Source organism: Capnocytophaga periodontitidis (assembly GCF_016126015.1).
In the GTDB taxonomy this organism is placed as follows: Bacteria; Bacteroidota; Bacteroidia; order Flavobacteriales; family Flavobacteriaceae; genus Capnocytophaga; species Capnocytophaga periodontitidis.
Genome location: NZ_JAEFDB010000006.1, coordinates 1 through 115343 on the forward strand (window position 1 = coordinate 1; position 115343 = coordinate 115343).

The 115343-nt window shown below is 38.4% G+C and carries 105 protein-coding genes and 3 tRNA genes (1 of these 108 running past the window's edge); 54 read left to right on the forward strand and 54 right to left on the reverse strand.

The window, feature by feature from the left end:
* Positions 1 to 8337 (reverse strand): HYR domain-containing protein (locus tag I7X29_RS09460; RefSeq protein ID WP_198474281.1); only part of this gene is annotated, 8337 nt, incomplete at its 3' end.
* 333 nt (positions 8338 to 8670) lie between these two features.
* Between I7X29_RS09460 and I7X29_RS09465 the strand changes: the two genes are divergently transcribed.
* The 12 genes from I7X29_RS09465 to I7X29_RS09520 all read left to right on the forward strand — a co-directional run bounded on the left by I7X29_RS09465 (position 8671) and on the right by I7X29_RS09520 (position 21014).
* On the forward strand, positions 8671 to 9534 hold the full coding sequence (locus I7X29_RS09465) for a nucleotidyltransferase family protein (protein WP_198474283.1): 864 nt from the start codon (positions 8671 to 8673) through the stop codon (positions 9532 to 9534).
* A 68-nt stretch (positions 9535 to 9602) separates the two neighbouring features.
* The gene (locus I7X29_RS09470; RefSeq protein WP_198474285.1) at positions 9603 to 10646 is read left to right on the forward strand and encodes a phosphotransferase enzyme family protein; all 1044 of its coding nucleotides are present in this window, start codon (positions 9603 to 9605) and stop codon (positions 10644 to 10646) included.
* Between the two features lie 80 nt (positions 10647 to 10726).
* Positions 10727 to 11554: an alpha/beta fold hydrolase gene (locus I7X29_RS09475; protein WP_181831913.1), complete on the forward strand. Its 828-nt coding sequence runs from the start codon at positions 10727 to 10729 to the stop codon at positions 11552 to 11554.
* Positions 11555 to 11678: 124 nt separating this feature from the next.
* The gene (locus I7X29_RS09480) at positions 11679 to 12836 is read left to right on the forward strand and encodes a galactokinase (RefSeq protein WP_009412982.1); all 1158 of its coding nucleotides are present in this window, start codon (positions 11679 to 11681) and stop codon (positions 12834 to 12836) included.
* 12 nt (positions 12837 to 12848) lie between these two features.
* Positions 12849 to 13916: an aldose epimerase family protein gene (locus tag I7X29_RS09485; RefSeq protein WP_198474287.1), complete on the forward strand. Its 1068-nt coding sequence runs from the start codon at positions 12849 to 12851 to the stop codon at positions 13914 to 13916.
* Between the two features lie 40 nt (positions 13917 to 13956).
* The gene (locus I7X29_RS09490) at positions 13957 to 15516 is read left to right on the forward strand and encodes a UDP-glucose--hexose-1-phosphate uridylyltransferase (protein ID WP_198474289.1); all 1560 of its coding nucleotides are present in this window, start codon (positions 13957 to 13959) and stop codon (positions 15514 to 15516) included.
* Positions 15517 to 15563: 47 nt separating this feature from the next.
* Positions 15564 to 18080, forward strand: coding sequence for a DUF5686 and carboxypeptidase-like regulatory domain-containing protein (locus tag I7X29_RS09495; RefSeq protein ID WP_198474291.1), 2517 nt, complete (start codon positions 15564 to 15566; stop codon positions 18078 to 18080).
* 26 nt (positions 18081 to 18106) lie between these two features.
* A complete protein-coding gene (locus I7X29_RS09500) occupies positions 18107 to 19114 on the forward strand; it encodes an acyl-CoA reductase (protein WP_198474293.1) in 1008 nt (335 codons plus the stop codon).
* Between the two features lie 184 nt (positions 19115 to 19298).
* Positions 19299 to 19370: transfer RNA gene (locus I7X29_RS09505), tRNA-Glu, on the forward strand.
* Positions 19371 to 19414: 44 nt separating this feature from the next.
* Positions 19415 to 19486 (forward strand) — tRNA-Glu (locus I7X29_RS09510).
* 62 nt (positions 19487 to 19548) lie between these two features.
* Complete coding sequence (rpsT, locus tag I7X29_RS09515) at positions 19549 to 19806, forward strand: 30S ribosomal protein S20 (protein ID WP_009412977.1); 258 nt, start codon at positions 19549 to 19551, stop codon at positions 19804 to 19806.
* Between the two features lie 86 nt (positions 19807 to 19892).
* Positions 19893 to 21014, forward strand: coding sequence for a hypothetical protein (locus I7X29_RS09520; protein ID WP_198474295.1), 1122 nt, complete (start codon positions 19893 to 19895; stop codon positions 21012 to 21014).
* Positions 21015 to 21208: 194 nt separating this feature from the next.
* On the opposite strand, the gene I7X29_RS09525 is transcribed toward I7X29_RS09520, so the two are convergent.
* Together I7X29_RS09525 and I7X29_RS09530 are read right to left on the reverse strand one after the other, a co-directional pair.
* On the reverse strand, positions 21209 to 22081 hold the full coding sequence (locus tag I7X29_RS09525) for an OmpA/MotB family protein (protein WP_198474297.1): 873 nt from the start codon (positions 22079 to 22081) through the stop codon (positions 21209 to 21211).
* A 50-nt stretch (positions 22082 to 22131) separates the two neighbouring features.
* Positions 22132 to 23820, reverse strand: coding sequence for an OstA-like protein (locus tag I7X29_RS09530; RefSeq protein ID WP_198474299.1), 1689 nt, complete (start codon positions 23818 to 23820; stop codon positions 22132 to 22134).
* Between the two features lie 456 nt (positions 23821 to 24276).
* On the opposite strand from I7X29_RS09530, the gene I7X29_RS09535 reads away from it, so the two are divergent.
* Positions 24277 to 24633, forward strand: coding sequence for a DUF6567 family protein (locus tag I7X29_RS09535; protein WP_198474301.1), 357 nt, complete (start codon positions 24277 to 24279; stop codon positions 24631 to 24633).
* Positions 24634 to 24693: 60 nt separating this feature from the next.
* Here I7X29_RS09535 and glmS read toward each other — a convergent pair whose 3' ends face one another.
* Genes glmS through I7X29_RS09575 form a run of 8 tightly spaced genes read right to left on the reverse strand, consistent with a single transcriptional unit; the run spans position 24694 to position 32154 of the window.
* Positions 24694 to 26535: a glutamine--fructose-6-phosphate transaminase (isomerizing) gene (gene glmS, locus I7X29_RS09540; RefSeq protein WP_198474303.1), complete on the reverse strand. Its 1842-nt coding sequence runs from the start codon at positions 26533 to 26535 to the stop codon at positions 24694 to 24696.
* 29 nt (positions 26536 to 26564) lie between these two features.
* Entirely contained in the window at positions 26565 to 27017 is a 453-nt protein-coding gene (coaD, locus tag I7X29_RS09545) for a pantetheine-phosphate adenylyltransferase (RefSeq protein WP_009422586.1), read from the reverse strand.
* A 17-nt stretch (positions 27018 to 27034) separates the two neighbouring features.
* On the reverse strand, positions 27035 to 28012 hold the full coding sequence (locus I7X29_RS09550) for a D-alanine--D-alanine ligase (protein WP_198474305.1): 978 nt from the start codon (positions 28010 to 28012) through the stop codon (positions 27035 to 27037).
* 13 nt (positions 28013 to 28025) lie between these two features.
* Positions 28026 to 29330, reverse strand: coding sequence for a ribosome biogenesis GTPase Der (der, locus tag I7X29_RS09555; protein ID WP_198467507.1), 1305 nt, complete (start codon positions 29328 to 29330; stop codon positions 28026 to 28028).
* 59 nt (positions 29331 to 29389) lie between these two features.
* The gene (locus I7X29_RS09560; RefSeq protein ID WP_198474307.1) at positions 29390 to 30313 is read right to left on the reverse strand and encodes a DUF4300 family protein; all 924 of its coding nucleotides are present in this window, start codon (positions 30311 to 30313) and stop codon (positions 29390 to 29392) included.
* Between the two features lie 6 nt (positions 30314 to 30319).
* The gene (locus I7X29_RS09565; RefSeq protein ID WP_198474309.1) at positions 30320 to 31057 is read right to left on the reverse strand and encodes a hypothetical protein; all 738 of its coding nucleotides are present in this window, start codon (positions 31055 to 31057) and stop codon (positions 30320 to 30322) included.
* A gap of 21 nt (positions 31058 to 31078) precedes the next feature.
* The gene (gene fic, locus I7X29_RS09570; RefSeq protein ID WP_198474311.1) at positions 31079 to 31624 is read right to left on the reverse strand and encodes a protein adenylyltransferase Fic; all 546 of its coding nucleotides are present in this window, start codon (positions 31622 to 31624) and stop codon (positions 31079 to 31081) included.
* Between the two features lie 2 nt (positions 31625 to 31626).
* The gene (locus I7X29_RS09575; RefSeq protein ID WP_198474313.1) at positions 31627 to 32154 is read right to left on the reverse strand and encodes a GNAT family N-acetyltransferase; all 528 of its coding nucleotides are present in this window, start codon (positions 32152 to 32154) and stop codon (positions 31627 to 31629) included.
* Between the two features lie 550 nt (positions 32155 to 32704).
* On the opposite strand from I7X29_RS09575, the gene I7X29_RS09580 reads away from it, so the two are divergent.
* Entirely contained in the window at positions 32705 to 33415 is a 711-nt protein-coding gene (locus I7X29_RS09580) for a helix-turn-helix transcriptional regulator (protein WP_225883718.1), read from the forward strand.
* Positions 33416 to 33629: 214 nt separating this feature from the next.
* Here the strand turns inward: I7X29_RS09580 and I7X29_RS09585 are convergent, their stop codons facing one another.
* The 7 genes from I7X29_RS09585 to rsmH form a co-directional block, all read right to left on the reverse strand.
* Complete coding sequence (locus I7X29_RS09585) at positions 33630 to 34634, reverse strand: hypothetical protein (RefSeq protein WP_198474315.1); 1005 nt, start codon at positions 34632 to 34634, stop codon at positions 33630 to 33632.
* A 98-nt stretch (positions 34635 to 34732) separates the two neighbouring features.
* Positions 34733 to 36451 (reverse strand): FtsK/SpoIIIE domain-containing protein, encoded by a 1719-nt coding sequence (locus tag I7X29_RS09590; protein ID WP_198474317.1) that lies wholly within the window; start codon positions 36449 to 36451, stop codon positions 34733 to 34735.
* Between the two features lie 237 nt (positions 36452 to 36688).
* Positions 36689 to 38152 carry a UDP-N-acetylmuramoyl-L-alanyl-D-glutamate--2,6-diaminopimelate ligase gene (locus tag I7X29_RS09595; protein ID WP_198474319.1) on the reverse strand — a complete coding sequence of 488 codons (1464 nt, stop codon included), beginning with the start codon at positions 38150 to 38152 and terminating at the stop codon, positions 36689 to 36691.
* Between the two features lie 47 nt (positions 38153 to 38199).
* On the reverse strand, positions 38200 to 38910 hold the full coding sequence (locus I7X29_RS09600) for a hypothetical protein (RefSeq protein ID WP_198474321.1): 711 nt from the start codon (positions 38908 to 38910) through the stop codon (positions 38200 to 38202).
* A gap of 140 nt (positions 38911 to 39050) precedes the next feature.
* Positions 39051 to 41069: a penicillin-binding protein gene (locus I7X29_RS09605; protein ID WP_198474323.1), complete on the reverse strand. Its 2019-nt coding sequence runs from the start codon at positions 41067 to 41069 to the stop codon at positions 39051 to 39053.
* Positions 41070 to 41092: 23 nt separating this feature from the next.
* Positions 41093 to 41419 (reverse strand): FtsL-like putative cell division protein, encoded by a 327-nt coding sequence (locus I7X29_RS09610; RefSeq protein ID WP_009412953.1) that lies wholly within the window; start codon positions 41417 to 41419, stop codon positions 41093 to 41095.
* 22 nt (positions 41420 to 41441) lie between these two features.
* On the reverse strand, positions 41442 to 42356 hold the full coding sequence (gene rsmH / locus I7X29_RS09615; RefSeq protein WP_198474325.1) for a 16S rRNA (cytosine(1402)-N(4))-methyltransferase RsmH: 915 nt from the start codon (positions 42354 to 42356) through the stop codon (positions 41442 to 41444).
* A 156-nt stretch (positions 42357 to 42512) separates the two neighbouring features.
* On the opposite strand from rsmH, the gene I7X29_RS09620 reads away from it, so the two are divergent.
* The 10 genes from I7X29_RS09620 to I7X29_RS09665 all read left to right on the forward strand — a co-directional run bounded on the left by I7X29_RS09620 (position 42513) and on the right by I7X29_RS09665 (position 49174).
* Positions 42513 to 43235 carry a nitroreductase family protein gene (locus tag I7X29_RS09620; protein ID WP_198474327.1) on the forward strand — a complete coding sequence of 241 codons (723 nt, stop codon included), beginning with the start codon at positions 42513 to 42515 and terminating at the stop codon, positions 43233 to 43235.
* 51 nt (positions 43236 to 43286) lie between these two features.
* Positions 43287 to 44111 (forward strand): alpha/beta hydrolase, encoded by an 825-nt coding sequence (locus I7X29_RS09625; protein ID WP_198474329.1) that lies wholly within the window; start codon positions 43287 to 43289, stop codon positions 44109 to 44111.
* 143 nt (positions 44112 to 44254) lie between these two features.
* On the forward strand, positions 44255 to 44734 hold the full coding sequence (locus tag I7X29_RS09630; protein ID WP_198474331.1) for a hypothetical protein: 480 nt from the start codon (positions 44255 to 44257) through the stop codon (positions 44732 to 44734).
* Between the two features lie 3 nt (positions 44735 to 44737).
* A complete protein-coding gene (locus I7X29_RS15440) occupies positions 44738 to 45319 on the forward strand; it encodes a hypothetical protein (protein ID WP_225883719.1) in 582 nt (193 codons plus the stop codon).
* Positions 45316 to 45942 (forward strand): hypothetical protein, encoded by a 627-nt coding sequence (locus tag I7X29_RS09640; RefSeq protein WP_198474333.1) that lies wholly within the window; start codon positions 45316 to 45318, stop codon positions 45940 to 45942. The genes I7X29_RS15440 and I7X29_RS09640 overlap by 4 nt, the downstream gene beginning before the upstream one ends.
* The gene (locus I7X29_RS09645) at positions 45939 to 46409 is read left to right on the forward strand and encodes a hypothetical protein (protein WP_198474334.1); all 471 of its coding nucleotides are present in this window, start codon (positions 45939 to 45941) and stop codon (positions 46407 to 46409) included. The genes I7X29_RS09640 and I7X29_RS09645 overlap by 4 nt, the downstream gene beginning before the upstream one ends.
* A 76-nt stretch (positions 46410 to 46485) precedes the next feature.
* Positions 46486 to 47448, forward strand: a complete 963-nt coding sequence (locus tag I7X29_RS09650) for a type I phosphomannose isomerase catalytic subunit (protein ID WP_198474336.1) — start codon at positions 46486 to 46488, stop codon at positions 47446 to 47448.
* A 51-nt stretch (positions 47449 to 47499) separates the two neighbouring features.
* On the forward strand, positions 47500 to 47949 hold the full coding sequence (locus I7X29_RS09655; protein WP_198474338.1) for a DUF6934 family protein: 450 nt from the start codon (positions 47500 to 47502) through the stop codon (positions 47947 to 47949).
* 3 nt (positions 47950 to 47952) lie between these two features.
* On the forward strand, positions 47953 to 48162 hold the full coding sequence (locus tag I7X29_RS09660) for a hypothetical protein (RefSeq protein ID WP_198474340.1): 210 nt from the start codon (positions 47953 to 47955) through the stop codon (positions 48160 to 48162).
* Between the two features lie 4 nt (positions 48163 to 48166).
* Positions 48167 to 49174, forward strand: coding sequence for a beta-ketoacyl-ACP synthase III (locus tag I7X29_RS09665; RefSeq protein WP_198474342.1), 1008 nt, complete (start codon positions 48167 to 48169; stop codon positions 49172 to 49174).
* A gap of 90 nt (positions 49175 to 49264) precedes the next feature.
* Here the strand turns inward: I7X29_RS09665 and I7X29_RS09670 are convergent, their stop codons facing one another.
* From I7X29_RS09670 to I7X29_RS09705, 8 genes are all read right to left on the reverse strand, one after another.
* Positions 49265 to 50029, reverse strand: coding sequence for an exodeoxyribonuclease III (locus I7X29_RS09670; RefSeq protein WP_198474344.1), 765 nt, complete (start codon positions 50027 to 50029; stop codon positions 49265 to 49267).
* Positions 50029 to 50691 (reverse strand): deoxyribose-phosphate aldolase, encoded by a 663-nt coding sequence (deoC, locus tag I7X29_RS09675; RefSeq protein WP_198474346.1) that lies wholly within the window; start codon positions 50689 to 50691, stop codon positions 50029 to 50031. The genes I7X29_RS09670 and deoC overlap by 1 nt, the downstream gene beginning before the upstream one ends.
* A 65-nt stretch (positions 50692 to 50756) precedes the next feature.
* Complete coding sequence (locus tag I7X29_RS09680; RefSeq protein ID WP_198467486.1) at positions 50757 to 51530, reverse strand: YdgH/BhsA/McbA family protein; 774 nt, start codon at positions 51528 to 51530, stop codon at positions 50757 to 50759.
* A gap of 29 nt (positions 51531 to 51559) precedes the next feature.
* Positions 51560 to 52519 carry a hypothetical protein gene (locus I7X29_RS09685; protein ID WP_198474348.1) on the reverse strand — a complete coding sequence of 320 codons (960 nt, stop codon included), beginning with the start codon at positions 52517 to 52519 and terminating at the stop codon, positions 51560 to 51562.
* Between the two features lie 19 nt (positions 52520 to 52538).
* Entirely contained in the window at positions 52539 to 53543 is a 1005-nt protein-coding gene (locus I7X29_RS09690; RefSeq protein ID WP_198474350.1) for a hypothetical protein, read from the reverse strand.
* Positions 53540 to 54043 (reverse strand): hypothetical protein, encoded by a 504-nt coding sequence (locus tag I7X29_RS09695; RefSeq protein ID WP_198474352.1) that lies wholly within the window; start codon positions 54041 to 54043, stop codon positions 53540 to 53542. Before I7X29_RS09695 ends, I7X29_RS09690 begins: the two co-directional genes overlap by 4 nt.
* A 5-nt stretch (positions 54044 to 54048) precedes the next feature.
* Positions 54049 to 55062, reverse strand: coding sequence for a hypothetical protein (locus I7X29_RS09700; RefSeq protein WP_198474354.1), 1014 nt, complete (start codon positions 55060 to 55062; stop codon positions 54049 to 54051).
* 65 nt (positions 55063 to 55127) lie between these two features.
* The gene (locus I7X29_RS09705) at positions 55128 to 57275 is read right to left on the reverse strand and encodes a S46 family peptidase (RefSeq protein WP_198474356.1); all 2148 of its coding nucleotides are present in this window, start codon (positions 57273 to 57275) and stop codon (positions 55128 to 55130) included.
* A 134-nt stretch (positions 57276 to 57409) separates the two neighbouring features.
* Between I7X29_RS09705 and dgt the strand changes: the two genes are divergently transcribed.
* From dgt to metG, 26 genes are all read left to right on the forward strand, one after another.
* Positions 57410 to 58753 (forward strand): dGTP triphosphohydrolase, encoded by a 1344-nt coding sequence (gene dgt / locus I7X29_RS09710; protein WP_198474358.1) that lies wholly within the window; start codon positions 57410 to 57412, stop codon positions 58751 to 58753.
* Between the two features lie 145 nt (positions 58754 to 58898).
* Positions 58899 to 58972, forward strand: a tRNA-Asp gene (locus tag I7X29_RS09715).
* A gap of 176 nt (positions 58973 to 59148) precedes the next feature.
* Positions 59149 to 59937 carry an HAD family hydrolase gene (locus I7X29_RS09720; RefSeq protein WP_198474360.1) on the forward strand — a complete coding sequence of 263 codons (789 nt, stop codon included), beginning with the start codon at positions 59149 to 59151 and terminating at the stop codon, positions 59935 to 59937.
* An 18-nt stretch (positions 59938 to 59955) separates the two neighbouring features.
* Positions 59956 to 60720, forward strand: coding sequence for an acyl-[acyl-carrier-protein] thioesterase (locus tag I7X29_RS09725; protein WP_198474362.1), 765 nt, complete (start codon positions 59956 to 59958; stop codon positions 60718 to 60720).
* Between the two features lie 15 nt (positions 60721 to 60735).
* Positions 60736 to 62376 carry a right-handed parallel beta-helix repeat-containing protein gene (locus I7X29_RS09730; RefSeq protein WP_198474364.1) on the forward strand — a complete coding sequence of 547 codons (1641 nt, stop codon included), beginning with the start codon at positions 60736 to 60738 and terminating at the stop codon, positions 62374 to 62376.
* 26 nt (positions 62377 to 62402) lie between these two features.
* Positions 62403 to 63914, forward strand: a complete 1512-nt coding sequence (locus I7X29_RS09735; protein WP_317191532.1) for a beta-N-acetylhexosaminidase — start codon at positions 62403 to 62405, stop codon at positions 63912 to 63914.
* Between the two features lie 4 nt (positions 63915 to 63918).
* Complete coding sequence (locus I7X29_RS09740; RefSeq protein ID WP_198474368.1) at positions 63919 to 65691, forward strand: AMP-dependent synthetase/ligase; 1773 nt, start codon at positions 63919 to 63921, stop codon at positions 65689 to 65691.
* Complete coding sequence (locus I7X29_RS09745) at positions 65688 to 66614, forward strand: bifunctional riboflavin kinase/FAD synthetase (protein WP_198474370.1); 927 nt, start codon at positions 65688 to 65690, stop codon at positions 66612 to 66614. The genes I7X29_RS09740 and I7X29_RS09745 overlap by 4 nt, the downstream gene beginning before the upstream one ends.
* The gene (locus I7X29_RS09750) at positions 66577 to 67017 is read left to right on the forward strand and encodes a deoxycytidylate deaminase (RefSeq protein ID WP_198474372.1); all 441 of its coding nucleotides are present in this window, start codon (positions 66577 to 66579) and stop codon (positions 67015 to 67017) included. The genes I7X29_RS09745 and I7X29_RS09750 overlap by 38 nt, the downstream gene beginning before the upstream one ends.
* 99 nt (positions 67018 to 67116) lie before the next feature.
* Entirely contained in the window at positions 67117 to 67386 is a 270-nt protein-coding gene (gene rpsO, locus I7X29_RS09755; RefSeq protein WP_002677173.1) for a 30S ribosomal protein S15, read from the forward strand.
* Between the two features lie 111 nt (positions 67387 to 67497).
* Positions 67498 to 69714, forward strand: coding sequence for a polyribonucleotide nucleotidyltransferase (locus tag I7X29_RS09760; protein WP_198474374.1), 2217 nt, complete (start codon positions 67498 to 67500; stop codon positions 69712 to 69714).
* Between the two features lie 158 nt (positions 69715 to 69872).
* Entirely contained in the window at positions 69873 to 70286 is a 414-nt protein-coding gene (locus I7X29_RS09765; RefSeq protein ID WP_198474376.1) for an SRPBCC family protein, read from the forward strand.
* Positions 70273 to 70692 (forward strand): HXXEE domain-containing protein, encoded by a 420-nt coding sequence (locus I7X29_RS09770; protein ID WP_198474378.1) that lies wholly within the window; start codon positions 70273 to 70275, stop codon positions 70690 to 70692. The genes I7X29_RS09765 and I7X29_RS09770 overlap by 14 nt, the downstream gene beginning before the upstream one ends.
* 6 nt (positions 70693 to 70698) lie before the next feature.
* Positions 70699 to 71493, forward strand: a complete 795-nt coding sequence (locus I7X29_RS09775) for a Fic family protein (RefSeq protein ID WP_198474380.1) — start codon at positions 70699 to 70701, stop codon at positions 71491 to 71493.
* Positions 71494 to 71509: 16 nt separating this feature from the next.
* Positions 71510 to 72016, forward strand: coding sequence for a sel1 repeat family protein (locus I7X29_RS09780; RefSeq protein ID WP_198467075.1), 507 nt, complete (start codon positions 71510 to 71512; stop codon positions 72014 to 72016).
* 172 nt (positions 72017 to 72188) lie between these two features.
* Positions 72189 to 72560 (forward strand): DUF4240 domain-containing protein, encoded by a 372-nt coding sequence (locus tag I7X29_RS09785; protein ID WP_088595329.1) that lies wholly within the window; start codon positions 72189 to 72191, stop codon positions 72558 to 72560.
* A 75-nt stretch (positions 72561 to 72635) separates the two neighbouring features.
* A complete protein-coding gene (gene mltG / locus I7X29_RS09790) occupies positions 72636 to 73661 on the forward strand; it encodes an endolytic transglycosylase MltG (protein ID WP_198474382.1) in 1026 nt (341 codons plus the stop codon).
* 8 nt (positions 73662 to 73669) lie between these two features.
* Positions 73670 to 74053: a hypothetical protein gene (locus I7X29_RS09795; RefSeq protein WP_198474385.1), complete on the forward strand. Its 384-nt coding sequence runs from the start codon at positions 73670 to 73672 to the stop codon at positions 74051 to 74053.
* An 8-nt stretch (positions 74054 to 74061) separates the two neighbouring features.
* The gene (locus tag I7X29_RS09800; RefSeq protein ID WP_198474387.1) at positions 74062 to 74601 is read left to right on the forward strand and encodes a hypothetical protein; all 540 of its coding nucleotides are present in this window, start codon (positions 74062 to 74064) and stop codon (positions 74599 to 74601) included.
* Positions 74602 to 74647: 46 nt separating this feature from the next.
* Positions 74648 to 75583, forward strand: a complete 936-nt coding sequence (locus tag I7X29_RS09805) for a phospholipase D-like domain-containing protein (protein WP_198474389.1) — start codon at positions 74648 to 74650, stop codon at positions 75581 to 75583.
* A 10-nt stretch (positions 75584 to 75593) separates the two neighbouring features.
* Positions 75594 to 76709 carry a hypothetical protein gene (locus I7X29_RS09810; protein ID WP_198474391.1) on the forward strand — a complete coding sequence of 372 codons (1116 nt, stop codon included), beginning with the start codon at positions 75594 to 75596 and terminating at the stop codon, positions 76707 to 76709.
* Positions 76706 to 78184: a YfcC family protein gene (locus tag I7X29_RS09815; RefSeq protein WP_198474393.1), complete on the forward strand. Its 1479-nt coding sequence runs from the start codon at positions 76706 to 76708 to the stop codon at positions 78182 to 78184. Before I7X29_RS09810 ends, I7X29_RS09815 begins: the two co-directional genes overlap by 4 nt.
* A gap of 13 nt (positions 78185 to 78197) precedes the next feature.
* Positions 78198 to 78824 carry a rhomboid family intramembrane serine protease gene (locus tag I7X29_RS09820; protein WP_198474395.1) on the forward strand — a complete coding sequence of 209 codons (627 nt, stop codon included), beginning with the start codon at positions 78198 to 78200 and terminating at the stop codon, positions 78822 to 78824.
* 31 nt (positions 78825 to 78855) lie between these two features.
* On the forward strand, positions 78856 to 79671 hold the full coding sequence (locus I7X29_RS09825) for a hypothetical protein (RefSeq protein WP_198474397.1): 816 nt from the start codon (positions 78856 to 78858) through the stop codon (positions 79669 to 79671).
* 132 nt (positions 79672 to 79803) lie between these two features.
* On the forward strand, positions 79804 to 82533 hold the full coding sequence (locus I7X29_RS09830; RefSeq protein ID WP_198474399.1) for a PD-(D/E)XK nuclease family protein: 2730 nt from the start codon (positions 79804 to 79806) through the stop codon (positions 82531 to 82533).
* Between the two features lie 75 nt (positions 82534 to 82608).
* Positions 82609 to 84675, forward strand: coding sequence for a methionine--tRNA ligase (gene metG / locus I7X29_RS09835; protein ID WP_198474401.1), 2067 nt, complete (start codon positions 82609 to 82611; stop codon positions 84673 to 84675).
* Between the two features lie 79 nt (positions 84676 to 84754).
* Here metG and serC read toward each other — a convergent pair whose 3' ends face one another.
* From serC to I7X29_RS09850, 3 genes are read right to left on the reverse strand one after another with little or no spacing between them, the layout of a single operon-like run.
* A complete protein-coding gene (gene serC, locus I7X29_RS09840; RefSeq protein WP_198474403.1) occupies positions 84755 to 85816 on the reverse strand; it encodes a 3-phosphoserine/phosphohydroxythreonine transaminase in 1062 nt (353 codons plus the stop codon).
* Positions 85803 to 86768, reverse strand: coding sequence for a D-2-hydroxyacid dehydrogenase (locus tag I7X29_RS09845; protein WP_198467086.1), 966 nt, complete (start codon positions 86766 to 86768; stop codon positions 85803 to 85805). The genes serC and I7X29_RS09845 overlap by 14 nt, the downstream gene beginning before the upstream one ends.
* A 27-nt stretch (positions 86769 to 86795) precedes the next feature.
* Positions 86796 to 87077, reverse strand: a complete 282-nt coding sequence (locus I7X29_RS09850) for a GNAT family N-acetyltransferase (RefSeq protein WP_009412912.1) — start codon at positions 87075 to 87077, stop codon at positions 86796 to 86798.
* Between the two features lie 152 nt (positions 87078 to 87229).
* On the opposite strand from I7X29_RS09850, the gene I7X29_RS09855 reads away from it, so the two are divergent.
* Entirely contained in the window at positions 87230 to 87901 is a 672-nt protein-coding gene (locus tag I7X29_RS09855) for an alpha/beta fold hydrolase (RefSeq protein ID WP_198467087.1), read from the forward strand.
* Positions 87902 to 87904: 3 nt separating this feature from the next.
* On the opposite strand, the gene mraY is transcribed toward I7X29_RS09855, so the two are convergent.
* Together mraY and I7X29_RS09865 are read right to left on the reverse strand one after the other, a co-directional pair.
* Complete coding sequence (mraY, locus tag I7X29_RS09860) at positions 87905 to 89143, reverse strand: phospho-N-acetylmuramoyl-pentapeptide-transferase (protein ID WP_088594705.1); 1239 nt, start codon at positions 89141 to 89143, stop codon at positions 87905 to 87907.
* Positions 89144 to 89306: 163 nt separating this feature from the next.
* Positions 89307 to 90005, reverse strand: coding sequence for a hypothetical protein (locus I7X29_RS09865; protein ID WP_198467088.1), 699 nt, complete (start codon positions 90003 to 90005; stop codon positions 89307 to 89309).
* A gap of 145 nt (positions 90006 to 90150) precedes the next feature.
* On the opposite strand from I7X29_RS09865, the gene I7X29_RS09870 reads away from it, so the two are divergent.
* Positions 90151 to 91407, forward strand: coding sequence for an ABC transporter permease (locus I7X29_RS09870; protein WP_198467089.1), 1257 nt, complete (start codon positions 90151 to 90153; stop codon positions 91405 to 91407).
* Positions 91382 to 91831 (forward strand): acyl-CoA thioesterase, encoded by a 450-nt coding sequence (locus I7X29_RS09875; RefSeq protein WP_198467090.1) that lies wholly within the window; start codon positions 91382 to 91384, stop codon positions 91829 to 91831. The genes I7X29_RS09870 and I7X29_RS09875 overlap by 26 nt, the downstream gene beginning before the upstream one ends.
* Positions 91832 to 91873: 42 nt before the next feature.
* On the opposite strand, the gene I7X29_RS09880 is transcribed toward I7X29_RS09875, so the two are convergent.
* The 22 genes from I7X29_RS09880 to I7X29_RS09985 all read right to left on the reverse strand — a co-directional run bounded on the left by I7X29_RS09880 (position 91874) and on the right by I7X29_RS09985 (position 113578).
* A complete protein-coding gene (locus I7X29_RS09880; protein WP_198467091.1) occupies positions 91874 to 93184 on the reverse strand; it encodes a phenylacetate--CoA ligase family protein in 1311 nt (436 codons plus the stop codon).
* A gap of 80 nt (positions 93185 to 93264) precedes the next feature.
* Positions 93265 to 95268, reverse strand: a complete 2004-nt coding sequence (locus I7X29_RS09885) for a hypothetical protein (RefSeq protein ID WP_198467092.1) — start codon at positions 95266 to 95268, stop codon at positions 93265 to 93267.
* Between the two features lie 80 nt (positions 95269 to 95348).
* Positions 95349 to 96602, reverse strand: coding sequence for an NAD(P)/FAD-dependent oxidoreductase (locus I7X29_RS09890; RefSeq protein ID WP_198467093.1), 1254 nt, complete (start codon positions 96600 to 96602; stop codon positions 95349 to 95351).
* Positions 96603 to 96647: 45 nt separating this feature from the next.
* The gene (locus I7X29_RS09895) at positions 96648 to 98321 is read right to left on the reverse strand and encodes a vWA domain-containing protein (protein ID WP_009414229.1); all 1674 of its coding nucleotides are present in this window, start codon (positions 98319 to 98321) and stop codon (positions 96648 to 96650) included.
* 52 nt (positions 98322 to 98373) lie between these two features.
* Positions 98374 to 98730 carry a 4Fe-4S binding protein gene (locus tag I7X29_RS09900; RefSeq protein ID WP_009414230.1) on the reverse strand — a complete coding sequence of 119 codons (357 nt, stop codon included), beginning with the start codon at positions 98728 to 98730 and terminating at the stop codon, positions 98374 to 98376.
* Between the two features lie 80 nt (positions 98731 to 98810).
* Positions 98811 to 99461 carry a SanA/YdcF family protein gene (locus tag I7X29_RS09905; RefSeq protein WP_198467094.1) on the reverse strand — a complete coding sequence of 217 codons (651 nt, stop codon included), beginning with the start codon at positions 99459 to 99461 and terminating at the stop codon, positions 98811 to 98813.
* Positions 99462 to 99499: 38 nt separating this feature from the next.
* Positions 99500 to 100663: a sigma-54-dependent transcriptional regulator gene (locus I7X29_RS09910; protein ID WP_198467095.1), complete on the reverse strand. Its 1164-nt coding sequence runs from the start codon at positions 100661 to 100663 to the stop codon at positions 99500 to 99502.
* 138 nt (positions 100664 to 100801) lie between these two features.
* Entirely contained in the window at positions 100802 to 101353 is a 552-nt protein-coding gene (locus I7X29_RS09915) for a thioredoxin family protein (protein ID WP_009413494.1), read from the reverse strand.
* 30 nt (positions 101354 to 101383) lie between these two features.
* Positions 101384 to 102394: a tetraacyldisaccharide 4'-kinase gene (gene lpxK, locus I7X29_RS09920; RefSeq protein ID WP_394368706.1), complete on the reverse strand. Its 1011-nt coding sequence runs from the start codon at positions 102392 to 102394 to the stop codon at positions 101384 to 101386.
* A gap of 28 nt (positions 102395 to 102422) precedes the next feature.
* The gene (locus I7X29_RS09925; RefSeq protein WP_198467096.1) at positions 102423 to 103100 is read right to left on the reverse strand and encodes a TIGR02117 family protein; all 678 of its coding nucleotides are present in this window, start codon (positions 103098 to 103100) and stop codon (positions 102423 to 102425) included.
* Positions 103097 to 104119, reverse strand: coding sequence for an NAD-dependent epimerase/dehydratase family protein (locus tag I7X29_RS09930; RefSeq protein WP_198467097.1), 1023 nt, complete (start codon positions 104117 to 104119; stop codon positions 103097 to 103099). Before I7X29_RS09930 ends, I7X29_RS09925 begins: the two co-directional genes overlap by 4 nt.
* On the reverse strand, positions 104119 to 104649 hold the full coding sequence (locus I7X29_RS09935; protein WP_040360619.1) for a ferritin: 531 nt from the start codon (positions 104647 to 104649) through the stop codon (positions 104119 to 104121). Before I7X29_RS09935 ends, I7X29_RS09930 begins: the two co-directional genes overlap by 1 nt.
* Positions 104650 to 104728: 79 nt before the next feature.
* Positions 104729 to 105496 (reverse strand): ABC transporter ATP-binding protein, encoded by a 768-nt coding sequence (locus I7X29_RS09940; protein ID WP_088594724.1) that lies wholly within the window; start codon positions 105494 to 105496, stop codon positions 104729 to 104731.
* The gene (gene fabD / locus I7X29_RS09945) at positions 105493 to 106374 is read right to left on the reverse strand and encodes an ACP S-malonyltransferase (protein WP_198467098.1); all 882 of its coding nucleotides are present in this window, start codon (positions 106372 to 106374) and stop codon (positions 105493 to 105495) included. Before fabD ends, I7X29_RS09940 begins: the two co-directional genes overlap by 4 nt.
* Positions 106375 to 106450: 76 nt before the next feature.
* Entirely contained in the window at positions 106451 to 107722 is a 1272-nt protein-coding gene (locus I7X29_RS09950) for a hypothetical protein (protein ID WP_198474405.1), read from the reverse strand.
* On the reverse strand, positions 107719 to 108891 hold the full coding sequence (coaBC, locus tag I7X29_RS09955; RefSeq protein WP_198467100.1) for a bifunctional phosphopantothenoylcysteine decarboxylase/phosphopantothenate--cysteine ligase CoaBC: 1173 nt from the start codon (positions 108889 to 108891) through the stop codon (positions 107719 to 107721). Before coaBC ends, I7X29_RS09950 begins: the two co-directional genes overlap by 4 nt.
* An 85-nt stretch (positions 108892 to 108976) precedes the next feature.
* Positions 108977 to 109291, reverse strand: coding sequence for a DNA-directed RNA polymerase subunit omega (locus I7X29_RS09960; protein ID WP_009413506.1), 315 nt, complete (start codon positions 109289 to 109291; stop codon positions 108977 to 108979).
* Between the two features lie 7 nt (positions 109292 to 109298).
* A complete protein-coding gene (locus I7X29_RS09965; RefSeq protein WP_198467101.1) occupies positions 109299 to 110105 on the reverse strand; it encodes an outer membrane protein assembly factor BamD in 807 nt (268 codons plus the stop codon).
* Between the two features lie 36 nt (positions 110106 to 110141).
* Positions 110142 to 110888, reverse strand: a complete 747-nt coding sequence (fabG, locus tag I7X29_RS09970) for a 3-oxoacyl-[acyl-carrier-protein] reductase (protein ID WP_009413507.1) — start codon at positions 110886 to 110888, stop codon at positions 110142 to 110144.
* A gap of 20 nt (positions 110889 to 110908) precedes the next feature.
* Positions 110909 to 111232: a translation initiation factor gene (locus I7X29_RS09975; protein WP_198467102.1), complete on the reverse strand. Its 324-nt coding sequence runs from the start codon at positions 111230 to 111232 to the stop codon at positions 110909 to 110911.
* Between the two features lie 2 nt (positions 111233 to 111234).
* Positions 111235 to 112758, reverse strand: a complete 1524-nt coding sequence (locus tag I7X29_RS09980; protein ID WP_198467103.1) for a DUF4270 domain-containing protein — start codon at positions 112756 to 112758, stop codon at positions 111235 to 111237.
* Positions 112759 to 112768: 10 nt separating this feature from the next.
* A complete protein-coding gene (locus I7X29_RS09985; protein ID WP_009413510.1) occupies positions 112769 to 113578 on the reverse strand; it encodes a glycogen/starch synthase in 810 nt (269 codons plus the stop codon).
* A 56-nt stretch (positions 113579 to 113634) separates the two neighbouring features.
* Between I7X29_RS09985 and panC the strand changes: the two genes are divergently transcribed.
* Positions 113635 to 114531 (forward strand): pantoate--beta-alanine ligase, encoded by an 897-nt coding sequence (gene panC, locus I7X29_RS09990; RefSeq protein ID WP_198467104.1) that lies wholly within the window; start codon positions 113635 to 113637, stop codon positions 114529 to 114531.
* Between the two features lie 205 nt (positions 114532 to 114736).
* Here panC and I7X29_RS09995 read toward each other — a convergent pair whose 3' ends face one another.
* On the reverse strand, positions 114737 to 115343 hold the 3' portion of the coding sequence (locus I7X29_RS09995) for a rhodanese-like domain-containing protein (RefSeq protein ID WP_198467105.1). 17 nt of this gene lie beyond the right edge of the window; only the last 607 of its 624 coding nucleotides appear in the window; its start codon lies beyond the right edge, outside the window; it ends in the stop codon at positions 114737 to 114739.

Below are 115343 nucleotides of genomic sequence, written 5' to 3' on the forward strand. Positions count from 1 at the left end.
TGTACGAGTCATTACAGATGATGTGTAGGCTGTTCCTGAAGCTACATATCCATAAGTATAAGTAGCTGTACCTCCTGTGATATTCAACCAAGCTTCACCCTGAGTATTACAAGAAGCTTTTTGGGTAGCAACTGCTGTAATTTGTAACTGAGTGAGCGAACGTTTGATTTCAAAGCTCTTAGAAGTTACACAACTAGCTACCCCACCAATAGTTTCAGTAAATTTCACATAATATTTACCTGCTGGTAGGTTACCATTTGCGACTTGAGGTGCGGTGAATGGAGATGGCACTGTACCTCCTGCACCTACCATTAGTTGATGATTATCTTCACGATAAACTTGATAATCTATATGGGTAGTGCTTCCGTGAGGATTTGTTAAAGTAAAGGTAAAGGTACCATCATTGCCAGTTGCACAACTTACATTTTTCACATCTATTGCTACTGACATCTGTGAGTATGTAGGTACAGGGACGGTCATCTGTTGGGTATAACGACACTTAGTAAGCATATTATAAGCTACAAAAGTGTATTGTACACCTGGTGTGAGCCCTCCTATGGTTACTGCCACTCCGGTACCTGAGGCAACTCCTTTGTGCCATACATCGTTAGTTCCATCGGCATTAAGTGTAGTAACTGTATTGAGAACTGATCCCGGAGGTGGGTTTTGAATACCTGGTCGATATATAGCAAAGTACGCATTAGTAGATGCTGTAAAGGTAGGTGAGCTGGTTGCTGTAATGCGTACCTCACCTGTAGTAGCACAAGCAGTAGGTATTACAGGAGTGATAGACATTACATTAGAATTAGGTAAGATTACAGTTGTGAAATGTGTTACACAGCTATTGCCATCAGTAATAGTGATGTTATAGTTACCATAATCTAATCCAGAGAATACTCTTGAGATATTATTAGAGGTTGTAAGTGTTTGTGTATCCTCTTTACCAGAAGTAGTATTTCTAACATTGATTACAAAAGGTTGCATACCTCCACCATTGAGAGTTACTGTAATGGCAGCTAAGTCAGCAGCGGATGAGGTACATCCCATTTGCTTACTTACTGTAGCTGTAGCCGTAAGTTGAGGCACTGCTGTAATAGTAAAGGCTTGAGTAGCCACACAACCACGGTCATCGGTGAGGTGTGCTATATAGTTACCTGGCGCCAAAGCTGTAGGAGTCTGCGTTACTCCTAAACCATTCACCACTTTAAGAGTATGTGAAGCTGTACCTACATAGTAATTACTTGGCGTAATTGTTACCGAACCGTTGTTATTACCACAAGTAGCTTGAGTAGTGGTAAAGGTATTGGTTAAGAAACGTGGTGGATCGTAAGCTAAAGTTATATAAGCTTGTCGTTTACATTCACTTCCATCAGGTTTGTAAGTTACTTGGAAACGGAACTCGGTAGTGGTAGCTATCGCTACTGGATAAGTAAAGGTTACTTGAGTAGTATTAGATGCTATAAAGTGATAAGTAGCTCCACCATCAACACTATAGCTAAACTCTTTGAGTGCTGTAGGGATACCTCCAGAAGCGGTGAGTGTATAAGTTACACTGCTACCTTTACAATCAGCATATTGTGTTTGAGTAGGTGATACAGTGAGTGATAATGGTGCATAAATTTGAGTAGTTACTGTTGCTTGACAACCAAAACCATCGGTTATTACAAATGTATGAGAGCCAACATCAAGTGCATCAGGATACTCAAAAATTGATGTATTGAAGGCATAATTATTACCTCCTACACGTTGTACTTTATAGTTTCCATTACCGCTAATTACTGTAATTTTTACTTTCTTCTCTTGTGTATCACCATAGCAATAAGAGGTAGGTTCAGCAGTAACTGAAAGTGTAGCTTTATCAGCGATTTCAAAGGTAGTTTCGGTAGTACAACCTTTGCTATCTTGTACTACTAAGCTATAAGTACCAGGTGCAAGGTTCGGTATTTCATAAGGGTTTACTCGTGGAGCTGCTGGTTGCAATGCTCCTAAGGTTCCACTTACTAATCCTACTCTGTACTGATAACCTCCTACATTACCTCCTGTAGCCGATACTTTTATCTTAGCTACTCCAGCGTTATAGCAAGTTACTTTATCCATTACTACTACTGTAGGTACAATAGGAGTAGGCTGGCCTATTTTGTAACTTACGGTTACTGCACAATTAGCATTAGCAGCATCTCTTATGCTCACTACTCCACTTTGGGTAGCTTCTAATCCTGTAACGGTAAATACTCCTTGAGCATCAAGGGTTGTAGGTGTCCAAGTGGTTGTAGTTGTGTATGTCCATTCTACTGAATAAAGAATATTTGTAGATGTTGGATTAATAACCTTGATACGTACCTCACCATCTTGAGCTCCAATACAGCTAACGTTTTTCTCGATACCGAATTTTTCGGCACGCATTTGTTTATTCTTTTCTATATTAATAAGTTGAGTAACCTTCAAATCACAATAAGCAATAGCCTGTGATACTTTAAGGTTATCCATTACAAAATCATTACCTAAGCCTCCATAAGTGGCAGCAGCTGTATTCACTACTTTCACTAATAGTTCTCCGTTAGCAAAGCCTGTCATCTCAGCTTCGGTAAAGGTGACTTTATAATTTGTCCAACTATTGTTGTTAATAGTTGCTAAACTCTTGCTACGCAAAGTAGTACCATCGGGTTTTGCTATTTCTATATTGAGGCGAGCTGGTACGGCAGTTACTCCTGTTCTAAAGAGGTTGAGTGCATCTAAACTTACAGTAAATTCAGTATTAGGAGCTACTCCTTTTAGAAGTTTTTGATATACTATTTCATTGTTACCATTTCCTGCTACTGCTAAGTAACGACCTCCAGAAGGATCAACAGGAGCTGTGGTAAGCCAATTAGGATTTGAACTTACTTGTAGTTGTTTAGTAAGCACTTGGTTACCATCTGAAAGACTTCCTGAAGAGTTACATACCAAAGAAGTATTGGCTGCTGGTAAACAATCGTTATCATCTTTGCCAAAATCTTCTGCAAAGAGTACATTAGGTGTTGTAGCAGTGTCTATTGGACGATAGTATACTGTAAGAGTGTGTACTCCTGGTGATAATAATCGATTAAAGTTGTTACCTGCAAGAGTTTGTTTGGCACTACCATCAATGCTATATTGGTAAGTTTGGCTTACAGTAGATGAAACTGTAATAGTTACTGAACCATAACCATTATCACAACGATAAGCTATAGGGCTCAACGCTATGGTAGGCACTGAAGTTGCTTGTGTAACTATAGGTATTTCAATACGGCAATCTTTGTTATCTTTCACATAGATGGTTGTAGAACCTCCAATAAATCCTATAGGATTAGTTACATAAGTATTTTCACCATCAAAGCTATAACGATAAGGAGGAGTACCACCTGTAACGTTGTTCACTGATACTTTGTATTGGTTATGTGCTGTATCGCAGGATCTATCAGCTACTACACCAGCATAAGCGCGCAAAGGTGCTTGAGGAGGAAGTATCACCACAGGTTTCTTGATATAGGTACAAGTTGTTCCTGCCACTTGTGATAGCATTTCTATTTCGTAAGTACCTGCAGGAATACCTGTAAATAAACCTCCTGTGCTAGTTTTGAAAGCAGCTCCTACACGAGCTCCTGTTTTATCTAATTTATATAGATTAATCTTACGATTTTGGTTTTGAGAGCCAGGAGCAAAAGTAAGATTAATCACCCCTGTATTAGGATTGCTTTCACACTGAATTTCTTGTGTTGCACTAAAGGTAAATGTATGTGGATTTGGTGGAGTTACGGTCACCTTGTTAGACAAGGCAAAAGCTCCATTACGCGTATCACCCACTAAGAATACATATTCACCTACACGAGTGATATTTGCTACTTCAACCTCTACACTTGGCTGATGTGCCAATTGAATAGCGATATGAGGAGCATTCAAAGCGGTAGATATATCTGTATATTGTTGCTGACCATCTATTGTCCAAATATAAAAACGATAGGTAGGAGCACCTCCTTCAGCTTTAAGTTCAAACTTAGCCTTGTTACAAGAGGTAAATCCTTTGAAAGTAGCAGTTACCTTCATTTGGCTCGTTTTGTTGATAGTCACTTGTCCGTTGTATTGACAACCAGGTATTTGTGGTGAGGTTACCTTCACATCATAAGTACCTTGTGGCAAATTATTGATACGATAATCGTTTGTGTTGATTACCTCTGTACGGAAAGGTGTCCCTCCTTTGAAAATTTCTACTTTATAAGTTACTCCACTAGTACTAAGTAGCAATCTTACAGAACCTTGAGAAAAATCAGTTTCGTGAATTTCATCAGTAAGTGAACCTGTAAGTCCTGCTGTAAATACTTCAAAATAGAAACTTTCATTACAATTAAGCAATTTCAATCGGTATTTACCTGCTGTATTAGCTACAAAAGTGCGATTGTTGTGGAAAGTTGTCCAACATTGATCTTCAGTATTTCTACAATCAGAAGATGATTCATTACAAGAGCCACTCCATTGTTGCCACTCAAAAGCAGTATTTTGGTAGCTTACTGTAATATTTTTGGAGCTTCCTTGACAAAGGTAGAAATGACTTGTCCATCTACCGTTATCAGGGCAAGTTACTCCTATGTTTTGTGCTTGAGCACGGATAGGATCGGTAGTTGCTGTAATAGCTTGGTATTGTATTGTTTCAGTAGTTCCTATCTGATTTCCTTCGCAAGAAAGAGTTTTTACTACTTTGTAAACTCCTGGACCATTAGCTTGATATGTGCGATTAGTTTCGCCAGGAAGCATATTTCCATTTTTATACCATTGATAAGTATTAAAAGTTCCTGTAGCTTCGAGTGTCATTATTCCAGAACCACAAACTACTTCTTGGCGTGTACAATTGGAAGTATCTACTGTAATAGAACTTGAGCCAGCCTCTGATTGTTGAGCTGTAGGACAAGCGTTAGGTCCTCCTTCATACGTGATAGAGAAAGCTGTTTTCAGATAGTTAGCACAAGGTAGTAAGAGTTTATCGCAATCGGCTACTACTTTCATTGGGATACGAATGCTCCGCCTTGGGTCGCCTAACTTGAGAGTAGATTGAGGGTAACCTGATGTACTACCTATTAAAAACTGATAGGTTTTCGTAGCAGGATTATACAATTTCTGAGGTTGTGGATTAGCTACTGTACCATCACCTGCATTATTGAGATCGGGCTCACCATTAGTAACTACGGCAGAATTGGGAGGTAGATTTACTGTAATAGTAGCACGTTTAATATTTTCAGCCCCTACATTCTCATAGCTTAATTCATAGAAGAAAGCTTGATTAGGAGTAAGATGAGTAATAGGATTACCCGATGTATCCACATAGCGTTGTGAAGTTTTTAGTTTCAAAGCATTCGACTTCACTGTCACGATAAATGTACAAGTGCTAATAGTAGCTAATAGATTATCTTTAAAGGTATAAGTAACTGTATGGACACCTATAGGGAATACACTCCCTGGAGCGTGGCTACGTGTAGTAGTTACTCCTCCTGAACAAGTAGGATATGCCTCGGGTTCACGCCATTGTACTAACTTGCCACACTGCCCTGCCTCTACAGTAACTTCTATATTATTCGGACAGTTTTTAACAAGAGGCGGTTCATCTATAGGTGGTAATACCACAGTAACTGTTTTAGTATAGATAGCGCTATTAGAACATCCTACTCCTGGTTTAAGTTTGTACTCAGCCATATAGGTAGTAGTGGTATAAATAGCCTCCCAGAAACTTTCTCCAGTACGTAATGGATAAGTAGTAGTTTTATTTCCGTTAGCATCAAGTTTAAACCAATTGATATCAAAAAGATGTTCTGAAAGACCTAATTTCACACGTGCTTGATTTCCGGTACAGAAAGGTACAGGACGGTCGATCACCAAGAACGGATTGAACGCATTGGTAAGGTCTATATCTACATCCTTAGGTACTGTTTGGCAACGGTGCTCAGTCTCTATGAGGTAGTGACCTGTAGTAAGATTTTCAAATATATTAAAGTATTTATTATCACTTGCCTCAAGCTTCACTGTTTCTTTAAGCGTAGCGGTAGTAGCCGTAGCCGATGTTTTTTGATAGAGGCGGAAAGTAAGAGGGAAATACACTTCTTGACCTGTTACATCAACAGCTATCATACCTGTAGCACTTCCTTGGTGGCAAATCACTGGGTTTACGACAGGGTTGAGCTTAACAAGATCGGCAATAGAAATTTCCTTATAGAAATAACTTTGCCAACTCTTGCTAGGCACTCCTGGATCGGATGCATCAGTTTGATACATAGATCCCGATTTAGGTTGGAGATAAGCATTATAATAAAAACCACTGGTTTTTATCCTATATTTACCAGCAAGTAAGTTTACAAATTCCCCTGAATGTCCTCTTACATAATCATTACCAGAAGGTTGTATCACTGCTTTCCAAGATTTGTTACCATAAGCATCCTCTTCTTCTCGTTCTAAATAAACATAAACACCATCTTGAAAAATTTGATTACCTATATTGTATTTGAGTTTCCCTATTTCGCAATCTTTTTCAACTTTTAATTCAGGTTTATAAGCAGGCATACCTGGTATATAAATTGTTTTTTGGGTAGTATTGCTACAAGCATCGGTAATCGTAATATTATAATTTCCTTCAGGTAAATTAGTATAATGGTATCGATAGCTTCCTGCAGGTTGTGTAGTTTCTAATGGGAAAGTTACAGTACGTGTACCGTGATCACCCATACTCACTTTTGCAAAATAAGAAACTACTTTTTTACCATCAGCTCGTTCTAATTTAAATTTCAAAGGATGAGAGTATATATTAACAGGGTAGTCTATTCTAAAGGCTCCTGTACCTTCATACACTCCATAACCTATATCTAATTTATCAAATATTTTGTTGATATCTGCAGCCGCTGTAGTAGGATAATAAACATTTACTAATGAAGTACAAGTACTATGACAGTTATTAGGGTTTTCATAAGTAAGTCTATAGAGACCTTCTCCTACTTTGTCCACATAGATTAATCCATTAGTCCACTGAGCCTGTCCTAAAGCAGGCGAGTTAGAAGCTACCAAAGGTACATTTACCCAAGGTCCTCCTACACCACCAAGAGATTTTTCCAATTTAAAATACTGCATCTCAATAGGGTGAACCCATCCTAACAAATATGAGTAAGTGCCACCATTTATATTAGGCATATTTCTATAGTCACGATTCCTCATATTATAATTGAAATACAATCGTTTATCTAATCCACAATTTCGGCTATAAGATTGGTTTTCAGCGGATAGCATTTGAAAGTTAGCGCAAGTCAATGGGTCTATTTGTTCATTGAAACGAACTCTCTCTTTAATGGTATTTTTAGGACCTTTGATAGTAACCTCTATCTCATCACCTTTTTTAAAAACGTAGTTATTTACATAAAAACCATAACCATCAAAAGTAGAAGAAATATCAATATCAGGTTTTGAAGAATTTAAAAAGCGAACCACTGCCCTACCTGTTTGTTTAAAATAGTTCTTAATGGCATTTGCATCCGACATACCCGTAATTACCCAATTGTTATCTTGGCGTACAATTCTAAATTGTCCTTTATATTTACCACAATCAGTTTTGTGCATTTCCATATACCTATCATACATTCTAATTTCCATACATTCTAAGGAGAATTGTTCTTTTGGTATTTGGATAGAAGGATAACGGCGAGTTTCACCACATTTTTCACCTACAGCTGTAACATCCTTAATTTGGAGCGTTACTACTGTATTTTGTTTGATAGGATTTGCATTAGTACCACGCACCTCTATATAATTAGACCCTGAAGGTCTTGAAAATCTTTGAGTAGGCAGTAATACATTTTTACCTGTAGGATCAAGAATCGTAACATCAAAAGGACCGTGCCCTCCATTAGGTATCTGAAAGCGTACTCCTCCTGTATTAGGTTGTCCACAAATAGGAGGTAATATCTGCAAAGCTTGTACATTCATTACCTTGTAGTTAGACTCGGCTTCTACTTCACGTTCTTCAAAAGCACCAGTATTTTCATCGCGTACGATGATTTTATACTTTCCTGCTTTAAGATTGTAGAAAGTATGTTCGGCAGGAGCCGAAGGTGAAGGGCGCTGCATACGAAACATATCGCCACCTTGGCCTTCACCTTGTATTTCTACAATAAATTTACCACTTGAAGGTAAACATATAGCAGGATATGGAGAAGCATCTTGTGCTGTTACTTTTATCTGGTTATCATTATAACAATTTCCCTTGATAGAAGTGGTTTGCACATTGATACATTGAGCAAATCCTGTTGCTGTGAAGATTAAAAATACAATTGCTGTAAGAAACTTTTTCATTTTTTTTACTTTTAAGCTATAAGTAATAATATCTCGCGTGTAATTTATATATAATTAAGGGTACAAAAATAATATTTCTTTCTTATTTACACAACACTGTCTCCTTGTTTTTACACTAACAAAACATTCTTTTTATTATAATATACTGATTTTTAAATAAATAATTAGATGTTAAAATATTGTTAAATTTTTATTCAGGTAAAAAAATAAAAGATATGAAGTAAGAAAAATACAGATTTTTAAAAGCTAATTTTCATTAATTTCTTGCTATTTTGTTTTTTTTTTGTATTTTTGCCGATGTAATTTAATTAATCATAAAAAATACACACTATAATGACTACATTAGTGATTCTTGCCGCTGGATTAGGAAGCCGTTTTGGCTCTGATAAACAATTAGAAAATATTCACAATGGCAACGCCTTATTCGATTACGGTATTTACGACGCACTACAAGCTGGTTTTGACAATATCGTGCTCATCATCCGCCACGAAATCGACAACCTCACCCGCCAACACCTCGAAAACCGCTTCAACAATGTTCCTATCTCCTACGTATATCAAGACGATTTTAACCCAAAAGACATCGAACGTAAAAAACCTTGGGGTACAGGGCACGCTATGCTTTGTGTAAAAGAGTTTGTAAAAAACCCTTTCCTCATCATCAATGCCGATGATTACTATGGCAAAGAAGGCTTTCGTTTAATGTATGAAGCGCTCAATGCTGGTAAAGAAAAAACTTTCTTCTCAGGAGGATATCTACTGAAAAACACCCTTAGTGAAAACGGAACAGTTTCACGCGGTATCTGCGAAGTAGACGCCAATCATCACCTACTCTCTATCAACGAAGCTACCAAACTGCGTAAAATTAACGAAACTACTGCCGTAGACGAAGCTACGGGCGCCGAGTATCCTCTAAGCACCTACGTATCTATGAACTTCTGGGGATTTACTCACGAAGTTTTGGATATAGCCGACCGTTATTTCAAAGAATTTGTAGCCGAACATAAAGATGACCCTAAATCCGAATTTTATATCCCTATGGTAGTACAACACGCCATTAAGGATTACGGATATAAATTAGAAGTATTACCCAATCACGACAACTGGTTCGGTATGACCTATCACGAAGACCTCGCAATGGTACAAAACGAAATACAAAAACTCGTAGATAAAGGCGAGTACCCCGATAAATTCTAATAAAATGTTTAACCCGTAAGAGATAATAAGTTTTTTACTTCTTATCTCTTACCTCTTACCTAAATAAAATGAAAGAAATAGCCAATCAATTTAACTTGAAAGGAAACCTCCTTTCTGTGGAACCTTATGGCAACGGACACATCAACCGTACGTATTTGGTAAAAACCACCGATACAAATTATATCCTTCAAGGGATTAACAGCAATGTGTTCAAAACCCCCGACAGCATTATCAAAAACATCGAACTGCTTTGGGAAACTGAACCCAACAATCACATCATTCTCCCAATGATGAAAGCTAAACAAGGAGGATACTCCGTAAATGCCGAGGGCATTGTATGGCGTGTATTCCCTTTTGCAGAAGGCTATACTTCTTATGAATTCATAGAAGCTCCTTGGCAAGCCGAGAAAGCTGCCACCGCCTTTGCAACTTTTATGAAAACCTTTGCCAATATCGACACCTCTCGATTGCAGGCTACCATTCCTAATTTCCATAACGGAGATTTACGCTTCCAACAACTCGAAGATGCTTACGCTCAGGCAACACCTGCACGCAAAGACAAAGCTGAAAAGCTATACGAATTTGCGCAAAAACACAAGGTAATTTTCGACCTTATCCAAAAAGAAGTAGACGAAAAGCGCATTCCTATACGCGTAACCCACAACGACACCAAAATCAATAACGTACTCATCAATAAATCCAATCCCGATGATTTTAGAGTAATCGACCTCGATACAGTGATGCAAGGTATCTTACTCTACGATTTCGGCGATATGGTGCGCACTTCGGTAAGCCCTACCGAAGAAAACGAAGCCGATGAAAGCAAAATCGTTTTCAATACCGAGTTCTTCGAAGCACTTTGTAAAGGTTTTTCAGTAATGAACCCTGTAATGACTCCTTCAGAGAAAAAACATATCGTCGACGGAGCCAAATATATGATATTCATTATCGGTATCCGTTTCCTCGCCGATTATTTTAACAACGATGTGTATTTCAAAACCTCATATCCTGAGGAGAATTACATTCGTGCCCGCAACCAGTTCGTGCTCTTTCAGCGTTTGGAAGACAAAGAAAAAGAACTCAGAGCAATTGCTAAAAAGTACTTTAAATAGGTAATACAAACTTTTAGTTTTGAAACTTTGCCAAAGTTGAAACCAAGCTAATTTTTAATTTAAAATCTATTTTTTTTACTATGAGAAATGTTTTTATAACCTCCCTTTTACTTATTTTGCCACTATCTACGTTTGGACAATCTCCATTCTCAGTGAAAAAAGTAGGAGAAAAAGGAAGTCCTATTTTGTTTATTCCAGGACTTGGCTGCTCCAGCGATGTCTGGCAAGAGACTGTATCTGCTCTGATCACTAACCACACTTGCTACCTGCTTACCTTAGCGGGGTTTGGAGGAATTACCCCTGTAAAGAATCCAAGTTTGGACTATTGGACAGATGCCATTATCTCCTATATCAAAAAGGAGAACATCCAAAAACCTACGATTGTAGGGCATAGCTTAGGGGGCATCCTTGCTATGAAAATAGCTGCTAAAGCCTCTGACCTACTTGATAGAATAGTGATTGTAGATGCTTTGCCTTGCTTGCCTTTGCTTTCTGATCCTAATTTTAAGATAACACCTAACAAGGATTGTACTCCTATGATCAAGGAACTTACAGCAATGCCCAAAGAAGACTTTGAGCGTTCGCAAATGGCTTCAATGATGTACTATACAACAAAGGAAGCCAAGAAGCCTACCATCGTTCAGTGGAGTGTAGCCTCAGATAGGGAGACCCTCGCCAAACTTGTGTGTGAAATCTCTAATACAGACCTCAGAGAGGAAATAAAACAGATAAAAGTGCCTGCCTTAGTGCTCTTAGAGTCCGTATTTACTTCTTCAAAAGACAACATAAGAGATCAATATCAAAATTTATCTTTGAGAGACCTTAGATATGCCAATAAAGGGCTCCACTTTATTATGTATGATGACTTTGATTGGTATTTGACTCAGCTAAAATCCTTTATAAGATAAGAAATATATTGTCTCTACAAGAATCATATCTATTAGGAATTGTCTTTGACAGCACTCCGTTTTTCCATTATATTATTTAATTAAGTAATTTCTAAACAAAACTAATAACTAAAATTAAAACTATATGAAACACTTAGAACAAAAGTTTCAAGAAGTTTTCGGTGCTCCTGCCGAAAAACAATTCTTCGCACCAGGACGTGTGAATCTCATCGGTGAACATACCGACTACAATGGCGGTAATGTGTTCCCTTGCGCTATCGACAAAGGTACTTACGGTCTCGTAAAAAAACGCAACGACCGCAAATTCCGTATGTATTCTGAAAACTTTGCCGACCTTGGCGTAATGGAGTTCACCCTCGACGAACTTACCAACGACAAAAAACACGATTGGGCTAACTACCCAAAGGGTGTGATTAAAATGTTCCTCGAAGCAGGGCAAAAAATCGACTCTGGGTTCGATATTCTCTTTTCTGGGAATATCCCTAATGGCGCAGGGCTTTCTTCTTCTGCTTCTATTGAGATGCTTACCGCTATTGTGCTAAAAGACCTCTTCCACCTTTCTATTGACCCCGTGGAAATGGCGCAATTAGGCAAAAAAACTGAAAACCTATTCATTGGGGTAAACTCTGGTATTATGGACCAATTTGCGGTAGCTATGGGTAAGAAAGACCACGCTATCCTCCTCGATTGCAACACACTCAAATATGCCTATGTTCCTGTGGTACTCAAAGATGAGGTAATCGTGATTGCCAATACTAACAAACGTCGTGGTCTCGCCGATTCTAAATACAACGAACGCCGTGCAGAATGTGATGAAGCCTTAGCCGAATTGCAAACTAAATTACCTATCAAAGCCTTAGGAGAACTCTCTATTGAACAATTTGAAGCCAACAAAGACCTCATCAAGAGTCCCGTTCGACAAAAAAGAGCAAAACACGCAGTGTATGAAAACCAACGTACTCTTAAAGCTCAAAAAGAGCTTTCAGCAGGTAATTTAGCTGAGTTTGGTAAATTAATGAACCAATCGCACATTTCTTTGCGCGACGATTATGAAGTAACTGGTGTAGAACTCGACACTTTGGCTGCTCTTGCTTGGGAACAACCTGGGGTAGTAGGTTCACGTATGACGGGAGCTGGCTTTGGTGGCTGCACTGTAAGCATCGTGAAAAAAGACAAAGTAGACGATTTCATTAAAAATGTAGGCGAGGCTTACAAGAACAAAATAGGTTATGCTGCCGATTTCTATATCGCTTCTGTAAGCGACGGCGCTAAAAAACTATAAACAAGACAAAGTATGATAACCATCAACAAAAGCCTGTTCGGTACTCACAACGGACAGGCTGTCTATCAATATACCTTACAGAATGCGAACGGCTTTCGCGTGTCTGTTTTGAACTTAGGCGGTACTATTACCGAAATAGCTGTAAAAGACAAACACAACGTACTGAAAAACGTAGTATTAGGCTATGCGCATTTGGAAGATTACATAGGTAATGGTGCCTACAATGGTGCTACCATAGGGCGCACTTCAGGGCGTATTCACAACGCTGCTTTCACTATCGACGGGAAAACCTATCACCTATTTAAAAATAATGGTGAAAACTCATTGCATGGTGGTAAAGAAGGTTTTAGCAGTAAACTCTTTGAAGTAAAAGAGCTCGCTAATGGTTTAGAAATGCACTACACAAGTCCTGATGGTGAAGAAGGCTACCCTGCAAAAGTAGATTTCAAAGTGATTTACACCATCACTGATGACAACAGCCTGCATATTGCTTACGAAGCCGTTGCCGATGCCAAAACCTATCTCAATATCACCAACCACAGTTATTTCAACCTTTCAGGCGATATGGAAATGAATGGCGATACCCAAGTATTACAAATCGCTGCTGATAATATTTGTGAATTAGCAGAAGGACTCATTCCTACCGGTAATTATATAGCTGTAAAAGGTACTACTTTCGACCTCCGCAAAGGTAAAGTCATCGCCGAGGGTATTGCCGAGGGGCATCCTCAATTCGAAATCACTCGTGCCTACGACCACCCTTTTGTGCTCAACCACAGCGGACTCAATGGTGCTCCTCAGTTGATATTACATTCTCCTGACAGTGGTATTACTATGGAAGCCTATACTACCCAACGTGTGGCTGTGATTTACACCGGTAACTTTTTGGACGATGTGCCTGTATTCGATAAGGTATGTACTGCCAAAGAAAAACCATCAAAAAACCCACGATTTGTAGGTGTAGCTATTGAGATACAAGATTTCCCCGATGGTATCAATCAGCCGAAGTTTGGGGTAAAACCCTTAGAAAAAGGGGAAGTGTACAAGCAAGAAACCGTTTATAAGTTTCTTATTAAATAACGAATAATCTTGTTAAATTATTAATTGATAATTATTAATTGTGAAAGTTTATATTGAAGTAGAAAAGCTCATCAGTTATGCGGTACTTCATAACTTGGTGAAGGAAGACGACCGTATTCTTGTTACCAATGCTGTTTTGGAAAGTATTGGTTGCGATAGTTATACCGAGTTTATAAAAGAAGAGCAAGCTCAAATCGATAAAGAGGTAGCCCAGATAACTTATCCTACGGAAGTACTCGACCGCTTAGTACAGTGGGCAGCTGAGAACGGCACCCTCACTACCGATACGCTTACTTTCCGCGACCTGCTGAACTCTAAGATTATGGGACAGGTATTACCTCGTACTTCTGTGATTCGCAACGATTTTTGGCATACTTACCAAAGGAGCAAAGAGCAGGCAACCCAACAGTTTTATGAGCTCAACAAGCAAAGCAACTACATACGCACCGATAGAATTGCTAAGAACATTCTGTGGGAACACAATAGCCCTTATGGCAATTTAGAAATTACTATCAACCTTTCTAAGCCAGAGAAAGACCCTCGTGATATTGCTGCCCAAAAAGATGTGGTAGCAACTAACTACCCTAAATGTTTGCTCTGTAAAGAGAACGAAGGCTATATGGGGCGCGTAAATCACGCTGGTAGGCAAAACTTGCGCACGATTAAGCTGGATTTAGCTAATGAGGAATGGTTTTTCCAATACTCTCCCTATATCTATTACAACGAGCATTGTATCGTCTTTTCGAGTGAGCATCGTCCAATGAAGATTGACAAGGCTTGCTTTGAGCACGTATTGGGCTTTGTAGAGCAATTCCCTCATTACTTTCTCAGCTCTAATGCCGATTTACCTATTGTGGGAGGCTCTATCCTCTCACACGACCATTTTCAAGGCGGACGACACATTTTCCCTATGGAAAAAGCTACCATAAAAGAACGTGTGAGCTTTAAAGGCTTTGAAGATGTGGAAGCAGGTATCGTAAATTGGCCTATGAGCGTATTGCGATTGCGCGGTGAGAAAGACCGCCTCATCGCCTTAGCCGATGTCATCTTGCAATCGTGGATAAACTACAGCGATGAATCATTAGGCATCTACTCGCATACTGAGGGTGTGCGTCACAATACGGTAAACCCTGTGGCTCGTTTTAAAAACGGCAAATATGAACTTGATTTGGCTTTGCGCAACAACCGTACGGATACTGAGCACCCTATGGGTATCTTTCACCCTTACGAACATCTGCACAATATCAAAAAAGAGAATATTGGGATTATTGAGGTGATGGGCTTAGCGATTTTACCTGGTAGGTTAAAGACTGAAATGGCGAGCATTAAAACCTTGCTTAGTGAAGCTATTACAGCTGGTAACGCTTTCAGCACTGTATATACCCAAATGAACGCTGACTCTGCTTTGCAAAAACACACTCAGTGGTTAGAACGTTACGTGAATATCTCTCCTACCCCACTCTCAATCGACAATTTAGACGAGTTTATCAATAGGTGTATAGGTGATACTTTCTGTGAAGTATTGGAAAATTGCGGCGTGTTCAAACATACTCTTGAAGGCGAGGAAGGATTTAGAAAGTTCGTGAACCAAATTTGCTAATTTGCTAATTATTTGTATTTTTGCGCTTCAATATTAACTTTTATACGATGAAAAAACACTTCTTACTGCTCTTTTTGTGTGCTTTTGCACCCTTTGGTTCTTATCTATGGGCTCAAACGCACGTATCGGGTAAAGTAATCGACGAAAATGGCCAACCTATAGCTTTTGCTAATGTGTTATTCCCTAAAACTACTATCGGCGCTTATACCGATGATGAAGGGCGTTTTTCTCTATACTCCGAAAAAAAACAAAGAGAATTAGAGGTATCATTCATAGGGTACACCACCAAAAAAATTCATTTGGAAAAAGATAACACCAAAGGATTGGTAGTAGTACTCGTAGAAGGTGAACAGTTAGACGCAGTAACTATTGTGGCTAAACCTAAAAAGGCACTTTCTAAAAAAGAGAACCCTGCCTATACCGTTTTGCAAGGAATTTGGAAAAACAAAAAGAAACGCGGATTGCAAAATGCAACAGCTTATCAGTATAAAAAACATACTACTACCGAGTTAGGGGTGAACAACCTCGATACTGTCTTCCTCAAAAAAGCCTTAGGCAAAGAATACGATACTATTAGAAAAATCCTATCTGAGAAAAAATACAAAGAAACTTTCTCACTCCCTATGTACCTCACCGAAAAAATAGAAACGGTGTACGGTGACAATCAGTTGGGTAAAAAGCGTGTAGACATAGAAGCCGAACGTTCCCAAGGCATTGTGCAACAAGGTTTTGGTTTGGAACGTGTAAGCCAATCGTTTGACGAGTTTGAGATTTATGACAATACTTATATGATACTCAACAAACCGTTCGTGAGTCCACTTTCCGAATTTGGCTATGGTGTGTATCTATATGTACTCAGCGATACGATTCAAAAAGATGAACGCCAATTCTATCGCATCAACTTCTTCCCTCGTGATGATCAAGATTTAGCTTTGCAAGGGCAATTTGATGTAGATACCAAAACCTTTATAGTGAGTGCTATACAAATGCACACCACCCCTAAAACCAATATCAACTTAGTACGCCGACTCTCATTTGAAAAATACTTCACCATCGCCAACGATAGTGTTTACTTACCCGAACGCGAAATTCAAGAAGGTGATTTTACACTACTTACCAAAAAAGATGAAGAAAAAGGACTTTATGTAAAGAACTTTATCGATTATTCCGATATATTATTGAACAAATCTAAAACTGCTGAATTTTACGACCAACAAGTAGTGAAAACAGCTAAAGATCAGTTTCATAAGGATGATACTTATTGGGATAACAATACCTTGGGAGGGGCTGACCTCACCAAAACTAAACTCCTAATTCGTGAGGTGGGAAGCAATAGGCGTATCAAAATGATAGGCGATGTAACCGATGTGGTAACTTCAGGTTACATCCCCATTGGTAATTACCTACAATTTGGTAGATTCTGGCAAACTTTCTCAAGTAACAATGTTGAGGGCTTGCGTTTGCGTGCAGGATTCCGTTCCTTCATCTCTACCGACGATCGCTTTCGTACCTATGTATATGGTGCTTATGGATTGAGAGACAAACAGTTTAAGTACGGATTCAGTGGTAAATACCTCCTTTCTCACAGTCCACGCATCACCCTCGGAGCTGGTTATCAGAACGATAATTTGCAATTGGGTACCTTTGTAATGCACGACGATACTGAACTGAATTTCGAAAAAACTACTAACTTCATCATTGCACGTGGTGAGAATTACTACCTCACCCGCAACAAAAAAATACAAGGGGTAATTAATTACGATATCATTCCTAACTTGCAATTTTCAATATTTGGTACTTACCAAAAACTCTCTTCCGCAAGTGAAGATAACTTCCTCATTGCCTACCAAAATCCTAAAACAGGTGATGTAATTCACGAGTACGACAACTTCTATACAGGGCTACAACTCTCTTTCACCCCTTACCGAAAAGTATTTGGTTATGGTGTAGAACAACGTTATGGCAAAAAACTCTTCCCTTTGTACACCCTCAAATATTCTAAAGGGGTAGATGGGGTGATAAACAGCAAGTTTGATTACGACAAAGTGCAAATGATGCTTTACAAACCCATTCCTCTCTTTGGTTATGGCATTTTCCACGCCAATATTGAAGCTGGAAAAGTATTTGGTACAGCACCACTTATTGCTTTAGCTCCCACCCCCGCTAACCAATCGTATTCATCAGCTCCTAACACCTTTGCACTTTTGGATTACTACGATTTTATCACTGATACCTATATCAATGGATATTTTGAACATCATTTCGATGGTTTCTTGTTCAATCGTATTCCTTTCTTACAAAAAACACGATTCAAAAGCTTGATATTCGGTCGATTTGCTTATGGAACGCTCTCCGACAAGAACAAAAACGCTAATATCACCAATATTGTATTTAATTCACCCGAAAAACTCTATTGGGAATACGGCTTTGGTATTGAGAACATAGGGTTAGGTAACTTTCGCTTTATACGAGTAGATTTCGTATGGCGCAACGATTTCAATGATGTGAATGGGGTACGGAATCCTAAGTTTGGTGTACGGATTGGAATAGTACCATCATTTTAAGTAAAAGGAAAAATAGATACTTTCTAATGAAGCAACGAAATATAAACAAGTTAGTTCGGTTAGGGGAACTACTTTCTAAAACCGAACAATTCAACGATATATTTGAGAAAGCAGAACAGCAGAACAGTTGGTTTACGCGTACTAATGTAATATTTGCCTTTAAATCGTGGAGTGATGCCCTCAGCAAAAACAATGTAAAACAATGGCTGTCGCAATATCAATTACCACAAACCACTTCGCCTAAAAGAATATTGATTGTAATGGCTGGCAATCTACCTTTGGTAGGCTTACACGATTTGTTATGCGTATTGGTAACAGGGCATAAGGCAATCGTGAAGCTCTCCAGCAACGACTGCGTACTACTTCCCTACCTTATAACACAGATGAAGACTTTTGCTCCTGAATGGACAGAAGCGGTAACTTTCACAGATGATAAAGTAACTGAATACGATGCGGTAATAGCTACAGGTAGCGATAATACTGCACGCTATTTTGAGTATTACTTTGGTAAGAAACCCCATATTATAAGAAAAAACCGCCATTCAGTAGCCGTACTCACCGGAAAAGAAACCCCTGAAGAACTTTTCGCTTTAGGTAAAGACATTTTTCTGTACTACGGCTTAGGTTGCCGAAGTATTTCTAAACTATTCGTACCTAAAGGATATGACTTCAACCTGTTATTCCAAGCAATTTACCCCTATAAAGATATCATTCAAGAACAAAAATACGCCAATAACTACGACTACAACAAAGCCGTCTACCTAATGAGTTTATTTCAGCTCCTCGAAAACGGATTTTTACTCCTAAAAGAAGATGAGCACTATGGCTCTCCCATTGCTACTCTCTTCTATGAATACTACACTAATGTAGATAGCTTAAAAGAAAAACTCACTACCGATGCTGAAAAAATACAATGTGTAGTTGCACACAATTTTACAACTGAAGAAGTAGCCTTCGGAGAAACCCAAACCCCCCAATTATGGGACTACGCCGATGGAGTAGACACTCTCAATTTCCTACTCAAATTAGCCTAAAATAATCAAAAAACACCAACTGATAACAAAAATTTTAAACCTTATAAGGTATTAATTATAAGATACTTATAAAATAATTACAACTTTTCTCAAAAAAAAGTACTAAAAAAAATTGCAGATATAAAAAAAAGTAGTACTTTTGCCACCGCATTGAGAGAGAAACAATGCCTAAATAAAGCAAATTGGTCCGTTCGTCTAGGGGTTAGGACGCAAGGTTTTCATCCTTGTAACAGGGGTTCGATTCCCCTACGGACTACAAGCCATAATTTAAATTTTTTAAACGGTTAAACAAAAACTTAAGGTCCGTTCGTCTAGGGGTTAGGACGCAAGGTTTTCATCCTTGTAACAGGGGTTCGATTCCCCTACGGACTACTACACTAAATGCACTATTCGTATCTAAATGATACAACTTAAAATTAAATCAGTAAAGGAAAATGGCAAACCATAAATCAGCATTAAAAAGAATTAGAAGAAACGAAGCAGCTCGCTTGCGCAATCGCTATCAACACAAAACGGCTCGTAATGCCGTTAGAAAACTACGTGCTTTAGAAAATGTAGAAGAAGCTAAAACACTTTTCCCTAAAGTAGTTTCAATGATCGACAAGCTCGCTAAGAGAAATATCATTCATGCTAATAAAGCAGCGAATTTAAAAAGCAGTTTAGCTAAACATATCAATAAATTAGCTAAATAGTCATTTAGGTTTTAGATTTATCACTGATAGCCAGATTTATGCAAGTAAATCTGGCTTTGGTGTTTTAATATTAAATTTATAAAATTATGAAATATACATCTTATGCCCTACTCTTTTTGCTATCAGTACTTGTTTCTTGTAACAACACAAATCAAGATAATAACGAAAAACAAACACATAAAACAAAGTCTATAGAGTTCGAAGAGTTCAAACTCATCGACCTAACACCTAAGGCACAGGAAGATATGAGACACTGGAAAAGTTTCCAATCACTGATGCAAGTAATCGTTTCTATGGCGCCTGCCAAGATTAAAAACACCGATGATTTGATGCTTTCCAATCCTGATAGCTTGTTAATATACAGCCGTTTATATCCAGTTAATTCCAAAACTGAAGTTATCAATAGCGTTGTAGAACACGATTGGAGAACCCCAGCTGATACTGCTAAAGATACCGTTTTCAGGTTTGAAAAAAAGAAAAATAACGCAGAAAGTTTTTTACAATGGCATCGCTTTTTGGTAGCCAATATCCCTTATACTTTTTCAATAGTTTTGAAAAAAGTGAATTACCCCAATGTAAAACTGAACTTTTTGGAAGGAGAAAACAATGAGTTATCAGCGACTTTAGCCCTTGATACCCTGAGCACTTCTACTAACAACGTAAAAAGAACTACCCTCTCCGACGATTGGTACAGTTACCAAATTAATTTTTTACCAAAAAAATCAGCGTCATACGCCATTAGGCTTTCCTTAGACGAAAATGCTAAAGAGAACGACAATGTAATACTATACCGCTCTATTTTAGAACTTCCTGCAAAACACTTTCATCAAGTAGGTAAATTTTCTGATAAGATTGTAGGAGAACACTCCGATGTTGAAAGCTCTTATTACTCTGTATTTTTTTGGTTAGTACAAATAGAAGATGCTCTCAAAGAACTACTCAACAGCGATACTTTTCCCGAACGTATTGATGTTCCTACTGTAAAAGCTCGTTTCAGGCTTTTTCAAACACAAATTAAATCATTAGCCGATAATGTTAAAAACAATCCTGATTTCAACGAAAATGAGCTTAAAAACAACATTTTTTTATTAGGAGAAACTTTCAATAGTATTATAGCTCGTATCAACAATATATACAGCAACGACTTAGACGATCGTATGAAATATATCGATACTCAACAAGATTCTATTCCTTCAACTAATAATTGAATCTAAACACATTCATTAATTTAAAAGCCAATAATACCTTTATAAGATGTTATTAGCTTTTTCAAAATTTAAATTAGTACCATATTCTTCTTGTTTAAAAGTAATTCGTAATTCATTTCTATACAAAAAAGTCAGCAATTAGTAAAAACTAACTACTGACTTCTATCTCATTTGCTAATTTTCAAATTTGGTAATTATTTTCCTTTACCACCGATAGCAGGGTCTTTCATTCCCTCTTCAATCATAGTGTAGAATTGGTCGAGCTTAGGCAATATCACAATACGAGTACGACGGTTTAAGGCACGTCCGTTAGCATCACCATTGCTTGCTAAAGGCACGTAATAGCTACGACCAGCTGCAGTCATACGTTCAGGAGCAACTCCAAAGTCTTTTTGTAATACACGTACAATCTCGGTAGCGCGCATTACGCTCAAATCCCAGTTGTCACGAATACAACTTGTTTTGATGTTTACGTTATCGGTGTGTCCTTCCACCATAAACTCAAAGTCAGGTTTATTTTTAACCACTTTTGCAACTTTTTCAAGTACGCTCTTTGCGTTTTTAGAAATAGTGTAGCTACCACTGCTGAAAAGCATCTTATCAGAGATATTGATAAATACCACACCTTTTTCTACTTTGATGTCTACATCTTGGTCGTCTAAGTTACCCAACACTCCTTTGAGGCTTTGTACCAAGGCGAGGTTTATTGAGTCACGACGGGTAACAGCATCGCGCAAATTCTTGATAGTTAAATCTTTTTCACGCAAGCTTTCCAATGATTTTTCAAGGTTCTCAGCACCTTTTTGGGTAAGCGTAGTAAGGTTACCCATATTGTTGATGAGCTGCTGATTGTTTTCTTTGAGCAAATCATTTTGGTTTTTCAAACTCTCAATTTTATATGCCAAATTGTTCTTTTCGTCTAAACACATATTGAGTTTTACGGTAGCAGTGTTTAGCAAATCTTCAGTTTGTTTGTTTCTTGCTTCTAACTCAGCATACTTCTTTTTAGATACACACGATGTTGTAACTAATGCCAGCATCGATAGTGCGATAATAAATTTTTTCATATAGTTTATGTTTTATAATTAATGAATATGTTACAATAAGAGTGCCAAGATTATCTCTTACTTGTTTTTTGCTTGGCTTTGTTTTTTTCTTTAGCGGTTTTGAGTTCTTTTTTCAGAGATGGATTGGCTAATATCATTTCGTCTTCATCTATCTCTTCAGGGGTTTTCATTCCCTTTATTTCTTTAGGTTTTATCTTTTTCTCGGCATCGCTGTAAATCTCTTCTTTGCGATGAATACGCTCGTTGCCACGCCAGACAAATTCTTTAAACTTGCGATCGTTCACGTGTAACTTTTCTTCTGGGTATAAATTCCCCGAAGGTTGTGTAATAAACACAGTTTGTTGCAGTTGCTGCTTTTTATCCAAATAGAGCTTGATATGGCTGCAAGTGAGTTTGTTGATACCTACCAGCTCTTTAGCATCGTTGTACACGTAGTAAATAGACTCAGTATTCTGCAAAAAGTCTATCTGTCGCAAAGCATTATCTTTAAACTTACCATATAAGAACTTACCTTTCACCTGGTTATACCCATCGCCTAAAGTATCTTTTTCTACCACGAGAGCGTTGTTGAACACTTTGAGGGAGTCTAACTGTTGAGTTTTTGTATTGGCAATCAGGTGGATATTATCGCCCGTCATCTGGCTTACGCCTGTCCACGCTACGGGTTTGCCCACCAATTGGGTGAGCCCGTTAGCTTCATCGGAGTGGATAGAGTCGCATTTGGCTTGCATATCGCTTTTGAAGATACGGGCATCGGGGTAGGCGCGAATCACGCGGTGTTGGGGTTTGCCCGTTACCAAAATGCGCTTGCCGTGCATATACATTGAATCTTTTTCTACCAGCGTAATTACCACTGCTTTTTTAGTGATAAACATTGAATCTTTAGCTTTGTGAATTTCGCCGTAATGTCCACGTACAAAGGTTTTGTTTATGGTATCGGAAATGAAGATATTGTTAGAACCTGAGGAAAACTGTCGGCGTTTATCGAAGTACAAGCTGTCGCCTACTAAGGTTTTGAGGTCGTATTCTATTTTGGCGTGTTTCATAAAATAGCCCAGTTCGCGACGTGTATCGTAAAAACCGCGTTCGCAATACACCTTGTAATCAGCGCCCACAATAGTAGTTTTACCATAAAAATAGGCATTGCCCGAATTGTGGTAATAGTCTAACACTTGTGAATTGACTGTAAAATCGCGATTGACAATCTTTACTGAATTGGTAAACTGATTTTTTTTAGTAGTTACATAATATTTGCCTGTTTGGCTGGTGAGTTCATTTTCAGCATTGGTAATTTTACCGAAATTATTGTAGTAAGCTTCTTGTTTATTGCGGTCAAAGAAGAGTTCTTGAGTTTCGAGGGTCATATTGCCGTTGCGCAATACTACATTTTCTTTAGCTATAGCGGTTTTAGTATTTCCTTTGTAGGATACGTATTGGCTGTTCATCTGCAGGGTATCGCCTTGTTGCAACACCACATTTCCGTGAGCGATTACCTCGTTTTTTTCCTCATAAAGCACTGCCAAATCGCACCACACATCCAATCCTTGGTGGCGGAATTGTACCCGCTGTCCATCGGATTTAAAAATAGTTGCACCAGGGTATTTCACATTGTCGATGGTAAACTCTCCTCCGTAAACAATTTCGATACGTTTAGTTTTAGGTTCGCTTGTTTGTGCCACAAGGCTTTGCAAGCTAAGAGTAAACATTGAAAATAATATGTAAAAAAACGTTTTTTTCATTCAGAAATGTTTTCATTGAGAATGCAAAGATAGTAAATAATTGATAATTAACAATTGATAATTGACAATTAATTGGCAATTTGTTCTTCCTATTGGAATTTACAAAAACTTCATTTTTAGAAAAAATCGTTTTTTATTATTTGTAATTTGCAATTAATTCATATTTTTGCACCAATAAAATCAATTGAGATATAGAAGAATAGAAAAACACCCATAAGATTTAAAGAGAAAGTTGTTAATATTCCTTTTTAAAAGAATCTGGTAAATTCAATAAAAAAGCAGAGGTGAATTAACAAAATGTTTCTCGCCCCACAAGGGCGTGAACTGTTTTTGTTACATACCTGTTTTTGGGCATACCAGAGCCTTTTTAAAAGTGTGAACAAAACATTCACGCTTTTTTTATGCTCAAAGGTTGCTCTTATTCGTTTTGTAACATTAAAATTAAATCAATAACAAATGAGAAAAATCGTTTTATTCAGTGCTTTGGCACTACTGTTAGCGAGTTGTGGTGTAACAAGAGAGTTATCACACAATGTAAACAACCATACTACTCAAGTGGTATTGGCTAAAAATAACTTTAAAGTAGTAGAACACGTGAAAGGAGAAGCCTCTAATCAATATTTACTTATTATAGGAGGTGGAAAACGTGCTTTGGTGGAAAAAGCAAGAGCTAAAATGCTTCAGAATGCGAATTTGGTAGGTTCTTCAAGAGCTATTATCAATGAAACTGTAGAAATAAATTCTTTCTTTTTCTGGTTTGGTATGCAATACACAGTAACTGTTTCAGCTGACGTAATCGAATTTACTGAATAGTAAAAGTAAAAAGAGTCAGTTTACATTTTTAGGAAACTGACTCTTTTTTTTATTAGTAAATTATTCTACGGTTACTGATTTGGCTAAATTACGAGGTTGATCGACATTGCAACCGCGCTTGATAGCGATATAATAAGACAGCAACTGCAAAGGAACTGAGGCTAAAATAGGAGTCAGCGCCTCACTGATTTCGGGTATTTCAATCACGTGGTTTGCTAAGCCCGCCATTTGGGTATCGCCTTCGGTTACTACGGCTATAATTTTACCTTTGCGCGCCTTTATTTCTTGTGCATTGGAAACTACCTTATCATAATGTCCTTTAGATGGTGCTATGAATATCACCGGCATATTCTCATCGATAAGGGCGATAGGTCCGTGTTTCATCTCGGCAGCTGGATAGCCTTCGGCGTGAATATAGGATATTTCTTTGAGTTTTAAAGCCCCTTCCAAAGCGGTAGGGAAGTTAAAACCACGACCTAAATACAAACAATTGGTAGCTGTTTTATAGCTTTCGGCTATCTGGGCTATCTTGTGATCGACTGTTTTGATAGTGGTTTCGAGCAACTGTGGCACACGTTCTAATTCCTTGCAAAGACGGTGATAGGTTTCCGTACTGAGGGTACCCTTTTTATGTCCTAAATGCAAAGCGATAAGGGTAAGCACCGTGAGTTGGGTGGTAAAGGCTTTGGTAGAAGCTACCCCTATTTCAGGACCTGCGTGAGTATAAGTGCCTGAATGGGTGATACGCGCAATTGATGAACCCACCACATTGCAAATACCGTAGATAAAAGCCCCTTTTTCTTTCGCTAATTTGAGGGCTGCTAAGGTATCGGCGGTCTCGCCTGATTGTGAAATAGCAATGACGATATCCCCTTTATTGATAATAGGGTTACGATAGCGGAACTCTGAGGCGTACTCTACTTCTACAGGAATGCGCGCGTATTCTTCTAACAGATATTCACCTACCAAGCCTGCGTGCCACGAAGTCCCACACGCTACAATAACAATACGTTTGGCATTGAGGAAAGTCTCTAAATGATTATCTATTCCTGATAGTTTGGTAGAGTGGTTGGGCAAGAGGCGACCGCGCATCGTGTCTTGGATAGACTTAGGCTGCTCGTAGATTTCTTTGAGCATAAAATGGTCGTATCCGCCTTTTTCAATTGCTTCGAGGTTGAGTTTGAGTTGTTGTACAAACGGACTCACCTGCTCGTTACTGCCTATTTTAATCACTTTCAACGGTTTGTTGAGGTGAATGGTAGCCATTTCGCCATCTTCTAAATACACAGCGTTTTGAGTGTACTCTATAAAAGGAGAGGCATCGGAGGCGATGAAAAACTCGCCGTCACCTACCCCGATTACCAATGGACTACCCAAGCGGGCTACTACTATTTCCTCAGGTTTACTTTCCTCCATTACAGCAATGGCAAAAGCGCCAACTACCTCGTTGAGCGCATAGCGCACGGCTGTCTCTAAATTGACGTTTTCTTTTTCTTTGAAGTATTCGATGAAATTTACTAATACTTCGGTGTCAGTATCAGAATGGAATACAAAACCCTCTTTGATGAGGTTTTGCTTGATACTTTCGTAATTCTCAATAATTCCGTTGTGTACAATGGCTATTTTACCAGAATTAGAGCGGTGAGGATGCGAATTAATATCGTTAGGCACTCCGTGAGTAGCCCAACGGGTATGCCCCATACCGCAGCCATAAGTAGGAACATTTTCCCCTGCTTTGGCTACCAAATCGGATACTTTGCCTTTGGTTTTTTCTCCGTAAAAACTCTCAGCGTTTAAGATAAAACCTGCGCTGTCGTATCCACGGTATTCTAAGCGTTTTAACCCATCAATCACGATGGGAAAGGCGGCGCGTTTGCCTAAATAACCTACAATTCCACACATATTTTTAAGTTCTTTTATTATTTATTAATTTATACTCTTACACTTTCGGGCACTAATACGGTATAATCACCGTGATTGCGAATAACATCACGCACAATAGACGATGAAATAAACGAAGTACGCGCTGCCGTAAGTAAAAAGACAGTTTCTATTTGAGATAATTTGCGGTTAGTATGTGCAATAGCTTTTTCGAACTCAAAGTCGGCTGGGTTGCGCAAACCTCTAAGGATGAACTGAGCATCAATTTCTTTGCAGAAGTCTACCGTAAGTCCTTGGTAAGTAGTAACTTTTACTTTGGGTTCATCGGCAAAGGCTTTTTCGATAAACTCTTTGCGTTGTTCTACCGTAAACATATAGTTCTTGTCGCTATTGATACCTATGGCAACCACAATTTCATCGAATAGGTCTAAAGCACGAGTAATAATATCGTAATGACCTAAGGTAATGGGGTCAAACGACCCTGGAAATAAAGCTCTTTTCAATGATTAACGATTAATGGTTAGTAATTCAATACTCGTTCTATTTCGCTTTCGAATAGTTCTTCAAGGCTGATACCCGCTACTTTAGCTTGTTGAGGCAGTAAACTCGCTTCTGAAAGCCCTGGTGTAGTATTCATTTCGAGCAAATAAGGTGTATCGCCTACTATGATGAACTCACTTCGGCTGAAGCCTTCCATTTTCAACAATCGGTATACACGTTCCGCCAAAGCGTTGATTTTAGCCGTCATTTCGGCAGATAGGCGCGCAGGGGTAATTTCTTGCGACTTGCCGTTATATTTGGCATCATAATCGAAGAAATCATTTTCGGATACAATCTCAGTCATTGGGAGAACTTTTATTTTCCCGCGATAGTTGATTACCCCGATAGAGATTTCAGTACCTTTCAAGAAACTTTCGATGAGGATTTCGTCGTCTACTTCAAATGCTTTGTCTATATACATAGGCAGTTGAGCCTCTTCATATACTTTATACACTCCAAAACTACTCCCTGATTTATTAGCCTTCACAAAGCAAGGTAAGCCTACTTTGGCTACAATATCAGCAGTGTTATAGTCTTCACCTTTGTTGAGATAGTATGAAGGGGCTGAAAGAATGCCAAAAGGTTTGAGTACTGATAGCATATCACGTTTGTTAAACGTAAGAGCCGAAGCATACATACTGCATCCTGTGAGCGGTAAGCCAATTAAATTGAAATAGGCTTGTAAATAACCATCTTCACCTGGGGTACCGTGAATGGCATTGAAAACGGCATCAAAAGTAATTTTACGTCCGTTTACTGTTACCGAGAAGTCGTTTTTATCAATAGGATGTTCGTTGTTTTGAGCATCTACATACACCCATTTATCGCGGTCGATACGCACGGGGTAAGGTACATATTTATTTTGGTTGAGATGTTTGGCTACTACTGCAGCACTCTTTAAAGAAACGGGAGCTTCATTAGAGTATCCTCCCATTATGATTGCTATATTTTTTTTCATTTTTTCAATAGTATTACTTCTGACGGAAATACACGTCAATTGGAACACCGTTAAAATCAAAGTTCTCACGGAGTTTGTTTTCTATAAAACGTCGGTAGGGGTCTTTTACGTATTGTGGCAAATTAGCAAAGAAGGCAAATTGCGGCATAGGTGTGGGCAATTGAGTACAGAACTTTATCTTGACATATTTTCCTTTGATCGCAGGGGGTGGATAGTTCTCAATAATAGGCAACATCACCTCGTTGAGTTTACGAGTAGGGATACGCTTGGTGCGGTTGTTATACACTGCTACAGCCGTTTCTATAGCTTTGTAAATACGTTGCTTATTCAATGCCGATACAAACAAGATGGGCACATCGGTGAAAGGTTCTATTTCTTTGCGGATAGCCGCTTCGTACTGTTTAGCCGTATTGTTTTCCTTCTCTACCAAATCCCATTTGTTTACTAATATCACGATGCCTTTGCGATTGCGTTGTGCCAACCAGAAGATATTAGCATCTTGACTTTCAAAACCACGTGTAGCATCGAGCATCAAAATACACACATCGGAGTGTTCAATAGCACGAATAGAACGCATCACTGAGTAGAATTCTAAATCCTCTTTTACTTTAGATTTACGGCGGATTCCCGCTGTATCAACTAAATTAAATTCAAATCCAAAGCGGTTGTACTTAGTATCAATAGCATCGCGTGTAGTGCCTGCAATATCGGTAACAATATAGCGGTCTTCGCCTATAAGAGCGTTGATAAAGGACGATTTACCCGCATTAGGTCTCCCTACTACAGCAAAGCGAGGCAAGGGATTTTCTTCTTGTTTTTCTTTTTCGGGCAAGAGAGCGACTAAATCGTCGAGTAGCTCTCCTGTACCACTACCATTTACACTTGATAGGGCATAGAGATGTTCAAAACCTAAGGCATAAAATTCGTGCATATCGTTACGACGGTTGTTGCTATCCACTTTGTTTACTGCTACTAATATTGGTTTATGGCATTTGCGCAACAACTCGGCTACAGCTTCGTCCATACCGGTAAGTCCTTCTTCGACGTTTACCATAAAGATAATCGCATCGGCTTCGTCTATGGCTAAGGAGACTTGTTTGTTGATTTCTTTCTCGAAAGAATCGTCACTACCTGCTAAGTAGCCACCCGTGTCGATCACAGAAAAAGAGACCCCATTCCAGTCGGTTTTACCATAATGGCGGTCGCGTGTAACGCCACTCACGGCGTCCACGATAGCCTCACGGCGTTTTATCAAACGGTTGAAAAAAGTGGATTTACCTACATTGGGGCGTCCCACTACAGCTACTATAGCACTCATAATATACCTACTTATTTTTTGCAAAGATAGAAAATAATTAACAAATGGCAATTATCTTCTTATAAACGCTGTTCTTTTTTGTAGGGATTAGGACGATATCCTTCCATTAAAGCATCGTTTTCCATTATAAACGGAATGGCATTGGGTTGCTCCCACTCTACATCATATCGGTTCATTAAATAATCGCTGAGCTGAGTGCGATTAGCAAATTTTATCGCCTGATAAGGTTCTTGGAAAGCGAGTTTTTCGATAAAGAGTAGCTTGCCTTCAAAAGGTACTAATACCCCCACGTGTCCCACAAAGAGGGTGTTCTCTTCTGGGGTGATTTGGGAATGGAAGACTGCCGAGATAAGCGATGCCTTAGTAGGGTCGTTTTTATAACGGAAATCAATACCGCGTTCTTTCCACGCTTGTTGCATCGCCTGCAAATGAGTGTTTATATCTTTGGTATTAGTAGTAGGCACCTCGGTAAAGAGGGTGAAAAAGTTGTTTTCTTCCTCTGGGGTAAAGAACTTTTTAGGGGTATTGTGCAAGGATTCTCGGTCTATAAAAAGTACTTCGTCTTCCTCTTTGGTAGCAAACTTTTTATCTGCAGGAAAAGCAATCAAATCACGCAAGAGGGTAAAAGAGGTAAGACGACAGTTATAACCTTGAAACATAGGGTATTTAGACGTCCAAATGCTTTGTATAGCAACCTCATCATACTTAGGTAGCAGGCTATCAATAGTTACAAATCCTTTGGGTACTAAGCCTGCTTTATCGCCTACGGTTTGGTTGAAAAGGGCTACACTCTCCAAAAAAGAGGCTACATTTTGTTCAGCTATTCCGGCTGCTATAAGGGCTTTTTGCACTTCTTCTTGAGTAGCAGTGTCTACCAAATTAGAATAAGTGAGCGGAATGCTCGTTTTTTCTGTTGTTGCTTTCTTCTGCTCACAAGATATTGCTCCTAATGAGAGAATTGTTATTAGTAAAAGTTTTTTCATTTGATGTTATTTTAGACTTTTCTTTTTAGTTTTAAAACGTTTTTCCTTAGTATAAGTAGTATATCTTAATCCTGTGCCACAAATGTACATAACAGAACTATAGTAATCCTTTTTCCAAATGCCATTCTCTTTTTTATAAACGGCATCTATCTTTTTGTCGGATTGACCAAAGCTAAAATATGCTTTATTTCCTCCATCAAAGAATATGGGTTCTGAAAAAGTGAAACATTGTAGTTTTTCTGGTCTGTAAATGAGTTCTTTCAATTTTTTGTATACTTTCCAAGCTTCTTTTTCTCTTCTTTTTTTACTCCAATACCATTTTACAGTTACAAAAAAGGTATGCGGACGAACAAAACGTTCTTTGTCTTTTATGTTTCTCTTTGTAAAAACAAAATCTTGAGTATCAAATGATGGCAATAAACTATCTTGAAAACATTCTCTTGCTTTTTTGAATACTTGAAAGTCCCAATACGATGATTCTGGATTTTTTTTTCGTTCCTGAATAGCTTTTATAACACCTTTTGCATCGTTAGATAATGCTGAGTTGCGACCGTAAAAAGGCTTTTCTTTTGCATACTCAAATTCATAAGCTGAAGGTATATAGGGCGGTTCTAAGTAAAAATATTCATAATCTTCAGGAATAAAATCCTTATATACTTGATTGAAAAATTCTTCTTTGCTTTCCTCTTGCGAAAAGAGCAATTTAGAACAGAACAACAATAAGAAGGTTATTTGTTTTTTCATATTTGTTTGATATAATTAAAGTTATATATTGCTCTCATAATAATAAGACTGTTCTATACCTTTAAAAATTACTTCATGGTCATTTACTTTATCAGTAAGGGCAGGTTGCAACAAAAAGCGCAATTCCAAATCGTTGATAGGGCTACGCTCCATTGCTTGGAGATAAGGAGCTTTATCTATCTGTTGCCAATTCACTACTTTACCTAAGCGTTTTTTGAGTATCAAGTCGATCCATATACGAGTAGCTCGTCCATTGCCTTCCATAAAAGGGTGGGCTATATTCATCTCTACATATTTGGCTACAATTTCTTCAAAAGTATTTTCAGGCATTTGGTCTATTACAGGCAGGATAGCATGCAAAAACATCGCATTGGCAAAACGAAAACCTCCTTTACTGATATTCAACTGACGTATTTTACCCGCAAAATCGTAAAGCCCCTCAAAAAGATAGCGATGTATCTCGCATAATCCTTTAGTGGTACCTACTTCTATCTGCTCTATAGTCCCACTCTCAAAAAGGCGATAGGCATTTTGCAAACTTTGTGCGTCGATTTCTTGAGTTTTCATCTTCAATTTTCTCTGTTCAATGTATATATTAAACTTGTATGCCTCTCTCCTATAAGCGGAAACAAGAAATCTTCAAGGGTATGATGGTAACGGAAGCCACATTTTTCAAGTACTCGCTGTGAGGTAACATTTTCCTTGTATGCGCCTGCCCATAGCTGGGTAAGGTGCAACTCTTCAAAAGCATATTGTATTACTCTTAGAGTAGCTTCAGTAACATAGCCCTTACCCCAAAAGTCTTCTCCAAGCCAATAGCCTATTTCGGCTTCATTTTCTCCTATAGAAAGATTGCTCTCTCCTTGCAAAAGCAAGCCTATACTGCCAATAGGTGTGTTATTGGGCAGACAAATAGCAAAACTATGAGCCTTGCTAAGGACAACCTCAATAATCTCTCGGCTCTCCTCCACACTTTTGTGAGGGTTCCAACCGCACCGCTTGCCTATAATAGGATTGTGTGCTTGTGTGTATAAGGCTTCGGCATCGGTAATTTCCCAAGGGCGAAGCAAAAGGCGTGTTGTTTGAAGTGTTTCCATAAGATTAGTTATAATTGTTTTAAGCGTTTTCTACTTTGATATAAGTAATTTATTAATTAACGTGAGTTCGGCGTAAGTAATTATTTAAAAATCAGAAAAAATATTATAAATCTCCCACAAAGCCAGCGAGGGCTCTCAGCTGGGTATGTGAACACACGAATTTTCACCTGATGGTGAATTATTTTGTGAATATATTATGATATAAAGCTGAAAATCAATATTCTTTTATATCGAACTGACATTAAATAACAATTATAAATTTAACAAAGCTAAATATGATGGAATAAAAAAATGACAATTAGAACAAAAGTTGTTTTTTGTTTTTGTGAATGTAGAAATAGAACTATATTGTCCCGAATTGCCAAAGTGCAAAGATAGTGAATAACGAGATAAAAGCAAATAGAAAACAAAATTATTTTCGTCAAGAGGTATTTACCCTAACTACCAACAAATCTACAAAGAAATGGATAGTTATTTAGGTGAAAAAGGGTATAACTGACAATTGTTTGAGCGCGACAAAGAGACAATACGCGATGAATGACACTATGATTTGAGATTTGAGGACGAAACTTATGCGCTATACGAAGATGAAAATCAGCTGATAGTAGATGACCTATTGGCAGCTTACATCTTGTTTATCGTGCAAAACCAAGACGGCAAACTACCTGAATGCGTGATTACAGAAACTCGTCAGCATACGGGTACAAACCATATAGCCGACTGTATAGAGGCTATAGAAGCACATAAAGAACTGCACATCACTTACTACGACTACCGCGATGAGCAAACCAAAGCCTATACGCTACAGCCTTACAAACTAAAGCATAAAGACTATAAATGGTATGTGTTGGCAGTAGATAAACAAGATAGCAGTGTGCCTTTTAAAGCCTTTGCCTTAGAGCGCGTGCGTTCGTTAGAAATAGGTGCTACCTTCCGACCTAATAAAGAATTAGACTTCTACAGTCCGTATTACAATGCTTTTGGGATGTTTACCGATGCCAAAGCCGAAAAGGTAGTGTTACAGTTTGATCACCGCGATGGTAACTATCTCAAAGCCTCGCCTATTCACCACTCACAGCGAGTTATAGCTGAAACCGCAACACATATCACCTTTGAACTCTATGTAAAACCCACTCTCGACTTTATTATGGAATTGATGAAACGCAGTTGGTCGCTTACTATATTAGAACCTACTCACTTGCGAGATACTTTTGTAAAATATTGGCAAGAAGCAGTGAAGAGAAATTTGAAAGTGGATTAATCAAGTGGTTTATAAATCAAAAAAAAGCTGTCCGAAAGTTTTATTTGTGGGGGCGTTTGCAAAACGCCCTTACATAGTATACTTTAAAAGTAATTGATTATCATAGTAATGGCAAAGATAATATAGGAGGTGTATCATTTTGTGATACTATGATAAAAAAAAGAGTGCCAAAACAATTTTTGGCACTCTTTTTTAGTTAAATAAGTTATATTACTTATTTTGCTCCTTTCTTGCTGTTATAACTACTATGCATTAGTTGCAAATTCATTTTTGCATTAATTTTCTGAAATTCTTCTTCCAGCTCATCAAAATGAATTCTATTTCTAAAAGACTCATCATTTGCAATTATAGTAGATAATAGACGTACTGAATCTCTATCTAAATTTCCTCCTTTCACTCGTTTTCTAAATTCATCTGTGATAAGTGATAGTTGAGGAAAATCGTTTTTATCTAAAGACTCTAATAAGAGACTAATAGGCTCAATGTGATCGATAACAATTTCTCTAAGTTTACCTGATTTTACAACTAGAGTTACTAAATTATCAACTTCTGTTTTAGCAGAAACCTTTTCCTTATTTATAAAGACCTGTCCATTACTATACTCAATTTCTAAGTCTTTTAAATCTTTGACTTTTTTAGCAGTAGTCCCTACAAAATAGATAATGTTATCTATTTGATGATTAAGTATTTTGTCAAAAGTTTTCTCGTGTCCTGTTTTATAAAAGTATTGTTTTATAAAACGAATAGGGAAAATAAGATGACCATTGTTATTATAGCGGTCTTGTGAAATTAGCCTACGAAATAGAGTGTCTCTAACAAAAGTAGAAGAGTAGTGTATGTAAGCACTATTGGTATTACATATTTTTTCCTCTTCTTCTACATCTTTTTTAATGTCATTTAAAGAAATAGTTGCAACTGAAACTTCAGCAGAAAGGCAGATTTTCTCTTCAATAAAATCAAGGTACTTCATAAACCCTGCACGGTAATGATTCTTAGAAGTAACTTCTATAATCTCAAAAAGTTCTTCTCCTATTTCTCTCAATTCATCAAGAGCATCTAAACTTTTTGCTTTATAGATATTCTCTACTAGCTCAAAAAGTTTATGCCTAAATTGTTTGTCAGCATTATTTACGTAATTAACATAACTATCAATGCTATTTACTCCATTTTTTGGCAAGAATTCTGTAAATTCTTTCTGTTTAAAAAAGGTATTATTCATAAATTTGTGATGTTTTAGTTTAACGCCCCAAAAGTACTAACTATTTTTCTTGCTACCAAATATAAAATGTTAAAATTTGGGACGTTAGGGTGATTTTTTTACAGCTTATTAATTATTTGAAATGCTTGTTGTGATAATAGCTTTTCTATTTCGGCAATGAGGACTGTAGGGTTGAGCTCCTTAGCAAGCTTTCTGTCGCGGAAGACATTCTCTGTAACTTCCTTTATTTCAATAGGTTCGGTGAGGGTTGAAGTATGCTCTCTAAGGGCGACTACTATCTTATTCAGTTGCGGATAGTTGTTATTGGGCAACGCATCAAAAATGGGAGAGATAATTCTCTTCGGATGAATAGCTATTGAAAAAGAGGGTGGATAATACTCACTGTGGTCGATTACAAAGGGGACTATTTCGCCATTGGGCATAGCACTGTACACCGCTTCTTGATTGATGAGCAACTGCCCGCTTTTCTTTAGAACATCTATATATGCTACATTACTGATTTTCTTAGGGGTATCGCTGATAAGATAGGTAGCCTCATTGCTGATGCGGAGAAGCATTTCTTCAAAAAGATCACGCTCCATACTGTTGAAAAAACGCCTTATCAAAAATAATGAAAACGCTACTTTCTCATCACTACTACACAATTGAGTGTATAGCAAGCTATTGACTAAAGCGTCCTTAAACGTTTTAACGCTGAGCTTTTCATTAGCTTTGCGTTTGCCGTCGCGTTTTCTTCGCTTTAAAAGTTTGTTTATGTATTTGCCAAGTGCTTGTGCTCTATGCAAGTCGGCTACAATCATAGTTTTGCGCGAAATCTCTCCTTTTTTAAAGGCTACAATCTTTTCAAAGATAGTTTCTTCAAAAGAAGGGGCTAAAATCTCAGTCCGCTCATACCACAGAGTGTTATCGTGCTTATACTCAAGCATTGTATCAAATACCTTGTGAAAATCGACGACCTTTTTTACGGTTGCTTGCTGTTGCACATAATCGGCAAAACTACCGATGAGGTGGATGCCTTGTTTAAAACTCTCCTCTAAGGTGTCCCACAGTTCAGAATATTGCTGATACAATGCGTAAGCATCACTGATAAACACTATTATACGTGGCTCACAACTCTCACATTTCAAGCGTTTTTCATTTTCGGCAATTAGTGCTTGCAACACCTCTTGAGGTTCGGTAGCGGTAGTAAAAGCATAAGGTGCGATAACTTCTTGTAGAGCATTATCCGAGGTATTGTTACTATCTATCCATACCAACTGAACGTTTTTAGGCGTTTGCCAAAACAACAACGACAACAATACGAGTTGTAACCCCTTGTAGTTGTCGGCTGGGGTATCGTTTTTAATAGCCCAATGTGTTTCGGTAGCTAAATCAACGAGATGTAGGTTGTGATTATCGATTCCTAAGGCAATAGGCAAGGTCATAGCTGCATTTCTGAATTGTTGAGCGCAGAACAATTCGCTCAAATGTACCCAACGAGTACTTTGATTAGGAATCGCGATGTGTACAAATTGTTTTTCTATGCGCTCACCTATAAAACTGTTGGGAGATAACACATAGCCTTTCGGAAAGGCTTTTTGCACTCTTTCAAAATCATTTTGCTGAAATAACGATTTCATTTTCACCGAGAAAGTGTTCTGCTTTCGTTCAATAGTAGGGTGAAAAGTCCCTTTGAAAGGCAGTTCAAGCAATTGGAGCGTTTCCTTAATATAACGCTCTTGTTCAACAATTTCGCGTTCTAAAAGCGCGCACATAGTCATTTTTGACTGACCGAGCAGTGCCACTGGCAACTGCATTAATGATTTTTGTTTTTCCATAAGAAAAAAAATAATAATATTATCTATATATATCGTTTTTTCTCTCAGATATAAGTAAAACGCAAAAAAGTTATTAACAATTTTCTTATATTTCTGATTATCAATGCTATATTTTTTATACTTTTTTCTTACCTAACTTACAACAATACACACCAGAGTTTTTTAGCACAAAAAAACTTTGCTAAGAGTCCTAAAACTCTTAGCAAAGTCTAATTTCTATTTTCTAATTCCTAACTGCTACTTCTTGTACAATTCCAGAAACTCGCGGACGGTTTCAAAGTCGTCAAAATGGTGTTTTACGCCTTTAATTTCTTGGTAAGTTTCGTGTCCCTTACCGGCGATGAGGATGATATCGCCTTTTTGGGCGTTCTTACAAACGGATTGTATTGCCTGACGACGGTCGGTGATGGTTTGTACTTTGTGGAAGTGTTGTGGCTGTACCCCTTGTTCCATTTCGGCAAGAATCGTCTCAGGTTCTTCGTTGCGAGGATTGTCGGAAGTGAGGATGACATTATCGCTGAGGGTTGTAGCGATATCAGCCATTATAGGGCGTTTGCCTTTGTCGCGATTGCCCCCACAACCCACTACAGTAGTGAGTGTCTCGTTGTGAGTGCGTATATCGTTGATGGTTTTTAGAACGTTTTCAAGCGCATCGGGGGTATGAGCGTAATCTACGATGGTAATCACTCCCGTAGCCGATACAGCGTATTGGAAACGCCCAGCCACGGGTTCTATAGCACTGATGAGTGTAAGCGCCTCAAGTTCGTCAATACCTAAAAGTGTAGCTGCTGCATATACCGCTAAAAGGTTATAGGCATTGAACTCCCCTATGAGTTTTGTCCATACCTCGTGCTGATTGATGCGCAACAACAAGCCGTCAAATCTGCTTTCAATGATATATGCTTTATAATCTGAATAGGTTTTGAGAGCGTAAGTTTTCTTTTGGGCTTTGGTGTTTTGTAACATAAAAACCCCATTTTTATCATCGTTGTTCACTAAGGCAAAAGCGGTAGCTGGCAACGCATCAAAGAAACGCTTTTTCACATCGCGATAGGCAGCGAAGGTTTTGTGATAGTCAAGGTGATCGCGGGTGAGGTTAGTGAAAATACCACCTGCAAATTGTAGTCCTTCGGTGCGATGCTGGTCGATACCGTGCGAACTGACCTCCATAAAGCAGTATTTCACCCCTTGTTGTACCATTAAGTGTAGATAATGATTTAGTTGAAGAGGGTCGGGGGTAGTGTGAGTAGCTTCAAAACGCTGGTCGTCTACGTATACTGCTACGGTAGAGAGCAAACCTGCTTTTTGTCCTGCTTTTCTAAACAATTGGTAGAGAAGCGTTGCAATAGTAGTCTTTCCGTTAGTGCCTGTAACGCCTACTAAGGTAAGTTTTTCGGAAGGATTGCCATAGAAGTTAGCCGCGATAAGAGCTAAGGCGCTATGAGTATTAGGAACTACTATATAGCTTACATCAGGCAAGGGCTGTTGAGGTAATTGCTCACATACAATAGCAGTAGCACCACTGCGAATAGCTTGGTCTATATATTCGTGTCCGTTAGATTGAGTGCCAGTGATAGCAACAAACATACTTCCTTTTTCTACCTTGCGAGAGTCGAAACAAACGGAAGTAATAGGTTTGTCTTCTTCATAAAGAGAAGCCTTTATAGAGATGTTTTTAAGTAATGTTTTTAAATTAGTCATTAGTCAATTTATCAATTTGTTAATTATAAGGAGTATAGCTAGGGTATTTATTGGGCTTTCATTTCGTTAATAAATTCGTCCCAGCCGTATTTTAAGTATTTCTTATTGGGAATAAACTCTCCTGCCCCTATATCTAAATCACCTGAACAAGGTACGCGATAATATGCCCAACTTACTTGCTGTGTTTTCTGTGTTTGTTTGCTTGTCCACGTTCCAATAAAAGCATTGTTGAAATAAGGGTCAGCTCCTTCATAGAAATCGTTATACTCTAAATTTCCTTTGTTAGAAATAGCCCAACAAAGTAATACTTTCCCCTTAAAAATACCTGTTGCAGAGAGGTTTTCATATTCATCAAAAAGGAAGTTGCCTTCAGCAATTCCTTCTTCCTTAAAGTTGGTTTCTTCAGTATTTACAAGTGTTTTTAGTGTGTTTATAACAATAGTCCCTCTAAACTTACGGGTGTTTTTGGCTACACGCGTCCAGCCTTCTACTTGGTATAATGATGGTTGTGTATTGTCTTTTTTAATACTTGTAAACTGAACTACCAATCGCTTTTTGTGAATGCCTATTGCGCCTAAAAATTTAGTTTCTTTATATAAAAGAACAGGGGTAAAGTCCATTTTAGCAATAGGGAGATTGCAAGGTTTTACTTTAGTGTAAAGACTTGTTATTGTTTGCTCTAAATCTTTGTAAGAACAAGGCTGCGCTACAGCTAATGAGGTGATGAAAACGAATGTTGTGATAAAGAATATTTTCATATTATCATTTTAAGAGTTCAAGAGGCTGTTCAAAAAGTTTTTCTTTAGGGGCGTTTGCAAAACGCCCTTACATAACACACTCTAAAAGTAATTGATTATCAAAGTGTAGCGACGCAATCATTTGCTAATTGGCTAATTGACTAATTAGTTAATTCTCCACACTGTAAAACTACTATGGTATTGTGCGCTACTTTGGAGCCTTTGGCAACCGATTGGCTACTTACTTTGCCTTCGCCCGAAAATTTCACTCGTAAACCCATATTTTCGAGTAAGGCAATGGCATCCATTACATTCATACCCGTAAGATCGGGCATTACTGTTTTGTATTTTGCAGCCTTAGCATAGTAATCTTCATAGTTTTTAGTAGTTTTTCCCGATACATTTTCCACATCTTCTACGGTGTCCATCAACAGTGAATTAGTATAGATTTTATGAGCTATACTTTTGAATACAGGTCCCGATACATCGGCACCGTAAATCCCCACACTGCGGTCGGGCTCGTGAATGACTACTATACACGAGTATTTTGGGTTGTCTACCGGAAAAAATCCTGCAAACGAGGATATATAACTCAGTTTGCTTGCATCCGCATTGGCGTAGTTTTTACGAGCAGTTCCTGTTTTGCCTGCCATCGAAAAATCGGGGGAATAAAGTCGGTGTCCTGATCCATACGAACGTCTCACTACATCGGCAAGCATTCCCTTAGCTTTATCGGCAGTTTGTTTAGAGCAAATTTTTCCGTTGATAATCTCTACATTAAACTTTTCTATTGCTTTGTTCCATTCTTTTACTTCCTTGATCATTCGGGGTTTTACCATCACTCCCCCATTGGCAATAGCGTTGTAGAAAGCCAAGCTCTGCAAAGGGGTAATTTTTACGGCATAACCTATGGCCATAGATTCGAGGGTCACCCCACTCCATAGCTTGTCGCGTGGTGTAGGAATAAAAGGAGCTCCTTCACCTAAGATGGGTAAGCCTAACTGCTGATTGAGATTCATTTTTAGCAATTGAGAGGTAAAATCCGAAGGGTTTTTCGCAAATAGTGAGTGTACTAACTCGGTCATCCCCACGTTTGAGGATACCGAAAAGGCTTTGTTTAAGCTAATGCGCCCTGTGAAGTGATGTTGTGAATCTTGAAAAGTCTTATCGTAGTACTGTTGTTTTCCGTCTTTTATATCCACTACATAAGTGGTATCGATATTGCGGGTTTCCATAGCAGCAACAACAGTCATCAATTTGAATACCGACCCAGGTTCGTGAGCTTCGCCTATAGCAAAGTTATAACGCTCGGCATAGGTGTCGTTTTTTTTGTTTAACTCAAGATTGGAAATAGCTTTTATCTCGCCTGTACTCACTTCCATTACAATCACGCAACCGTGCTGAGCTTTATATTTCTTCAGTTGGGTAAGTAAGGCGTGGTGTGCAATATCTTGTATGTTGATATTGATAGTAGAAACTACATCATAACCATCTTTAGGTTCTATAATATCAAACCCACTGGCGAGTTTCCACTGTCCTTTGGCGATTTTCTGTTCTAAGCGTCGTCCTTTAGTACCCAAAAGGTAATTGGCATAAGCACCTTCAAGCCCTACACGGGTAGTGTAACCAGTTTCATCGGTACGCGCATAACCAATACTGCGGTGAGCAATCCCTCCTAACGGATATTCGCGTTTGATGTTTTTCTCTATAATGATTCCCCCTTTGTAGGGACCTTTGTCAAACAGTGGAAATTTTTTGATACGTGCATATTCACTATAGCCTAAATTACTTGCGATAAGTAAGTATCTGTTCTTTAAATTGCGTTCTTTTTTAAGTAGATTCAAATAGTAGTTACTTGGACGACCAAACATCTTTGAAAGGGAATCGCTCAACGGCTTTACATATTTGTTGAAATTGGCTTTAGAAGGGGCTATCCCGTCCCAACGAATATCGTAACGAGTTACCGAGGTAGCCAATAAACTCCCATCATCGGAATACAAATTGCCTTGACTGGGAATAATATCAGCCTCACGCAAGGTAGTTTCGTCTACTTTGGCGCGATATTCATCACCTTCTATTTGTATTTTGATGAGTTTTACGGCTATTATTATAATCATCAGCAGGATTACCAATGCTACAAAGTAAGTGCGTGCGGTTATTTTTTTGTCGCTTTTTTCCAATGCTTTACCTCCTTATTGTTTTGTTATTCTTCTACAATTACTTTAATTTTTTGTGGTGGTTTCTCAGGCTGCTTGAGTCCTTTAGATTCTAATTGTTCTAACAGCGACGACTCTAATCGCACCTTCTGTAAGCGCGAACGCACATCTACAAACTGACTTTTGAGTTCATTAACCTCTTCATTCAGTTTAGCAATTTGGTGTACTTTGGCATCTACTCGCTGTGAACTGGTAATCATTATGATAATCAGCACAAACAGAAAGCCAACAAACATCCAGCTTTTAAAAGCGTCTTTGCCTACAAAAAACTTTCCGCGTAGTATATTTTTAATTTCGTCGGTAGCTCTTCCCATTTTTTAGTTATAAAATTAAGAATTAAGAGTTTATGCGTTCAGCAATGCGAAGTTTAGCACTGCGAGCTCGGTTATTCATTGCAATCTCACTATCGGTAGGAGTGATAAGTCCGCCTACTTTTTTAAACGGAACTGACACATTGCCAAACCAATCTTTTTCGGGAGTACCTTCTAATTGTCCGTCGCGTATAAAGCGTTTCACGGCACGGTCTTCAAGCGAGTGATAGCTGATGAGACTGATGCGCCCCCCAGGTTTCACCACATCGGGCAGTTGTAACAAAAACGATTCCAGTGCCTCCATTTCGCCGTTCACCTCTATGCGTATCGCTTGATAGATTTGCGCTAACACCTTGTTTTCTTTGAACTTGGGTAAAAAACTCTTTACAGCCTCTTGTAACTCACTGCCTAACTGAATAGGCTTCTGTGCTCTATAATTGATAATCGCTCGAGCGATAGCTTTGGCGTTTTTCAGCTCACCATAGTTGAAAAACAATCGACTTAAATCTTCTTCATCATATTCATTTACAATTTCTTTAGCCGAAATTGCTGCATTTTGGTTCATACGCATATCCAAAGTACCTTCAAAACGAGTAGAAAAGCCGCGTTCGGCAACGTCAAATTGATGAGAAGAAACCCCAAAATCACCTAAAACCCCGTCTACTTGTGTAACACCATAGAAACGCAAGTATTGTCGCAAATATTTGAAATTCTGCTGAATGAGTGTAAAACGGTCATCGGCTATAGCATTGGCAGCTGCATCAGTATCTTGATCGAAAGCAAAAAGTCGCCCCTCATTGCCTAAATGTTTGAGGATTTCACGCGAATGACCGCCGCCGCCAAAAGTGATATCTACATAAGTGCCATTGGGCTTAATTGCCAAACCTTCAACACTTTGTTGCAACAAAACGGGAATGTGATAAGAGGAATTATCGTTCATATTACAGAATGTTCTAAAACAGAGGGCAAAGGTACAAATAATTAGCGAATTAGCAATATTTTGTTCGTTTCAGTTTCTTTTTGTAATTTTGTCATTACAAAATAAAAATCAATAAGAAATGTCAGGAAATTTAGCTGACTACTAAACACTAATTCTATGTTAAAAGATATTTTACACTTCCGCAGGGCGGTACGTTATTACGCTCCTACGCCCATCAGTGAGGAAAAGGTGCGTGAATGCCTTAAGCTCGCTACACTAGCTCCTACTGGTTTCAATATGCAACTGTATGAGTTGTACCATATTACTGATAAAGATTTACTTAAAAAGCTCGCTCACGCCTGTCTCGACCAGCGTACGGCTACCACCGCACAACAGATGGTGGTTTTTGTTACCCGTCAAGACAAACACCGCGCGCACGCTCGTGCTATCTTGGAGTTTGAGCGTGGTAATGTACAGCGCAACAGTCCGCCCGAAAGGCAAGCCAAACGCATTAAAGATAAAGAGGCGTATTACAGTAAGCTGATGCCTTTTGTGTATAGTAGATTTTTTGGGTTGCTAGGACTCTTCCGCAAAGCGTTTGGGGTGGTTACCAGTTGGTTTCGCCCTATGATGCAACAGCTCTCGGAAGGCGATATTCGCGTAAGTGTACACAAAAGCTGTGGACTCGTAGCACAGACCTTTATGCTGGCAATGGCAGAGGAGGGTTACGATACTTGTCCGTTAGAGGGTTACGATAGCAGACGCATTAAGAAGTTGTTACACTTACCTTGCGGGGCAGAAGTGAATATGGTGATTACTTGTGGACTTCGTGAACAGCGCGGTATCTGGGGTGAAAGGTTTAGATTGCCGTTTGAGGAAGTGTACAGACATAATGATTAATGGTTAATGAATAATGATTAGATACTAATAACTGTTTAATAATTCAAATATATGAAACTTAGGAACATAATTTTTACTTTTTTAGTTACTATTAACTTGGTAAATGCCAAAACTGAACCTGTAACTATTCAGGGAGCTGTAGGAACACTTCGCGGAGTGGTTACCACTCCTGATACTGTGAAAAAGTCTCAGAAAATCCCTACTGTGATTATCTTCCACGGACTGACTAGCAATAAAGACAAAAAGCTATATGCTACTTTGGCAGATAGCTTAGCAACACACGGTATTGCTTCAGTACGCTTTGACTTTAACGCACACGGCGAAAGTGAAGGAGATTTTAAGAAAATGTCGTTAGATAATGAGTTAGAAGATGCACGGCGCATAATGGCATTTACTAAAAGACTCTCTTTCGTAGGTAAGATAGGCTTGATAGGACACTCGCAAGGAGGGGCTATAGCGATGCTTTTGAGTGCAGAATTAGGAAAGAAAAACGTTAAAGCATTAGGCTTGTTAGCTCCTGCTTCTACAATTCACGACATACTATCACAAGGGGTACTGTTCGATGCCACTTTCGACCCATTGAATGTACCTGAGGAGCTTTCCTTTTTTGGAGGGAAAGTAACTGTGGGGAAAGACTATATTCTCTCAGCACAACGCTGTAAACTCATTGAGAAAGCGAGTACCTACAAAGGCAAGGTGCTGGTAATTCACGGTACGGGTGATCGGATGATATCTTATACTTATAGCGAGAATTTGCCTTTTTTCTACAAGCATTGTAAGGTAAGTCTTATAGAAAGAGGGGACCATTTGTTTACTGCCAAAGAAGCGCAAACAGCAAAGATAATGACACAATTTATGCTGAAAAACTTGAGATAATGAATCGATTAGTCGATTTGTCAATTTGCCGATGTGCCCCAATTTACTAATGACTTAATAACTAATTTATCAAATGAAAATATATAAAATTACCAATATTGTAAGAAATGGAGATATAGTGTAAAGGTAAAATATAAGTGGCAATGAAAGGAATCATCTTAACAGATAACACTAATTACTTGGGTTTTGATAGAAATATTTCTCTATGGGGGCAAAAATCTTTTCAATATCCTATAGTAGATGATTATTTTGTAGATGCAAAATATCTTGAGCGTATTCTGGAAGAAAAGGAAGGTCTTTTTAAGAATAATCTTCATCTATTATACTTCAGTGAAGATAGTTGTGAACATCCCAATTTTAAACAAATAGGTGTGGATTGTGGCTATTTATATGAGCCAATTGATGATTTCTATATAGGTTTTTCAATCATATACAATGAGATACTAAGAATTGACAATTCTTTTTGTGTAGAATATAAAAAACGACTTAATGAATATTCTCTTTTTTCCTCCGCTGTGCAGGCAAAATCTTTTTTACAAGAAAGAGCTTTTTTCTGTGATAAGTATAAGTTTGAAAATGCTTTTCAGAGATTGAGTGTTGTGAATATTTATATATACAAATAGATTATGGCTTATTTTAGAATTGTCTTTAAAGAGGATAATAAGTTGTGGCAGAAGTATTTTACTTTTGCTTATCGTTTTGTGATAGGGGATAATGAGGATGTGAAATTTCCTGAAAACTACACGCTTCAGTCTTCGGATGTGTTGAAGATACAAGCACTTAATCATCAAGGAGAGGTGGTGAAAGATATTTCTTTCTTTAAGAAGGAAAAGATGTCTCCTTTTCAAAGGACTAAGAGTCATATTTTGGTTAGGGAGGATATCTTTCAGGAAGAATTATTTAAGAATTTAAAAGGAATTACTTTTTTGACGGTAGTTCCTGATGGTAATTTTCCTTATAAATACAAAATGCTTTCTTTTACAAATGTGTTGGATTGTGTTGATTGGCAACATTCTATAAGAAAACAATTCGACTTTTTTAGTAAACTGGTATTGGATACTTCAAAAATACCAGAAGGCTTAAATGGTTTTTATCTGTCTAATTGGAATCAGTTTGGTTATTATACTTGTATTGTGAATGAGAAACTCAAAGAAGCCCTTTTACAATTAGCTGAACTACCTAAATTTTTAGATTTTGCTGAATTATGATTAAAAACATTTATGAACCCGATAATGAAGATATACTTTTTTGGTTAGCCCATAATGAAAAATGGCCTGACCCCGATTGGGATCTTTATGTGGTGAATGGAAAAAATGATGATTTGGTTTTCCAATTAGCTAATGACAACGTGTGCCCTGAACAAGAGTTCTTCCTGCATTGTCTGTATTACTTCGTGGGTGAGGTGTATATCTCAAATGATATGGAGAAGTATCAGGAACGTATAGATAATTTATTTAGCAAGACTGCTCTTTTGCCTTCTGTGATGCAATGGAAAGACAAAACAGAGCTTTTATTGGCTGGAAAAATTACTTTTGATAGCGATTTTTGGCTGGATTATCTCTTTTATCAAGACATTCAAAAAAGAAATATAGAAGATTTATTATATGAACCCAATTCTGTAGAAAAATTAAGAGAATATGCCTTACAATTGTATCCAAAAGGCTTTTCTAAAGAGGAAATATATCAGATATTCCTTAAATCCGACATTGAATTGCAGAATGATAAAACAGAAGAATCATATATAGATACATTGGAAGATGTAATGGATATGATAGTAGGTTGGTATCCAAGTAGAAATATTGATTTTGAAAATGAAGTAAAGAAAATATGAACCTATTCATTAAAAATATAAAACACAATGCTTATATTGTAGTAATTTGCTATATAATATTAGTTTGTTTCTACAATGTATTCAATAATATAAGGAAACCAGGAATGCCTGAGCTACATTCCTTTTCATTAGAGGGGATACAAGCCCTTGTAGGAACTTTTGCTATACCTATGATGCTACTTTTTGAATCGTATAGACACGGTGATTGGGTACTAAATACCATCAACAAACTCTTAATTATTGCTCCATTCCTATTTTATATACTCCTCCCTATTGTTCTGAAAAAGATAACTTCTTTCAATTTCAAAAACTATTTTCTCACCATAGATGTTATTACATTTGTGATATACGGACTTATAATGCTGCCTACTTTAGCTGTGGGTTTATCGGCTGTTATAGCTGTACCAGCTTATATTTTTATGCTGCATTATCGAAATCAACAGTATAAGAAAGGACTATTTAATTGAAAAAAACGTCATTCATTATTCGTCATTCGTAATTATTTATTATCTTTGCCCTGTTTAATTAACAACCTTAATAAAAATGTATCCAATAAAATTTAAACCAATCCTTAAAGAACGTCTTTGGGGAGGCACTAAACTAAAAACATTATTCAACAAACCTATTGAAAGTGATATTACAGGCGAAAGCTGGGAAGTATCAGGAGTACCAGGCGATATCTCTGTAGTAGCCAATGGAGCTCTTGAAGGTAAAAGTCTGCAAGAACTCATTGATTTATACCCTAATGAACTACTCGGCAAACACGTACACCAGCGTTTTGGTCGCGATTTTCCTATCCTTATTAAATTTATAGATGCACGTGAAGACCTTTCTATACAAGTGCATCCTAACGATAAATTGGCAAAAGAACGCCACAATTCTTTTGGTAAAACCGAAATGTGGTATGTACTTCACGCTGATGCAGGTGCTGAATTGATTGTAGGCTTCAACAAAACAGTAACTAAAGAGGAGTATCAACAGCATTTAGACAATGGTACGCTTACTGATATTCTCAACTACGAAAAAGTGAAAGATGGCGATACTTTCTTTATCAACACGGGCAAAGTGCACGCCATAGGTAAGGGGATTATCATTGCCGAAATACAACAAACCAGTGATATTACTTACCGCGTGTACGACTTCAACCGTCGTGATAAAAATGGCAACTTGCGCGAACTCCACACTGAACTCGCTCTCGATGCCATCGACTATGAGAAGAAAGACGACTTTAAAGTGCAGTACTCTCAAAATGCTAATGAGGTGAACAAAGTGGTGAATTGCCCTTATTTTATCACTAATTTACTACCGCTTACAGCTGGTTTTGAGAAATCGCTTGCTCAAGATGATTCTTTCCATATCTATATGTGCGTAAAAGGTGAAGGTACCATCGGTGATGGCACTACCGAATTGTCTATCAAACAAGGTGAAACAGTGCTTTTCCCTGCTTCTTGCCACAAATTAGAGGTAAAAACTAAAGGGATGGATTTATTAGAAGTGTTTATTTAGAAATTAGCTGTAAGCACTAAAAACTAGTATTCACTAACCCTTTACCTAATTATGAATTTACCAAAATATGATATCATTCCTGATAAAGACCCATACACATTTAATTTTATCAGTGAAGGAAAAAATGGAACTATTCAAAAAGTTGTTTTCTACCAAGAAATAGAACCTGCTGGGGTATTCAATTTAGCTTTAGGAGATAGAAATCCTATCACAGGAGAAATAGATGATAAAATTGTTACTGATAATGGCGATACTGAAAAAGTATTAGCTACAGTTGTTGCTACTATTTATGCTTTTTTAGATGACTTTCCTAATGCTTATATATACGCTGAAGGAAGTACTCATTCGCGAAATAGACTTTACAGAAGAGGGATAACCAAATACCTAACAGATGCTCTTGAAGATTTTATTATCTATGGATTATTCACTAACAAGAAAATAGAACTTTTTAATCCTAATACTAATTATGTGGGATTTCTCATTCATCGTAAAATAAAATAGATTATGACAGAAGAAGAAAAAAAAGCTAAAACTAAAAGAATGTGGGATAAGTATCAGATACGTCTTACTTATAAAGAACAAACTGATACTACCACCGACTATGCTAATAGCAAATATTTTGCAGATAAATTGGCAAGAGCCAAAGAAACACTTAAAGGAGTAGATTTTCCCGAAGGTTTCTTCACTTTAACAAACTTACAAACTAACAACTAAAAATATGTATACATCAAGAATTAAGGGATTAGGATTTTATGTCCCTGACAATGTAGTTACTAACGACGACTTATCCAAACTAATGGATACCAGCGATGAATGGATTCAAGAGCGCACTGGTATCAAAGAGCGTCGTCACGCCCTAAAAGGCAGTGATACCACTACCTCAATGGGGGTAAAAGCGAGCTTAAAAGCTATTGAAGTTGCTAAAATCAATAAAGAAGAAATAGACTTTATTGTATTTGCAACTCTCAGTCCCGACTTTTATTTCCCTGGTTGTGGGGTATTGGTACAGAAAGAATTGGGCTTGCCTAACGTAGGGGCTCTTGATATTCGCAACCAATGTTCGGGCTTTCTTTACGCGCTCTCTGTAGCCGACCAGTATATCAAAACGGGGATGTACAAAAATATCCTTGTGATAGGTGCTGAAACCCAATCGCCTGCGCTGGATATGAGTACTCGTGGTCGCAATATGGCAGTGCTCTTTGGCGATGGTGCTGGGGCTGCTATCGTTTCTCGTTCCGATGACCCCGAACGCGGTATTCTCTCTACTCACTTGCACAGTCAAGGTGAGCACGCCGAGCAATTGGCAATGATAGCACCTGGGGTAGGTACCAAATGGGTGCCTCAAATATTGGCTGAAAACGACCCTGATGATGTGAGTTATTATCCTAATATGAACGGTCAGTTTGTATTTAAAAATGCTGTAGTGCGCTTTGCCGAAGTGATTGAAGAAGGATTAAAAGCTAACGGACTTTCTCGCGAAGATATCAATATGCTGATTCCTCACCAAGCTAATTTGCGTATCTCACAGTTTGTACAACACCAATTCAAACTCACTGATGAACAGGTGTTCAACAATATAATGAAATATGGTAACACTACCGCCGCTTCTGTGCCTATTGCTCTTACTGAAGCAGTTCAACAAGGCAAAATCAAGGACGGCGACCTCGTAGTACTTGCTGCTTTTGGTAGTGGTTTCACTTGGGCAAGTGCTATTATAAGATGGTAGCCACAGCGTGGCAGACAATAAAAAAGCTGTTGAACATTACAACTTGTTCAACAGCTTTTTTTTATCTCTCTAACACCTATCCCTTGACTTCTAACTCCTAATCTCTAATACAATAGGGCAATGGTCGCTGTGTTTTGCCTCAGGAAGGATAAGTGCACGTTCCATTCGGTTTTCTAAAGGGGCAGATACTAAGTGATAGTCAATCCGCCAACCTTTGTTGTTGTTGCGAGCATTAGCGCGATAGCTCCACCACGAGTACTGATGTGACTCTTTGTGGAAATAACGGAAACTATCAATAAAACCACTCTTCATAAACTTGTCTAACCACTCGCGCTCTACGGGCAAGAAGCCTGATACAGTAGCATTGCGCACGGGATCGTGTATATCGATTGCCTCGTGACAGATGTTGTAATCACCACAGATAACGAGGTTAGGCACTGTTTGTTTGAGCTTATTAATATACTTTTGAAAGTCAGCCATAAAAGTGAGTTTGAAATCCAAACGATCGGGGTTCGTACCTGAGGGCAAATAGAGACTCATTACTGAGAGTGTCTCAAAATCAGCACGAAGTACTCGTCCTTCCTTGTCCATATAATCAATTCCTGTGCCTATTTCCACGTGTTTGGGAGCGATTTTAGAGAGAATAGCCACACCACTATAACCTTTCTTTTCAGCACTATGGTAATATTGATAAGTATACCCTAATTCAGTAAATACTTCTGTAGGTATCTGGTCTTCAAAGGCTTTTATCTCTTGCAGACATAATACATCAGGGTTAGCACTTTTCAGCCAATCGGCAAAGCCTTTAGTAAGGGCTGCCCTTATGCCGTTTACATTGTAACTGATAATCTTCATTAGTAGCCGCTTCCTTTCTCTCCTTTTAAGATAGCAATTCCGTTAGAAGTACCTATGCGTTCTACGCCAAGGTTTACGTATTGCATAGCTGTTTCATAGTCGCGTATACCTCCAGATGCTTTCACTTTAGCCTTATGTTGCACACATTCTTTCATCAGTTTTACATCGGCGAGTGTTGCGCCCCCCGTACCAAAGCCTGTAGAAGTTTTTACAAAATCGGCTTTAGCATCAAGGGCTAAACGGCAAGCCAAGCGTTTTTCTTCATCAGTAAGGTAACAAGTTTCGAGGATGACTTTCAGCACACGGTTTTCACCTGTACAGCGTTTAAGAGCGATAATTTCGTCCAATACTTGATTGGTTTTCCCTGATTTGAGCCAACCTACATTCAGCACCATATCAATTTCATCAGCACCATCGGCAAGGGCTTCACCTGTTTCAAAATATTTGGCTTTAGCCGACATTGCTCCTAAGGGGAAGCCTACTACGCTACATACCTTGATATCAGTACCTGTTAAGAATTTTTTAGCGGTTGCTACATAGCCACTATTCACACATACCGAATAAAAATCGTACTCCACAGCCTCTTTACAAAGAGTTTCAATCTCGCTAATGGTAGCTGTAGCTTTCAGAAGCGTGTGGTCAATGAGTTTGTTTAATTCCATAGTTTTTTTAGTTAAGAGGTAAGAAGTAAGAGGTAAGAGATAAGTATGATACTAATTTCTAACTTCTAACTCCTAATACCTATTTTAATATATTCTCGTTGATTGTAATTTTCTTTAAATGTTATAGATATATACAGATAGTTGTTTTTGCTAAAGAATATTGCTTCTTTTTCACTGTAATCAATTGTCCAATATTGAGGGCTAACAGTAATAAGTTCTTTTAAAGTGAATGATTTCGCTTGTTTTACTTTATAAAACATTAAAAATGTTCCCAAAACATCACTATATGTCCCTATTACATAGTTTCTATCAGGTGATAAGAGCGGTTCGCCTTCCATTTTAGTCTGATTACCTGTTTGTTTATCAATAAAAAGAATTTCTTGAGCTCTATAAACCGTATATCTCACTACATATTGATTTAAATCAGGTATTTCACCTAAATAATCGTATATTTCAGCATCTCCATCATTTTCAGATTGCTCTGTATCTTCAAATGTAACAGTTTTATTTTTACAAGGAAGCTCAATCACTCCATTTTGTTTTTCAATTCTTAAATTGTCGTTAGTGAGGAAATAATAGCGATGTTTCAATGCTTGTAGGTATTCCTGCTTTGAAATCTTTGCTATAGTAAAATATTTCCCAAAATCCTTAGTGTCAGAAGTGTCTCCCATTGTTTCTAAAAGCTCCTTTTCTGTAGGTTTATCCTCTTTAGCAGAATTTTCTGTTTGTATTTGAGGTTCTTCAGTAGGAGCAACACTTTCCCCTGCTGGTTGTTTCCCTTGAAAGAGATTACAGCCAGCAAACAATAGTGTTAAAATAAAAGAGATAAAGTATTTCATAGATTAGTTATAATGCTATTTACTAATTTCTAATTTCTAATTCCTATCTTGATATACATTCGCTGTTTGTTAGGATTTTTATGCTCGTCAAAAAAGTTTGGGATAACATTCATCGGGGCGTATAAGAAACCATTTTTACTAAAAAAGATGGGTTCTTTATCAAAATCATAGGTTGCCCACCATTTTATGTCTTCATTTACTAAAGTTTCAATCACAAATGGTTTTATGCTTTTTATGCGATACAAAGAAATTATTCCCACTAAATCTTCATAAGCTCTCCCTATTGTAATGATATACTTCTTATCGGGAGAGAGAAATGGAAAACGCTCAAAATCAGTTTGCTTACCAGTGGTTTTATCTATAAAAATATAAGCATAAAAATCTTCAGAATCTTCAAAAACTAAATATTGATTGAGAACAGGAACATTCCCTACATAAGCATAGGTTGTAGAAAGAGGATTTTCAACACTATTAGGCTGGTCTTTTAGATAAACTGTTTTATGCTCACAAGGGAAGGTAAGTTTGCCATTCTTCTTTACAATTGCAAGGGTGTCTTCTATGAGGAAATCTATCTTATTTCTAAGAGCTTCTTGATATTCTTCATAAGAAATTTGATCTATACTCAGGTATTTAGTGATACGATCGTTAGAATTTCCGTTAATATCTACGTTTTTTGTAAGATCATCCCTTGTGATTTTAGTTTTCAGAGTATTCCAATCACCTACATCTTTCTTTTTTATATAATCTCCTCTGTCAGTTTTGTAAAACTCATTTCCTTCTGCACTTATTTTTATTTTCTCGCCGAAAAGATAATAATCTTCCCGTTCTTCCTTATCAATGACATACAACTCCTTCTGCACTGGCACAAACACTTCTTCTTGTTGTTGTTTTTCCTCTACTGCAACACTTTCCTCTGCCAGCTGTTGCCTTTGAAAAAGGTTACAGCCAGCTAATAATAGTATTAAAATAAAAAAGATAAAGTATTTCATAGATTAGTTATAATGCTATTTACTGATTTCTAATTCCTATCTTGATATACTTTCGTTGGTCATTAAGTTTAACATCTTTCTTTCCTTTCCAAAAAAGCCCTTCAACATTAAAAGAAGCGTAAATATTTCCATTACTGCTAAAAAACAAAGGTGTTTCTTTTGTGTGATAAGGCATCCAATAATTAATTTCTGTTTGAGCTACCATTTCAATAAGGGGAATACTATCTTTTTGGACATTGTACAAAGATATTTTTGTGTAATTCATATATGTGGGGTTCGTTGTACAAAATAAATACTTGAAATCAGGAGAAAGAAAAGGCTCTTGCCCTAATTTCATTGTTTCTTTAGTATCTTTCTCTATCAAAATAAAAAATCCATATGCTACATCTCCTTGGTATGTTATGTAGGCAAGATAACGTTGTAAAGGTGCTATCCACCATACTTTTTCACAATTACTCCATTCTATATCTTCTTTCTCTACTTCATAAGCTTGATGATTGATGTAAAGCACCCCCTCTTTGTAGGTGAAATTTTTTATTGGAGTTCTGAAATCTACTCTATTTTTCAATTCTTTTTGGTACTCTTGCTTTGGTATGAGTGAAATAGTAAAATAATCAGATAGATTTTTTCCTTCTTTAGATATATCAAATTCATTTTCACCTTCTTCTAACTCCTCAACTGCTTCTAAAATCTCTTTTGTAAGTGGGATTTCGTTATATGTACCCATATTTTCTTTCAGTAAATAACAATCCGTAGGTGATTTTATCTTATAGAAATGCTTTGACTCAGCTTCTAATTCTACAAGCTCTCCTAACTCACACTTTAAGTTGAGTTTAGCAGTTGTATCAGGGGCAGAATAAAGTTCAGTTTTAGGATTTATCACATACAACTCCTTCTGCACTGGCACAAACGTTTCTACCTGCTTTTCCTCTACTATAGCACTTTCCTCTGCCGGCTGTTGCCCTTGAAAGAGGTTACAGCCTGCAAACAATAAGATTGATACATATAGTAGTAAGATTCTCATTTCTTTATATATTTTTTAGTTCCTTTTTCTACTAATATCTCTTTATAAGTTCCACTTTTTGTATAAAAAGTAAAGATTATAGCCGTCATTACATAATCCTTACAACCTTTACAACACTCTTTTATAAGATTATCTCCCAGAATGTCTGCTACAAAAGTATGGTCTCCTTGTTTGAACTCAAAAGCCGTATATTCACGATATAGGAAAAAATCATCAGCATTAGGGTCACAACAATAGCGGTCATATACTTTGCGCTTCATTTCCTTATCAAGATACTTGGCTATATGCTCATTTATAAAAAACTGGCTCCCCTTAAAGCAGTCTTCTTTTATTGAGGCTTTAAATAACTTACGCTCATAGGTTATTTTTTCAATTTCTTCAGTAGGTATCTTCTCATCAAAGCAAATTTGCTCCCCATCTAGAAAAGTAACACAATTGTGCTGACTGTAAACATTTCCTACCCATAAAATCCCTAAAAAGTAAAGTAATAATCTTGCCATAATAACTATTGTTTGATCTTAATTCTTACATACTTACAAGATTTATCTGGCTTATCGTATTGATAACTACCAGAGAGATCCATTGCCACATACAAACACCCGTCTTTGCTAAAGAAAGTAGGTCGTTTTTTATCATTCTCGTATGCTACCCAATAGCGAATTCCTGCTACTGCCACAAGCTCAATTTTAAAAGGTTCTTTACTGAGAACTTTATATAGCGCAATAGCTGTAGGACCTCCCATTTCTGTCTCCCCAAGAGTAATGATATACTTTCCATTGGGCGAAAGGTAAGGATAACTATCTATTTCTGTTTTATGACCTGTTCTTTTGTCTATAAAAAATTTATCCCACGTTTCGTCATAAGTCCCTGCTATAAGGTATTGGTGTATAGGCTTCATATCACCCAAATATTCATATTCTTCCCTATCTGCCTCTGGTTTTAGTGCTGAATCCTTAAACTCAACAAGAGTATCTCTACAAGGTAGTGTTAGAATCCACTTTTCCTTCTTAATAGAAAAAGTATCCTTCACCAAAGGGAAGTATCCATTTTTCTTTGCTTTTTGATATTCTTCGTAAGAAATCAAATCAATCGTAAAATATTTGGAAAGAGTAATCCCTTTTTCTTCTTCTATAGTGCCATCTTCTTGCTTCTTACCTATTAAATAAACATCTTCTAAGCCTTCCTTAAAACGGATATCCTCATAGTTTCCCATATCTTCCTTGCGAAGATACCAATTCCTATTGCTTTTTATCTTATAGAAATGCTCTGATTCTGCTTCTATCTCAAGGAGATCCCCAAAAGAGTTTAATCTGTCTTTAGGTTCACTATGAATATCAGGTTCTGTATATTGCATAGTTTTAGGATTTATCACATACAACTCCTTCTGCACTGGCACAAACACTTCTTCTTGTTGTTGCTTTTCCTCTACTATAGCACTTTCCCCTGCCGGCTGTTGCCCTTGAAAGAGGTTACAACCAGTAGATAATAATACCAAAAAGAATATGATAAAGTGTTTCATTAGTTGTTATTTGTAATTCGTCATTCGTCATTCGTAACTCGTCATTCGTAACTCGTAACTCGTCATTATTTCACCAGTTTCATTTCGTTTAACAGATATCCTGCTCCAGCGTATTTATCTATAATGAAAAGCACATAGCGTATATCTACCATTATGTTGCGACATATTTTAGGATCGTAGTGAATATCACTCATTGTGCCCTCCCATACGCGGTCGAAATTAAGACCAATGAGGTTGCCTTGCGCATCAATAGCAGGACTTCCTGAGTTTCCTCCTGTGGTGTGATTGGTCGCTATAAAGCACACGGGCATTTTGCCATTAACGCCATAAATGCCATAATCTTTTTTCTCGTAGAGTTCACGCAATTTAGCAGGTACATCAAACTCGTAATCGTTCGGTACATATTTTTCCATTACTCCATCTAAATAGGTCATATAATCATAAGTTACAGCATCTAAAGGTGAATAGCCCGCTACCTTGCCATAAGTAACACGCAAGGTGCTATTAGCATCGGGGAAGATGCGGTCTTGAGGTTTAGAAAACTCTAAAATAGCTTTCATATAGGTGCGTTGTAGAGCTGTAATTTCATCATCTAAGTTTTGATAAGTAGGTATTACAGTTTCGTAGAAATGAGAGATGATTTGCTCTACAAACTGCACTCCCACATCGTTTTTGAGGCGTTTTTCAAAAGCGTCGTCAGAAAGATTGAGCACTTTGTCCATTTCGGCTTTAGAGGCTAAAAACGATTCTTTGTAGAGTTTATCAGCCAAAGAGTGTGCGTCAAATTGCTGAAGATTAGGAGATAGCAAGGCTTTAGGCATTGTTTTAGCGTAGTAGTTAATCGCTTGTTCAAACACAGCTTTATCTACATTGAGGTCGTAGTTTTTAAATACAGTTTCAAAGTTGTTTAAAAGGTTTTTCTTGCAATTAGCGAACGATTGAGTGCCTTTTTCGCGTAGTGCATTGCGAAGTTGGAGTATTTTGTAACCATTGGCAATCAGATCGATATTGCGCATAGCGAGTTCCGAGTATAGGTCGGCTGCTAAAGCGTAATCTTGAATTTGAGCGTATTTTTCAGCAAATTGAGGTAGAATATGTCCATATTCAGCAGTTTTACCGCGTTTTTCAACTTCTTTTATGAATTTTTGTTCTTGAGCGCGTTTGATAGCTACAGCGTTCGATTTTTTCAAACCTTGAGTTTCGCCTATCCATTTTTTCCAATAGTTAGCAACACTGGCATATTTAGAGGCATATTTTATTTTAATTTCGGAATTGGAGCGCATAAATGCGTCTTGTGTTTTAAGTACCACATCGCGAATGCCTATTTTAGCAGGGTTGAGTACATTTACAATTTGCTCCACAGCAACTGCTGGGAGGTATTCTTCAGTGCGACCAGGATAACCAAAAACCATTGTAAAATCACCTGCTTTCACACCTTTGAGCGAGATAGGGAAGAAGTATTTAGGGCGATAGGGCACATTGTCTTTGGAGTACTCGGCAGGACGATTGTTCTTATCAGCGTAGACACGGAAGAGAGAAAAATCACCCGTATGGCGAGGCCACACCCAATTATCGGTATCTGAACCGAATTTGCCAATAGCTGAAGGGGGAGCGCCTACCAAACGTACATCTTTAAAGGTTTCAACTACAAAAAGGATATATTGGTTACCCTCATAGAATGCACGAATGCGGTTTTCTTGCCAACTTTCTTTAGGTGAGTTTTGTACCAAAGAGGCTATATTGCGTTCAATTTGGGCATTGCGAAGAGTTTCATCTTTGAGGTTTTGTGTATCGGCAAGTACTTTTTTAGTTACATCTTCAATACGAACGATAAAAGTAACTTCTAAATTCTTGTTAGGCAACTCTTCCGATAGGTTTTTAGCCCAAAAACCATCTGTGAGATAATCATTTTGTACCGAAGAATGTGCTTGTATTTGTCCGTAACCACAATGGTGATTGGTGAGCAGAAGTCCCTGATTAGAAATCATTTCAGCAGTACACCCCCCATTGAAGTGGGGCACAGCATCTTTCAAACTCGATTTGTTGATGTTATAAATATCGCTTACCGACATTTTCATTCCTAAGGATTTCATTTCCTTGGCATTCATACCTTCAAGAAGAGAAGGAATCCACATACCACCTTGCTGAGCTGTTAAGGTAAGAGGTAAGAGATAAGAGATAAGAAGTAGTAGAATGAGGTTAATTTTTCTCATAGTGTTGATTTAATTAAAGTGCAAATATAGGGAATATTTTTCTAATAAATAACTAATTGACAAATTATTTGTACTTTTGCCGATTGAACACTACACGTATTATTTTTTAATTGTCAATCGTTAATCAAAAAAATATGATTTGGGAAAAATTACTTTCGTTGAATAAATATGGCGATACAACACCACGACCTCGCCTCAAAGAGGACGAAACACGTCTCAGCTTTGATATGGACTACGATCGTGTGGTCTTTTCAAGTGCTTTTCGCAGTTTGCAGGACAAAACACAAGTAATTCCGCTTTCTAAAACAGGTTTTGTGCATACTCGCCTCACTCACAGTATAGAGGTGTCGGTAGTAGGACGTAGTTTAGGGCGTGCCGTGGGGAAACATTTGCTCACCAAATACCCTCATTTGCGCGAATTAGGCTATCAAACTAATGATTTTGGGGCTATTATTGCAGCGGCAGCCGTAGCTCACGATATTGGCAACCCACCTTTTGGGCATAGTGGCGAAAAGGCAATAGGCGAGTTCTTTCAGTTTAAAAAAGGAACAGCCATCAAGCACTTGCTTACCGATGCCGAGTATGCCGATTTGTGTAATTTCGAGGGGAATGCCAATGGTTTTAGGATTCTCAACGAAACGCGCTTAGGAGTAGAGGGTGGTTTGCGCCTTACGTATGCTACCTTGGGAGCTTTTACTAAATATCCTAAAGAATCATTGCCCATACGCCCAACCAATAGAATAGCTGATAAAAAGTATGGATTCTTTCAAGGCGATAAAGTTTTCTTCAAAGAAGTAGCAGATACTTTAGGACTCAAATCAAATAGTGAAGCTGGTGAATTGCGTTATGCGCGCCATCCGTTGGCTTTCTTGGTAGAGGCTGCCGATGATATTTGCTATACTATTATCGATTTTGAAGATGGTATCAACTTGGGGCTCATCAGCGAAGAAGTAGCTTTAGAATACTTGGGAGCGATTATTGATAATCGTATCAACACTCAAAAATACAGCAAGTTGCAAACAAAAGAAGAGCGCATTGCCTATTTACGTGCGGTCTCCATCGGAGCATTGGTGCAAGATGCTACCGATATTTTCTTACAAAACGAAGAGACTATCCTCGCTGGCAATTTTCATCAATCCTTATTATACAATAGTAAATACCGTCACCAAATCACCGATGTAATCGATTGCAGTGTAGAACACATCTATCAATCGGATGAAGTAGTAGAGAAAGAAGTATCGGGTTATGTGATTTTACAGCATCTATTAGACATCTTTTTTACAGCAATTATCAATCGTGAGAATGGACGAGAAACCTCATTTGATAAACTTTTGCTCAAAAAACTACCTGAAAAATACCGCAAAGAGGGGACGATATACGACAAAGTGATGGGTATTACCTGCTATGTAGCGAGCCTTACCGATAGCAATGCACTCGAATTGCACTTAAAAACTGCCAGTCGCACCTCAAATATGTGATAATACAAAACGTTCATTATCAGTAATATTTGAAAAAAGTTTTAAAAAAAATAAAAAAAAGTCTCCAAAAAATTTGCAGGTATTGAAAATAGTTGTACTTTTGCAACCGCAATGAAGAAATGAATTGCACAATTTATTGATAAATGGTCTGGTAGTTCAGCTGGTTAGAATACATGCCTGTCACGCATGGGGTCGCGGGTTCGAGTCCCGTCCAGACCGCTTCATAAGATTTAGTTGTGTTGTTTTGTGTAAATATTTTTACACGGGTTTATAGTAAACCAATGAAAGCTTTCCTTTCTCCAAGGAGAGCTTTTCTTATTTTAACATCAATACATCAAAAATTAGCAAATTAGAAAATTGAAAAACAGCCGGTGCGGATCGCACCAAATTATAATATGATCAAGCTCATTGTTTCCGACATAGATGGTACTTTGGTGAATAACCAAAAGGAAATCCCTAATAGTTTTTGGGATGTGTTCAAAACTATTGAACAGAAAGGTATTCTTTTTTGTGCAGCAAGTGGCAGACAGTTGCAGAGTTTGCACGAACTCTTTGCGCCTATCAAAGAGCGCATTGCCTATGCTCCCGATAATGGCGCATCGCTCATCTATCAGGGAAAAACGCTTTTTGAGCGACCTATCGCTTTTACTTCTTTCTTTCCTATCTTGCGCACTTGTAACGAAATTCAGCAGATAGGCGTAGCCCTTTGCGGCAAGAAGAGTGCTTATATAAAAACCGATGATGAGTGGATTTTTGATGAGATTGCTCGTCATTATCCTGCTCATACTCGTGTAACCGATTTTGTAGCTATCGATGACGAAATTTTTAAAATAACCGTCTGTGACAGAGGTATTTCTCGCCTCAATTCCTTTCAGTATCTTAAAAAATATGCTAATGAGTTTAATGTAGTGGTATCGGGTGAGATATGGCTGGATATCACGGGTAAAGATGTGAATAAAGGTGATGCTATTGCGCACTTGCAATCACAACTGAACATCACTCCTGATGAAACTGTAGTATTTGGCGACCATTTAAACGATGTAGAGCTCATTCAGCGCGCTACTTATAGTTATGCAATGCTCAATGCGCAAGAGGAACTCAAAGCACTTGCAAACTATGTAACCGAATATGACAACAATCACGCAGGTGTAGTGCGTACCCTCGAAAAATTATTGCAATCATAAACCTAAAAATATATTACAATGGACTACAATAAAACAATTTTCACCGAAACCTATAAAGTGCGTAGCACTCAAGTGAATTTAAACAATCAGTTAGGACTATATGGGCTATTAGGAATGCTCCAAGATATCGCTGCCGAGCACGCTGCTTATTTAGGATTCGGTTACAAACAATTAGTGCAAAAAGGATTCTTCTGGGCACTAATTCAGCAAAAACTCAAAATGAACTACTGGCCTCAATGGAATGAACGTATCACTGTGAAAACTTGGTCATTACCAGTACAAGGGGTCTATGCTTTCCGCGAGTTTGAACTCTATTACAACGACCAAAAAATAGGCGAATGTGCTAGCACTTGGATTACAATGGACATAGCCACCCGCCGCCCTATAGAACTTACTGAACAACAAGAAATTTTCCACCCGCGTACCGATGGAGGTCTTAATTTTCGCACTGAACGCATTGCGTTACCTGATGATATGCAACAAGTTAATCAATTCAAGGTACGTGTGAGTGACCTTGATATGAATGCTCACGTGAACAATGTGAAATACACTCAGTGGGCATTGGATATGATGACTGAACGCAACCACCGTGAGTTTACAATCAAAGAGTACGATATCAACTTCCTTTCCGAAACTTTTATGGGCGATGAAATGCAAGGATTTAAGAGCAAAGGTAGATATTTAGACGATGCTCATAATTTAGTAGAACTTTATCACTATGCTCAAAAAATTGGGGCTTCTAAACCTGCTTTTATCTCGCATTGGATAGCTGAAAGAATTTAAAACAAAACAATAAATATGAAACCAGCTATTATTATCACCCTCACTGCCTTGCTTTTAGGCTCTTGCCAAAGCGTACATTATCTTCCTACAACAACTCATTATACTCTCAATCAAACAGTTGATAAAGAGTTGTACATCTCCAATCACGACCAAACTAACCCTAAAAAAGTGGCGTTCTACTACGAAAATCTGCACAATGTAGTCATTGATGGAAAGGGGCAAAAATTAGTGTTTCACGGTACGATTTTGCCTTTTGTAGTGAAAAACTGTAGCAATCTCACCCTTCGCAACTTCTCAATAGATTTTGCAACACCTTACCTCAGACAGTTACAAATTACCGAAGTAGATAGCTTGCACAATAGTGTAAAGGCGCAACTCTACCCTCAAGGAAACTACAAAATTGAGAATGAAAAACTCTACTTCATAGGTGAAGATTATCAGGAAATGCCTTTTGGAGGAATGGTTTTCTCCCCAGATAAACACTTAGCCTACCGCCGTGCTGATGTTCCTTTTTCACCTACCAAAATAGTTGAACTTGCTCCTAACGAATTTTATATAGAGGGAATGGGCAAATCGCCTTTTCTACAAGTAGGCGAGCGCTTTGTGTTGCGCACTTATTCCCGACCTACACCTGCTATTTTTGTAACCGAAAGCAAAAATATAACTCTTGAGAATATCACAGTACACAATGTGCAAGGGATGGGACTATTGGCTCAACTCACTGAAAATATGACTCTTGATAAGTTTCGAGTAGCAATAGAGGAGAGGAGTGAACGTTTTTTCACTACTCAAGCCGATGCTACCCATTTTTCAGCTTGTAAAGGAAAAATACGCTCAGTAAATGGTTTGTATGAAGGTATGGCTGATGATGCTATCAATGTACACGGCACTTACTTGAAAGTCATTACTCGTGAGAATGATTATACTATCAAAGCGCAATATATGCACCCTCAATCGTGGGGATTTCTTTGGGGAGAAGTGGGTGACCAAGTGCAATTTGTCGCTGCTAAAACAATGGAAACTATAGGTGATAAAACTTATAAAATTTACCAAATAAAATCTGTTGATAAACCTACTGAAGTAGGAGCTAAAATATTTGAAATCACTTTTGATAAGCCTTTACCTGCTGAGGTAACCCCCGATACGCCTTGTGGGGTAGAAAATCTTACTTGTACGCCTAAAGTGCTTTTTAAAAACAACATAGTGCGCAACAATCGGGCACGAGGGGCACTTTTTAGTACCCCTAAAAAAGTAGTATGCAGTAACAATCTATTCGATCATACTCACGGGGCAGCAATCTTGCTCTGTGGTGATTGCAATGGTTGGTACGAAACGGGCGCTTGTCGTAATGTGAGTATCAAAAACAATCGTTTTATAAATGCACTTACTGCCAATTATCAGTTTACGAATGCTATTATCTCTATCTACCCCGAAATCCCTAATTTAGAGGCACAACAAAAATATTTTCACTCTAATATACGCATTGAAAACAACCTCTTTGAAACTTTTGACGAACCTATTCTTTATGCTAAATCAGTAGAAAATCTTATCTATCGCAATAATAAGATTATCAAAAATGAGGACTTCAAACCCTTTCATTGGAATAAAGAACGCTTTAAGTTGGAACGTGCTAAAAATGTAAAGATACAGGATTAGAGAATTAGAAAATTAACAAATCTATTATTATGAAACTATATTATATACTACTGCTTTTAGCTTTTCCTCTTTCAGCACAAATAAATGTAGTGCCACAGCCTAATGAAGTGCATTACTATAAAGGCAGTTGTAAGGTGAATACCCCCATTACTTATATAACAGAACCTACTATTGCCAATCCTGAAGGTTATCAGTTAGTTATTCAACCTCGAAAAATAACGATTAAGTACAGCGCTGAAGCCGGAAAGTACTATGCAACACAAACGCTTAAACAATTGATATTTCAGGCAAAAAAAGAATACAAAGAATCCTTGCCTTGTCTCACCATTACCGATGCCCCTCGTTTTGCTTATCGCGCCCTAATGGTAGACCCCGCGCGTCACTATTGGAAAATAGAGGATTTGAAAAAGTATATCGATGTGATGTCGCAATACAAATTCAACTACTTACATTTGCATCTGAACGACGACCAAGGCTGGCGCATAGAGATTAAAAAATATCCCAAGCTGACAGAAATAGGGGCTAAGCGAACAGATTTTGAAGGAAGCAAGCGCAATAATGAAGGCTTTTATACCCAAGAAGAAATGAAAGACTTGGTGCGGTATGCTTTAGAGCGTAATGTACAACTCATCCCTGAGTTTGATGTGCCAGGACATAATGATGCTGCAGTGGCTGCCTATCCATTTCTCAGTTGTAACGATACGATTATAGGGGTGCGCACTACTGCTGGGGTTTCTAAGAATTTGTTATGTGTATCCAAAGAAGAAGTTTTTACTTTTATAGATGATGTCATCAGCGAGTTATCAGAGGTATTCCCTTGTAAATATTTTCATATAGGTGGCGATGAAGCTCCTTTGGATAAATGGCTTGAAAATCCGAAAGTGCAACAGCTTAAGAAAGAATTACAAACTACTAATGACCAGCAACTGATGAGTGAGTTTTTCAAAAGGGTAAATGAGTTCTTAGTAAAAAATGGCAAGCAACCTCTCATTTGGATGGAACTCGAAGTGCCTACTTATCCTCAAAATAGTGTAATGTATTTGTGGCGGATGCACACGACCCCTCAGGTATTAGAACGCGCTAAAAAAGATAACTTCAAAGTAATATGTTCACCGGGAGAGTATGCTTATTTTGATTATCCTCAAGCTAAAGACGATTTACCTAATGTAGACTGGATGCCTACCCTCACGCTACAACAAGTATATGAATTTAACCCCGCTTTTTCTCTCACTCCACAAGAAGAAAAACAATACATTTTAGGGGTAGAAGCTACCTTATGGGGCGAAAGTGTAAAAGACCTTTTTAGAGCTTTTTATATGACCTATCCGCGTGCCCTCGCCCTCTCCGAAGTAGGTTGGACAAAAATGCAACAGCGTTCTTGGAAGTCGTTTACCAATAGGTTAGAAGGTCAATTGAGTTATTTATTGCAACAAGGAGTCAATTACAGACCTCCTGTGGAGTTATCTCCTTTTTTTCGTAATTCGTATTTCGTATTTCGTAATTATTTATTACTTTTGCCCTCTGTAACAAAAATTTAAACCAATGAATACCGTAAATCGTTTATTCGATATACCTTATTATCAACAATCTAAACACCCTTTAGAGGTCGCTTTTGCTACCAAATACAACGGTGAGTGGGCAAAAACCTCTACTGCCGAATATATCCAAAAAGCGAATACCGTAAGCCGAGGCTTATTGCGCTTAGGCATTGAAAAAAATGATAAAATAGCGGTCATTTCAAGCACTAATCGCACCGAATGGCACGTGCTCGACATCGGGATTTTACAAGTAGGCGCACAGAATGTACCTATCTATCCCACAATCAACTTAGAGGATTTTGAGTATATCCTCAACCATTCGGAATGTAAATACTGTGTTGTTTCCGATAAAGAACTATGGAAAAAAATCTCTTCTATCCAAGATAAATTACCTCATCTAAAAACTATCTTTACCTTCAACGAAGTACCTTATGCTCACCATTGGCAAGAAATCCTCGATTTAGGCGCCGATGAGAGTAATCAATCTGAAGTGGAAACACGCAAAGATAGTATTCAAAAAGACGATTTAGCAACTATCATCTACACTTCCGGCACTACCAGCCGCCCAAAAGGGGTAATGCTCTCTCATTGGAATATCATCTCTAACATACTGAACTGCCAAGACCGTTTGCCTATTAGTGAAGGCTCTACAGCGCTCAGCTTTTTGCCTGTGTGCCACGTGTTTGAACGTATGCTCACCTACTTGTATCAGTACGATTGCCTAAATGTTTATTTTGCCGAATCTCTCGATAAAATCAGTGATAACTTACGCGAAGTAAAACCGCATATCATTACAGTAGTACCCCGACTCATAGAGAAGATTTACGACAAAATCTTCGCAAAAGGGGCAGAACTTAAAGGGATTAAACGCAAACTCTTCTTTTGGGCACTCAATTTGGGCTTTCAATACGAACCTTATGGCGCTAATGGTGCTTGGTATGAGTTCAAACTGAAAATTGCACGCAAACTCATCTTTAGCAAATGGCGCGAAGCCTTAGGTGGACGCATACAAATGATTGTCTCTGGTAGCGCTGCCCTCTCACCGCGTTTGGCTAAGGTGTTCTCTGCCGCAGGACTCAAAATTATGGAAGGTTATGGTCTTACCGAAACCGCTCCCGTTATTGCAGTAAACCGCGAATCGGGAAGATTCTGGAAAATAGGCACCGTAGGGAAACCTATTGTGAATATAGATGTAAAAATTGCCGAAGACGGTGAAATACTTGTGAAAGGAGAAAACGTAATGTTAGGCTACTATAAAGACCCTGAGCAAACAGCTGAAAACATCACCGATGGATTCTTCCACACGGGCGATATAGGCGAGCTTGACGCTGATGGCTTCCTTAAAATCACCGACCGCAAGAAGGAAATCTTTAAAACTTCAGGCGGTAAGTACGTATCACCTCAGCTAATAGAAAACCAATTGAAACTCTCTCGTTTCATCGAGAATGCAATGGTAGTAGGCGAAGGTGAAAAGATGCCTGCTGCTATTATTCAGCTCAACTTCCCATTTGTAAAAGAATGGGCACGCCGCCACAAAGTACAATTAGGTAAAACCAACGAAGAGATTATACAAAATCAAGCCGTTCACAATCGTATTGCCCAAGAAGTCGAAAAAGTAAACAGCCATCTCGGCAAGTGGGAACAAGTAAAACTTTTTGATTTCACCCCCGATGAATGGACAATAGATGGTGGTCACCTCACCCCTACCCTCAAACTTAAACGACGCGTGATTAAAGAAAAATATATAGACATTTACAACAAGTTCTACAACAAGTGAGAGAAATAACCGATATTACTACTTTTACTACCCAGCAGCCTACGGTGCTCACCATAGGTACATTTGATGGTGTGCATTTAGGACATCAAAAAATTGTTGAAAGAGTTGTAACAACCGCACACCAAGAAGGGCTTTTGGCTACTGTATTCACTTTTTTCCCGCATCCGCGAATGGTAGTGCAACACGACAAAGGCTTAAAACTCATTCACACTTTGGAAGAGAAAAAGCAACTACTCCAGCAATTAGGGGTCGATTTGCTCGTCGTGCAACCTTTTAATGAGGCTTTTGCCCAACTTACTGCCGAAGAGTTCGTAAGTACTATCTTAGTACAACGCCTCAATGTGAAAAAGGTGATTATCGGTTACGACCACCGTTTTGGGCGCAATCGCACAGCCAATATAGACGATATGCGTTTATTTGGTGAAAAGTATGGATTTGCTGTAGAAGAAATATCGGTGCAAGAAGTAGATGAAGTATCAGTGAGCTCCACCAAAATCAGAGAAGCGTTGAATAAAGGCGATGTTACCACTGCCGAGCATTACCTCGGGACTCCTTACAGCCTCACAGGCACGGTAGTACACGGACTCAAATTGGGGCGCACCTTAGGCTACCCTACTGCTAATATACAAGTAACCGAAGACTACAAACTCATTCCCAAAGATGGCGTATATGCCGTGTATAGCTACATTGGCGGTCGTAAAGTCTATGGAATGATGAGCATTGGCAAGAACCCTACTATCAAAGGAAAAGGAGCGTCTATCGAGGTGTATTTCTTTGACTTCAACGGCGACCTTTACGACCAAAAACTCACCATTGAGTTTGTACAATACCTACGTGAAGAACAGAAATTCGATACTATCGACCTCCTTAAAAAACAATTACAAGATGACGAAACAGCAGCGCGCAAAGCAATTGCGGTATGACAAAGCCTATATGCGTATGGCAATGGAATGGGCTAAACTCTCCTATTCACAACGCAAGCAAGTAGGTGCTATAATGGTAAAAGACCGTATGATTATTTCTGACGGTTACAATGGTACGCCCACTGGTTTTGATAACTGTTGCGAAGATGAGGATGGCAATACTCATTGGTATGTATTGCACGCCGAAGCCAATGCAATAATGAAAGTCGCCTCATCTACCCAATCGTCAGAAGGAGCAACGCTCTATATCACAATGTCACCTTGCAAAGAGTGCAGTAAGCTCATCTATCAATCGGGTATCAAGCGCGTGGTGTATAAGGAAGGCTATCGCGACAACGAGGGCTTAGCTTTCCTCGAAAAAGCAGGCGTAGAACTCGTCCACTTAGAAGATGTAAGTGAATAAAAAATAAAAATAAGTGCTATTTCTTTGGTAGTTAGAAAATATTTACTACCTTTGCGCCCGAAAAAATTTGTACATAATAATCATTAAATTAATATTGGAATGTATTTAACTAAAGAAGTAAAAGCGGAAATTTTTAAAAAGTACGCAGGTTCAGAAACCAACACTGGTTCAGCAGAAGGGCAAATCGCTCTTTTTACCCTTAGAATCAATCACCTTACAGAACACTTAAAGGTAAATCGCAAAGATTTCAATACCGAGCGTTCATTGGTGAAATTGGTAGGTAAACGCAGAAGTTTGCTCGATTATTTGAAAAATAACGATATCGAGAGATACCGTGCGATTATCAAAGAACTAAACATCAGAAAATAAGCAATACTAAGGAGGCTTTGTGCCTCCTTTTGTTTATTACAGCAGTTTTTCATTGGTTAATCCCTAAAGCCCTCAACACAACAATTATTAATTTATTAATTCACAAAAAGAATGATTCCAGAAGTTAAAAAAGAAATCATCGATTTAGGCGATGGTCGTACCATCTCTATCGAAACTGGCAAGTTGGCTAAACAAGCCGACGGCGCTGTTGTGGTGCAAATGGGCAATGCGATGCTATTGGCAACCGTAGTATCGGCTAAAGAAATCAATCCTGAAACTGACTTTTTACCTCTTACAGTAGACTATCGTGAGAAGTTTGCAGCGGCAGGTCGTTTCCCTGGGGGCTTCTTCAAACGCGAAGCACGCCCTAGCGATCAAGAAATCTTGACAATGCGCTTAGTTGACCGCGTATTGCGCCCGCTATTCCCCAAAGATTATCACGCTGAAACACAAGTGATGATCCAGCTTATCTCTCACGATGAGAATGTAATGCCCGATGCTTTAGCAGGTCTTGCTGCTTCCGCTTGTTTGGCTGTGTCTGACATTCCGTTCGATGGTCCTATTTCCGAAGTACGCGTAGGTCGTGTGAACGGTCAATTTATCGTAAACCCAAGTCGTGAACAATTAGAAGCTTCTGACATCGATATTATGGTAGGTGCTTCTAAAGACTTTGTGGCAATGGTAGAAGGTGAAATGGACGAGGTTAGCGAAAAAGATATGGCTGAAGCTATCAAATTTGCACACGAAGCTATCAAACCTCATATCGAAGCGCAATTGCGTTTGGCTGAAAAAGTAGGTAAAACTGAAAAACGCACCTACGAGCCTGAAGTAGAAAACGAAGAAGTAAAAGCAAAAGTATACGATTTTGCCTATAATAAATGTTATGCTATAGCCAAAGAAAACACTACTAAACAAGAACGCGGTGAAAAGTTCGCCGCAGTAAAAGAAGAGTGTTTGGCGCTCTTTACTGAAGAGGAATTAGAAGAGCTTACTCCTATCATCACTCGTTATTTCGGAGATGCTGAAAAAGAAGCTGTTCGTAACCTTATCTTAAACGAAAATATCCGTTTAGATGGTCGTAATACTACCCAAATACGTCCTATCTGGTGCGAAGTAGGCTACTTGCCATCTGCTCACGGTTCATCTATCTTTACACGTGGTGAAACCCAATCACTTACTACTGTTACCTTGGGAACTTCACGCGAAGCAAACGTAATTGATTTGCCTTCAGAACAAGGTGAAGAACGTTTCTACTTGCATTACAACTTCCCTCCTTTCTCTACTGGTGAAGCTCGTCCGTTACGCGGAACATCACGTCGTGAGATAGGTCACGGTAACTTGGCACAACGCGCCCTCAAACGTATGATCCCTGAGGATTGCCCTTATACCGTTCGTGTAGTTTCTGAGATTTTGGAATCTAATGGTTCATCTTCAATGGCAACTGTGTGCGCAGGTACTTTAGCCTTGATGGATGCAGGGGTACAAATGGTAAAACCTGTTTCTGGTATAGCTATGGGACTCATCACCGATGGCGAACGTTATGCAGTACTTTCCGATATCTTAGGTGATGAAGACCACTTAGGTGATATGGACTTCAAAGTAACCGGTACAGCCGATGGTATTACCGCTTGCCAAATGGACATCAAAATTAAAGGTCTTTCTTACGAAATACTCGAAAAAGCTTTGAACCAAGCCCGCGAAGGACGTATGTACATCTTAGGCAAAATCACCGATACGATTGCAAAACCTAACCCTACTGTGAAACCTCACGCACCTAAAATTGTTAAGATGGATATGCCTAAGGAATACATCGGAGCATTTATCGGTACGGGTGGTAAGAACATTCAAGATTTGCAAGCGCGCACAAATACTACTATTGTGGTAGAAGAAGTGGGCGAATTGGGCATCATAGAAATCTTAGGTACCGACGAAGCTGGTATTCAAGAAGCTATTGAGGCAGTAAACGCAGTGAAATTTGAACCTGTAGAAGGAGAAACTTACACTGTAAAAGTAGTGCGCTTGGTAGAATTTGGGGCTTTTGTAGAGTTTGTTCCTGGTAAAGACTCTTTGCTCCACATCTCTGAAGTATCTTGGGATAGAATCGACAAAATAGAAGATGCTCTTAAAGAAGGTGATATCATAGAAGTGAAATACCTTGGCATCGACCCTAAAACCAAGAAAACAAGAGTATCACGCAAAGCCTTGTTGCCACGTCCACCACGCGAAGAGCGCCCTGACCGCCCAAAATCAGATAAACCTTACAACGGTAAACCTCGCAACGACCGCCCTAAAGGACACAATAATAACCAAAAACCACGTCAAGAATAGCAAAAAACTTTGTCAAAGTCTCAAAATTTAACAAAGCCTATCATAGAATTTTTGTATTCATAATATTTTTTAAACCGAAGATTTGGTACTTTTATAGTATAAAGTTTTCGGTTTTTCTTTTTTTTAGTATCTTTGCCTTCAGATAAAAGATTTCAAAAATGAAACCCTTTCTAATTTCAATAATAACTGATGTGATTGATGCACCTGTAGCATTGGTATATAATATTGTTACTGATAATAAGAACTTTCAGTGGCGAAAGGAAGTGGAAAACATTGAGTTATTAGAAGACGGTTTTATTGAATATTATAAAGGTGGGGGACACACGTTTTTTAAGAATATTCAGAAGAAAGAAAATGAGTATTATGCCTTTACAATGCAACACAAACTATTCTATGGAGAATGGGAAGGAAAGTTTGAATCGTATAACGGAGGTACTAAAGTTTGCTTTCAAGAGAAAATACATATCAAAAACTTCTTTTTAAGACTCATAGCGTCTCTCTTTTGGAATTTAAAACGGATACAACAAAACTATATTACCGCATTAAAAGCAGAAGTATATGGAAAGCAATAGATACATACATTTGTGGTTACCCATAATGGGACTACACGCTTTGCATCAAGTAGAAGAGAGTATTTCATTCTGGCAATGGTATATTGACTTTGTAGATAAGATACCCCAATGGTTGCAACTCCCCAGAATTGCTGAGAATGCTCATTTAGCTAATGAACACCCTGAATATTTTATAGGAGCTTCTATAGGACAACTCACTTTGGTAGCGGTCATTGCTTTTTTATGTCGAAAGAGCGAAAAAGCTACAAGAATTGCTCTTAGCTCATACCTCGCAGGATTGACTTTCTTCTTAGTATGGCATATCTTGGTAAGCTATTTCACCCATTCTTATTCTCCCGTAATGGTAACCTGCCTCATAGGGGTTTATCTCATTCCAAAATGGGGGTATATGTTGTTTAAAAGATAGAACCCAATGACTATTTCAGAAATTATACAAACTTACAGAGCACTTGGTTTAGAATCCTCGTTGAATTATAATGAGTTCAACAAGATTCTTATTACCAGTCACTCTACCCGTATAGAAGGCTCTACTTTAACTTTAAACGAAACTCGCGTACTGATTGAAGAAGGCAACACTCCTAATGGTAAGCCTCTATTGTTTGCCAATCAAACCAAAGATCATTATGAGGCATTGAATTTTGTACTAAAAGAAGCTACACAACAACGACTTCTATCAGTAGCTTTTATTCAGGAAATAGCTGCCAAAGTTATGAAAACTACAGGAGAAGTGCTTACTAATGCCTTAGGTACTGTAGATGCCAGCAAAGGCGAATTGCGTAAGGTGAGAGTAACCGCAGGAGGAGTATCGTTTATGAGTTTTGAAAAAGTACCAGCTGCGTTAGAGCAGTTAGTAAAAAAACTAAATGACCTACTCCCTGAGCAAACTACCGAAGAAACTCAATTAGCACTGTCATTTTATGCTCATTATGAGTTAGTGAACATTCTCCCTTTTCTCGATGGCAATGGCAGAACCTCACGCCTGCTGATGAACTTTATTCAGCAGTGGTATGGTCTGCCTTTGGGTATTGTATTTGCAGAAGATAAAGCTGCTTATTACGAAGCTTTGAACTCTGTGCGAACAAACGAAAACTTTGAGACATATAATGCTTTTATGTTCAGTCAGTATACTAAACATTTACAAAATGAGATTGCTAAAGAAAAGGAATTTCGAGAAAAAGAAGACAAAATCATAGAATGGAAATTTTAAAATAGAAATACAGAAAATGAAAAGATGTATATTGTTATTGTTATTGTTTTTTGTGGGAGTAGCATCCTATGCACAAACCAATAAAGAAGAAGCTGCAAAGTTAAAGAAAATACTTAAAGCTAATCATCCTAAAGATATGTACAAATACGCCGAATATCTGTTAATAAACAAACCTAATGGTTTTGAAAAAGATTTAGAAACAGCTATTGATTTATATAAAAAAGCTGCTGAGCAGGATTATATACCTGCCCTGATGGCTTTAGCCGATTTTTGTGTTACCTCTGATAATTTAGACCAAGTGTACTTAGGTTTTAAATATTTAATGGAGGCTTGTGATAATCTATACCCTACTGCTTGTGAGATATTAGGCAGGATAGATTATAAGGAACTTAAAGAAAAAGGCATTACTACTGAGTTTAGAAACTGGCTTTGGAACGAATTTGAAAATGCTAAAGACCCTTATTTAAGACCTAATAGGTATAAAGCCTTACGAGATTCGTATAGGAAAGCTCTTGCAGAGTAAACTATGAGTTATTCAATTAGCAAGATATGAAAAAAATCAATAAACTATATGAGCAATGGCAAGCTCTGCAACCTTTGAGTGAGAACAAACAACACTTGCTCTGCTAATATATGGTGCTATGGTGGATAACTCATCACTTTTTGAAGTCTCTCCTCAACAAAATAGAAAATATATGAACAATACAGATAAAGAACAATGGTTTTGGAATATTATAGCTAATGCTAAAGAAGATAGAGAGCTATTGCGAACTATTCTTATGGAATTTAGCAAGGATAATATCGTTGCATTTCAAGAAATTTTTGTAGATTTAGCAGCTGAATTGCAATGTGAACCCTTTACCGATTATATCGAAGAATCTGAAGATGGTGTGGAAGATGTGTCACATTGGGTAGTGAGCAAAGGTAGAACATATTATGAGAAAATACTCAAACATCCTGAGCTAATACCCTATAGTATAAAAGGGAACGATAGTGATACTATTCTTTATGGAATTGCCGATGAAGTATGTTTAGACAAATATAATGATGTAACAGGTATTTATTGATAATAGGTTCAACTCTTGATTTGTGATTTTAGATAATAATAGATAAAAAAGATAACGACAAATAGAAAAACAACTATGAAAAAATGGATTATAGGAGCGGTTATAGCCGCTGTAGCCGTAGTAGGCTTCTTTATTTATCGCGCTGTATTGGTAGGCAATACAGCTTTTCAAACCCAAGAAGAAATAGTATATATCCCTACAGGAGCTGATTTTAGCGAGGTATTACACCTGATAAGTCCGCTACTGAAAGACCCTACCTCTTTTACTCAAGTAGCCAAACGTATGGGCTATGCCGATAAAGTGAAAGCAGGTAAATACATCATCAAAAAAGGGGCTACCAATATAGATATCGTACGCACACTTCGCAATCGCAATACTCCTGTAAAACTCAAATTCAACAATCAGGAGCGATTAGAAGACTTTGCTGGGCGCATTGCTGCTCAAATAGAACCCGATAGCGCTACTCTAATGCGTGCTTTCTTAAACCCTAACTTCCTCAAAGAAAACGGTTTCACCGATGCTACTGCATTGGCGATGTACATTCCTAATACCTATGAGTTTTATTGGAATACCTCGGCAGAAGAATTTCGCGACCGTATGCTCAAAGAGTATGAGCGTTTTTGGACGCCTGAACGCAAAGCTCAAGCCCAAAAGCAAGACCTTACACCTATAGGAGTCAGTATATTGGCTTCTATCGTACAAAAAGAAACTGCTAAAGTTGATGAGCGTCCGCGCATTGCTGGGGTTTACCTCAACCGCTTGCATAGCAATATGATGCTACAAGCCGACCCTACTGCTATTTTTGGTTACAAAAACCATCTGGGAGACTACACACTCGTTATCAAACGCGTTACAGGACTGCATACAAGTTTGGAAAATCCTTATAATACCTATCAAAATTACGGTTTGCCTATAGGTCTCATCACAATGCCCGATATTTCGTCTATCGAGGCGGTACTCAACCCCGAACAACACGATTATTTCTTCTTTGCTGCCGATACCGAAAATTTTGGTTATCACAAGTTCTCACGCACCTTTTTGCAACACTCTCAAGAAGCTAAAAAATATCACAAATGGGCTGATGAAAAAGGCGTTAAATAAAAATAATTATGAAACAGAAATTACGCAAATTAGTTCATAAAGGTCAAGAGTATTTATATCGTGTAAATACTGCTTACAACACTAAAGGAGATAATACCTCATTACTTTCTGTGCGTATTTTCTTAAGTGGAGAGAAAAATACGCCCTTGTGTATTGATTTTATTACCATTGAAGATGAGTTTATGGGACAACCCCTCAATGGCAATATCAATTTGTTGAATAAAAATACACAAACCGAGGATAATATCAACCTTAATGAACCTAAATATATCCCCAAACTTATTGATTGGGCAGAAACACAAGGCTGGACAAGCAGCAACAAAACATCTTCTTTAAACGGTTTACTTTTTTTGCAATCATTGGGTTATGATACCTCTCCTTTACAAAAATAAGACAAATAATGATACAAAAAGCCTTCCCCTCTTATTTACACAAAGATGCTACTAAAATTGCAGATTTTCTACAGCAAAATGACCCTAAGAATTTTAAAACCATAGGAACGGAAGTTGTTTGCCTCAATGGGGAAGTTTTAGAGTTACCTCAAAGAGTCTATTTTGGGGAGTTCAACACTCAAAACCTGACTTTAGTTCAAGAACAAATGCTTAATTGCTTGTATTTATGTCATAGTAATGGTCATTTAAGAGAGTATTATCTAAGAGAATTATTAGCAGTAAAAGAAGATTTTGTCTTGCCCTTTATAGCCAAACTTTTTGGTGATTATGTCATAGAAATAGTAGAAGTGCTTCACCGTGAACTTCCTAATAACACTCGCTCCCTACTAAAAGACTTCTTCAATAAAAACCCACGCTTCAAACTTCGTATAGAAAGCCGAATTACAAGTTATTGGGATTGTTTCTATAAAAATACACACCCCAATTTCAAAAAATATATAGGATATAAATTATTCCAATCAATCATTAACAACCAACAAATTTGCTAATTTGCTAATTAACCATTACCTTTGCCTCATAATAAAAAAATATACTATGGATTTTTTAACAGGAAAACCGCTATCCGACACTATTTACGACACTCTTTTTAAGGCAGAAAAGGAGCTTATCATCATTTCACCTTATATTCAGTTAGGTGATTACCTCAAAGATAATATCTTTAAACAGCTTTTAAACAACTCCAAACTGCATATACTTATTGGGTTTGGAAAAACTTCTTCCAACGGAGATGATAACTTTAAGCGTGAAGATATTGAGTACTTCTTGAACTTCCCGAATATCACAATGGTGTATATTCCACAGTTACACGGACAATATTATGCTAACGAGAAACAATCGGTGATTACCTCTATGAACTTGCTGGATTACTCGCTGGAAAACAAAGTAGAGTTTGGCGTACTTGCCGAAAAAGCCCTCACCGACCTTGTGAACAAAAACAACTTCTTCGAGACTTCCAAAAATACCATTATGAGTGTACTCGACAGTGGTTACACTGTCTTTGCCAAACGCCCTAACTACAACAAGAAGTTTTTAGGTTTGGCAAAAGATTACGTAGGCTCTACCGTACATTTGGATTTAGTAAATGATGTATTGTCTAACAGAGCCGTAAAACCTATACGTTACTCTTCTTTTGTACCCGAAAACTATACAAATACCGATAACAGACTGCCTATAGAACCTGAACCTACTCCTGAAAAAACAGTACAAGAGGAAGCGCCACAAGCTACTCCACAAGAAACAGTACAACCCATTGCTCAAGCTGCTTCACAAGAAAAAAAAGGACATTGTATTCATTGTCATACCGAGATTCCCTTTAACCCATTGATGCCTTTATGCGAGAGCTGTTATCAAGAGTGGGCGAAGTACGGCAATCGTTTTTATGAGGAAAAATACTGTCATTGTTGTGGTGAAGAGAAAAAAGTAACCGTAGCAACGCCTTTGTGTTATAGTTGTTATGCCAAACAATCGTAAAATAAAAGAAATGACCTCACTCATTACTCAAAAAGACCAAATCATTGCGCAAATGCGTGCAGAACTCTCAACAACTATTGAGGAAGACCGTTACTATACTGAAGAAAATATAACCGATTGTAACACATATTTGGAGGCTTTCTTGGCTAAATTAGAAAAAGCTGACCAAGCCACTGATAAACAGTCCTACCTCGCAGAAGCTATACAAACCCTCTGCGAGCAGCTCTCTACTTTTAATAACCCAGAGGAAGAAGAAATGCCTGAATTCCTTTGGGGATTTTTGTATCTTGGCTATACCAAAGAACTTACTGATTTTATTCGTGAAGCAGCCTTGGCGTATGGCTTTAAGCCTATCCCTACAGTAATAGATTTGTATTATTGCAGGGTAGAAATAGGTGGTTTTGATTGGTTTTCAGTAGTATTAGGAGGTATAGAAGAGGAAAACTTTGCGTGTTTGGATTATGATCCTGATACACATCAATTCTATTATGACGAAAACCCTTATGGTGATCCTTATCCCCTACCTCTTTACAATGTACAAGTAAAACCTGACTATAGTGAACTATCTTTCGAAGTGCTTTCAAGCGATAAACTTCAACACCTCTGCTTCTTGGCACAATATCCATCGGATAAGGTGTGGATTAAAACTATTTACGATTTGCATACTAAGCAAGTACTCTTACATAGACGAGAAAAACACTGGAGTAGTATTACATTTGCAACAGAAAAGGGAAAGCTGTATGACTTAGATGCTACTCAATATGATAACGAAGGGCATATAATTCCCTCTGCTGAAGAAGGTGGTGGTTTTAGTGTATTTACTACGGGAATCAATGAAGAGAATAAACTACAAAGTCGTTATGAAATTGCCGATACAAAGATTCTATTTGAAAAAACATTCTTTACCAATCCCCGTGAAGAAGAATGGCGACTTTATGAACTTCAGCATATTGCTATACAAAATGGAGTAGTAACCATTACTTCTACTGATGTAGTTAGAACACGTGACGAAAATTGGCAACTAATAACAGGAACTATCACTCCTATAAGTCTCAGTTACGAACTGAAAAACAGCGATTTTGTATTACACTTCATTGAAGAAGTAATCAATGTAGCAAACCAATGAAAAAATTAAAATTCCCTACTCCCTATACGGTACTAATGCTGGTAATTATTTTAGCTGCCAGCCTTACTTTTTTATTGCCTTCAGGAACTTATAACACTTTACAATATAACAAAGCTAACGATTCTTTTATAATTCACACTTCCGATAGTATTTATGTGCTACCTGCTACACAAGAACAGCTCAATCATCTGGGTATCAATATTCAGTTGAGCAAATTCAAAGAGGAGAAAATACGCAAACCTATCTCAATTCCCAATACGTATGTACAGAGCAAACCACATCATCAAGGCGTTAAATCCGTGCTCTTTGCCCCTATCAAAGGGATTTACGACACTATTGATATTATATTGTTCGTGTTAGTATTAGGGGGCTTTATAGGGGTTTTCAACAGTTCGGGAGCTCTAAATATGGGAGTTGGTTATTTGGCGCACAAACTCAAAGGGCGTGAGGGGCTCCTCATCATTCTGCTCACTACACTTTTAGCATTAGGAGGAACATCTTTTGGCTTAGCCGAAGAAACTTTTGTATTCTACCCTATGATAGTTCCTATTTTTTTGGCAGCAGGCTACGACCTAATGGTACCGTTGGCTGTAATCTACATAGGTGCTAACATAGGTACATTGGCATCAACTACCAATCCATTTGCAGTGATTATCGCTTCCGATGCCGCTGGAGTAGATTGGACATCAGGATTGAGTATTCGCATCATAGCTTTGGTTTTATGTATTGTGATAAGCATTATTTATATTATCCACTACGCCGAAAAAGTACGCAAACATCCCGAAAAATCAATTGTATATGGAGTAGCCATCCCCGAAATATACGCTTCTAACAGCTCCGAACCTACCACTTCACTCAAACTTTCTACCAAAATAGAGCTCTTAGTATTTGCACTCTCATTTGTAATTATGATCATAGGCGTATCGCAGTGGGAATGGGATTTTATGGATATGACTGCACTCTTTTTGGTAGCAGCCATTGCTATTGCATTGTTGCAACGCTGTAGTGAACAGCAATTTATTACTCAATTTATGGCAGGAGCTCGTGATTTATTGGGCGTTGCTTTTATCATTGGGATAGCCAGAGGAGTATCGTTTATATTGAATGACGGACAAATATCAGGTACTATTTTGCATTACGCTACCGACCTTGTACAAGGAATGTCGCCAATGGTCTTTCTGCCAATGTTAATGCTTATTTTTGGGCTACTCAGTTTGTTTATAGCTTCCTCCTCAGGAATGGCAGTGCTGACGATGCCTATTATAGGCTCATTGGCTTCGGTTGTGGGAGTAGAAGGTCACAGTGTGGTGAGTGCCTACCTTTTTGGAATGGGGATAATGGCTTTTATCACCCCTACCGGACTGATATTGCCTTCATTGGCAATGGTAAATATCAACTACAAACAGTGGTTGCGTTTCATCTCGCCATTAGCACTCATTCTTATAGTAGTACTCACTATTTTATTATGGATTTAAAAATACAAAACTTATGAATATCACTTTTATCATTATTCTTGTTGCTACAATTGCAATAAGTTATCACGGTTTCAACAACCCTACTTTCTTCAACCGCTACAAATTTAATGTAGGAGCGGTGCAAAAAGGCGATTATGTGCGTCTGTTATCTTCTGGTTTCCTCCATGCCGATTGGCAACATCTCATTCTTAATATGGTTTCACTCTATTTCTTTCAAGATGTGATTATCGGTTCTATGGGTAACCTACTATTCTTGCTCATCTATTTTGGCTCAATGCTACTGGGGAGTATCTTTAGTTTGCGTATCTATAAACATCAACCCTATTACTCTGCCATAGGAGCTTCAGGAGCTGTATCGGGGATTATCTTTGCCGCTATTGCTCTATATCCTAAAACATTGAGTGTAAACTTCTTACCGGGTTGGCTCTTTGGAGCATTGTATTTTGGCTATTCGGTATTTATGATGTTCAACCCACAAAAAGGTGACAACTTAGGGCACGCAGCTCACTTAGGGGGGGCACTCTTTGGCTTAACGGTCGTAGTAGTTTATGCCCCTGAGATAGTGATACACCACGCTTTCTATTTGGGAGTTATGGCATTGCCTTTAGGCTATATGGGAGTGCGGTTGTTGAAAAAATGAGGAAATTAGAAAATGTGAAAATTAGAAAATTATGGGCTCTTCTATTATCTACATACTTCTTTTAATAGCAATTATTCTCACTTATTACTTTGTAAAGCGATTTCGCCCTCAATCAGGTATTTTTACTTATCTTATCACTTTTGCAATAGTATCCCCCATTACTTTGGCTGGAATATTGCTCCCTATAACTGTTTTTGAATATGTTAAAGACCTATACCAAAGTGAAATTTACAACGCTAAAATAGTAGATTTCACCTACGAAACGAGAGAGAGGAATGACGACGATGGTAACCATTACGAAATAACCGTAAAACTCCCTATTGTTCAGTTGGTCACAACTCAAGGAGATACGATTACAAAGGAAGTTGTGCATTACAATAGTTTATATTCCTACAAGGGGGAAGCAATGTATTGCAAAGTAAACTACAATCCCTCTACAGGAAATGTGTTTATAGCAGATAAAAGGGGATTCTATAAAATGCTATCAATAATGGTTTTCTTTGCCTTGTTTTTTGATTTTCTCCTTGTGGGAATTGTGCTTTATGCCTTGGGTAAAAATATGACGCGTTATAAGCAAATGTTGGGGATTGTACTTTTTCGTATCACTATTCCAATGGCAATACTTGGCTTTGCGGCAATCCTTTTGTTTGCTGCCTATGAAGAAAGTGATATGTCCTTATTTGCCAAAATAGCTTGTATTGGTTTTGGAGTACTCCTTTTATTAGCTTTTATAGGTTTAATAATACTATCCAACTCTAAAAACAAAAAGAGAAATAGAAAGAGAAATAACAACAACCATCAAAACAACCACCGCTCTCACCCATCTTTCTTAGAATTCAGAAATTAAAATATAAAAAACTTTATACAACGCCAATTTACAAATTGTCCCCTTTCAGGAAAGCTAACGAGTGCTCACTGTTAGGTATGTAGAGGACAAATTGTTAATTGTTAATTGTTAATTGTTAATTGTTAATTGATTATGAGTTATTTACAAGAAGTTATTACCGATGTTTTAGAAAACTATCCTGATAAGATAGACCGCCTTGTGTTCGTTACTACGGGAAAACGCCCTGCGCTCTTCCTCAAAAAACACTTTGCCGAGCAAGTAAGGCACGCTACAATTGCCCCTGAGTTCATAGGTATAGCCGACCTATTTACGCGTATTTCGGGGGTACAACCTATCAGTAACTTGCCTTTGCTTTTTGAGTTTTACGATTGCTACACAAAAACTTGTAAAGACACCCCCGATAGTTTTGAAGAGTTTCTCAGCTGGGGACAAACAGCCCTCAAAGATTTTAGCGAAATCGACCAATATTTGGTAAACCCCGATAAGATTTTTCCTTATATCCACGCCCTCAAAGAAGCCGAACACTGGTCGGGTATGGATGAGCTTAGTGAGATGCAGAAAAAGCACTTAGCTTTCTGGAATAGCCTCGGCGATTACTATTTCGCTCTCAACAACAAACTCACCGAAATGGGTAAAGGTTATGGCGGTTTCATCGCTAAAAAAGCTGTTGAAAAACTCCCCGAATACCTGCAAACACACAGCAATAGCATTCATATATTCGTCGGTTTCAACGCCCTTTCCAAAGCCGAACAGCACGTGATTCAATCTATATTAATGGATATAGGCGGTGAAATTTATTGGGATGGCGATACTTATTTTTTGAACAATCCTACTCACGATGCAGGGTTCTTCTTGCGCAAATATACTAACAGTTGGCGCTATTACCAAACCCATAAACCTAAGTTCATACAAAGCAATTACGAAAAAGAAAAAGAACTCTATCTCACGGGAGTACCCAAAAGCATCAATCAGGCACATAGTGTAGCCGAACTACTTAAAAACACTCCTTCAAATGAATTAGAAAAAACCGCCCTCATCATCGCTGATGAGAATCTGCTCATCCCCGTGCTACAAGCCGTACAACCCAAAACAAGTGTGAACATCACGATGGGCTACCCTTTGCAGCAAACGCCTCTCAACGACCTTTTTGTTGCCTATTTTCGATTGCATCTCTCCAAAAGTTTTTACCATAAAGATATACTGAACCTGCTCTCTCAACCTTTCTTGCACACCTTGCTAAAAGAAGAAGTAGTGCGCAATATTTCACAGCATATCAAAACGCACAACCTCACCTATATCACTCGTAAAAAGCTATTCGAGTCGGTAGATGAAACCGAACACGAAATGCTTACTTTGCTATTTCCCGATGCCAAAGGCAAAGCACTCATCACTACCCTTATCGACAATGCTATTACGCTTATCTATCGCCTAAAAGCACAAATCGACCCTGAAAGCAATACTCACCTACTCACTCAAGAGTATGCTTATCGTTTCTTTCAGTTATTCAATCAGTTGAAGCAGTTGCAAGAACAATACGGCTATATCGATTCGGTGAAAACACTTTATCATTTCTATTTAGATGTCTTACAGAAGAGTTCACTCAATTTCCGCGGTGAGCCTTTGGAAGGCTTGCAAGTGATGGGGGTGCTGGAAAGCCGTAGTTTGGATTTCGACCGCGTGATTATCACCTCAGTAAACGAAGGGGTACTTCCGTTAGGCAAAAGTGGTGATTCACTTATTCCTTACGATGTGAAACACGTGTTAGAACTGCCTACTTTCAAGGAACGAGATGCCGTGTATAGCTATAACTTCTACCGCATTTTGCAGCGCGCCAAGCAAGTACACTTGTTTTACGACACTGAGATGGACAGCCTGAAAAGCAAAGAGAAAAGTAGGTTTATCCTCCAATTGTTAGCTGAGAAAATCCCTACCCACAAGGTAATACACCAAATCAAAGCTCCTGAAGTATATCCAGCAGTACTGCGACCGCTCAACATCGAAAAAACAACCGCTGTAATCGATGCGCTAAAAACCCTTGCCGAGCAAGGCATTTCACCTTCAGCATTAACTACTTACATCCGCAATCCGCTCACTTTCTACGAGCAACAAGTACTGCACATATACGAAGAAAAAGAGGTAGAAGAAACTGTTGAAGCTCGTACTTTTGGAAATATCGTTCACGGTACTTTGGAAGATTTGTACACACCTTTCTTAAACGAAATACTCACTGAAGAGCACATCAAAAAAATGCAACTTTTGGTACTCCCTACTATCGAAAAACGCTTTGAAGAAGAGTACCGAAGTACTGATTTCAGAACGGGCAAAAACTGGCTCATCTTCAATGTGATAGAAAAGTACATACACAGTTTTTTAGCCTTAGAACTCAACGAAATAAAGAGTGGTACCGAAATTATTCCTCTGTATTTAGAACAGAAAATAAAGATACCTTTCCAAGCTCCTCACCTCCCCTTCCCTATCTATTTCAAGGGGATTATCGACCGTGTAGACAGACGCAATGGGGTGTTGCACATTATCGACTACAAAACGGGTATTGTAGAAGAAACCGATGTGCGCATCAAAGATTGGAATAACCTCATTACCGATATTAAGTACGGCAAAGCATTCCAGCTGCTCACTTATGCTTATATGATTACTAAGCACTTAAATATCAATGAAAAAATGATAGTTGCTAACCTATCATTCAAGCGTTTGCAAAAAGGTCTCTTGCCATTCCATACCTATTTCGACAAGGTAAAAGACTATGATGTAACCGCTCAAACTCTGGCTTTGTACAGTGAATACACCGAAGAACTATTGCGCGAAATCTTTGATATCAACACCCCTTTCTATGAAAAATACTAACAATTGACAAATTGACAAATTGGCTAATTGACAAATTATTCGTAATTTTGCGACTTGTAATTCAAAACTCAAAAAATGTCTAAACGTTATACCATTACAGCGGCTTTACCCTATACCAATGGACCTATCCACATTGGTCACTTGGCGGGAGTATATGTGCCCGCCGATATTTTTGCACGCTATCAACGATTGAAAAACAACGATGTAGCCTTTATTTGCGGAAGTGATGAACACGGAGTAGCAATCTCTATTAAAGCTAAAAAAGAAGGTACTACCCCTCAGGCTATTATCGATAAATACCACGCAATTATCAAGCAATCATTTGCCGATTTTGGCATTTCATTCGATAATTATTCGCGCACTTCTGCCCCTATTCATCACCAAACAGCTTCCGATTTCTTCAAAAAACTATATGAACAAGGTGATTTTATCGAAGAAATATCCGAACAACTCTACGACGAAGAAGCGCATCAATTCCTTGCCGACCGCTTTGTGATTGGTACTTGCCCAAAATGTGGCAACCCCGAGGCTTATGGCGACCAATGTGAGCGTTGTGGTAGTTCGCTCAACGCTACCGACCTTATCGACCCTAAATCGTCAATCACTGGTAGCAAACCTACGCTAAAAGCTACCAAACACTGGTTTTTGCCCCTCAATCGCTACCAAGAGTTTTTGGAAAAATGGATATTAGAAGGTCACAAATCCGATTGGAAACCTAATGTATATGGGCAGGTGAAAAGTTGGTTAGATGACGAACTCAAACCGCGTGCTGTAACCCGCGACCTCGATTGGGGAATTCCCGTACCCATAGAAGGTGCTGATGGTAAAGTGCTCTACGTGTGGTTTGATGCGCCTATCGGTTATATCTCATCTACTAAAGAATGGGCTGAACGCGAAGGCAAAGATTGGCGTCCTTATTGGCAAGATAAAAACACTGAATTAGTGCACTTCATAGGAAAAGATAACATCGTATTCCACTGCATTATCTTTCCCGCAATGCTCAAAGCCGAAGGCAGCTATATATTGCCTACTAACGTGCCTGCCAATGAGTTTCTCAACTTAGAAGGCAACAAACTCTCTACCTCTAAAAACTGGGCAGTGTGGTTACACGAGTACTTGCAAGATTTTCCTAATCAGCAAGATGTATTGCGCTATGCCCTTACCGCCAACGCTCCTGAAACCAAAGACAACGACTTTACGTGGAAAGACTTCCAAGCGCGCAACAACAACGAGCTTGTAGCTATCTTTGGAAATTTTATCAATCGCGTGGCTGTGCTAACGCAGAAATATTACGAAGGAGTTATACCTGCTGCAGGAGAATTCAACGACATAGATTCCGAAACACTTCGCCAAATCACAGAACTTACCGAGAAAATAGAACAATCATTAGAGCGCTACCGTTTCCGTGAAGCTCAACAAGAACTGATGAATATGGCGCGTTTAGGCAATAAGTATTTAGCCGATGAAGAGCCTTGGAAACTCATCAAAACCGACCCTGAACGCGTAAAAACAGTAATGTATGTCGCTTTGCAAATTGCCACTGCTTTGGCAGTTGCCAGCGAACCTTTCTTGCCTTTCACATCCGAGAAACTGAAACGTATGTTGCAATTGGGCGCTATCACTTGGGAGAACCTAAAAACAAATGCCACCGAATTGCTAAAAGCAGGACATCGCATTGGTACTGCGGAACTTCTTTTTGAAAAAATTGAAGATACTGCTATCGAAAAACAATTACAGCGTTTAGAAAATACCAAATTAGCTAACAAACAAGAAGCGCAAGCCAATACCGAAGTAACTGTTGCTCCACAAAAAGAACTCATCAGTTACGATGATTTTGCAAAAATGGACATTCGTATTGGTACTATTTTAGAAGCTGAGAAAATGCCTAAAGCTGATAAACTTCTTATCTTAAAAGTAGATACGGGCATCGACCAGCGCACTATCGTCTCAGGAATTGCGCAAAGTTTTGCTCCTGAAGAGATTATTGGCAAAAAAGTAACCGTATTGGTAAACCTTGCTCCTCGCAAACTACGCGGTGTAGAAAGTCAAGGAATGATACTAATGGTAGAGAATAGTGAAGGCAAATACACCTTCATCAACCCTGATATCGAAGGCATTGCCAATGGTACTGAAGTGAAATAAGTTTTTTCATTAAATAAAAAGCCCCCAAGAGTATTTGCTCTTTGGGGGCTCTTTTATTGTTTCAACTAAAAAAAATGTATTACGCTGTGCGTTCAAATTCTTTGAGTACATCCACTAATACTTGTACGCTTTCTAAAGGCAAAGCATTGTAGATAGAAGCGCGATAGCCTCCTACGCTGCGGTGCCCTTTTATCCCACTGATATTGGCTTCTTTACACAAAGTATCAAAGCGTTCTTTGGTGTTTTCGTCAGTGAGGTTGAACACTACATTCATTAGAGAGCGATCTTCTTTGTTAGCATAGCCTACTACTAATGGGTTGCGGTCGATTTCTCCATAAAGCAAATCGGCTTTAGCTTGGTTGCGTTTGCCTAAAGCTTGCAATCCACCTTGTGCTTGTATCCACTCGAGTACCAATAGGTTTACATATACTGCAAAAGTAGAAGGTGTATTGTACATACTATCGTTTTTGATATGCAACTGATAGTCCATCATTGAAGGTAGTTTACGGCTTACCTTCCCCAATATATCCTTCTTCACAATCACCAAAGTAGACCCTGAAGCGCCTAAATTCTTCTGTGAACCTGCATAAATTAAACTGAATTGCTTGTAGTCTAACGGACGTGAGAAAATATCGGAACTCATATCGGCTACCAAAGGAATATCAGTTTGTGGCAAGCTGTGAAATTCGGTGCCATAAATTGTATTATTGGTAGTGATGTGCAGATAGTTAGCATCTGTAGGGACAGTCACATTTTTTGGAATGTACTTATAACCATCGGCTTTAGAGGAAGCAATTACTTCGGCATTACCAAAGAGAGCAGCTTCTTTTTGTGCTTTGTTAGCCCAAGTACCTGTATCTATATAAGCAGCTTTGGTTTCGAGGAGGTTGTAAGGTACCATCAAGAATTGGATACTAGCACCTCCTTGCAAGAAGAGTGTAGTGTACGAATTGTCCAATCCGGCGATTTCCAATGCCAATGCACGAGCGCGTTCTATCACACGTACAAACTCTGGACTGCGGTGAGATATTTCTACTACTGATAAGCCAGTTCCTTCAAAGTCTAACAAGGCCTGAGAGGCTTTTTGGAATACCTCAGGTGCTAAGATAGAGGGACCAGCGCTAAAATTATGCTTTTTCATTTTGTTTGTGTTCAGCCTTATATTTTACTATAAAATCTTCAACTTGGCGTTTGAGGGTACGCCATAATTTATCTTGTGCGTACTCACTTGCCCAAGCTACGTGAGGGGTATAAATCACACGAGGGTGGTCGGTTATTTTTAGAAGAGGATCAGTAGCCAAAGGAGGTTCACTTTCAAACACATCGGTAGCAAAGCCCATAATACGGTTACTTTCGATAGCTTCGTATACTGCTTGAGGATCGACTATTGCCCCACGTGCCATATTGATGAGCAACGGTTTTTTGCGAAGTTTAGACACAAACTCTTCATTTACTAAATGTTTAGTTTCAGGGGTAAGCGGGCAGTTGAGGGAGATAATATCACTCTGTGCTAATACCTTATCAAAATCAGTATATTCTTTGCTGCGTGGTACTCTGCCTTGTCGTTCAGCCCATAGCACTTTCATACCAAAGGCTTCAGCTACTTTGCTAATAGCTTTACCGATATTACCTACGCCTATGATTCCTAAGGTTTTGCCGTGCAGTTCAAACACTGGAGGCTCAGTAAGACAAAAGCGACCATCTTTTTGCCAAGTGCCATCGCTTACATTTGCGTGATAGGTTTTGAGAGAGCGCATAGCTGAAAGCAACATCATAAAAAAGTGTTCAGTAACACTCTCGGTAGAGTAGCCAGCTACATTTTTCACTTCTATGCCCAATGCTTTGGCCGCTTCTTTATCGATATTATCCATACCAGTAGCGGTGAGGTGAATGAGCTTGAGGTTAGGCAGCTGCCTGAGGATACTCTCATCGAGTTTCACCTTGTTTACGATAGCTATATCAGCAGGTTTAAGGCGTTGAACAATTTCGTCGGGGGCAGTTTTTTGGAATGCGACCCATTGTACTACCCCTTTAGGAATATCCACATCTATACGCTCGGAGAGCGTATTGCGGTCTAAAAATACGGCTTTCATATAATTGACAATTAATGATTAACAACTTTATATTCGGATGCCAGCGGGTAATACATCTTTATATTCCTTATTGCGTTTAAAAAAAGCTATAGCTACAGGACATACAGGCACAACCCTATATTTTTTTTGAGCTACCAGCGCTAAGACCCCTTTGAAGAACTCATCAATAAGGGCTTCATCGGTTGCTTCGGGCAATAAGGTTTTGGTAAAGAATATTTTGCGCTCTTGTATAGCGTAGTCTACAAAGGCAAGTTCACCATTGATTTTGGCTTGGTACTGGCGTGAGAATTCACTGTCTATTACTTCCATTGTATTGCGTTTTTTAGTTTTTCAATTAGTAATATGTATTATTCAACAAAAAGTTGTAACTTTGCTTTTGTTAGGAAAGAGATAAGAGGTAAGGTTCTTACCAAATTATTTCGCTGCAAAGTTACTAATTTTTCGTAAAAAAACAATATCAAATGAATATAAAAGATAATCTTTCTATTTATTTAATGCCTGGAATGGCTGCCAGCCCTAAGATTTTTGAGCATTTACAATTCCCGAACAACTATCGCGTGCATTTATTAGACTGGATTACGCCTGAAAAAAACGAGAGTTTGGCGCACTATGCAGGACGTATTGCTGAAGAAATTACTGATCCGTCGCCAGTGCTATTGGGGGTATCGTTTGGAGGGATTATCGTACAAGAAATTGCTAAACAACACAACAATTATAGGAAGTTGGTAGTTATATCGAGCGTAAAAACACAATACGAACTACCTAAGAAAATGCTTTTAGCGCGCTATACAAATTTGCATAAGTTATTACCTACACGCACTATTAGCAATTTAGAATTTTGGAAGCGATTTTCATTTTCTGAGGTGCTGAGCAAGCGCATAGCCTTATACGAAAAGTACATCGGGATGCGTTCGCCTGCTTACCTTGATTGGTCGATAGATCGCATTGTGAATTGGCAACAAAAAGAGCCTTTACCTCGCACGATTCACATTCACGGTGACAAAGACCCTGTTTTTCCTATTCAGTATATAAAAAATGCCGTTGTAGTAAAGAACGGCACTCATATTATGATTATCAATCGGTATAAATGGTTTAACGAGAATCTAATTCCACAATTAGCAATTGAGGATTGAAGATTATCTAATTTTCAGTGTTACTATACTGATAACTGCTAAAAAGATACCTACAATAAGGAAACGCATTACAATTTTGCTTTCGTGATAGCCTCTTTTTTGATAATGGTGATGCAAAGGCGACATCAAAAAGATGCGTTTGCCCTCGCCATATTTTTTCTTCGTATATTTAAAATAGGCTACTTGTAGTATCACCGATAAGTTTTCAATTAGGAAAATGCCGCAAAGTACAGGAATGAGCAATTCTTTGCGTACAGCGATAGCAATCACAGCGATGATGCCTCCTATGGTCAAACTACCCGTATCGCCCATAAACACTTGAGCAGGATAGGTGTTGTACCATAAGAAACCTACCAAAGCCCCTGCAAAAGCAGCGATGAACACCGTCATTTCTCCTACTCTTGGAATATACATAATATTGAGGTATTCTGAGAAGATAATATTACCTGAAATCCAAGCAAAAATACCCAAAGTCAGGACTATAATTGCCGAGCTTCCCGCCGCCAGTCCGTCGATACCATCGGTAAGGTTTGCGCCGTTAGAAACAGCAGTAACAATGAGAATGACGATAGGGATAAAGATGAGCCACACATAGTGGTGATAGTTATCACCCGTCCACGCAATAAGGTCGGCATAGTCGAACTCGTTATTTTTTACAAATGGAATGGTAGTTTTAGTAGATTTTACTTCGGGGACGACCACATTATCGGTATTGTTTTGGGCAACTACTTCAGTACGTGCACGACCAATACCCGTTTTTTCATTTTTAATAGTTACATTGCTATTGAAATAAAGAGTTGCCCCTACGATAATCCCCAAGCCTACTTGTCCTAATACTTTAAAACGCCCTTTAAGACCCTCTTTATTTTTGCGGAAAGTTTTGATATAGTCGTCGATAAAGCCAATAGTTCCCATCCATACAGTTGTGATGATGAGGAGCAAGGTATAGACATTATCTAACTTTGCGAGGAGCAATACGGGAATGAGAGTTGCAAGGATGATGATAATCCCTCCCATTGTAGGTGTTCCTGCTTTTTCATTCTGACCGCTAAGACCTAAATCGCGCACCGTTTCGCCTATCTGTTTGCGTTGTAAGAAACTGATAATGCGTTTCCCATAAATAGTGGAAATCAGCAGAGAGAGCATCAAAGCCAAACCTGCACGAAACGACAAGTATTTATATAATCCCGACCCTGGAAAGTCGTAATATTTTTCAAGATTTTCTAGTAAATGGTATAACATTTTTCAATGAACAATTAACAATTAACAATTAAAATGGGGCTTCTCCTTATTTTACTTTTTCACCAAAAACGAAAATAACGCACCTTCTTATTTTACTTTTTCGCTAAAAACGAAAATAACGTATCTCCTTATTTTACTTTTACCTCAAAAACGAAAATAACAATTATTTTGTTATAATTACAATTTCACTATCACGTTTCTTTTTCTTTTTGCCTTCTGGAGCATTTACATCTATTTTTATAGTGTGTGCATCTATTTTTTGAATAAAAGGATGTTTGCCTTTTATTTTCTTTATTTTATTTTCAAAAACAAGGGTATTATTGAGCTCTATGTTGAACATTTTTTTCATTTGTGCAAGACGCTCTGCTTGTTCATCATCTTTTTTGGAATCGAAAACATTCATATCAATATGCAATTCTTTACCTTCCCATTTAAAAGATGGCAATTGCAGTGGAGTGTTTTTCTGCTTTCCTTTGTCTAAAATAGTAGTGATAGAAGCGAACTGTTTAGGAGGAAAATGACTAAAATGAAGTTCAAATCCCACTTCTTTATCGTCTTTAAACAGTCCTTTAATCATAGAGCGTTTGAACAAATCAGCCTCTTCTTCTGAGATAGAATCCTTACTACCTATATTTTTTTGAAAGTCATATACCGATTGCCATTCTTTAGAAAATTTGGGCATATTCACATTTCTCAGGCTATTTTCACCTTGTTTTGCTTTAGCTTCCATAGCGAGCATTTCGCTCATATCTAAGGTCATATCAGTGGAAATAGTTCCATCGTTATGAAAAGTGAATACATTAGTTACACTGCAAGACTGCAAGGTGATGAACGCTATAGCTAATAGAATAAATTTCTTCATTTGTTATATAAGTTTAAGAAAGCAGCAAATCAAGGCGCAAATGTACAAAATAATTATGAATGACGAAAAATTTTAGGAATTAGGATTTAGAAATTGGGAAATAATTGGCAAAATATCTGTATCTTTGCCCCCTATTCAAACCATTATGTTTCAATCTATAAAAAAAGAAGCCTTATTGCTGTTGCGCGATGTGGGGGCACTTATCATTCTCTTTGCAATGCCATTGCTATTGGTGGTAACCATTACGCTTTTGCAGGACGGGGCTTTTAAGAATATCAGTGAGCAGAAAACAGCTGTTCTGTTAGTGGACAACGATGGCGGTGAAATTGCCAAAAATATCAGTAAGAGCTTAGAAGGAAGTGCTTTCGAAATGGTGAAAACGCTGGACGGAAAACCTATAGGCGAAGCTATGGTACGTGAGCAGGTGCTGAAAGGCAACTACTTACTGGCTATTGTAATCCCTGCTGAACTCTCCTCTAGCTTGCAAACTAAAGTGCAACAGAATGTTGAGACGATTATCAGCACTTTTGCAGGCGAGACCGTAACGCCTACTGAAACGGCTTATACTACCAAAGAAATACGCCTCTATTTTGACCCTACTTTACAGACTTCGTTTAAAGAAAGTGTGAAGAGTGGCATTGACAAATTGCTATACCAAATAGAAAATCAGTATATTTATAAAGCCTTTGAGAGTCAGTTAGAGGAAGGAGTGAGTTTACCAAAAACTGAAGCATTAGTGAGTTTTAGAGAAATCAATCCTAATACGGCTACTGCTGCTATCCCCAACGCTACCCAGCACAACGTACCCGCGTGGGCTCTCTTTGCTATCTTCTTCATTACCATACCGCTATCGGCGAGTATTGTAAAGGAAAAAACACAAGGCACGGGACTCCGACTCTTCACGAGTCCCCTACCCTACTGGGCATTACTCACCGCTAAAATCATTGTTTTTCTGATGATTAGCTTACTACAATTCGCTTTGATGGTAGTAATGGGCGTGTTCGTATTTCCTTACTTAGGCTTACCAATGTTGGACGTGGGAGGTAAACTTTTACCCTTGCTGTTAGTCGCCATAGCCTCAGGACTTTCGGCAATAGGATTGGGGGTACTCTTAGGGACTTTAGCAAAAACACAAGAACAATCAGCGCCCTTGGGAGCTACCCTCACAGTGCTTTTTGCAGCCATTGGTGGTGTGTGGATACCTACCTTTGCAATGCCTCATATTATGCAATTGCTTTCTAATATTTCCCCTATGAACTGGGGATTACAAGCCTTCTACGAGGTATTACTAAGAGGAGGCTCTGCGAGTAGTTTGTTGCCTAAAATAGGAGCTTTACTGCTCTTTTTCATCACTTGTATTCTTATCTCTATTTATTATGACAAAGCCAAAAGAAACGTATAAACCTGCGAATTTATCTGAGAGTCTTATTATTACGGTACGCTTTAGCGAAACCGACCCGCTTGGTATTGTGTGGCACGGCAACTACATCAAATATTTTGAAGACGGACGAGAAGCGTTTGGCAGAAAATTCGGTATTTCTTACCTCGATGTAGAGCGCGAAGGCTATGCAACTCCTATTGTAAAAAGCGTATGCGAACACAAGAAAATGGTGCGCTATGGCGAACGCCTGCGTATTGAAACTCACTATATTCCCTCCAATGTAGCGAAACTCATCTTTCAGTATTTTATCTACAATGAAGCCAATGACTTGGTTTGTACAGGAGAAACTGTACAAGTGTTTACTTCTCTAAAAGATAATAGCTTATCGCTATATAAACCGACTTTCTATGAAGAATGGGAGAAAAAAATAACAAGTAACAGGTAACAATATACTACTGCTAATAGATTTTTTGTTTTCATATACAATTTAATTTAAGGGTTTGCGTTTATCTACAAATTTCATCGGTTTGCGACTGCCCAACGGATAGAGCTGTTGCTCGATGAGGGCTATATCACAGAACTCAATCTTAGGAACTACCCTGAGTTTAGCGCGGAAATGATGACTTATTTGCTCGCGAAGAGCTTCGGTAGGGGTTTTTGTCCCTATTTTGATAAGAATTTCATCGGTGAGGATATCATTGGTATTGATTTCTATAATGTAATTCTCTATGGTTTCAAACCCCGTAAGCAAATCCATTAGGGCTGGCGGGTAAAGAGTAGTTCCTTTGTATTTAATCATCTGCTGTTTGCGACCCAGTATAGGACTCACTCGTACCGTATGTCGCCCACACTTACAAGGGGTACTGTGCATCGCTACTATATCGCCTGTGCGAAAACGCAACAATGGCATACCTTCCACTCCCAAGGTAGTAATCGTGAGCTCGCCACTCTCACCATCGGGTACGGGGTGTCCTTCGTCGTCTAATACTTCAGTAATGATGAGCTCGGGGTGGTGATGCCCTCCGTGTTGGTACTCACACTCGGTGAAAGTAGTGCTCATCTCGGTAGAAGCATAAGTAGAGTAAAGTTGCAATCCCTGCCATTTTTCAGTAATCTTTTTCGCTAAGAGTGTAGGGCTAAAATCCTGATTGCGCAACGCCTCTCCTATACACACTACTCCCTTTACGGAAGAGGCGCGATAGTCGATACCATTCTTTTCGGCATATTCTATCATTTTCAGCACAAAAGAAGGCACTGCAATAAGGTATTTAGGTTCATACAATCGGATAGAATCCCATTGCAATTCAGGTATTCCTGCCCCTACCCTAATGATGCTCGCTCCCATTTGGCGTATGCCTAAGAAATAAGCCAAGCCTGCCATAAAACGGCGGTCGATAGTGGTCATCAGTTGGACTACATCGCCTTTTTGAATGCCTGCACAAGCCAATGAGATAGCTTCGTTGTACGCCAAACGGTCTAAATCCTTGTCGGTAAGACCGAAAGTAACAGGCGTTCCCATAGTACCTGAGGTAGAAGCATAGTCTACAATAGCAGTTTTAGGTACGCAGAGAAAAGCATCGTTCTCACGTTGCAAATCGTCTTTATGGGTTGTGGGTATTTTTTGTAAATCGGCAAGGGTGTGGATATCCTCTATACGGATATGGTGCTTGCGGAAGAGATTTTGATAAAAAACCGATTTTTCATTGAGATATTGCAATAGCTCTCGCAGTTTTTCTTCTTGAAAAGCTACAATCTCGGCTTCCGATTGGGTTTCTATGGTTGGAATAAGTGCACTCATTATTTTTGTTAATAAAACTTTGCCAAAGGTTCTAATGTCCGTGTGGCTCACACCTTTGGCAAAGTTGTATGTAAATTTCCTTATTTAAAAAGTCGTTTTAAGGAATTTAAGAATCCTTTTTCTACCACATCGATACCGATACCAAAGTTGCTATCAGCCATAGTGTGATAATCTTCACGGATAGGTTCTAATTTATGCAAAGGCAATTCGATATTTGTGAGCGGATTGTACTCTACAATCACCTTACCAGAGTTTTTAGTGATGAATTTTTGGGTTTTATGAGTAAAATACTCATTTTTGATATCACACTCTTGTACGGTGTATTTTTCCTTAGTATCGATATTTTCATCAGTTTTGAGTTCAATTTCATAACGTTCGCTATCGAAGTTGTGCCAGAAGCTCGCATCGCTGTGCTGGTGTTCACGAATACTATTTTTCAGCACACTACCATCGTAGTACATCAAGAAACGACGACCTTCGCTATCAATGAAGTAAGGTTGCTCAATAGTTGCTTCGTACTTCACTACAAATTCGTTTTCCACCTTGTCATCCTTTACTATTTGCAAGGTAGCATCTTTGAAAATCTCGCGGAAATCTTTGCCTTTGCGGTCATTTACATAGTTGAGTGCGTAGAACAAAGAGTTGTTCCAGCTGTCCAAACGTTCGTTTTTATTGCTCGACTTGAAGTAACTACGCATAGAATTAGCGCGATTATAACGATAAGTAGTAAGCAGTTGGATTTTACCTATATTGCCTTTGGCTTCTAAGGTAATGCGTTCATCTATACAAAAATCATCGAAATAAGTAGGTTTACGTACTTGTAGCTCTTGGTTAGGCAAGATTTCCATAAAGTGACAGAAAGAAATCACAGCGCGTTTCTCCAATCTACCAAACTCATTACGAGCGGTAGCGTCCACAAAGTACTCTTTCCCTTTATAGTTGATTTTCACTATCACGTGGTTGAACGAAAGCAATGAAGGGAGGTAGAACTGCATATAATAATCGGAATTGTAGTTCACCAATACCACTGAAGCCTCTACACCAAGATAGTTGAGTATAGATTTTAACAATACACATTTCGCCTTACAGTCACCTTGCTTATTTTGGTAAGTAAGTGCAGGCGCTTGAGGTTTGTGTCCGTTCATCTCATCGGCGTTGTACACGTAGTAGATATTGTTTTGCACAAACTCTATAGCGTATTGCAATTTCTCATCGAGGGTAGCCATACCATTGAGTTTCTCCACTAAATCAGGGGCAAAATCAGCGGGTTGCGCTTTGAATACCTCTTCGTAAAGCGGATAGATATAGTTAGACAAGTCTTTCCAAGTACTATCGGTAGCGAAATCTATAAAAGGGAAGATTTCGCGGTTAGGGTCTACTGGGTTGATGTAGTTTTCTTGTACTATTTCAAATGCCTCTCCTTGCGCTAAGTATTTCACCTGACTTGGGATTACGTTACCTTGCTCGTCGCGGAAGAACACATCTTTATAAGCTACGCGTTTGTTGCGATTGTTGATGAGCTTGAAGTGGTATTTGCCATACGCCCAATAAGTATCGGGGGTTACATATACGTACTTCATAAAGTCACGGCGCAAAAACTCTTTTTCAGTAAACACTTTTTCTTTGGTGTCTTCCAAAATGAGGATATCGTCGAGGTGAAGGTCTTTGATTGAGAAGTTCAGCTTTTTAGAACTGCTGATAATACCACGACCGCTTTGTCCTTCGTTATCCAATACTTTTATAGTGGTATCGGCAGTTTTATCAATGAGCTGACCATTGCGATACACACTAATACGATGGATGCTAAAGTACTCATTTTCCTCAAGTACCATATCGTACATAGAGGCACGTTCCAAGTTTTCGGGTTGAGTGAGGGTGTAAGCCATCAACGTATAATCGGAAGTACTATTATTATCTACTTTGCTGTATTTATGTAAGAAATAGCAGTAGTCACGTCCCTCATCAGTTTGTTCACGAGAGAAATCAGTTTCTACTAAAAGTTGTACCATTTCATTATCTGAAAGGGATTTAGCCCAATCAGGTGCTTCTGAGAAGCTGTATAGTTCTTTTTCTTCTGTTTGCACTTTTTTTGTTTAGAGTTTTTAAATTAAGAGTTATGAAAGGCGCAAAGGTAATACTTTTTTACTATTTAGCCAAAAAACACTTACGCTTCTTTCATTCCTAAGCCGTTATTGATTGCATACGCCATATTTTCGATGATATGCTTATGTTTGGCTACAAACGGATTGGTGGTATCCCATACATAACCCGCTAATACAGCACAGATTTTTTCTTTTACATCTTCATTACCTGGTTGATGGAAGAAAAGTGTTTGCAAATTACCTGTATACCACTCTTTTACGTAAGATGTGAACACATCGATACCACGTTGCATATAGTCGGTGTATTCTTTTTGCCAATCTACTTTTTCTCCCGCAAGTTCGCGTTTTACCAATTTAGCTGCCAACATACCTGATTCAGTTGCAAAAGCCACACCTGAGGAGAATACAGGGTCTAAGAACTCGGTGCTATTACCGGTGAGTACAAAGCCATTGCCAAAGAGTTTTTTCACTGAACAAGAATAGCTTTGTATCTTGTTAGGCTCAAATAGAAAATCGGAATGCTGGAAGCGCTCTCTGTAAAAATCTGAGGTTACGATAGCCTTACGCAAAGCTTCAGCAGTATCACCAGAAGCCGATAGACTATTGATGTAGTGCGTAGGCCCTACGACTCCTACACTGGTATTGCCATTAGAGAAAGGAATCACCCAGAGCCATACTTCTCTCTCTAAAATATCAAAAGAAATCAAAGTACCTTCTTCACCTACCGGGCGCACATTTTCTTCTTTGATATGCGTGAATATAGCAGAGTGGTCGTCTAATTTAGAAGGAGAATTCAAGTCTAACAAGCGAGGCAATACACGACCGTAGCCACTGGCATCTATTACGAATTTAGAGGTAATTTCATACACCTCTCGATTCTTGTCTTTAACAGTAGTAACTTGATGATCATCAAAAAACTGCACGTTCGTAACTTCAGTTTCAAAACTAAGAGGTACGCCTTTGCGGATGATTTCTTGAGCCAAAACATTATCGAAATCGGCGCGAGGTACTTGCCACGTCCAATCCCAACCTTTGCCGTATTTCTTACCAAAATCAAACTGGCATACTTGTTCTCCACGGATAAAACGAGCCCCCCATTTTACTTCATATTTTTGAGCTTCCAAGGCAGGCAAAAGTCCTGCTTCGTCAAAATGATCCATCACACGTGGAATAAGGCTCTCCCCTACTACCAAACGCGGAAATTTAGTTTTTTCTACTACGCGTACTTTTACGCCATTGTTATGCAAATAGGCAGCTGACACACAACCTGAAGGTCCTGCGCCTATTACTAATACATCAGTTACTTCTTTTTTCATAAAAACTTTTTTTTTAAAGCACGGGGCAAATATAGTATTTTTTTACTATTTAGCCAACAATTTTGCACTTTTTACCAAGCGCACAAATTCTTTGCGATAGCCTTCTTCATCTTTGCCTATAGCACCATTAGCTAATTCTACTACTTGGTCATAAGTAGCTTGGGCTTTATTGCTATTGCCGCGCAAGAGAATACCAAACTCGGCTACACTGGCTGCAAAGCGAAAATCTACAGAAGTCTCATTTAAAGATTTCTTAGCAAATAACAAAGGTTCGGTTACTTCTACACTTTTAGCATCTTTTACCTTAGGGTCTTTATAACGTATTTTGAGGAATCCTAACTCATTGCCTTTACCTTTTTCGTTGAGTTCTTTTGTTTGGTAGCGGAGATTTTGAGCCACTTTACCTTCCGATGGAATGAGTTCATAGAGGGCTGTAACAGTATGCCCTGCGCCTATTTCACCTGCATCTTTCTTATCATCAGTAAAATCCTCATTAGCAAGTATACGGTTTTCATAACCTATGAGCTTATACTCTTTCACGTATTTAGGGTTGAACTCGATTTGCAGTTTCACATCTTTGGCTACGGCGAAAAGCGTACCGCTAAACTCGTTTACCAATACTTTTTTAGCTTCGGTAAGATCATCGATATAAGCGTAATTACCATTGCCTTTATCGGCTATGGTTTCGGCCATATCATCGCGATAATTACCCATACCAAAACCTAAAACTGACATATAAATACCACTTTCGCGCTGTTTTTCAATGAATTTTTCTAACTCTCTTGGATTACTAATCCCCACATTGAAATCGCCATCAGTAGCTAAAATAATACGGTTATTACCATTTTTAATGAAGTTTTTTTGAGCTTCTTTGTAAGCTAACTGAATACCACTACTACCTGACGTAGAACCACTTGCATACAGATTATCAAGTACTTTTTCTATTTTTTGTCTCTCTTTTACAGGAGTAGACGAAAGGGCTACTTTTGTACCGCTGGCATAAGTTACAATCGCCACTCTGTCGGTAGGTTTGAGCTGAGTGAGCAAGAGTTTGAATGAAGATTTTAGCAAAGGGAGCTTGTTAGGCTCATCCATTGAGCCCGATACATCAATTAGGAAAACAATATTAGAAGGTGGAGCTTGAGCCAAATCCAATTTTTTAGCTTGCAAACCAATGCGCAATAGCAAATGCTTAGGATTCCAAGGTGTAGGAGCTAATTCGGGGGTCACGCGCAAAGGAGAAGTAGCCTCCTTAGTAGGTGCAGGATAGTCGTAATCGAAGTAGTTTATCATCTCCTCTATGCGAATGGCATCTTTAGGAGGTAACTGACCATAACCTAACATACGACGCAAATTAGCATACGAAGCGCGGTCTACATCGGCAGAAAAAGTGGTAACGGGTTGTTGCGCTACTGCTACAAATGGATTTTCAGAAATCTCTTTGTAGGTTTCATTACTACGCGGTTGCTGTTGAGAAGGTTCTTCAGAATTGGCAATTTCCATTTCTTCTACTACAGCATCATACGCAGGTGGTGGGGGTGGCGGAGGTGGTGTTTCAGGCGAAGCCATTTTGTTCGCTGTAAGTTCTTCCACTGTTGTAGCAGGTGCAGGAGGTGGAAGCTGGTTGGCTGAATTGCTTGAATTTCGGTGACCTTCGGGGTTACCACAAGCCGCTAATAACAAAGCTGATAACAGCATTAAAGATACATTTGTTTTCATAAGGGTAATACATTAAAAATCTTACCTTTATAAAGTCAAATGTTATGCCAAACTAAGCTTCTTCGTTGTGAATAAAGCGTTTTTTAGCATAGAGTTCATCTTCTGTTTCTTGGTGGGCATCATCGGGCACGCAACAATCTACAGGGCACACCGCAGCACATTGAGGTTCATCGTGGAAACCTATACACTCGGTGCATTTATCGGCAATGATAAAATAAATATCATCGCTAATAGCTTGTTGAGGCTCATCGGCATCTACTTCCAATCCGCTCGGTAATACCACACGTCCTTTTAAGGCAGTACCATCACTATAGCGCCAATCATCAGCACCTTCGTAGATAGCATTGTTAGGGCATTCGGGTTCACAAGCCCCGCAGTTGATACAATCATCAGTTATTATTATAGCCATTTTTAGTTGTTAGTGATTAGAGAGTTTTAGAGGTTGGGAGGTAGGAAAGGGCGCAAAGATAATATTTTTTTGTTAATTTGCTACTTTTTGAATTTTGGTTGTACCTCGAACCACAAGTCTACAAAGAGTTTAGTGCGTGCTAAATACTCGCGTACACGTGTTTTAAAACCGTAGTAGGCAGTAACATCTTGCGCATCAAAACCAATAGCTTGTATGCCGTGGTGCTTTGCCAAGAAAAGGGCTCGCTCATTGTGAAAACGTTGTGAGATAACAATAAATGTATCATAGCCAAATACTTCTTTAGCTCGCACTACCGAGTCTAAGGTTCTGAAACCTGCATAGTCTAAGACAATACGTTCTTCAGGGATTCCCTTATTTATTAAGGCTCTTTTCATTTCTTCGGGCTCGTTGTAGTCATTTCTATGATTGTCGCCACTGACCAAAATATATTCAATTTTTCCTGCCTCATATAGCTGCACGGCAGCCTCTATTCTATAAAGAAAATACTTGTTGGGCGCCCCACTTTTTAAATAAGGATTGGTTCCTAAGAGCAAACCTACTTTATGCGCAGGCACCTCAGCAACTTGAGTGTACAACAAGTTTTTAGTCTCTTTGGTTACCTGCACGTTACAAGCGATGATTACTAAGAGTAACCACAGCGATAGTAGAGCGGTCACTTTCCAGAAACGTTTGGTTTTTAAGGGTTTTAGAAAAGATTTTATTTTGTTCATTTTGTTTAGGTAAGAAGTAAGAGGTAAGAAGTAAAAGGTTACTTACCGGCAAAAGCTTTGACATCGTCTTCTGAGATTTCTTTACCTCCTAAGATGATAAGTCGCTCTACTACATTGCGCAATTCGCGAATATTACCCGTCCAATCTTGCTTTTGAAGGAGTTCTACCGCTTTTTTACTAAATTTTTTGGGACTAATACCTTGTTCTTCGGCTATTTTTACTGAAAAATAATCAATAAGTAATGGAATATCATCTCTTCTTTCATTGAGTGAAGGCACACGAATAAGAATTACTGCCAAACGGTGGTACAAATCCTCGCGAAAACGACCTTCGGCTATTTCTTTTTTCAAATCCTTATTGGTTGCGGCTATCACACGTACATCTACATTGATATCTTTATCACTACCTACACGAGTAATCTTATTTTCTTGCAAAGCGCGCAATACTTTGGCTTGTGCGGAGAGACTCATATCTCCTATCTCATCTAAGAAAATCGTACCATTGTTAGCAGCCTCAAACTTACCTGCGCGGTCTTTTACCGCCGAAGTAAACGCTCCTTTGATATGTCCGAAGAGTTCACTTTCTATCAGTTCTGAAGGGATAGCAGCACAGTTCACCTCTATCATAGGGGCTTCACTGCGCTCACTTTGGTAGTGAATAGCGTGAGCTACTAACTCTTTACCTGTACCATTAGAGCCCGTGATGAGGACACGCGCTTCGGTAGGCGCTACTTTTTCTATCATCTGACGGATTTGTTGCAAAGGAACACTCTCTCCTATCATCTCATAGCTTTTGCTCACCTTCTTTTTGAGGTGTTTATTCTCTACTACTAATTTTTTCTTATCGAGAGCATTGCGTACTGTATTGAGCAAACGGTTCAAATCGGGTGGTTTTGAGATATAGTCGTAAGCCCCTAAGCGCATTGCATTTACAGCGGTCTCAAGGTCGCCGTGACCAGAAATCATTACAAAAGGGATTTCAGGTTTCACCTTCTTAATCTCGGTGAGTACCTCCATACCGTCCATTTTAGGCATTTTGATGTCGCAAAGTACCAAGTCGTAGTCCTCTTTTTTGAGTTTCTCTACGCCTTCGATGCCATCAACCGCCTCTTCTACTTCGTACTCTTTGCTTTCTTCTACTAATATTTTGCTGAGCACACGGCGAATAGCCGATTCGTCTTCTATGATAAGTATTTTTGCCATAATTCTAATTTGTCAATTTAGTGCGAGCTGCACGGGCGATTAATTTGCCAATTTATGTGGCAAAGATAATAAAAAATTAAAAAACTCTTGGCAAAATGTCAAGAGTTTTTCGCGTGTGTTTATGAAAAAGTGTATTTATTAGTTTTTGAATGTAGGTTTGAACTTTGATTGATATACTTGGAACTCTTGTTGGGTAGTAATACTTTTATGTTCGTCGTTTTTAAACATTTTTAAGTAGAGTTCTAATTGGGTAGGTGACATATAGCCAGTAAGCCCTGTTATCAAATCGTTTTTCTCGTCTAAGAACACCATTGTAGGGTATGCTTGTACTTGCAAGTAATTAGTGAGCGGGTGGAGAGAGTTGCGTGATTGAGCTCTTGCAGGATCATAATCCTTATTCTCAAACTTTTGACCTTTGTAGTTCACTACTTCATTACCTTCACCATTGAATTTTACAGCGTAATAATTATCGTTCACATAGTTCACTAAGTCTTTGTTTTTAAAGGTGTTGTTAGCTAACATTTTGCAAGGTCCACACCAATTAGTGTATACATCGACGAATATTTTTTTAGGTTTTTTCTTTTGAGCGGCAATAGCTTGGTCAAAAGTCATCCATTTAATTTCCTGAGCTTCGAGGGTAGCAGTAGCTGTTAAAACAAAAGCTACAATAGCGATGAGTTTTTTTGTCATAGTTGATAAAAGTTTGTAATTATTTTGTTTTTAGAGATTTTCAAAAACCGTGCCAAATATATGTTCATCAGCGGGGGTGAGGAATTGCATTGCTATAGGCAAGTAATATAAGTTTTGCAAATGAGGTTGGAGGCGCACATAGTCTTTCTCAGTAGTTAGGATGCGTTTGCTTTGTAATTGTTCCAATTCCTTATTAGTAAAATGATGATGATCGGGGTAGTTGAGGTGCTCAAAAGTAGCATCTTTATCTATCAAGAAACTGAGTAAAGGTTTGGGATTGGCGATGCCTGTTACTAAGGTAAAAGGTTCTTGTATAAACATTTCCAACGGGATTAGTTTTTCTTTGCCATACACTTGTTGGTTATAAACTATGGTAGCAAATGCGATAGGTGCTATTGTGTGCTGTTGTAGTTTTTGAGTAATAGCAGTACGTTCGGCTACTGATAAAGTAGGGGGACATTTGGTTACTACTACTATATCAGCTTGTTGCACACGGCTCACTACATCGCGGAGTCGCCCCATTGGCAGTAGCCAGTCATCTGTAAAGAGCTGTGCATAAGCGGTGAGTACTATGTTGATTTTTGCTTTTACGGGGCGATGTTGGAAAGCATCGTCTAAAATGATTACTTCGGGAGGCTCTGGTAACGCAAGCATCTGCTCTATTCCTTCCACCCTATTACCACATACAGCTAATATAATATTATCTTTAAATTTCTTCCAGAACTGAAAAGGTTCATCGCCTAAATCATATACTGTGCTATTTCCAGCAGCCAGTACAAAACCTTTAGATTTGCGTTTATACCCTCTGCTCAACACCCCTACTCTACACTTGATAATCCACTGCCTGATAAGATATTCTACCATTGGGCTCTTCCCTGTTCCCCCCACAGCGACATTCCCCACGCAAATAGTAGGCACTGCAAAGGTATGTACTTTAAAAATGCCAACATTGTAGCACCAATGGCGCAGACGGACAATAAGACCGTAAAGCACAGCAAAGGGGAAAAGCAAAGGACGAATGACAAATGACAAATGACGTATTATTAAGTTGTTAATTCTCAATTATTAATTATTTATAATGCCTAAATATTCCTGAATCGGTGGCTGTCCAGAGGGCGTATTTTTGTCCGGCAGCGCGAAGCCCATAGTCTGCCCAAGTATTGCAGGTATAGAGAAAGTTGTAAGTACTTTTGGCTTCGTAGAAAGCATCGGTAGTGCCATAAACGGCATTGGTGGGTATAGGGATGTATTTACCTTGTACATCTTTGTCGAACTGCTGATCGATATAGCTTACCAAACGCTTGTATTGTGCAGCTGTAAGACTTAGTTGTGCTACTTTTTCATATCCTTCTGTACCTCCTAAATAGGTGGTGTGCATAGCCGAATCACTCATCCAAAAAGCAGCTTTTACTGCTGTAGAGAACTTTAAATCAGCCCAAGTAGGGGTATTAAGGTAAAAGCCTTTGTCACCCCAACCAAAAGCCAACCAATCACCTCTCTTTTTTCCTTTGGTATCATCAGGAGAAACTTTGGTAGTCCAATCTATAAACTCATTTTGAGTAGGTAGTACCAAATCGGTGTGCATTCCGTTAGAGAGAAGGTAGATGGTAATAGTTTTGGGTTCAGTTGTTTTTTCTGCAGAAATGGGAATTAATGGCAACAACAAGCACAGCACCCCATAGAGCACTACAAAACCTACCACAAAGAGTAGGGTTTTTAGGAAATATTTTAAAAGTTTTTTAATCATAGAGAGCTTCCGAGAGTTGTAGTTTTTATTTTATGACAAATCTCTTGGATTACTTCATCAATGTCGCTGTAATGAAAATCGATAAACTCTTTTATTTTATCGCCATTATAAGTCCTTATTAAGCCGAGAGCATCAGCTGTTTGGAGAGTGAGGGTTCGCTTTTTGATACCCAAGAAACTTAAAAAGCCGTCTAAACGCGCGAAACGACGCAATACTTTATGAGAAATCTTTTTAGTAGGAGCTTTCACTCCTAATCCTTTGGCTATCTTCTCAAAAAGTGATTGATAAGTAAGGTTAGCCGTATTCAGCACAAAGCGTTCTCCCGTAACTTCGGAGAATTGTAAGGCAATCATTGCGCGTACGACATCGTCTACCGCGACAAAACCTGTACCCCCTGTGGGATAATATTTCTGTCCATCAGCTACTTTTTTAAACCACAAGCCAGAGCCTTGTTCGGAGAAATCAGCAGCCAACACCACTGAAGGATTTACAATAACCACTGGCAATCCTTCTTGCGAGCCACGCCATACCTCCATTTCGCCACCGTTCTTACTGATAGCGTAATCAGTGTTATTGTCCTCACTATTCCAATCGTTTTCCTCGTCAATAGGTGTGTGAGGCAAAGCCGAAAGGGTAGCTACAGAGCTCACATAACAGAGTTTTTTTACCTTAAAGTCAATACACAAGTTTACAATATTAGCCGTTCCTTCGACATTTACTTTGATGAGCTGAGCAAAATCTTTAGGTTGGAAAGAGATAAAGCCTGCACAGTGAAAAACAAAAGTAACATTCGCAAACGCTTGTTCGAGTGCAGGAATGTTACTTATATCGGTTTGTATCCACTCAATAGAGCGGAATTGTTCCGCTCCATTGGGGGATTGTTGTATAAAAAGTTGTTCGACTTTCTCTAACGAATGGGCATTACGATAGATAGCCCTTACTTTATGCGCCTTGTTTTGAGTAAGGTAAAAAAGCAAGCAACTGCCAATCAGCCCTGTTCCGCCAGTTACTAAAATCATTATTTTTCGTCTAAAGGAATACGTTCGTCGATAAGTTTGAGAGCTATAGGCGAATCGTTCTCGTTGTAGAATTCGAAGAGGTCGAGGATAGAGTGTACCAAACGTTCTTCTTCTAACTGTTCTTGAACGAACCATTGCAAGAAGTTTTCGGAAGCGTAATCATCTACTTGGCGTGCTTTTTTGAAAATTGCGAAGATAGATTGAGTAACTTTGATTTCGTGTTCCAAAGTTTTTTCGTAAACTTCTTTAAGTGAATCAAATTCTTGTTGTACCTCACCTACTTTAGGAGCAAAAGCACGTGCGCCATTTTCGTTGAGGAAGCGGAAGATTTTCATCATATGATCTCTTTCTTCTACAGCGTGGTCATAAAAGAACTCGGCACTGCGAGAGTAGCCATTATATTCAGCCCAAGAAGCCATAGCTAAGTAGAGAGAGCTTGCTTCAGCTTCTTTACTTACTTGGTCGTTCAATAGGTCGATAATTTCAGGGTGCAAACTAGTTTGCGATCTGGTGTACTTGTGTTTTGTCATTATAAAAAATTGTTTTTAAGTTTTTTAGTGGGCGCAAAGATAGTAATTATTTGCTAAATACGGATAAAAGAGTTGTAATTTAGACGTGTTCTTCCAAATACGCCTTTCGCACTTTTTTGAAGAGTTCCGATGAATACACGAAATCGGTAACGGCTTCATTGTCTGTACGGAAAATAGTATCTTTAGAGCCTTCCCACTCTTTGTATCCATTTTTCAAGAAAACAATCTTAGCCCCTATTTCCATTACGGAGTTCATATCGTGAGTGTTGATAACAGTGGTAATATTGAACTCTTGAGTAATTTCCTGAATAAGGTTGTCTATTACGATAGAGGTTTTAGGGTCGAGACCTGAGTTAGGTTCGTCGCAGAACAAGTAGTTAGGATTGTTTACAATAGCGCGAGCAATAGCCACCCGTTTTTGCATACCTCCAGAAATTTCGGACGGTAATTTGTTTTCGGCATTTACCAAATTCACCCTACTGAGCACTATATCAGCGCGTTCACGGATTTCATCAGCTGATTTTTGGGAAAACATCTTCAAAGGAAACATTACATTTTCGAGTACCGTCATCGAATCGAATAAGGCACTACCTTGAAATACCATTCCCATTTTTTGGCGTAGAGCTACTTGTTCTTTGCGTTTCATATCGGCATACTTCACCCCATCGTAGATAATGTCACCTGAATCGGGGGTAAAGAGTCCTAAGAGTGATTTGAGGAATACTGTTTTTCCTGAACCACTTTGTCCAATAATAAGGTTTGTTTTGCCTTTCTCGAATGTAGTGGAAATGCCTTTCAGCACTTCAGTTCCATTGAAAGATTTATGTAAATTTTCTACTTGTATCATAGTTCAGCCGAGGCTACCACAGCCTCTTTATTTATCTTTTTCACCAAACCTTGTAGTACTTTACCAGGTCCTACTTCAATAAATTCGGTAGCGCCATCAGCAATCATTTGTTGTACGCTTTGTGTCCATTTCACAGGAGCGGTAAGTTGCTTGATAAGGTTGGTTTTGATAGCGTTTTCATCGCTTATGGCTGTAGTGGTTACATTTTGATATACAGGGCATAATGGTTTGTGGAATGCTGTTTGCTCAATTGCTGCAGCTAATTCTTCTTCAGCAGGTTTCATCAATACAGAATGGAAAGCCCCACTCACAGATAAGATAAGAGCTTTCTTAGCGCCTGCTTCTTTCATCTTTTCACAAGCCGCTTCTACTGCTTTGAGTTCGCCTGAAATCACCAACTGACCTGGACAATTATAGTTGGCAGGAGTTACAATCCCATCAATTGTTGCACAAAGTTCTTCCACTTTGGCATCCTCTAAGCCCAATACAGCAGCCATTGTACCAGGTTGTAATTCGCAAGCCTTTTGCATTGCAGCTGCACGTTTGGCTACTAATTGCAAGCCATCTTCAAATGAGAGGGTTCCATTGGCTACTAAAGCAGAAAATTCACCTAATGAATGTCCTGCAACCATTTGAGGAGCAAAATTTTTACCGAGCACCTTACTAAGGATTACTGAGTGCAAGAAGATTGCAGGCTGGGTAACTTTAGTTTGCTTAAGGTCTTCATCGGTACCACTGAACATTATATCGGTAATAGAGAATCCGAGAATGCCATTAGCCGCTTCAAAAAGCGCTTTGGCTTCAGCAGATTTTTCATATAAGTCAAGCCCCATACCTACAAATTGGGCTCCTTGACCAGGGAAGATGTATGCTTTCATTTATTTATATTTTTATTGTTAGAAATTACAAAGCTACTGTTTTTTTATAGAATTACAAAATATTGAGTGGAATATTTTATTTTTTTATCTCACTATAATAAAAATGCAGTTCATATTGTTTTTGATATTCTCCTTGCCGTTTATCGTAAAATGTAGCACTAAAGAGGGCGTGAGTAGTATCAAAACCTACAGTTCCTAATGCACCTTCATCTACTATTGATTTACGCAAGATAGAAGTGTTATACTCATAGATTATTTTATTCTCTTCTTCCCAGTTATCAGTGTCAAAATTATAGCGATAATCAATAGTGAGTATGCGGTTATTTTGTGCGTCGTATTGGTTTACGGTTTTTATTTTATCTTTTTTTACTTCGTTAAAAATAGAGAGTTTTTCAGTCATATTCTTATGAGTATCATACTGGTAAGATTGTTGTTCTATCATTGCAAAAACATCTTTTTCTTTATCCCAGTTACTATGAATATACGCTTGCAAGCAATCATTTTCATTATATTTTTCTTCTAGAAGGTAGTCGTTTTCCCACTGTTGTTGTTTTTCATTCCATTTTTGTCTTAAACGAGATATTTTTGTAGGGTTAAGAGTTAATTTTGTGCTGTTTTTCTCTTTAGGAATCCATTTGCCATTAAGCATTTCACTGTAAATAGAATAAGCGCCAACAATAGTATCCTCAGCATATTCATATTTTGCTTCTTCAACCCATTTATCAGTTTTATAAGTAGATTTTAACTCTGATTTTTTTATAGTATCATTCTCATAAACTGTTATGATTCTCTTTTGAGGCAACCACTGATTTTTATTTTCATCTCTACTATAATGAGTAAGTTCAGTAGTTTTGTTTTGTTTATTCTGTAAGTATATACTTTGGGTTTTGGGTTGCCATTTAGAGCCTTCAGTACATTCATATTTTGTATAAAAGAAGAACTTTCCTTTTTTGATAAGTTCTTCTTTTCGTTCTTTTATCCATTCATTTCTAAAAGCATTATAAGAAGAAGTAATTTTCTTATCTTTATCATTCACATACTCTTCTTTTTTCACTTTTTTCCACTTATTACTATCTTTATTTCGAGTGTATTCTTCATATAAAACCAGTTGATTTTGTTTATCATAGAAATAAATAGACTTTGTAACATAAGGTTTTCTTATCATCAAAGAATATTCCTTAATAAGTTTACGTTTGGAGGAGTCATAGTATTGTTTAGTAGTATAGCTTCCCTCTCTGTCATATCCATTTATAGCAAAGAGTTTTCTTTGTACACTATCCAAATGCACTTTTTGAGCTTGCAACGTTATACTTGCAAATAAGATCAAAAACAGAGTGATATTTTTCATATATTTAAGCATTCTTTTAAAATATTAAAAGCTACTGTAGATTTATGTTGGAGTGGAAAAGCTTTTTGCTCGTTTTTAGTAATAAAAGTAACTTTATTAGTATCAGTACCAAAGCCCGCCCCTGCATCACGCAAGGAGTTGAGTATAATGCCATTTAAGTTCTTTTTCTCTAATTTAGCTTGGGCATTAGCTACCTCATTTTCAGTTTCTAAGGCGAAACCTATGAGTATCTGGTTCGTTTTGATTTTCCCTAAAGATGCTAATATATCGACGGTAGGCACTAAGGTAAGACTGAGATTACCACCTTTCTTTTTAATTTTTTCGGGGGCTACAGTTTCGGGGGTATAATCGGCGACGGCTGCGGCGAGGATAGCGATATCACAAGTAGGGAATTCGGTTACAGCAGCTTCATACATTTGCTGCGCGCTTACCACACGATGCAAGTGTATTTGTGAGTGAATATTCTTTTCAGAAGATGGTCCTAACACTAAATGTACTTCAGCACCTTGTTGTACGGCTTCATTAGCAAGAGCAATCCCCATTTTGCCAGAGGAGAAGTTTCCTATAAAACGCACAGGGTCGATAGCCTCATAAGTAGGACCAGCGGTGATAAGTATTTTTTTACCCTTAAGAGGAAGATTTTTGGAGAGTGTATTCTCTAAAAACAGCACTATATCTTCGGGTTCAGCCATACGTCCTTGTCCTACAAGTCCGCTAGCAAGTTCGCCATAAGTTGCGGGAATAATGTGATTACCATAGGATGCTAATTTTGCTAAATTCTCGGTAACCGTAGGGTGGGCATACATATCCAAATCCATTGCAGGAGCAATGAATACGGGTGCTTTAGCGGAGAAATAAGTAGCCAATAGTAAGTTATCACATACCCCGTGAGCCATTTTAGCAATGGTATTAGCCGTAGCAGGAGCGATGAGCATTGTATCAGCCCAGAGTGCTAACTCCACGTGGCTATGCCAATTACCCTCGGGAGATGAGAAGCTTGTAAGCACAGGATTTTTAGACACAGTGCTAAGGGTAAGAGGCGTTACGAACTCCTTTGCTTTTTCGGTAAGGATTACCTTTACATTGTATCCTTTTTTAGTGAGCAAGCGCACTAACTGAGGCGTTTTATAGGCGGCAATTCCAGCTGTGACACCAAGTACTATATTCATAATTAAAATAGATTGAAAAAGGCTTTAAACGGCAAGCGAGTGCTTACTGCTTAAAGCCTAACAAACAATTTATAAATACCCATTTTTATTCGGTTTCACGGTAGTATACCTTACCGTCTAACCATTCTTTTACAGCGATGGCTTGAGGTTTAGGCAAACGCTCGTAGAAACGAGATACTTCTATTTGTTCTTTGTTCTCAAAGATTTCCTCTAAGCTATCGTTATTAGTAGCGAAAGCCTCTAACTTTTCTACCAATTCTTTTTTAATTTCGGCGTTTATTTGGTTAGCACGTTTGGCAATAATAGAGATGGCCTCGTAAATATTACCAGTAGGTGCTTCTATAGCCGATTTGTTGTAAGTAATCGTAGAGGTAGGAGCATCTATTTTTTTAAAATCCATAATGTAATTATTTTTGTGATGTAAAACTTTTTAGTGATGTATTAATTTTAACGAGCATATTCTCAGCTTCCTTTTTGAATTTGCTTTCAGGGTAAGCACGCAACAAGTTGTCGTAGGCTTCTTTAGCTGTATTGAGGCGTTCTTCTTTTTTGCTTTCCACACTATTGATCGCCCACTCATAAGCTGAGTGCAAACGGGTGTACAAGGCTTCTTCTCTGAAAGGGCTTCCAGGATTATCGGTCAAGAAATTATCTAATGATTTCATCGCTGCCTGATAGTCACGAATCTTATCGTATTGTTTGGCAATTTCAAAATCTTTTTTCTCTAAACGCGTTACCAAATCTAAGGTAAGTTCGTTAGCTTCTTTGGTATACTCACTATTAGGATATCTATCCAAAAAGTACTGCAGTTTTTCGAGTGCCTGATAAGTATAGGTTTGATCTACACTATACTTAGGTGTTTCTAAGTATAGTGATTTAGCTTCTAAAAAGGAAGCTTCGGTAGCTTTTTCACTACGAGGGTACAGCTTCTGCAAACGTTCGAATTGATAGGAAGCTAAACTGTACTGCTTGAGTTGATAACAAGCGTCACCATACATATAGTAGATGCGTTCCCCTTGAGGTTTTCCTGCATATTCGGAGGCTATTTGTTCAAAAAGGCGATTCGCTTTTTTGTATTTTTTAGCCTTATAGAGCTTTTCAGCTTCGATGTATTTGACACTTCCATCTGTAGATTTGAGGGCTTTTTGGTACTCACCACAGGAGGCAAAAAGCACACCGATCAGACCGATGATGATATATTTTTTCATTAACATTCGGCAAAAGTAAAAAGTTTTTCTGAAATAACAAAATTATGTGAGCATTCCGCCATCTACATTGAGTACTTGCCCAGTGATATAAGCAGACATATCGGAGGCTAAAAACACGCAAGCATTGGCTACATCTTCAGGCTGTCCGCCACGTTTAAGAGGAATAGCATCACGCCATCCTTGTACTACTTTTTCATCGAGTACAGCAGTCATTTCAGTTTCGATAAAACCTGGCGCAATGGCATTACAGCGGATGTTACGAGAGCCTAATTCCAAGGCTATCGATTTAGTAAAGCCGATAATTCCTGCTTTAGAGGCAGCATAGTTAGACTGACCAGCATTACCTTTCACTCCTACCACGCTACTCATATTGATAATAGAGCCTTTGCGCTGTTTGAGCATAGTACGTTGTACCGCTTTGGTCATATTAAACACAGATTTGAGGTTTACTTCGATTACTTTATCGAAATCCTCTTCACTGATACGCATCAGTAGGTTGTCCTTAGTGATACCAGCGTTGTTTACGAGGATATCAACGGTGCCAAACTCAGCAACAACGGCATCGACAAATTCTTGAGATTGAGCAAAGTTAGAGGCATCACTTTGGTAGCCTTTCACTTTTACACCTTGTGCAGCTAATTCATTTTCTAAAGTTTTTGCAGCTTCTACTGAAGAGCTGTATGAAAAAGCAATGTTCGCTCCGTGAGCGGCAAATACTTCGGCTATACCACGACCGATGCCACGACTAGCACCAGTGATAATAGCGGTTTTTCCTTCTAATAATTTCATATTATAATTGTTAATTATCTTTAACCTCCTACGCGTTTTACTTTTAATCCTTTTTCTTTAAGGAGTTGCATAATAGTATCGCGGTAATCACCTTGTATGAGGATAGAGTCGTCTTTCACTGTTCCTCCTACTCCAAGGTATGTTTTGAGCTCTTTTGCTAATATTTTGAAATCGCTATCTGCTCCATTGTAACCTTCGATTACAGTTACGGGTTTGCCTTTGCGCTTTTCGTATTTACAAAGCAAAGGCTCATCTTGCAACCATATAGGAGAAGGAGTTTCTTGAGGAGTTTCCTCTTCTATATGATCAGGAAAAAGATTTTTAAGTTGGTCTCTTAAGTCCATACTTATTTTACTTTGGTGTAATTGATAATCAATTTTATATCTTTAATCACCACGCCTAAGGGGGTAGCGAGAGCTGTTTTAGCTATTTTACCATCACCACTTGCACTTTTATAACTACCTACAGCAGTTTGCTTGATATTAGATCCTATAGCAATTGCTAAAGGAACATTGGTAGTATTATTTGTTACCATATTGAGGATGTGATTGGTAATTCTCAGTTGATAATATTTACCTACTCCGTTTTCTTTTTGCAATCTACCTAAGTGCACCAAGTGTGAATAGGAAGATTGATTGTTATTAGCAGTAGGGTCGTACTGATAATCGGCTAATACAGCGCCCGTTTGAGCATTGTAGATATAGAGGCGGTCGGGGGTTTTAGTATAAGTAACACTATTATCTACATAGAAAAATAGACTTGCATCGGTAACTAACCACTTTTCAGATTTGATGCGAGCAATATCGGTATCTGAAATGGTAATAGAAGCAGTTTGCCCTAAAGCACCACTCAAATAGATTTTACTAGTATCGGTAAGGCTTTCACCAGCATTGTTGAAAAGGTTTAGAGCAATGCCATTGAGGGGCAAATCATAACGGCTATATTGTGTTTTAGTAGCAGTGCTACCACTTACATAAGCGGTATAGCTATATTCTAACTGTATTTTGGCATTTGCTATATTGAGGAGCATCATCACATCTTTAGAGAAGTTAGAGGTACTGATTTGTATCCCTTTAAAATACTTTTTAAAGTCGTTTACATTTGCCAATTCGTTGCTTCCTTCCTTATCTAATATTTTTGTTTGGAAGAAAGTAGTGTTAAGGGGGATGCGCAATCCAGGAGCTAAATTATCGTATACTGTTTTAGACTCATCGGTAGTAGTTTTAGGATCATCAAACTGGAAGCGTGTAATCGTTTTATTACTAATAGTAGTAGCTGAAGTAGTAGCTGAAACGATGGAACTACCTAAATTTGTAAGTACTTCAGTATTATTAGAATAATAGACTTTAGCTTTCAGGTCGGTACCTATATCACTAAGGAAGTAATTTGTTTCTTTTACTTCTACACGGAAAGAAGCACTTTTGTCGCCATAAATAGAATCTAATTGGTATTCAGCATTTTGGCTATAGGTAGCTTTACTATTTGAAGTATTAGGATTGAAGAAAGGAATGTACAAAAATGCCTTAGTTACTTTTTCGTTTTCAGGTTTGTTTTCGCTATTTTCTAACGCTTGAGTTTTGCTACCAAAAGTAGGGGCAGCCGTTGAGAGCCCTACTTGTGCTACAATAGTAGCTGATTTAGTACCAAAAGGCGCTTGAGTGTATTGCCCAAGCAAATATCCACCTAAGCCATTGGTTTGTACGGCAGTTTGTTTGATTTGGTTCACCGAAATAGTAGGGGTGAAGACACTGGTTTCGTAGTTAGGATTTTTGAGGAGTGCGCCATCTATTTCGTTGAAATCGTCGGAAGAGCAGGCGCTAAAAAGCGTTAGTACAGTGAGGGAAAAAAGTAATTTGTAAGTGTTATTCATTCGTTTATTGTTATTTCTTTAGTATTTTAGTGTAAAATTCGCGGTAAGACTCTTGGAAGGTTTCTTTATCGCTATTGTAAATCACTGGTTTTCTCAAGTTTTTGAGATAAGTTTTGAAATCATCGGGCATCTTTTCACTCACTACAATTACGCCATCGGAGTGCTTGATAGCGATGCGCATCAGGTTGTAGTAAGTAGGGTTTTTGAGGGGGTCGATTGTTTTTTTGCTAATACCATCAAAAGCTACTTTGTTGATTAAGGCAGAATCGAGAGCACCATCGTAATCACTATCGAACACAGAGGTAATGATTTTACTTTCGGAAAAGATAGGTTCATCTTTATAGTAAGTGCGCAAATAGAGAGGTAACAAAGCAGACACCCAGCCGTGTATGTGGATGATATCGGGTAACCAATTGAGTTTTTTCACTGTTTCGACGATACCTTTGGCGAAGAAGATACAGCGCTCATCGTTATCGGGATACATATTGTTTTCTTCATCAAAGAGTGTGCCAGTACGTGTGAAATACTCGTCATTATCAATAAAGTACACTTGTATGCGTTCCTTAGGGATAGAAGCTACTTTGATGATAAGAGGTACATCGATATCGTTGATGACAATATTCATACCCGATAGGCGTATCACTTCGTGTAGCTGGTGACGGCGTTCGTTGATATTGCCAAATTTAGGCATAAAGATACGTATTTGACCGCCGTTAGCATTCACCATTCTGGGGGCTTCAAACGACATTTTAGCTAATTCACTATAAGGTGAATAAGGCAATACTTCAGACGATACGTAGAGTACTTTTTTATCTTTCATAAAGAGTATTTCTTTAAATTATTTTGCTCTTAGAAGGCACAAAAGTACAAAAAAATATGCACATATCCATAAAATTATATAAGTTTGCACCCAAAAAAGATTTTATATCGATGATTTACACACAGCAAAAGGAACTCCATTTACTTATGGAAACCCTTAGAAATCAAGGGAAAACAATAGGTTTAGTACCTACTATGGGTGCTTTACACGACGGGCATTTATCGCTTGTAAAAAAAGCTAAAGAAGAGAACGACATAGCCGTTGTGAGTATTTTTGTGAACCCAACACAATTCAACAATCCTACCGATTTAGAGAAGTATCCACGTACCTTAACAGCCGATGCTGATAAGATTGCCCAATATAGCAAAGAGGTAATTATTTTTGCTCCTGCTGTTAGCGATATTTACGGCGATGAAGTAGTAGCTCAGCCATTTGACTTTGCTGGATTAGACAAAGTAATGGAAGGCACATCGCGACCCGGGCATTTTGATGGTGTAGGTACGATTGTTAAAAAACTTTTCGAAATTGTAATGCCCGACAGAGCTTACTTTGGTGAAAAAGACTACCAACAACTGCTCATCATCCAGCAAATGGTACGACAAACAGGCTTACCTGTGACTATCGTCCCCTGCCCTATCGTGCGCAATAGCGAAGGGTTAGCCCTCAGTTCACGCAATGCTTTACTAAGTGAAGCTATGATACATCGCGCTTCTTTCATTTACCGTACCCTACTCGCTGCCAAAGAGCGTTTCGCTACTCATACTCCTGCTGAAGTAGAAGCGTGGGTGGTGGATACTTTTAACAAAGAACCCGATTTTACTTTAGAGTATTTTACTATTACTGATGCTCATACCTTGCAACACGCAACTACCAAAGAAGCAGGGAAAGAGTACCGCGCTTTTATAGTGGTACACGCTGAGGGAGTGAGACTCATAGATAATTTGGCGATGTGATGATTTGGCAATTAGCCCCTGAAGGGGACAATCTGGAAAAGTGGGAGGTGCGGGAGCGACAGATAACGATTTGATGATTTGATGATTTGGTAGGGGCGTTTGCAAAACGCCCCTACATAACATACTCTAAACAGAGTATTCAATTCTGCAAAAGGTATGAGCTCACGGGTAGTTTTTGTTACTTGTTACCTATTGTTACTTGAACTTAATTTCCTTTGGTTACTATAAATATATTTTCTTTCTCAACTCCTATCACTTCGTGTTCTACATCTACAGGGATTTGATAGGTATCGAGGTCTTTGAGTACAACTTCTTCACCATTAATAAGAAAACGCACAGTTCCTTTTACCATAATAAGGGTTGCAGGGATATTAGTAGTATGTTTTTTTAGTACAGCTCCTTCACCTAAAGCTATGGCTACTTGTCTCACATTTTGACCATCTTTTACGAAATAGGTAGTTTGTTTATCGTTGCGGAAAGTAAGTTTATCGGCTAAATTTACTTTTTGCAAAGATTTTATATGCTCTACAGTTTTGCCATTGACGGCTGTAATATTGTGCTTCTTGAGAATATCTTGTGCTTTGCCTGCACGAATGCCTCGACGACAAAAGAGTACAACATTCTCTTTTCCTCTTAATTCTTGCCATCGAGCTCCTATTTCTTCCAATGGGATATTAATTGCTCCTTCGGCTGTACCTTTAGCAAATTCTTCAGGGGTACGCACATCAATTAAAGTAGCATTTTTAGCATTAACACGCTCGGCGAGCGTTTGGGATTTTGCTGTAATCATTGTAAGCAAAAACATTCCTAAA

Excerpts from the sequence above, each read along its gene's own strand:
- rpsT (WP_009412977.1), top strand. The coding sequence starts at position 19,549 with ATGGCAAACCATAAATCAGCATTAAAAAGAATTAGAAGAAACGAAGCA.
- I7X29_RS09475 (WP_181831913.1), top strand. The coding sequence starts at position 10,727 with ATGAGAAATGTTTTTATAACCTCCCTTTTACTTATTTTGCCACTATCT.
- I7X29_RS09825 (WP_198474397.1), top strand. The coding sequence starts at position 78,856 with ATGGGCTCTTCTATTATCTACATACTTCTTTTAATAGCAATTATTCTC.
- I7X29_RS09660 (WP_198474340.1), top strand. The coding sequence starts at position 47,953 with ATGACAGAAGAAGAAAAAAAAGCTAAAACTAAAAGAATGTGGGATAAG.
- fabG (WP_009413507.1), bottom strand. The coding sequence starts at position 110,888 with ATGAAATTATTAGAAGGAAAAACCGCTATTATCACTGGTGCTAGTCGT.
- I7X29_RS09855 (WP_198467087.1), top strand. The coding sequence starts at position 87,230 with ATGAATATAAAAGATAATCTTTCTATTTATTTAATGCCTGGAATGGCT.
- I7X29_RS09695 (WP_198474352.1), bottom strand. The coding sequence starts at position 54,043 with ATGGCAAGATTATTACTTTACTTTTTAGGGATTTTATGGGTAGGAAAT.
- I7X29_RS09770 (WP_198474378.1), top strand. The coding sequence starts at position 70,273 with ATGGAAAGCAATAGATACATACATTTGTGGTTACCCATAATGGGACTA.
- I7X29_RS09485 (WP_198474287.1), top strand. The coding sequence starts at position 12,849 with ATGATAACCATCAACAAAAGCCTGTTCGGTACTCACAACGGACAGGCT.
- I7X29_RS15440 (WP_225883719.1), top strand. The coding sequence starts at position 44,738 with ATGGCTTATTTTAGAATTGTCTTTAAAGAGGATAATAAGTTGTGGCAG.
- I7X29_RS09845 (WP_198467086.1), bottom strand. The coding sequence starts at position 86,768 with ATGAAAGCCGTATTTTTAGACCGCAATACGCTCTCCGAGCGTATAGAT.
- I7X29_RS09900 (WP_009414230.1), bottom strand. The coding sequence starts at position 98,730 with ATGGCTATAATAATAACTGATGATTGTATCAACTGCGGGGCTTGTGAA.
- I7X29_RS09645 (WP_198474334.1), top strand. The coding sequence starts at position 45,939 with ATGAACCTATTCATTAAAAATATAAAACACAATGCTTATATTGTAGTA.
- I7X29_RS09935 (WP_040360619.1), bottom strand. The coding sequence starts at position 104,649 with ATGACAAAACACAAGTACACCAGATCGCAAACTAGTTTGCACCCTGAA.
- I7X29_RS09800 (WP_198474387.1), top strand. The coding sequence starts at position 74,062 with ATGATACAAAAAGCCTTCCCCTCTTATTTACACAAAGATGCTACTAAA.
- I7X29_RS09785 (WP_088595329.1), top strand. The coding sequence starts at position 72,189 with ATGAACAATACAGATAAAGAACAATGGTTTTGGAATATTATAGCTAAT.
- I7X29_RS09950 (WP_198474405.1), bottom strand. The coding sequence starts at position 107,722 with ATGAAAAATATCACTCTGTTTTTGATCTTATTTGCAAGTATAACGTTG.
- I7X29_RS09725 (WP_198474362.1), top strand. The coding sequence starts at position 59,956 with ATGGACTACAATAAAACAATTTTCACCGAAACCTATAAAGTGCGTAGC.
- I7X29_RS09620 (WP_198474327.1), top strand. The coding sequence starts at position 42,513 with ATGTTAAAAGATATTTTACACTTCCGCAGGGCGGTACGTTATTACGCT.
- I7X29_RS09575 (WP_198474313.1), bottom strand. The coding sequence starts at position 32,154 with ATGGAAACACTTCAAACAACACGCCTTTTGCTTCGCCCTTGGGAAATT.
- metG (WP_198474401.1), top strand. The coding sequence starts at position 82,609 with ATGTCTAAACGTTATACCATTACAGCGGCTTTACCCTATACCAATGGA.
- I7X29_RS09980 (WP_198467103.1), bottom strand. The coding sequence starts at position 112,758 with ATGAATAACACTTACAAATTACTTTTTTCCCTCACTGTACTAACGCTT.
- I7X29_RS09760 (WP_198474374.1), top strand. The coding sequence starts at position 67,498 with ATGATTCCAGAAGTTAAAAAAGAAATCATCGATTTAGGCGATGGTCGT.
- I7X29_RS09500 (WP_198474293.1), top strand. The coding sequence starts at position 18,107 with ATGAAGCAACGAAATATAAACAAGTTAGTTCGGTTAGGGGAACTACTT.
- I7X29_RS09765 (WP_198474376.1), top strand. The coding sequence starts at position 69,873 with ATGAAACCCTTTCTAATTTCAATAATAACTGATGTGATTGATGCACCT.
- glmS (WP_198474303.1), bottom strand. The coding sequence starts at position 26,535 with ATGTGTGGAATTGTAGGTTATTTAGGCAAACGCGCCGCCTTTCCCATC.
- I7X29_RS09650 (WP_198474336.1), top strand. The coding sequence starts at position 46,486 with ATGTATCCAATAAAATTTAAACCAATCCTTAAAGAACGTCTTTGGGGA.
- I7X29_RS09700 (WP_198474354.1), bottom strand. The coding sequence starts at position 55,062 with ATGAAACACTTTATCATATTCTTTTTGGTATTATTATCTACTGGTTGT.
- I7X29_RS09925 (WP_198467096.1), bottom strand. The coding sequence starts at position 103,100 with ATGATTAAAAAACTTTTAAAATATTTCCTAAAAACCCTACTCTTTGTG.
- I7X29_RS09960 (WP_009413506.1), bottom strand. The coding sequence starts at position 109,291 with ATGGATTTTAAAAAAATAGATGCTCCTACCTCTACGATTACTTACAAC.
- I7X29_RS09630 (WP_198474331.1), top strand. The coding sequence starts at position 44,255 with ATGAAAGGAATCATCTTAACAGATAACACTAATTACTTGGGTTTTGAT.
- I7X29_RS09670 (WP_198474344.1), bottom strand. The coding sequence starts at position 50,029 with ATGAAGATTATCAGTTACAATGTAAACGGCATAAGGGCAGCCCTTACT.
- I7X29_RS09865 (WP_198467088.1), bottom strand. The coding sequence starts at position 90,005 with ATGAAGAAATTTATTCTATTAGCTATAGCGTTCATCACCTTGCAGTCT.
- I7X29_RS09560 (WP_198474307.1), bottom strand. The coding sequence starts at position 30,313 with ATGAAAAAACTTTTACTAATAACAATTCTCTCATTAGGAGCAATATCT.
- I7X29_RS09890 (WP_198467093.1), bottom strand. The coding sequence starts at position 96,602 with ATGAAAAAAGAAGTAACTGATGTATTAGTAATAGGCGCAGGACCTTCA.
- I7X29_RS09565 (WP_198474309.1), bottom strand. The coding sequence starts at position 31,057 with ATGAAAAAACAAATAACCTTCTTATTGTTGTTCTGTTCTAAATTGCTC.
- I7X29_RS09975 (WP_198467102.1), bottom strand. The coding sequence starts at position 111,232 with ATGGACTTAAGAGACCAACTTAAAAATCTTTTTCCTGATCATATAGAA.
- I7X29_RS09830 (WP_198474399.1), top strand. The coding sequence starts at position 79,804 with ATGAGTTATTTACAAGAAGTTATTACCGATGTTTTAGAAAACTATCCT.
- coaBC (WP_198467100.1), bottom strand. The coding sequence starts at position 108,891 with ATGAATATAGTACTTGGTGTCACAGCTGGAATTGCCGCCTATAAAACG.
- I7X29_RS09815 (WP_198474393.1), top strand. The coding sequence starts at position 76,706 with ATGAAAAAATTAAAATTCCCTACTCCCTATACGGTACTAATGCTGGTA.
- I7X29_RS09595 (WP_198474319.1), bottom strand. The coding sequence starts at position 38,152 with ATGACTAATTTAAAAACATTACTTAAAAACATCTCTATAAAGGCTTCT.
- I7X29_RS09930 (WP_198467097.1), bottom strand. The coding sequence starts at position 104,119 with ATGATTTTAGTAACTGGCGGAACAGGGCTGATTGGCAGTTGCTTGCTT.
- I7X29_RS09480 (WP_009412982.1), top strand. The coding sequence starts at position 11,679 with ATGAAACACTTAGAACAAAAGTTTCAAGAAGTTTTCGGTGCTCCTGCC.
- I7X29_RS09530 (WP_198474299.1), bottom strand. The coding sequence starts at position 23,820 with ATGAAAAAAACGTTTTTTTACATATTATTTTCAATGTTTACTCTTAGC.
- deoC (WP_198474346.1), bottom strand. The coding sequence starts at position 50,691 with ATGGAATTAAACAAACTCATTGACCACACGCTTCTGAAAGCTACAGCT.
- I7X29_RS09870 (WP_198467089.1), top strand. The coding sequence starts at position 90,151 with ATGTTTCAATCTATAAAAAAAGAAGCCTTATTGCTGTTGCGCGATGTG.
- I7X29_RS09965 (WP_198467101.1), bottom strand. The coding sequence starts at position 110,105 with ATGTTAATGAAAAAATATATCATCATCGGTCTGATCGGTGTGCTTTTT.
- I7X29_RS09535 (WP_198474301.1), top strand. The coding sequence starts at position 24,277 with ATGAGAAAAATCGTTTTATTCAGTGCTTTGGCACTACTGTTAGCGAGT.
- dgt (WP_198474358.1), top strand. The coding sequence starts at position 57,410 with ATGATTTGGGAAAAATTACTTTCGTTGAATAAATATGGCGATACAACA.
- I7X29_RS09750 (WP_198474372.1), top strand. The coding sequence starts at position 66,577 with ATGACGAAACAGCAGCGCGCAAAGCAATTGCGGTATGACAAAGCCTAT.
- I7X29_RS09625 (WP_198474329.1), top strand. The coding sequence starts at position 43,287 with ATGAAACTTAGGAACATAATTTTTACTTTTTTAGTTACTATTAACTTG.
- I7X29_RS09850 (WP_009412912.1), bottom strand. The coding sequence starts at position 87,077 with ATGGAAGTAATAGACAGTGAATTCTCACGCCAGTACCAAGCCAAAATC.
- I7X29_RS09895 (WP_009414229.1), bottom strand. The coding sequence starts at position 98,321 with ATGAAAACAAATGTATCTTTAATGCTGTTATCAGCTTTGTTATTAGCG.
- mraY (WP_088594705.1), bottom strand. The coding sequence starts at position 89,143 with ATGTTATACCATTTACTAGAAAATCTTGAAAAATATTACGACTTTCCA.
- I7X29_RS09780 (WP_198467075.1), top strand. The coding sequence starts at position 71,510 with ATGAAAAGATGTATATTGTTATTGTTATTGTTTTTTGTGGGAGTAGCA.
- I7X29_RS09680 (WP_198467486.1), bottom strand. The coding sequence starts at position 51,530 with ATGAAATACTTTATCTCTTTTATTTTAACACTATTGTTTGCTGGCTGT.
- fabD (WP_198467098.1), bottom strand. The coding sequence starts at position 106,374 with ATGAAAGCATACATCTTCCCTGGTCAAGGAGCCCAATTTGTAGGTATG.
- I7X29_RS09875 (WP_198467090.1), top strand. The coding sequence starts at position 91,382 with ATGACAAAGCCAAAAGAAACGTATAAACCTGCGAATTTATCTGAGAGT.
- I7X29_RS09905 (WP_198467094.1), bottom strand. The coding sequence starts at position 99,461 with ATGAACAAAATAAAATCTTTTCTAAAACCCTTAAAAACCAAACGTTTC.
- I7X29_RS09720 (WP_198474360.1), top strand. The coding sequence starts at position 59,149 with ATGATCAAGCTCATTGTTTCCGACATAGATGGTACTTTGGTGAATAAC.
- serC (WP_198474403.1), bottom strand. The coding sequence starts at position 85,816 with ATGAAAAAGCATAATTTTAGCGCTGGTCCCTCTATCTTAGCACCTGAG.
- I7X29_RS09585 (WP_198474315.1), bottom strand. The coding sequence starts at position 34,634 with ATGAATAATACCTTTTTTAAACAGAAAGAATTTACAGAATTCTTGCCA.
- I7X29_RS09600 (WP_198474321.1), bottom strand. The coding sequence starts at position 38,910 with ATGAAAATATTCTTTATCACAACATTCGTTTTCATCACCTCATTAGCT.
- I7X29_RS09705 (WP_198474356.1), bottom strand. The coding sequence starts at position 57,275 with ATGAGAAAAATTAACCTCATTCTACTACTTCTTATCTCTTATCTCTTA.
- I7X29_RS09820 (WP_198474395.1), top strand. The coding sequence starts at position 78,198 with ATGAATATCACTTTTATCATTATTCTTGTTGCTACAATTGCAATAAGT.
- I7X29_RS09880 (WP_198467091.1), bottom strand. The coding sequence starts at position 93,184 with ATGAGTGCACTTATTCCAACCATAGAAACCCAATCGGAAGCCGAGATT.
- mltG (WP_198474382.1), top strand. The coding sequence starts at position 72,636 with ATGAAAAAATGGATTATAGGAGCGGTTATAGCCGCTGTAGCCGTAGTA.
- der (WP_198467507.1), bottom strand. The coding sequence starts at position 29,330 with ATGAGTGCTATAGTAGCTGTAGTGGGACGCCCCAATGTAGGTAAATCC.
- I7X29_RS09495 (WP_198474291.1), top strand. The coding sequence starts at position 15,564 with ATGAAAAAACACTTCTTACTGCTCTTTTTGTGTGCTTTTGCACCCTTT.
- I7X29_RS09730 (WP_198474364.1), top strand. The coding sequence starts at position 60,736 with ATGAAACCAGCTATTATTATCACCCTCACTGCCTTGCTTTTAGGCTCT.
- rpsO (WP_002677173.1), top strand. The coding sequence starts at position 67,117 with ATGTATTTAACTAAAGAAGTAAAAGCGGAAATTTTTAAAAAGTACGCA.
- panC (WP_198467104.1), top strand. The coding sequence starts at position 113,635 with ATGCACATATCCATAAAATTATATAAGTTTGCACCCAAAAAAGATTTT.
- I7X29_RS09940 (WP_088594724.1), bottom strand. The coding sequence starts at position 105,496 with ATGATACAAGTAGAAAATTTACATAAATCTTTCAATGGAACTGAAGTG.
- I7X29_RS09465 (WP_198474283.1), top strand. The coding sequence starts at position 8,671 with ATGACTACATTAGTGATTCTTGCCGCTGGATTAGGAAGCCGTTTTGGC.
- I7X29_RS09470 (WP_198474285.1), top strand. The coding sequence starts at position 9,603 with ATGAAAGAAATAGCCAATCAATTTAACTTGAAAGGAAACCTCCTTTCT.
- I7X29_RS09610 (WP_009412953.1), bottom strand. The coding sequence starts at position 41,419 with ATGGGAAGAGCTACCGACGAAATTAAAAATATACTACGCGGAAAGTTT.
- I7X29_RS09655 (WP_198474338.1), top strand. The coding sequence starts at position 47,500 with ATGAATTTACCAAAATATGATATCATTCCTGATAAAGACCCATACACA.
- I7X29_RS09775 (WP_198474380.1), top strand. The coding sequence starts at position 70,699 with ATGACTATTTCAGAAATTATACAAACTTACAGAGCACTTGGTTTAGAA.
- I7X29_RS09550 (WP_198474305.1), bottom strand. The coding sequence starts at position 28,012 with ATGAAAAAAAATATAGCAATCATAATGGGAGGATACTCTAATGAAGCT.
- I7X29_RS09795 (WP_198474385.1), top strand. The coding sequence starts at position 73,670 with ATGAAACAGAAATTACGCAAATTAGTTCATAAAGGTCAAGAGTATTTA.
- I7X29_RS09805 (WP_198474389.1), top strand. The coding sequence starts at position 74,648 with ATGGATTTTTTAACAGGAAAACCGCTATCCGACACTATTTACGACACT.
- fic (WP_198474311.1), bottom strand. The coding sequence starts at position 31,624 with ATGAAAACTCAAGAAATCGACGCACAAAGTTTGCAAAATGCCTATCGC.
- I7X29_RS09740 (WP_198474368.1), top strand. The coding sequence starts at position 63,919 with ATGAATACCGTAAATCGTTTATTCGATATACCTTATTATCAACAATCT.
- I7X29_RS09685 (WP_198474348.1), bottom strand. The coding sequence starts at position 52,519 with ATGAAATACTTTATCTTTTTTATTTTAATACTATTATTAGCTGGCTGT.
- rsmH (WP_198474325.1), bottom strand. The coding sequence starts at position 42,356 with ATGAACGATAATTCCTCTTATCACATTCCCGTTTTGTTGCAACAAAGT.
- I7X29_RS09915 (WP_009413494.1), bottom strand. The coding sequence starts at position 101,353 with ATGACAAAAAAACTCATCGCTATTGTAGCTTTTGTTTTAACAGCTACT.
- I7X29_RS09525 (WP_198474297.1), bottom strand. The coding sequence starts at position 22,081 with ATGAAAAAATTTATTATCGCACTATCGATGCTGGCATTAGTTACAACA.
- I7X29_RS09985 (WP_009413510.1), bottom strand. The coding sequence starts at position 113,578 with ATGAAAGATAAAAAAGTACTCTACGTATCGTCTGAAGTATTGCCTTAT.
- I7X29_RS09520 (WP_198474295.1), top strand. The coding sequence starts at position 19,893 with ATGAAATATACATCTTATGCCCTACTCTTTTTGCTATCAGTACTTGTT.
- I7X29_RS09910 (WP_198467095.1), bottom strand. The coding sequence starts at position 100,663 with ATGGCAAAAATACTTATCATAGAAGACGAATCGGCTATTCGCCGTGTG.
- I7X29_RS09690 (WP_198474350.1), bottom strand. The coding sequence starts at position 53,543 with ATGAGAATCTTACTACTATATGTATCAATCTTATTGTTTGCAGGCTGT.
- I7X29_RS09665 (WP_198474342.1), top strand. The coding sequence starts at position 48,167 with ATGTATACATCAAGAATTAAGGGATTAGGATTTTATGTCCCTGACAAT.
- I7X29_RS09810 (WP_198474391.1), top strand. The coding sequence starts at position 75,594 with ATGACCTCACTCATTACTCAAAAAGACCAAATCATTGCGCAAATGCGT.
- I7X29_RS09640 (WP_198474333.1), top strand. The coding sequence starts at position 45,316 with ATGATTAAAAACATTTATGAACCCGATAATGAAGATATACTTTTTTGG.
- I7X29_RS09590 (WP_198474317.1), bottom strand. The coding sequence starts at position 36,451 with ATGGAAAAACAAAAATCATTAATGCAGTTGCCAGTGGCACTGCTCGGT.